89 protein-coding genes, 1 tRNA gene, 1 pseudogene and 1 riboswitch (2 of these 92 only partly in view) are annotated in these 115343 nt (G+C 65.2%); of the genes and pseudogenes, 40 read left to right on the forward strand and 51 right to left on the reverse strand.

Annotation, left to right across the window (positions count from 1 at the left end; genetic code table 11):
* Both ACCQ16_RS15355 and ACCQ16_RS15360 read left to right on the forward strand, forming a co-directional pair.
* A protein-coding gene (locus tag ACCQ16_RS15355; RefSeq protein ID WP_277572560.1) for a TonB-dependent receptor domain-containing protein crosses the window boundary here: on the forward strand, positions 1–2189 show its 3' portion. It extends 268 nt beyond the left edge of the window; 2189 of the gene's 2457 nt are visible here — the last part of the coding sequence; the start codon falls outside the window, past its left edge; it ends in the stop codon at positions 2187–2189.
* 74 nt (positions 2190–2263) lie between these two features.
* Entirely contained in the window at positions 2264–4417 is a 2154-nt protein-coding gene (locus tag ACCQ16_RS15360; protein WP_029820017.1) for a phosphocholine-specific phospholipase C, read from the forward strand.
* Between the two features lie 243 nt (positions 4418–4660).
* Here ACCQ16_RS15360 and ACCQ16_RS15365 read toward each other — a convergent pair whose 3' ends face one another.
* From ACCQ16_RS15365 to bla, 3 genes are all read right to left on the reverse strand, one after another.
* Positions 4661–6217, reverse strand: a complete 1557-nt coding sequence (locus ACCQ16_RS15365; RefSeq protein WP_029820018.1) for an ArnT family glycosyltransferase — start codon at positions 6215–6217, stop codon at positions 4661–4663.
* A gap of 207 nt (positions 6218–6424) precedes the next feature.
* Positions 6425–7357: an alpha/beta hydrolase gene (locus ACCQ16_RS15370; RefSeq protein WP_218539817.1), complete on the reverse strand. Its 933-nt coding sequence runs from the start codon at positions 7355–7357 to the stop codon at positions 6425–6427.
* 113 nt (positions 7358–7470) lie between these two features.
* Positions 7471–8364: a class A beta-lactamase gene (gene bla, locus ACCQ16_RS15375; RefSeq protein ID WP_029820021.1), complete on the reverse strand. Its 894-nt coding sequence runs from the start codon at positions 8362–8364 to the stop codon at positions 7471–7473.
* 100 nt (positions 8365–8464) lie between these two features.
* On the opposite strand from bla, the gene ampR reads away from it, so the two are divergent.
* Positions 8465–9340, forward strand: coding sequence for a LysR family transcriptional regulator AmpR (gene ampR, locus ACCQ16_RS15380; protein WP_011348286.1), 876 nt, complete (start codon positions 8465–8467; stop codon positions 9338–9340).
* A 15-nt stretch (positions 9341–9355) separates the two neighbouring features.
* On the opposite strand, the gene ACCQ16_RS15385 is transcribed toward ampR, so the two are convergent.
* Positions 9356–9856 (reverse strand): YcxB family protein, encoded by a 501-nt coding sequence (locus ACCQ16_RS15385; RefSeq protein WP_277572559.1) that lies wholly within the window; start codon positions 9854–9856, stop codon positions 9356–9358.
* Positions 9857–10048: 192 nt separating this feature from the next.
* Positions 10049–11965 (reverse strand): ABC-F family ATP-binding cassette domain-containing protein, encoded by a 1917-nt coding sequence (locus ACCQ16_RS15390; protein WP_031423791.1) that lies wholly within the window; start codon positions 11963–11965, stop codon positions 10049–10051.
* A 180-nt stretch (positions 11966–12145) separates the two neighbouring features.
* On the opposite strand from ACCQ16_RS15390, the gene ACCQ16_RS15395 reads away from it, so the two are divergent.
* The 4 genes from ACCQ16_RS15395 (at position 12146) to ACCQ16_RS15410 (ending at position 20790) form a co-directional block, all read left to right on the forward strand.
* Complete coding sequence (locus ACCQ16_RS15395; protein ID WP_277572558.1) at positions 12146–14530, forward strand: TonB-dependent receptor plug domain-containing protein; 2385 nt, start codon at positions 12146–12148, stop codon at positions 14528–14530.
* Positions 14531–14964: 434 nt separating this feature from the next.
* Positions 14965–15390: a VOC family protein gene (locus ACCQ16_RS15400; protein ID WP_008571081.1), complete on the forward strand. Its 426-nt coding sequence runs from the start codon at positions 14965–14967 to the stop codon at positions 15388–15390.
* A 273-nt stretch (positions 15391–15663) separates the two neighbouring features.
* On the forward strand, positions 15664–18051 hold the full coding sequence (locus tag ACCQ16_RS15405; RefSeq protein WP_014090819.1) for a TonB-dependent receptor plug domain-containing protein: 2388 nt from the start codon (positions 15664–15666) through the stop codon (positions 18049–18051).
* Between the two features lie 339 nt (positions 18052–18390).
* A complete protein-coding gene (locus ACCQ16_RS15410) occupies positions 18391–20790 on the forward strand; it encodes a TonB-dependent receptor plug domain-containing protein (protein WP_277572557.1) in 2400 nt (799 codons plus the stop codon).
* A 199-nt stretch (positions 20791–20989) separates the two neighbouring features.
* On the opposite strand, the gene ACCQ16_RS15415 is transcribed toward ACCQ16_RS15410, so the two are convergent.
* A complete protein-coding gene (locus ACCQ16_RS15415) occupies positions 20990–22183 on the reverse strand; it encodes a cytochrome P450 (RefSeq protein WP_218488487.1) in 1194 nt (397 codons plus the stop codon).
* Between the two features lie 431 nt (positions 22184–22614).
* On the opposite strand from ACCQ16_RS15415, the gene ybaL reads away from it, so the two are divergent.
* From ybaL to ACCQ16_RS15455, 8 genes are all read left to right on the forward strand, one after another.
* Positions 22615–24312 (forward strand): YbaL family putative K(+) efflux transporter, encoded by a 1698-nt coding sequence (gene ybaL / locus ACCQ16_RS15420; protein ID WP_008571076.1) that lies wholly within the window; start codon positions 22615–22617, stop codon positions 24310–24312.
* Positions 24313–24649: 337 nt separating this feature from the next.
* Complete coding sequence (locus tag ACCQ16_RS15425; RefSeq protein ID WP_277572556.1) at positions 24650–25411, forward strand: HpcH/HpaI aldolase family protein; 762 nt, start codon at positions 24650–24652, stop codon at positions 25409–25411.
* Positions 25412–27553 (forward strand): TonB-dependent receptor family protein, encoded by a 2142-nt coding sequence (locus tag ACCQ16_RS15430; protein WP_277572555.1) that lies wholly within the window; start codon positions 25412–25414, stop codon positions 27551–27553.
* A gap of 236 nt (positions 27554–27789) precedes the next feature.
* Entirely contained in the window at positions 27790–29016 is a 1227-nt protein-coding gene (locus ACCQ16_RS15435; RefSeq protein ID WP_071117923.1) for an ATP-grasp domain-containing protein, read from the forward strand.
* Complete coding sequence (locus ACCQ16_RS15440; RefSeq protein WP_277572554.1) at positions 29013–30815, forward strand: IucA/IucC family protein; 1803 nt, start codon at positions 29013–29015, stop codon at positions 30813–30815. Before ACCQ16_RS15435 ends, ACCQ16_RS15440 begins: the two co-directional genes overlap by 4 nt.
* Complete coding sequence (locus ACCQ16_RS15445; RefSeq protein ID WP_277572553.1) at positions 30812–32008, forward strand: MFS transporter; 1197 nt, start codon at positions 30812–30814, stop codon at positions 32006–32008. The genes ACCQ16_RS15440 and ACCQ16_RS15445 overlap by 4 nt, the downstream gene beginning before the upstream one ends.
* The gene (locus ACCQ16_RS15450; protein WP_372380004.1) at positions 31986–33755 is read left to right on the forward strand and encodes an IucA/IucC family protein; all 1770 of its coding nucleotides are present in this window, start codon (positions 31986–31988) and stop codon (positions 33753–33755) included. Before ACCQ16_RS15445 ends, ACCQ16_RS15450 begins: the two co-directional genes overlap by 23 nt.
* On the forward strand, positions 33752–35041 hold the full coding sequence (locus ACCQ16_RS15455) for a type III PLP-dependent enzyme (RefSeq protein WP_277572551.1): 1290 nt from the start codon (positions 33752–33754) through the stop codon (positions 35039–35041). The genes ACCQ16_RS15450 and ACCQ16_RS15455 overlap by 4 nt, the downstream gene beginning before the upstream one ends.
* Here ACCQ16_RS15455 and ACCQ16_RS15460 read toward each other — a convergent pair.
* The 16 genes and pseudogenes from ACCQ16_RS15460 to ACCQ16_RS15535 form a co-directional block, all read right to left on the reverse strand.
* Positions 34945–36039 (reverse strand): AraC family transcriptional regulator, encoded by a 1095-nt coding sequence (locus tag ACCQ16_RS15460; RefSeq protein ID WP_372172981.1) that lies wholly within the window; start codon positions 36037–36039, stop codon positions 34945–34947. The two genes, ACCQ16_RS15455 and ACCQ16_RS15460, sit on opposite strands and share 97 nt — an antisense overlap.
* 50 nt (positions 36040–36089) lie before the next feature.
* Complete coding sequence (locus ACCQ16_RS15465) at positions 36090–36824, reverse strand: adenosylcobinamide-GDP ribazoletransferase (RefSeq protein WP_218498482.1); 735 nt, start codon at positions 36822–36824, stop codon at positions 36090–36092.
* Positions 36821–37435, reverse strand: a complete 615-nt coding sequence (locus ACCQ16_RS15470; protein WP_031423816.1) for a histidine phosphatase family protein — start codon at positions 37433–37435, stop codon at positions 36821–36823. Before ACCQ16_RS15470 ends, ACCQ16_RS15465 begins: the two co-directional genes overlap by 4 nt.
* Positions 37432–38478: a nicotinate-nucleotide--dimethylbenzimidazole phosphoribosyltransferase gene (gene cobT / locus ACCQ16_RS15475; protein ID WP_014090830.1), complete on the reverse strand. Its 1047-nt coding sequence runs from the start codon at positions 38476–38478 to the stop codon at positions 37432–37434. Before cobT ends, ACCQ16_RS15470 begins: the two co-directional genes overlap by 4 nt.
* The gene (cobU, locus tag ACCQ16_RS15480; RefSeq protein WP_277572549.1) at positions 38471–38995 is read right to left on the reverse strand and encodes a bifunctional adenosylcobinamide kinase/adenosylcobinamide-phosphate guanylyltransferase; all 525 of its coding nucleotides are present in this window, start codon (positions 38993–38995) and stop codon (positions 38471–38473) included. The genes cobT and cobU overlap by 8 nt, the downstream gene beginning before the upstream one ends.
* Positions 38983–40458, reverse strand: coding sequence for a cobyric acid synthase (locus tag ACCQ16_RS15485; RefSeq protein WP_277572548.1), 1476 nt, complete (start codon positions 40456–40458; stop codon positions 38983–38985). Before ACCQ16_RS15485 ends, cobU begins: the two co-directional genes overlap by 13 nt.
* Positions 40455–41438, reverse strand: a complete 984-nt coding sequence (gene cobD, locus ACCQ16_RS15490; protein ID WP_277572547.1) for a threonine-phosphate decarboxylase CobD — start codon at positions 41436–41438, stop codon at positions 40455–40457. The genes ACCQ16_RS15485 and cobD overlap by 4 nt, the downstream gene beginning before the upstream one ends.
* A 93-nt stretch (positions 41439–41531) precedes the next feature.
* Positions 41532–42446, reverse strand: coding sequence for an adenosylcobinamide-phosphate synthase CbiB (gene cbiB, locus ACCQ16_RS15495; RefSeq protein WP_008571052.1), 915 nt, complete (start codon positions 42444–42446; stop codon positions 41532–41534).
* 28 nt (positions 42447–42474) lie between these two features.
* Entirely contained in the window at positions 42475–43086 is a 612-nt protein-coding gene (cobO, locus tag ACCQ16_RS15500; RefSeq protein ID WP_277572546.1) for a cob(I)yrinic acid a,c-diamide adenosyltransferase, read from the reverse strand.
* Positions 43083–43694, reverse strand: a complete 612-nt coding sequence (locus ACCQ16_RS15505; protein ID WP_277572779.1) for a hypothetical protein — start codon at positions 43692–43694, stop codon at positions 43083–43085. Before ACCQ16_RS15505 ends, cobO begins: the two co-directional genes overlap by 4 nt.
* Entirely contained in the window at positions 43694–44287 is a 594-nt protein-coding gene (locus tag ACCQ16_RS15510) for a hypothetical protein (RefSeq protein WP_184419756.1), read from the reverse strand. Before ACCQ16_RS15510 ends, ACCQ16_RS15505 begins: the two co-directional genes overlap by 1 nt.
* A 279-nt stretch (positions 44288–44566) precedes the next feature.
* Complete coding sequence (gene btuB / locus ACCQ16_RS15515) at positions 44567–46444, reverse strand: TonB-dependent vitamin B12 receptor (RefSeq protein ID WP_277572545.1); 1878 nt, start codon at positions 46442–46444, stop codon at positions 44567–44569.
* Between the two features lie 117 nt (positions 46445–46561).
* Positions 46562–46786, reverse strand: a riboswitch (cobalamin riboswitch).
* A 340-nt stretch (positions 46787–47126) separates the two neighbouring features.
* A complete protein-coding gene (locus tag ACCQ16_RS15520; protein WP_071118751.1) occupies positions 47127–48413 on the reverse strand; it encodes an O-acetylhomoserine aminocarboxypropyltransferase/cysteine synthase family protein in 1287 nt (428 codons plus the stop codon).
* A gap of 159 nt (positions 48414–48572) precedes the next feature.
* Positions 48573–49484 carry a DUF6624 domain-containing protein gene (locus tag ACCQ16_RS15525; RefSeq protein WP_071118752.1) on the reverse strand — a complete coding sequence of 304 codons (912 nt, stop codon included), beginning with the start codon at positions 49482–49484 and terminating at the stop codon, positions 48573–48575.
* Positions 49485–49608: 124 nt separating this feature from the next.
* Complete coding sequence (gene clpB / locus ACCQ16_RS15530; RefSeq protein WP_372380005.1) at positions 49609–52194, reverse strand: ATP-dependent chaperone ClpB; 2586 nt, start codon at positions 52192–52194, stop codon at positions 49609–49611.
* A 267-nt stretch (positions 52195–52461) separates the two neighbouring features.
* Positions 52462–52988: pseudogene (locus tag ACCQ16_RS15535) on the reverse strand (ATP-binding cassette domain-containing protein); the annotation flags it as partial.
* Between the two features lie 180 nt (positions 52989–53168).
* Here ACCQ16_RS15535 and ACCQ16_RS15540 point away from each other — a divergent pair.
* Both ACCQ16_RS15540 and ACCQ16_RS15545 read left to right on the forward strand, forming a co-directional pair.
* Entirely contained in the window at positions 53169–53495 is a 327-nt protein-coding gene (locus tag ACCQ16_RS15540; RefSeq protein WP_218504483.1) for a GIY-YIG nuclease family protein, read from the forward strand.
* A gap of 44 nt (positions 53496–53539) precedes the next feature.
* Positions 53540–54247, forward strand: coding sequence for a glutathione S-transferase (locus ACCQ16_RS15545; RefSeq protein WP_372380006.1), 708 nt, complete (start codon positions 53540–53542; stop codon positions 54245–54247).
* Positions 54248–54473: 226 nt separating this feature from the next.
* On the opposite strand, the gene ACCQ16_RS15550 is transcribed toward ACCQ16_RS15545, so the two are convergent.
* The 5 genes from ACCQ16_RS15550 to ACCQ16_RS15570 all read right to left on the reverse strand — a co-directional run bounded on the left by ACCQ16_RS15550 (position 54474) and on the right by ACCQ16_RS15570 (position 59996).
* Complete coding sequence (locus ACCQ16_RS15550) at positions 54474–55292, reverse strand: DUF3014 domain-containing protein (protein WP_372380007.1); 819 nt, start codon at positions 55290–55292, stop codon at positions 54474–54476.
* Positions 55293–55586: 294 nt separating this feature from the next.
* The gene (locus ACCQ16_RS15555; RefSeq protein WP_372380355.1) at positions 55587–56744 is read right to left on the reverse strand and encodes a lysozyme inhibitor LprI family protein; all 1158 of its coding nucleotides are present in this window, start codon (positions 56742–56744) and stop codon (positions 55587–55589) included.
* 8 nt (positions 56745–56752) lie between these two features.
* The gene (locus ACCQ16_RS15560) at positions 56753–58354 is read right to left on the reverse strand and encodes a SulP family inorganic anion transporter (protein WP_033479398.1); all 1602 of its coding nucleotides are present in this window, start codon (positions 58352–58354) and stop codon (positions 56753–56755) included.
* 137 nt (positions 58355–58491) lie between these two features.
* Complete coding sequence (locus ACCQ16_RS15565; RefSeq protein ID WP_372380008.1) at positions 58492–59556, reverse strand: XAC2610-related protein; 1065 nt, start codon at positions 59554–59556, stop codon at positions 58492–58494.
* The gene (locus tag ACCQ16_RS15570; protein WP_029820050.1) at positions 59523–59996 is read right to left on the reverse strand and encodes a DUF3574 domain-containing protein; all 474 of its coding nucleotides are present in this window, start codon (positions 59994–59996) and stop codon (positions 59523–59525) included. Before ACCQ16_RS15570 ends, ACCQ16_RS15565 begins: the two co-directional genes overlap by 34 nt.
* A gap of 219 nt (positions 59997–60215) precedes the next feature.
* Here ACCQ16_RS15570 and ACCQ16_RS15575 point away from each other — a divergent pair, with 219 nt between their 5' ends.
* The 6 genes from ACCQ16_RS15575 to ACCQ16_RS15600 all read left to right on the forward strand — a co-directional run bounded on the left by ACCQ16_RS15575 (position 60216) and on the right by ACCQ16_RS15600 (position 72359).
* A complete protein-coding gene (locus ACCQ16_RS15575) occupies positions 60216–62651 on the forward strand; it encodes a TonB-dependent receptor plug domain-containing protein (protein ID WP_218210857.1) in 2436 nt (811 codons plus the stop codon).
* A gap of 113 nt (positions 62652–62764) precedes the next feature.
* Positions 62765–63523, forward strand: a complete 759-nt coding sequence (gene otsB / locus ACCQ16_RS15580) for a trehalose-phosphatase (protein ID WP_029820052.1) — start codon at positions 62765–62767, stop codon at positions 63521–63523.
* 49 nt (positions 63524–63572) lie between these two features.
* Complete coding sequence (locus ACCQ16_RS15585) at positions 63573–65351, forward strand: glycoside hydrolase family 15 protein (protein ID WP_277572540.1); 1779 nt, start codon at positions 63573–63575, stop codon at positions 65349–65351.
* The gene (otsA, locus tag ACCQ16_RS15590) at positions 65348–66715 is read left to right on the forward strand and encodes an alpha,alpha-trehalose-phosphate synthase (UDP-forming) (RefSeq protein ID WP_008577799.1); all 1368 of its coding nucleotides are present in this window, start codon (positions 65348–65350) and stop codon (positions 66713–66715) included. Before ACCQ16_RS15585 ends, otsA begins: the two co-directional genes overlap by 4 nt.
* A 623-nt stretch (positions 66716–67338) precedes the next feature.
* A complete protein-coding gene (locus ACCQ16_RS15595; RefSeq protein ID WP_277572778.1) occupies positions 67339–69777 on the forward strand; it encodes a glucose/quinate/shikimate family membrane-bound PQQ-dependent dehydrogenase in 2439 nt (812 codons plus the stop codon).
* A 713-nt stretch (positions 69778–70490) separates the two neighbouring features.
* On the forward strand, positions 70491–72359 hold the full coding sequence (locus ACCQ16_RS15600) for a methyl-accepting chemotaxis protein (RefSeq protein ID WP_071118579.1): 1869 nt from the start codon (positions 70491–70493) through the stop codon (positions 72357–72359).
* A 202-nt stretch (positions 72360–72561) separates the two neighbouring features.
* Here the strand turns inward: ACCQ16_RS15600 and ACCQ16_RS15605 are convergent, their stop codons facing one another.
* The 4 genes from ACCQ16_RS15605 to rluD are packed head-to-tail and all read right to left on the reverse strand — an operon-like array spanning position 72562 to position 75319.
* Positions 72562–72996: a thiol-disulfide oxidoreductase DCC family protein gene (locus ACCQ16_RS15605; protein WP_277572539.1), complete on the reverse strand. Its 435-nt coding sequence runs from the start codon at positions 72994–72996 to the stop codon at positions 72562–72564.
* The gene (locus tag ACCQ16_RS15610) at positions 72983–73507 is read right to left on the reverse strand and encodes a DUF4166 domain-containing protein (protein ID WP_277572538.1); all 525 of its coding nucleotides are present in this window, start codon (positions 73505–73507) and stop codon (positions 72983–72985) included. The genes ACCQ16_RS15605 and ACCQ16_RS15610 overlap by 14 nt, the downstream gene beginning before the upstream one ends.
* A 2-nt stretch (positions 73508–73509) precedes the next feature.
* On the reverse strand, positions 73510–74322 hold the full coding sequence (pgeF, locus tag ACCQ16_RS15615) for a peptidoglycan editing factor PgeF (RefSeq protein WP_109290735.1): 813 nt from the start codon (positions 74320–74322) through the stop codon (positions 73510–73512).
* Between the two features lies 1 nt (position 74323).
* Positions 74324–75319 carry a 23S rRNA pseudouridine(1911/1915/1917) synthase RluD gene (gene rluD / locus ACCQ16_RS15620; RefSeq protein WP_008577792.1) on the reverse strand — a complete coding sequence of 332 codons (996 nt, stop codon included), beginning with the start codon at positions 75317–75319 and terminating at the stop codon, positions 74324–74326.
* A 121-nt stretch (positions 75320–75440) separates the two neighbouring features.
* On the opposite strand from rluD, the gene ACCQ16_RS15625 reads away from it, so the two are divergent.
* Positions 75441–76322 (forward strand): outer membrane protein assembly factor BamD, encoded by an 882-nt coding sequence (locus tag ACCQ16_RS15625; RefSeq protein WP_005915798.1) that lies wholly within the window; start codon positions 75441–75443, stop codon positions 76320–76322.
* Between the two features lie 280 nt (positions 76323–76602).
* Complete coding sequence (locus tag ACCQ16_RS15630; protein WP_277572537.1) at positions 76603–77580, forward strand: hypothetical protein; 978 nt, start codon at positions 76603–76605, stop codon at positions 77578–77580.
* An 18-nt stretch (positions 77581–77598) separates the two neighbouring features.
* On the opposite strand, the gene ACCQ16_RS15635 is transcribed toward ACCQ16_RS15630, so the two are convergent.
* From ACCQ16_RS15635 to sucC, 5 genes are all read right to left on the reverse strand, one after another.
* On the reverse strand, positions 77599–79254 hold the full coding sequence (locus tag ACCQ16_RS15635; protein ID WP_031423861.1) for an NAD+ synthase: 1656 nt from the start codon (positions 79252–79254) through the stop codon (positions 77599–77601).
* Positions 79254–79556 carry a type II toxin-antitoxin system RelE/ParE family toxin gene (locus tag ACCQ16_RS15640; RefSeq protein ID WP_277572536.1) on the reverse strand — a complete coding sequence of 101 codons (303 nt, stop codon included), beginning with the start codon at positions 79554–79556 and terminating at the stop codon, positions 79254–79256. The genes ACCQ16_RS15635 and ACCQ16_RS15640 overlap by 1 nt, the downstream gene beginning before the upstream one ends.
* A 3-nt stretch (positions 79557–79559) precedes the next feature.
* Positions 79560–79904, reverse strand: a complete 345-nt coding sequence (locus tag ACCQ16_RS15645; protein ID WP_008577787.1) for a YlcI/YnfO family protein — start codon at positions 79902–79904, stop codon at positions 79560–79562.
* A 170-nt stretch (positions 79905–80074) separates the two neighbouring features.
* Positions 80075–80950: a succinate--CoA ligase subunit alpha gene (gene sucD, locus ACCQ16_RS15650; protein WP_029820064.1), complete on the reverse strand. Its 876-nt coding sequence runs from the start codon at positions 80948–80950 to the stop codon at positions 80075–80077.
* 24 nt (positions 80951–80974) lie between these two features.
* Positions 80975–82144, reverse strand: a complete 1170-nt coding sequence (gene sucC, locus ACCQ16_RS15655) for an ADP-forming succinate--CoA ligase subunit beta (RefSeq protein WP_057681815.1) — start codon at positions 82142–82144, stop codon at positions 80975–80977.
* Between the two features lie 231 nt (positions 82145–82375).
* Here sucC and ACCQ16_RS15660 point away from each other — a divergent pair, with 231 nt between their 5' ends.
* Together ACCQ16_RS15660 and ACCQ16_RS15665 are read left to right on the forward strand one after the other, a co-directional pair.
* Positions 82376–83989: a sensor histidine kinase gene (locus ACCQ16_RS15660; protein WP_218490629.1), complete on the forward strand. Its 1614-nt coding sequence runs from the start codon at positions 82376–82378 to the stop codon at positions 83987–83989.
* A 327-nt stretch (positions 83990–84316) separates the two neighbouring features.
* Complete coding sequence (locus tag ACCQ16_RS15665; RefSeq protein WP_042773941.1) at positions 84317–85711, forward strand: sigma-54-dependent transcriptional regulator; 1395 nt, start codon at positions 84317–84319, stop codon at positions 85709–85711.
* 214 nt (positions 85712–85925) lie between these two features.
* Here the strand turns inward: ACCQ16_RS15665 and pilB are convergent, their stop codons facing one another.
* The 3 genes from pilB to ACCQ16_RS15680 form a co-directional block, all read right to left on the reverse strand.
* Entirely contained in the window at positions 85926–87662 is a 1737-nt protein-coding gene (gene pilB / locus ACCQ16_RS15670) for a type IV-A pilus assembly ATPase PilB (RefSeq protein ID WP_277572535.1), read from the reverse strand.
* Between the two features lie 42 nt (positions 87663–87704).
* Positions 87705–88115, reverse strand: a complete 411-nt coding sequence (locus ACCQ16_RS15675; protein WP_029820067.1) for a pilin — start codon at positions 88113–88115, stop codon at positions 87705–87707.
* A 184-nt stretch (positions 88116–88299) separates the two neighbouring features.
* A complete protein-coding gene (locus ACCQ16_RS15680; RefSeq protein ID WP_029820068.1) occupies positions 88300–88710 on the reverse strand; it encodes a pilin in 411 nt (136 codons plus the stop codon).
* 333 nt (positions 88711–89043) lie between these two features.
* On the opposite strand from ACCQ16_RS15680, the gene ACCQ16_RS15685 reads away from it, so the two are divergent.
* The 3 genes from ACCQ16_RS15685 to coaE are packed head-to-tail and all read left to right on the forward strand — an operon-like array spanning position 89044 to position 91789.
* Positions 89044–90300, forward strand: coding sequence for a type II secretion system F family protein (locus ACCQ16_RS15685; RefSeq protein WP_014090856.1), 1257 nt, complete (start codon positions 89044–89046; stop codon positions 90298–90300).
* Between the two features lie 6 nt (positions 90301–90306).
* On the forward strand, positions 90307–91170 hold the full coding sequence (locus tag ACCQ16_RS15690) for a prepilin peptidase (protein WP_008576868.1): 864 nt from the start codon (positions 90307–90309) through the stop codon (positions 91168–91170).
* A 13-nt stretch (positions 91171–91183) separates the two neighbouring features.
* Positions 91184–91789 (forward strand): dephospho-CoA kinase, encoded by a 606-nt coding sequence (coaE, locus tag ACCQ16_RS15695; RefSeq protein ID WP_014090857.1) that lies wholly within the window; start codon positions 91184–91186, stop codon positions 91787–91789.
* Positions 91790–91860: 71 nt separating this feature from the next.
* Here coaE and ACCQ16_RS15700 read toward each other — a convergent pair whose 3' ends face one another.
* The 4 genes from ACCQ16_RS15700 to rimK all read right to left on the reverse strand — a co-directional run bounded on the left by ACCQ16_RS15700 (position 91861) and on the right by rimK (position 95430).
* A complete protein-coding gene (locus ACCQ16_RS15700) occupies positions 91861–93195 on the reverse strand; it encodes a sensor histidine kinase (RefSeq protein ID WP_008576864.1) in 1335 nt (444 codons plus the stop codon).
* Positions 93188–93865 carry a response regulator transcription factor gene (locus ACCQ16_RS15705; protein WP_003490678.1) on the reverse strand — a complete coding sequence of 226 codons (678 nt, stop codon included), beginning with the start codon at positions 93863–93865 and terminating at the stop codon, positions 93188–93190. The genes ACCQ16_RS15700 and ACCQ16_RS15705 overlap by 8 nt, the downstream gene beginning before the upstream one ends.
* Before the next feature lie 25 nt (positions 93866–93890).
* Positions 93891–94334, reverse strand: coding sequence for a hypothetical protein (locus ACCQ16_RS15710; protein WP_071118754.1), 444 nt, complete (start codon positions 94332–94334; stop codon positions 93891–93893).
* A gap of 208 nt (positions 94335–94542) precedes the next feature.
* Positions 94543–95430 (reverse strand): 30S ribosomal protein S6--L-glutamate ligase, encoded by an 888-nt coding sequence (gene rimK, locus ACCQ16_RS15715; RefSeq protein WP_029820072.1) that lies wholly within the window; start codon positions 95428–95430, stop codon positions 94543–94545.
* 501 nt (positions 95431–95931) lie between these two features.
* Here rimK and glgX point away from each other — a divergent pair.
* Positions 95932–98064 (forward strand): glycogen debranching protein GlgX, encoded by a 2133-nt coding sequence (gene glgX / locus ACCQ16_RS15720; protein ID WP_078590290.1) that lies wholly within the window; start codon positions 95932–95934, stop codon positions 98062–98064.
* A gap of 621 nt (positions 98065–98685) precedes the next feature.
* On the opposite strand, the gene ACCQ16_RS15725 is transcribed toward glgX, so the two are convergent.
* The 6 genes from ACCQ16_RS15725 to ACCQ16_RS15750 form a co-directional block, all read right to left on the reverse strand.
* Positions 98686–99078, reverse strand: coding sequence for an H-NS histone family protein (locus ACCQ16_RS15725; protein ID WP_008576847.1), 393 nt, complete (start codon positions 99076–99078; stop codon positions 98686–98688).
* Between the two features lie 90 nt (positions 99079–99168).
* Positions 99169–99561: a hypothetical protein gene (locus ACCQ16_RS15730; RefSeq protein WP_008576845.1), complete on the reverse strand. Its 393-nt coding sequence runs from the start codon at positions 99559–99561 to the stop codon at positions 99169–99171.
* 110 nt (positions 99562–99671) lie between these two features.
* Positions 99672–100364, reverse strand: a complete 693-nt coding sequence (locus tag ACCQ16_RS15735; RefSeq protein WP_029820074.1) for a thermonuclease family protein — start codon at positions 100362–100364, stop codon at positions 99672–99674.
* Positions 100365–100555: 191 nt separating this feature from the next.
* Entirely contained in the window at positions 100556–100714 is a 159-nt protein-coding gene (locus tag ACCQ16_RS15740) for a hypothetical protein (protein ID WP_159065595.1), read from the reverse strand.
* 202 nt (positions 100715–100916) lie between these two features.
* Positions 100917–100990 (reverse strand) — tRNA-Gly (locus ACCQ16_RS15745).
* Positions 100991–101108: 118 nt separating this feature from the next.
* The gene (locus ACCQ16_RS15750) at positions 101109–102926 is read right to left on the reverse strand and encodes an autotransporter outer membrane beta-barrel domain-containing protein (protein WP_504230205.1); all 1818 of its coding nucleotides are present in this window, start codon (positions 102924–102926) and stop codon (positions 101109–101111) included.
* Between the two features lie 155 nt (positions 102927–103081).
* Between ACCQ16_RS15750 and thiS the strand changes: the two genes are divergently transcribed.
* From thiS to ACCQ16_RS15770, 4 genes are all read left to right on the forward strand, one after another.
* A complete protein-coding gene (thiS, locus tag ACCQ16_RS15755; protein ID WP_008576838.1) occupies positions 103082–103282 on the forward strand; it encodes a sulfur carrier protein ThiS in 201 nt (66 codons plus the stop codon).
* Positions 103283–103331: 49 nt separating this feature from the next.
* The gene (locus ACCQ16_RS15760) at positions 103332–104126 is read left to right on the forward strand and encodes a thiazole synthase (RefSeq protein WP_011348384.1); all 795 of its coding nucleotides are present in this window, start codon (positions 103332–103334) and stop codon (positions 104124–104126) included.
* Between the two features lie 250 nt (positions 104127–104376).
* On the forward strand, positions 104377–105168 hold the full coding sequence (trmB, locus tag ACCQ16_RS15765) for a tRNA (guanosine(46)-N7)-methyltransferase TrmB (protein WP_218540620.1): 792 nt from the start codon (positions 104377–104379) through the stop codon (positions 105166–105168).
* Between the two features lie 37 nt (positions 105169–105205).
* Positions 105206–107068 (forward strand): SLC13 family permease, encoded by a 1863-nt coding sequence (locus tag ACCQ16_RS15770; protein WP_029820147.1) that lies wholly within the window; start codon positions 105206–105208, stop codon positions 107066–107068.
* 60 nt (positions 107069–107128) lie between these two features.
* On the opposite strand, the gene ACCQ16_RS15775 is transcribed toward ACCQ16_RS15770, so the two are convergent.
* Positions 107129–107470, reverse strand: coding sequence for a Rieske (2Fe-2S) protein (locus ACCQ16_RS15775; protein ID WP_008576830.1), 342 nt, complete (start codon positions 107468–107470; stop codon positions 107129–107131).
* Positions 107471–107728: 258 nt separating this feature from the next.
* On the opposite strand from ACCQ16_RS15775, the gene ACCQ16_RS15780 reads away from it, so the two are divergent.
* The 5 genes from ACCQ16_RS15780 to ACCQ16_RS15800 all read left to right on the forward strand — a co-directional run bounded on the left by ACCQ16_RS15780 (position 107729) and on the right by ACCQ16_RS15800 (position 112625).
* On the forward strand, positions 107729–108004 hold the full coding sequence (locus ACCQ16_RS15780) for a hypothetical protein (protein ID WP_372380009.1): 276 nt from the start codon (positions 107729–107731) through the stop codon (positions 108002–108004).
* Positions 108005–108469: 465 nt separating this feature from the next.
* On the forward strand, positions 108470–109183 hold the full coding sequence (locus ACCQ16_RS15785; protein ID WP_008576826.1) for a fumarylacetoacetate hydrolase family protein: 714 nt from the start codon (positions 108470–108472) through the stop codon (positions 109181–109183).
* Positions 109184–109243: 60 nt separating this feature from the next.
* Entirely contained in the window at positions 109244–109675 is a 432-nt protein-coding gene (gene mscL, locus ACCQ16_RS15790) for a large-conductance mechanosensitive channel protein MscL (protein WP_003487203.1), read from the forward strand.
* 123 nt (positions 109676–109798) lie between these two features.
* A complete protein-coding gene (locus ACCQ16_RS15795; RefSeq protein ID WP_031424084.1) occupies positions 109799–111217 on the forward strand; it encodes a M28 family peptidase in 1419 nt (472 codons plus the stop codon).
* A gap of 355 nt (positions 111218–111572) precedes the next feature.
* Positions 111573–112625, forward strand: a complete 1053-nt coding sequence (locus tag ACCQ16_RS15800) for a LacI family DNA-binding transcriptional regulator (RefSeq protein WP_008576822.1) — start codon at positions 111573–111575, stop codon at positions 112623–112625.
* A gap of 370 nt (positions 112626–112995) precedes the next feature.
* Here the strand turns inward: ACCQ16_RS15800 and ACCQ16_RS15805 are convergent, their stop codons facing one another.
* Positions 112996–115343, reverse strand: the 3' portion of a protein-coding gene (locus ACCQ16_RS15805) for a TonB-dependent receptor (RefSeq protein WP_014090908.1). 589 nt of this gene lie beyond the right edge of the window; 2348 of the gene's 2937 nt are visible here — the last part of the coding sequence; its start codon lies off the right edge, out of view — the gene reads right to left on this strand; its stop codon occupies positions 112996–112998.

Raw genomic sequence — 115343 nt, forward strand, 5'->3', positions numbered from 1 at the left:
TGCTGGACCGCCAGTTCGTGCTCGGCAGCGTCAACGATGCGCTCAACGAACTGCCCGGCGTGGTGGTGACCGAAGCCGATGCCTTCGGCTCCTCGGATTGGGGCACGCAGATCAGCATGCGCGGCTTCGTCAGCAATCGCGACACGCAGCAGATCGGCACCACCATCGACGGCGTACCCAATGGCGGCTCGGCATACGGCGGCGGCTCCAAGGCCAATCGCTTTATCGACATGCCGGATCTGGAAACGGTGGAAGTGAGCCAGGGCACCGCCGACATCGCCTCGCGCTCCAACGAAGCCCTGGGCGGCACCTTGAATTACCTCACCAGCGAACCGCTGGAAACGCAGCGTATGCGCGTGATCGGCGGCATTGGCGATAACCAGGCGCGCAAGTACTACGCGCGCTACGACACCGGCCTGATCGGCGGCAATACGCGTGCCTGGGTCAGTGGCTCGTCGGCACGCAATGACGACTGGATCGACGGCAGCGGGCACACCAGCCGCGATCACCTGGCCGGCAAGTTCGTCAGCGCGCTGAATCAGTGGACGCTCAGCGGATACGCCTCCTACGACGATGCCGACGAATCCGAATACACCAGCGTGACCCCGGAGCAATTCGCGCGCGACCCGGAGCACGACCTGTTGACCGGCACGCTCACCGGCATTCCGTACCTGGCCCAGAACTACCGCTCCGGCTCGCGTGCCTTGCGCAAGAACACGTTCGGCTACCTGCGTGGCGCGTTCGATGGCGGCAATGGTTTCAAGACCACGCTGACCGGCTATGCGCACCGCATGCAGGGGCGCGGCGACTGGATTCCGCCGTATCTGGTGGATGTCAGCAACGATGGCGCCGGCGCACCCGAATCCGAAGCGCGTGGCGGCAATACCGTGTATGGCGGCAGCGATCTGGGCAAACTGTATTACCTCACCCCCGGCGGCGCGGCTGCCGCCATGCTGGCCGGTTGCGCCGGCAGCGACGCGGTGCCGGCCGAATCCAATCCGGCCTGCTATCCGGCCGGTTCGGTGCCGGTGCAATCGTATCGACATAGCCACTACGACAATCACCGCGCCGGCGCGATGGCCGATGTGGAATGGCGCACCGATCTCGGCGCCATCGACAACACCGTGCGTGCCGGTGCCTGGCTGGAACGCGTTGAGCGCAGCGTCACCCGCGACTGGCACCGCCTGCTCAACGTCGGCACCAACATCAGCTTCGATCATCAGGCGTACTGGGTGCAGTTCAAGGACAACTACCAGACCGACGAGCAGATGTATTACGTCGAAGACGTGATGCGTTACGGCGCATTCGCATGGCGCGTGGGCGTCAAGCAGTTCTTTGTCGACCAGACCCGCGACCGCCGCATCGGCGATGCGCAGCATGTGCAATCGGATTCGCAGTCCGACCCGCTGCTGTCGGCCGGCCTGACCTGGACCACACCGGTGCAGGGCCTGGAAGCCTTTGCCGGTTACTCGCAGAACTTCGCAGCGATTGCGTCCGGCGTGCTGGGCGAAACCGACCCGGTGGCGCTGAGTCGGGTGAAGCCGGAAACCGCCGACAACATCGAACTCGGCCTGCGTGTCAGCCGCTGGCCGTTGACCGGTAGCGTCACGCTGTACGACATCCGCTTCGACAACCGCATCGTGTACGTGCCGGCCAACTTCGTCACCGGTATCGACTACCTGGGCGAAACCGATGGCGTGTACGAAAACTTCGGCGGTGTGCATGCGCGCGGCGTGGAAGCAGCGCTGGGCTACGGCTGGGACAACGGCTGGCGCGTCAATGGCGCCTACACCTACAACAAGGCCGATTATCTCGGCAGCGGCGATGCCGCGCGCGATACCGCCTTGGAGATCACGCCCGGTGCGCAGGTGATCGGCCAACCGCGCAATACGCTGGTGGTGTCGGCCGACTGGCGCGGCCAGGCATGGCGCTTCGGTGTGTCCGGACGCTACCTGGGCAAGCGCTACCTGGACGCATCCAACCGCGCCGCACTCGATGGCGTGACCACCTTCGATGCCAATCTGGGTGTGGAACTTTCGCAACTGACCTCGCAGCTCAAAGGCCTGCAGCTGGCGCTCAACGTCAGCAACCTCACCGACAAGCGCTATCTGGAAGGTGTGGACGGTAGCGACAGTGCCTTCATTGCCGCCCCGCGCACCGTCGGCCTGACCCTGACGCTGGACCTGTAACGGCGAACTGCCATGCTATGCGATGCCCGCACCAGGCACCGGCGCGGGCAATCCTTCCGATGCGATGAGCCCACATGATCGATCTGCCCCGACGCCGCCTGCTGCAAGCCGGCCTCACCAGCGGCGCGGCCGCGTTGCTGCCCAGCATCGCGCGCGCCGCAGCCATCGCGCCGGACCGCCGCCGCGGCACGCTGGAGGACCTTCGGCATGTGGTGATTTTGATGCAGGAAAACCGCGCGTTCGATCATTACTTCGGCGCGCTGCCCGGCGTGCGCGGGTTCGGCGACCGTTTCCCGATCCCTGCGCCGCCCTTGCCGGGCGCACCCGCGCGCACGGTGTGGCTGCAACCCAGCGAGGACGGCCGCCAGTGGCTGACGCCGTTCGCGTTGGACACGGCCGCGCAGTTCGGCTTCATGCGTGTCAAGGGCACCCCGCATAGCTGGCCGGATGCACAACAGGCCTGGGACCATGGACGGCTCGGGCACTGGGCTGCCGCCAAGCACAATCATGCACTGGGCTATTACACGCGTGCGGACATTCCGTTTCAGTACGCGCTGGCCGATGCCTTCACCATCTGCGATGCGTACCACGCTGCGATCCAGACCGGCACCAATTCCAATCGCGTGTTCCTGTGGACCGGCGGCAACGATCCGCAGGCGCGCGCAGGCGGCCCGGTGATCGGCAATTCGCACGACAACTTTGCGGAACTGGGCGGCTTTGCCGAGCCGTATCGTTGGGGCACCTACGTCCAGGCCCTGCAGAACGCCGGTGTGTCCTGGCAGATCTATCAGGACATGGCAGACAACTTCACCGACAACCCGCTGGCCGGCTTTGCGGCATTTCGACAAGCGTACAGCGCCGCGCCCGGACATGATCCGCAATTGCGCGCGCGTGGCGTGAGCACGCGCGGTCTCGCCCAGTTGCGCCAGGACGTACTGGGCGGGCGCCTGCCTGCAGTGAGCTACATCATTGCCGACGCGGCCGGCAGCGAGCATCCGGATCCGTCCAGCCCCGCCCAGGGCGCGGCCTACACCGCACGCGTGCTGGATGCGCTCACTGCCGATCCGGCGGTGTGGAGTCGCACCGCCTTGCTGGTGATGTTCGATGAGAACGACGGCTTCTTCGACCATCTGCCGCCGCCCGCACCGCCGTCGCCGGATGCACGCGCAACGGGCGGGTTTGCCGGCGCATCGACGCTGGCCACCGACGACGACTATCACCGCCACCCGGCGCCGGGCGAGCAGAACGTGGATCTTCCCGAGCTCCGTGGGCGGCCCTATGGGCTTGGCCCGCGCGTGCCGATGTATGTGGTCTCGCCATGGAGCCGCGGCGGCTGGGTGGATTCGCAGGTGTACGACCACACCTCGGTGCTGCGCCTGCTCGAGCGCCGCTTCGGCGTGCCCGCGCCGGAAATCACGCCCTGGCGGCGTGCAGTGTGCGGCGATTTGACCAATGCCTTCGATTTCCGCCAGGCCGATGCGCGCGCGTTCGTCGCCGCGCTGCCGGATGTCGGTGCAACCGCTACGCGCGCGGCCGCCTTGCGCGAACACGCACTGCCGCCGTTGCCGGCCACGTTGCAGCCGCCCGAACAACCGTTCGGCGTGCGCCGCTCGCGTGGGCTGCCATATCGTCCCAGCGTGGAGCTGGCCCACCTGCCCGAGCGCGGCGAAGTGACGCTCCGCATGGCCAATGCGGGCGCGGCGGCGGTGCTGCATGTCTACGACCGCTTCGATCTAGCGGCAATTCCACGCCGCTACACAGTGGGAAACGACGCCATCGTGGACGGCACGTGGACCACCTACGACGGCCGCTACGATCTGTGGCTGCTCGGCCCCAACGGCTTCCATCGCCATTACCGCGGCGACCTCGATGCAGCGCCGCTGCTGGCCGAGATCGCGCAGGACGCCGACGATGCGCAAGTGCTGTGCCTGACCTTACGCAATCCCGGCGACCGCCCACTGCAGGTCACGCTGGAACCTGGTGCCTACACGCAAGCGCAACCGCGCGAGCGCATCACCATCGCTGCCGGCAGCGAGCACCATGAGCGCTGGAGCGCTGCACCGACCGGCGGCTGGTACGACCTGTGGCTGGTCCAGGGCGGAGCGCGCCAGCGCCTGGCCGGGCGCGTGGAAACCGGTAAGCCTGGCATCAGCGACCCAGCGCTCGGGGGGCCGGCACGGCTGTATCAGGACGATCCTCCCCGCATCGACGGCCCAGGACCTGCCTGAAACGCGCGGGATTGGCAGCGGGGATGCGGCACGAAGCGGATCGGTGTGCCGTCATCGGCTCGCCATCGTGGCGTCGCGCCCTGCATATCGGCGTCGCCGATGGCCTTGTTCCGTGCGGGCGGCAACAGGGTCTGCTGCCGCGGTCACACCATGCCTGGCACGGCAAGGACAGCCATCGATGCGCTGCCCCTGACCGCCCTTTGCCAACACACACCGCGTCGCCGGCCAAGCCGCCGGCGTGCACTACCGATGCAGCCAGTACCTGCAGTCGCCGATCGTCTGCGGCTGCGCGCCCGCGGAATAACGCTGCACGATCGCCGCGTGCCACTGCGCCCGTTGCGGCGTGCTGCCCACCTTGTTGGGGCAATCGACCATCGCCGCCAGCGGCAGGCCACCCAGCGCAGTGTCGGTGCTGGCCAGCGACTGCAACGCCTGATCGGACGCCCAGTCGGCAATCATCACCGCGCGGCGCCCGGACCGATAGGGTAGTTCGGAAGACCAGTCATCGCCGAAAGCCACCACCACGCCCTGCTCGGGGGTCGCGGCACGGATCTGTTCGCCGATCTGCGAGATCGGCGTCGGCGCACGCGCTTGCTTCATGTTCTTCAGCGAACTCACCAAGCCAGAGCCCAGTGACAACAGGCACAGGAACACCGCCAATGCCACACCGCGGCCGGGTTTACCGATCGCCTGGCCACGCTGCACCACCCACCAAAGCACCAGGCCGACGATCGACGCGGCGAACACCACCTGCGCGTACTGGTAATAGGGATGCACCACCTGCAGATTGGTGAAGGCCAGCATCGGCGCCAGGTAGGCGAGCAATAGCACTATCACCGCCGCACGGATCTGGCGGATCGACAAGCCGGCGATGAGGATGATCAGGAACACCCAGTTCGAACCGACCGGTCCGGCGAAGCGCTTCTTGAAGATGGTCCCCCACCAGATGGCCGGATCCAGGCGCTGCTGCAGGGTGCCGTAATTGAAGCCCGACAGGCTGTCGGACGTAACTTGCTGACCCAAAACAGAGTGTGCCTTCAAGGCATCAGCGTGGTGCAGCCAGAGCAGCAGCGCCACCAGCGCTGCCACAGCTGCCACAGCGCCCCAGCCCAACAGCTTCCAGTGACCGACCAGCCACTGTGGACGCCAGCCATGCTCATGCAGCGCCACCCAGGCCAGGGCCAGGACGGTGAAGACAGCAAAACCGAAGAAGGTGGTGATCTTGATCAGTGCTGCCAATACTGCGGCGGCAACGGCAACCCCGCCGTGCCAGGCCCGCGGCTGCGCGTACAGCCGTGCCATCGCCCAGACAAACACCAGGCCGAAGAACACCGCGGTGGATTCCATCATCACCGAGCGCCCCCACAACTGGGCCAGCGGCGACACCGCGAACGCACCAGCGATGCACAGTGCCAGCACGCGGTCGGGGCGCAGTACCAGGGCAATGCGATAGCTCATCCAGATGCAGCCCACGTGGAACAGGGTGGACAACAAACGCCCGCTGTTGTCGGCGCTCATGCCGGTGATTTTGGACAGCAACGCGGCCAGCCACTGGAACAGCGGCAGCTCGAACGGGATCGACCACGGCGCGCCGAGCACCGGCGTGAGATACGACAGGAAAGGGCCGCCACGCAGCATCCAGTCGATCGAGAGGACGGTCTGCGTCTGCCTGAAACCGGACGCATCGATGGGCGGCATCGACCAGCTGAAGACCAGCATGATCAACAGCGCGATGGCCGAATAGCACAGCAGGATCCGGGCCGGCAGCAGGCCACGGTCGGGAGTCAGTTGCTGGGTCACGCGTCGCGCTCCTGTAGGCGCCGGCCATCAGGCACAAGGCGGCCGGGCGCGCAGTGTCGGTTCTGCGGGCAGCGAGCGCAAGCCGTCGCTGGCACCGGCAGCTGCCAGGAACTGGCCGCAGCTGCCGGTCCAGCAATGCCATCACACCTGCGATCACCGTGGCGCACGCAATGATCGAGCTGCCGCCTCTTCAGCAGCGCGGTTCCATCACTGCAGCACGCCGATCGTGTGCAACCAGCTTTCCACCAAGTGCGGCCACCGCGCAATCGGCAGCCCCTTGGCGCGCAGACCAAAGGCATGGCCACCCTGGGCGTACACATGCATTTCCACCGGCACGTCCGCCTGGTTGAGCGCGACGTAGTAGGCCAGCACCTGCGAAACGCCGTCCACGTGATCGTCCTGCGCCTGCAACAGGAAGGTCGGCGGGGTATCGGCGACGACGCGAATGTCCGGACGCAGGTCCAGATGGGTGGGATCGCGGGTGGCGTCATCCTCGTCCTCGTGCGCCCACAAATGGCCCGGATACACGGCAATGGCGAAATCCGGGCGACAGCTCACGCGATCGGCGGCATCCACCGGCAGATACGTGCGCGCTGCAAAATGCGTACTGATCGCGGCCACCAGGTGACCACCGGCAGAAAAGCCGAGCACACCGATCTTGTGCGGATCCACGGCCAACTGGTCCGCCTGCGCGCGCACCATCCCCAACGCCCGTTGGGCATCCTGCAGGGCTGTTTGCACCTTCGGGTAATAGCGGCGGTCGTTGACCCAGGTCGGCCCCGAGTTCGGTACACGGTATTTCAACAGCACACAGGTGATACCGCGCGCGGTCAGCCAGTCGCAGATTTCGGTCCCTTCCAGATCCATGGCCAGGACTTGATAGCCACCGCCGGGAAACACCAGCACCGCCGCGCCGGTGTTGTGAGCCTTGGGCTTGTATACCGTCATCGTCGGGCGGCTGACATCGCTGAGCTTGGTCCATGGGTAACGCCCCTCGCCGGTGCCCACCGATTCGGGCTTCGGGTGGCGCACCGCATCAGGCACCGCGCGCGGCCAAAGCGGTATTTCGACCTGACCAGGCGCTGGCTGCCAGGCGCGCGCCGGTGCGAGCCCATGCACAAGCAGCAGCGCAACTGCCATCCACCCATGACACGACCTGATTTGCACGATTGGACCTTGAAGGGTTGAAGAAACAGAAAGCACGTCGTGAACTCATGCGCGAATGACGCGCGTGAGACACCGGAGCCTTGCACTCACGCCGCGATGCTCTCGCGCACCGCGACCGCCACCGCCTTCAACGCCGCATCGCGTGCCGCGTCGTCGACCTTGGCACCGTTCAAGTACGTGGTCAGCAACAGGGGCGCGCTTCCCTTCGGTGGCCAGAGGATGGCGATGTCGTTGCGCGTGTCGGTGCCGTTGCTGCCGGTCTTGTCGCCGATCTTCCAGCCGGCCGTGAGCCCCGCACGCAGGCAATCGTCGCCGGTGCGGTTGTCGATCATCCAGTCGGTCAGCTGCTTGCGCGAGGCTGGCTGCAGCGCGTCGCCAAGCAGCAGCGTGCGCAGCGTGGCGGCCATTGCCGCAGGCGTGGTGGTGTCGCGGGGGTCGCCGTCGGCGAACCGGTTCATCTGCGGCTCGTAGCGGTCGGTGCGGGTCTGGGCATCGCCGATACCGCGCAGGAACGCAGTCACCCCGGCCGGTTCGCCGACCAGCGGGAACAGCAGATTGGCGGCCGGGTTGTCGCTATAAATCATCGTGGCCCGGCAGAGCTCGCCAACACTGAGCGAACCGCCGACATGGCGTTCGGTCACCGGGGCATGCTCCAGCATGTCGGAGGCACGGATCCTGACCTGCTGCGCCAGCGTCAGCTTGCCCTGGTCCACCCGCCGCAGCACCGCGGCAGCCAATACAAATTTGAAGGTGCTGCACATCGGAAAGCGCTCATCCTCGCGCTGCCCGAGGCGCTTGCCGGTGGCGCTGTCGAGCAGGCAGATGCCCAGGCGGCCGCCGGTGCCACGTTCGATCTGCGCCCACTGTGCCCGCAGCATGTCGTCCACGTTCACCGCGGGGGTGAGTGCCCATGCGGGTCTGGACGCTGCAAGCAGCACGCCCACGCCGGTTGCGTGCAGGAACTGTCGCCGATTCAACATGCGGTTGCCTCCTTGAGAGAGCCCGCAGTATCGATGCGCAGGATGCAGCCGACCATCGCGATGTTTCGATCTCAGGCATGAATTGAACTAATCTCTACCCATGCCCCGCCCCCGCCTGCCGCTCAATGCCCTGCGCGCGTTCGAAGCCGCCGCGCGCCATCAGAATCTGACCCGCGCGGCCAACGAGCTATGCGTCAGCCAGGCCGCGCTGAGTCACCAGATCAAGGCGCTGGAGCAGCAGTTGGGCACCAGCCTGTTCCACCGCCTGCCGCGCGGTGTAGCGCTAACCGACGAAGGCGCCGCGCTGGCGCCGGTGCTCGGCGAGGCCTTCGACCGCATCGCCGCCACCTTGGAACGCTTTGCCGATGGCCGTTACCGCGAGGTGCTCAGCGTGGGCGTGGTCGGCACCTTCGCCACCGGCTGGCTGTTGCCACGGCTGGCGGCATTTCATGCGGCGCACGCGGATATCGAACTGCGCCTGTCCACCCACAACAACCGCGTCGACCTGGCCGGAGAGGGCCTGGATCTGGCCATCCGCTTCGGCGATGGCGATTGGCAGGGCCAGGTTGCCGAAGCCGTGATGGAAGCGCCCTTCGCGCCGGTGTGCGCGCCGGCAATGGCGCGCGGCTTGCGCGTGCCGGAGGATCTGGCGCGTGTGCCGCTATTGCGCTCGTATCGCCTGGATGAGTGGCCGCAGTGGTTCCGCGCGGCGCGTGCGACGGAGGTGCCTGCGCGCGGCAGCATGTTCGATTCGTCGCTTACCCTGGCCAGCGCAGCGGCAGCCGGCGCCGGCGTGGCGTTGTTGCCGTTGCCGATGTTTCGCCAGGACCTGGATGCCGGGCGCCTGGTCTGCCCGTTCCCGATCACCATCGACGCCGGGCGCTACTGGCTGACGCGGCTACGGTCGCGGCCGCAAAGCGATGCCGGGCGCCGGTTGCGCGATTGGCTACTGGCCCAACAGCACGTCAGCAGCTGAGCAGCGCTGCCACTCTCAGAGCGCCTTGGATGTCTTTCCCACCCGCAAGGCCAACTGGCGAAACGCCTCGAACTGCGCCCTGTCGGCGAACCAGTGCGGGCAGAACAGCTCGAACAGCCGGTCGTTGTGGTACAGCAACAGCACCCGGTCGTTTTCGCGGATGCGCATGTAATCGGACCAGGGGCGACGCAGATGGCCGTCCGCCCAGGTGATTTCCAGCCCGTTCTCGTCCCATGCGTAGGTGTAGGTATGCCGCAGCGAGGCCTGCTGCGCATGCAGGCGTTTGATCCGCCGCGGCAGGCCCCACACGTGCAACGCCACCAGGCCGAGCAACCCACCGCCACCGCCGCCGATCAGCACCGGGCCGATAATCTCGCTCGCGCCGCGCAGGTGCAGCAGCCCCGCTCCGATCAACAGCAGGACTGCCAGAAACACGAGCAGGCGTTTCGCATCGTGACGCGCATGCAAGCGCTGCGCGGCCAGATGGTCTTCCAGACTGATGGTGACGCTGATCATGCGCGCGACATCCGTGTGTGGCTCAACGCGCAGCGTAACCCACGCGCTTTCATCGTGGCCAACACGACGCAGCGCGCAGGCAGCCGCTAGGTGTAGACCAGGCGCGGCAACCGCGATGTACGCCTGGTACATCTCGCAACGACCATCTGACACGCCATCGTACGGTTGCGCAGGCGTTTTTGTCAGTGACGCTTACGCACCGTCGATCAACTCCATCCATGCGGTCTCGGCTTCAGCCAGCTGCTGCGCGGTTGCTTCGCGGTCGCGTCCGAGCACCGCCATCTTTTCGCTGTCGGCGTAGTTGCCGGGATTGGCCAGCTCGCGATCCAGCGCAGCGAGCGCCGCTTCCAGCTCGCCGACGCGCTTTTCGGCACTGGCCAGCTTGTGCGGGTTGACGGCTTTTTTCGGCGGCAGCGGCTTGGTCGGCGGTGGCGGGGTCGGCGCCGCCTCGGCCATCTTCTGCTTGGTCCCCTGCGCGGCCGGGCGGCTCCGCAACCAGGCGGCGTATTCGTCCAGGTCGCCGGCGAACGGCTCGACCACGCCATCGGCCACGCGCCAGAAACTGTCGCAGACCAGGCCGATCAGATGGCGATCGTGCGAGACCATCACGATGGCGCCTTCGAAATCGCTCAGCGCCTCGGCCAGCGCTTCGCGCATTTCCAGGTCCAAGTGGTTGGTCGGTTCGTCCAGCAGCAGCACGTTCGGCTGCTGCCAGGCGATCAACGCCAGCGCCAGGCGCGCGCGCTCGCCGCCGGAGAAACCATCCACCACTTCGAAGGCGCGGTCGCCGGCAAAATTCCATTTCCCCAAAAAGTCGCGGAACGCCTGGTTGGAACCATCCGGCGACAACTCGCGGAAATGGTCCATCGGCGACTGGCCTTCGTGCAGCGACTCCACCGTGTGCTGGGCGAAGTAGCCGATGCGCAAATCCGGATGTGCGCTGCGCTCGCCTGCCAGCGGCGCCAGTTCGCCCACCAAGGTCTTGACCAGGGTGGACTTACCCGCGCCATTGGGCCCAAGCAAACCAATCCGGTCACCCGCCTCTAGCCCGAATCCAACATCATGCAGCACGGTAATGGCATCGCTGGAACCACGCTTTTGCGATTCCCCATTCCCCATTCCCGATTCCCGCGGCACAGCGGCATAGCCGCAAGCCGCATGATTCAACCGGATCAGCGAGAACGGCAGCCGATTGGGCTGCGCGAACTGGATGCGGAACTCGCGCTCGGCGCGCACCGCCTCGGTGCCGGCCATCTTGGCCAGCCGCTTCATGCGGCTCTGCGCCTGGGTCGCCTTGCTGGCCTGCGCCTTGAAGCGGTCGATGAAGCTCTGCAGATGCGCGCGCTCGGCCTGTTCCTTCTCGTGCGCGATCTGCTGCTGGCGCAAATGCTCGATGCGCTGGCGTTCGAAATCGGTATAGCCGCCGACATACAGCTTGGCGGTGCCGCCATGCAGGTGCAGGGTGTGGGTGGCCACGTTGTCGAGAAATTCGCGGTCGTGCGAAATCAGCAGCAGCGTGCCCGGGTACTTGAGCAACCACTGCTCCAGCCACAGCACCGCATCCATGTCCAGGTGGTTGGTCGGCTCGTCGAGCAGCAGCAGGTCGCTGGGCATCATCAGCGCGCGCGCCAGATTCAGCCGCACGCGCCAGCCGCCGGAGAACGACGACACCGCGCGATGGTGCGTGTCTGCCGGAAACCCAAGGCCATGCAGCAACTTGCCGGCGCGCGCTTCGGCGTCGTAGGCGCCGATCTCGGCCATCTTCTGGTGTGCATTGGCCACTGCCTCCCAGTCCTCGCGCGCGGTAGCTGCGGCTTCTTCCTGCAGTACCGCAGACACCTCGATGTCCCCGCCCAGTACGAACGACAGCGCCGGGTCGGGCAGCGAGGGAGTTTCCTGCGACACGCTGGCCGTGCGCACCTTGCCGGGCAGATCGACATCGCCCTTGTCGGCCTCCAGCTCGCCCTTCACCGCAGCGAACAGGCTGGACTTGCCGGTGCCGTTACGGCCCACCACACCGACGCGGTAGCCGGCGTGCATGGTCAGGTCGACGTTGGAGAGCAGCAGACGCTCGCCGCGTCGCATGGAGAAGTTACGCAGGGAAATCATTGATGGACAGTCCGATAGAACGAAAAGGAATGAGCAGATGAGCAGCATTCCTGCGACGCCATTCTAGCGTTAACGAATAATTAGCGCCCTCAGCGTGGCCGCCGTCTTGTTCGCCCTCCCGCGACCGCCGCCTGCCTAGCCTTGCCTGGTCCTGCCTGGACCCACGTTTTCGGAGTTGTCATGAACGCCCCCCTTTCCGCGCTTGCGACCGCCGTGGTCGCTGCACTGCTTGCTTCCCCCGCCCTGGCCCAGACCGCCGCCCCGGCGACCGCCCCGGCCAGCACCCTGGATACGGTCATCGTCACCGGTACCCGCGTGTCGGACCGCACCGTGGCCGAGTCGCAGTCGCCGATCGACATCATCAGCGCCGAATCGCTGCAAGCCACCGGCACCCCGGAACTGGCCACCGCACTGGCGCGCGCCCTGCCATCGCTGAACTTCCCGCGCCCTGCCCTGAGCGACGGCACCAGCGCGATCCGTCCCGCGCAGCTGCGCGGCCTGTCGCCGGATCAGGTGCTGGTGCTGGTCAATGGCAAGCGCCGCCACACCTCCTCGCTGCTCAACCTCAACGGCACCATCGGTCGTGGCGCGGCGGCGGTGGATCTGAACACCATCCCGGTCGCGGCCATCGCGCGGGTGGAAGTGCTGCGCGACGGCGCCTCGGCGCAGTACGGCTCCGACGCCATTGCCGGCGTGGTCAACATCGTGCTCAAGGGCGCAGAAAAGGGCGGCAGCCTGCAAGCCGGCTTCGGCCAGTATTCGGCTGGCGACGGCAACAACTACGAGCTCTCCGGCGACACCGGCGTGGCCTATGGCGGCGACCGCGGCTGGCTGCACGTGGCCGCCCAGCTCAACCAGCAGGACCCGACCGACCGTGCACGCGCCTACGCCGGCGCGCCCAGCGTCTCGCAGCCGGCAGTCGGCCAGAAGGCGTTCAAGATCGGCGACCCGGAGGTCAATGCGCAGGCGGTCTCGGCCAATACCGAATTCGCCTTCAGCGACAGCATCACCGGCTATGCGTTCGCCACCGCCAGTAACCGCGACATCACCTCGTTCGCGTTCTTCCGCGCGCCGGGCAGCAGCCAGAACATCCTGTCGGTGTATCCGCAGGGCTTCCTGCCGGAAATCCAGACTTACGCCAAGGACCGCTCGCTGGTGGCCGGCGTGCGCGGCTCCACTGCCAGCGGTTGGGACTGGGACGCCAGCTACAACTACGGCTACAACCGCATCGATTTCCACACCCGCAATACGCTCAATGTCAGCCTGGGGCCGACCTCGCCCACGGCGTTCTACGACGGCGCGCTGGAAACTACGCAGAACATCGTCAACCTGGACGTCAAGCGCGGCTTCGATTGGGGCCTGGCGTATCCGGTAACGGTGGCCTTCGGCGCCGAATACCGCAACGAAAAGTGGAACCAGTCGCCGGGCGAAGTGGGCTCGTATTTCCAGGCCGGCACGCTGGCCGGTGGCGCGCAGGGATTCGGCGGCTTCGCTCCTAGCGTGTCGGGCCGCTACTCGCGCGACAGCTACGCGTTGTACGCCGACATCGAAGCCGACTTCACCGACAAGTTCTCTGCCGGCCTGGCCGGCCGCTACGAGGACTACAGCGATTTCGGCAGCCAGGCCTCGGGCAAGTTCTCCGCGCGCTATGCGTTCACCGACAGGATCGCATTGCGCGGCACGGTGTCCTCGGGCTTCCGCGCGCCGTCGCTGGCGCAGCAGTATTTCCAGTCCACCAGCACCACCTTCCTGGCCGGCAACCCGAACCCGTTCGAGATTCGCACCTTCCCCGCCGACAGCACCGTGGCGCGCGCGCTCGGCGCCGAGCCGCTGGATGCGGAAACCTCGCTGTCCTACAGCCTGGGCCTTGTGCTGCAGCCCACCGATGCGCTCTACCTCACCGTGGATGCGTACCAGATCGATGTGGACGACCGTATCGTGCTGTCGTCCAACCTGACCGGCGCGGGCGTGCGCAGTCTGTTGGAGTCGCAGGGCATCTTCGGCATCAATGGCGGGCGTTACTTCACCAATGCGGTGGATACGCGTACGCGCGGCGTGGACGTGGTGGGCAGCTACCGCTGGCAGCTGGCCGCCAGCAGCGTGGACCTGACTGCCGGCTATAACTATTCGGAAACCGAAGTGCGCAGCGTGGCCGCCAACCCGGCCGCGTTGTCGGCCAACGGGCTGAGCCTGGAGCGCATCGACCGCACCGAGCGTGGCCGCATCGAAGCAGGCTTCCCGCGCGACAAGTTCCTGATCAACGGCAGCTGGAACTCCGAACACTGGACGCTGGCCCTGGGGGCCACGCGCTATGGCAAGTACAGCACCCGCCCAGCGGACGCGAGCAACGACCAGACCTTCGGCGCCAAGTGGGTGGTGGATGCATCGGCCAGCTACAAGATCGATCGCTGGACGCTGACGCTGGGCGCAGACAATGTGCTGGATCAATACCCGGACGAAAACAACTTCGCCAATTCCACCAGCGGACAATTCCCGTACAGCAATCTGTCGCCGTTCGGCTTCAATGGTGCGTACGTGTATGGGCGCATCAACTACCGCTGGTAAGCGCTGCGCTTGAGCAGCCGAGGTTGTCTTTGTGATCGTGAGGCGGGCGATGCGATCGGCCATCTCGCGATCAGCGCGAGACATCCGCCGCATTTGCTGTGATCAGCAAATGCAACTTCGCTGCATGCATGGCGTGTCGCCATTGCATCCTTCGACATCCAGGGTCGACCACGCGCCCCGGCCAGCCCGGGGCGTGTGCGCATCTGCCTAAGGTCTTTTTGGAACGGCACACAAACTCGCTGCCGGCACCAGGCGGACGCGGCCGCGGCATCGACTCTGTATGCACTGCGGTTGGTGTCGCCGTCGGCGCGCACCTGACGGAATACGCGCGACGCGTTGGTCGCCACTATGCGCACCGTATCGCTGCGAGGTGAAGACCTGCCGGCAGCTGCGGTGGTATCAACGGTGCTCCCGTCATTGCCGGAGCACGCTCCATGGAAACATCGCAGCTGTCGCGCGGACGCTTGATCGACCATCTGCACCTGGTGGTGCAGGACCTGCCGGCCAGCCGGCGCTTCTACCAGGCTGTGCTGGACGTTCTTGGGATTCCGGTCGGCGGCGAAGGCGATGGGTTCTTCTGGGCCGACGAATTATTCGTTTCCGACCGCGACACGGTGGCACAGGGCGTGCTCACCGGCCGCCACCACCTGGCATTTCAGGCACGCGATGTGGCAATGGTGCATGCCTTCCATCAAGCGGCGCTCGCCCACGGTGGTCGCGACAATGGTGCGCCCGGCCTGCGCCCCTATCACCCGCAGTACTACGCCGCGTTCGTGCTCGATCCGGACGGCAACAACATCGAAGCGGTCTTCCATGGTGTTGCGCAACGCAGTGCTGATGCGGTGCAGATCACATTCTGATGCACAAGTTTCATAACTGGTATTGCCGTCCACTATGGTGCAAGCGAGCGCCTGCCCCAGCAGGTCTGGTGCAGGCGTCGCATCACTTTGGTGCACGATGACAACGTTGCCAGTAGCACGTCAGAGATGACAGTTGCTTGCGCAACGTAACCAAAATTTGACATGCGGTTACACGTGGTTAATGGTTGAGAACGCACCGCAGCTGCCGCGATGGACGCGGCCCGGGAGGGGGCCCCTGCGATGCATCCGTTCCCCACTCGGAGTTGTCACCGCATGAATTGCAAGACCAGTCCACTCGCAGTCGCCGTTGTTCTTGCACTGTCGTTTTCCGCTTCAACCGCGTCTGCGCAATCGCAGGCGCCGGCCCAGAAAACACTGGACACCCTGATCGTGACCGGCACGCGTGTGGCCGATCGCACGGTCGCCGAATCGGCATCGCCGATCGACATCATCTCGCCGCAGGCACTGGAATCGACCGGCACCACCGAATTGGCGACCGCGCTCTCACGCGCGATTCCCTCGCTCAATTTTCCGCGCCCGGCCATCTCCGACGGCTCCGACGCGGTGCGCCCGGCACAGTTGCGCGGCCTGTCGCCCGATCAGGTGCTGGTGCTGGTCAACGGCAAGCGCTATCACAGCACGGCGTTGATCAATCTCAACGATACCCAGGGGCGTGGCTCTTCGCCGGCAGACCTCAACACCATCCCGATCGCCGCGGTGGAGCGCATCGAAGTGCTGCGCGATGGTGCGTCTGCGCAATACGGCTCGGACGCCATCGCCGGCGTGATCAATGTCGTGCTCAAGGGCAGCGGCGAAGGCGGCAGCATCAATGGCCGCTACGGCAAGTACAGCGCTGGCGACGGCGAGCAGTACCAACTGTCCGGCGATGCCGGTTTCAGCTTCGCCGGCACCGGCAAGGTGCACCTGGCCGCACAGGCCGGGCACTCGGATCAGACCAACCGCGCGTTGCCGTTCCAGGGCCGTGTGGAGCAGCGTTATGGCGACCCCGACATCGACCAGGGCGCGCTCTCGTTCAACGGCGAATACAGCCCCACCGATTACCTCACGTTCTATTCGTTCGGCATGGTGAGCCGGCGCGAAGTGCTGTCCAACGGCTATTTCCGCTTTGCCGGTGATAATCGCAACCGCCCGGAAATCTATCCGGACGGCTTCCTGCCGCAGATCTACAACGTCAGCAAGGACGTCTCGTGGGTAGGCGGCTTGAAGACCTCCACCGAAGGGGGCTTGAACATCGATCTGAGCTACAACTACGGCCAGAACAATCTCACCTTCGATGTGCGCAACAGCTTGAACAACAGCTTGGGGCTGGCCAGCCCGACCGACTTCCACGCCGGTACGCTGGAAGTGACGCAGAACGTACTCAATGCCGATTTCACCAAGACGCTGGATTGGGGCCTGGCCTATCCGGTGACGCTGGCCTTCGGTGCCGAATGGCGCGGCGAGAAATTCAACGAATCGCCTGGCGATGCGGCTTCCTCGGCCAACGGCGGTATTCCCTCGGCCAACGGGTCGTTGATTCCCGGCGCGCAGGTGTTTCCAGGCTTCAAGCCCTCCGATGCCGGTTACTACAACCGCAACAGTCATTCGTTCTACGCCGACCTGGAAACCGATTTGACCGAGAAGTTCTCGGCCGGGCTGGCCGGGCGCTACGAGAAGTACAGCGACTTCGGCGACACCGCCACCGGCAAGCTGTCGCTGCGCTATGCCTTTACCGACAAGGTGGCGGTACGTGCGACTGCATCCACCGGCTTCCGCGCGCCGTCGCTGCAGCAGCAGAACTTCCAGTCGATCGCCACCCAGTTCCTCAACGTGGCGCAGCCCAACGGCACGGTGACCGCGATTCCGTTCGAGATCGGCACCTTCCGTACCGACAACCCTGCCGCGATCGCGCTCGGTGCCGAACCGCTCAAGGCCGAAGAGTCCAAGAATTACGGCTTGGGCGTGGTGCTGCAGCCGGTGGAGAATCTGTACATCACGGTGGATGCGTATCGCATCGATATCGACGACCGTATCGTGCTGTCTGAAAACCTCACCTCGACTGCGGTCCGCAACTACCTGCAGGCCAATGGGTTCCCGGGCATCGGTGGCGGGCGTTACTTCACCAATGCGGTAGACACCAAGACGCAAGGCGTCGATGCGGTCGGCACCTATCGCTGGAACCTGGATGGCGGCAGCGCAGAGCTGACCTCCGGCTACAACTACAACAAGACCGAAATCAAACGCATCGCCGACAACCCGGCAGCGCTGATGGCGATCGATCCGAGTGCGGTGCGCATCGGTCGCGCCGAAATCGGCCGTATCACCGAAGGCACGCCGCGCGACAAGTTCTTCCTTGGCGGGACCTGGTCGCCGGGCAACTGGTCGTTCACCGGCACCGCCACGCGCTGGGGCGAGTTCAGTACGTTCGGCACCAACGCCGGCAGCGACCAGACCTACGCGGCCAAGTGGACGCTGGATCTGGCCGCGTCCTACAAGTTGGGCGCGTGGAATTTCACCATCGGTGGCGACAACGTGCTCAACGAATATCCGGACCGCCAGCAAGCCGGCTTGGGCACGCGCACCTACCTGCCCTACAGCAGCGCCTCGCCGTTCGGCTTCAACGGCGCGCTGGTCTATGCAAACGTGAACTACAAGTGGTAACTCCCAAATGCCGGTCGGTCACGGCCGGCATGTGAGTCGCGCGGCACTGCATGTTCGACGTGTCGCCGACGTCACCGTCCCTGGCCACCCTCGCACACATGAGGTGGCCAGGTTAGACGCTTTCCGCTGCACGTTGCACCGCTTCAGCAAGGATGCGCGCAGCAAAGCGCGCAAGGCGCCACACCGCGCATTGCCGGTTGCTGCACTCGTGCGCACTGCTCCGTCCTGCGGACGCATGCGGCGCGCAGGCATGGCCGATTACCCGTTCGCAGTTGCATTCCCCCGGTATTTACGGTGCTTCGTCGCTACGTCCATCACTCCTTTCGAGCCTTGACTCCCATGCACAACTCCAACGCACTCTCGCTGGCGATTTCAGTCGCACTCACCGTCTGTTCCTTCGCTGCCAGTGCGCAGTCGCAATCGACCCAGCCGCAGAAAACCCTCGACACCCTGATCGTCACCGGTACGCGCGTCAGCGACAGGACCGTGGCCGAATCCGAATCGCCGATCGACATCATCTCCGAGGAGTCCCTGCAGGCCACCGGCGCCACCGATGTCGCCACCGCGCTCGGCAAGCTGTTGCCGTCGCTGAACTTCCCGCGCCCGGCCATCGCCGACGGCAACGACGCCGCCCGTCCCGCCACGCTGCGCGGGCTGTCGCCGGACAACGTGCTGGTGCTGGTCGACGGCAAGCGCTATCACACCTCCTCGCTGGTGAACTACAACCCCTATGTCGGTCGTGGTTCAGCGCCGGCCGATCTCAACTCGCTGCCGATGTCGGCGATCGCCCGCATCGAGGTGCTGCGCGATGGCGCGTCGGCGCAATACGGCTCCGACGCGATCGCCGGCGTGGTCAACATCGTGCTCAAGCATGGCGCCGCGGCCGGCAGCAACACCATTTCGGTCAATGGCGGCATCATGGACAAGGGCGACGGCGCACAGAACGGCGTCGACGGCTCGGTCGGCCTGCCGTTCGGCGCCACCAGCGGCGACACCGCGCCTGGCTGGGTGCGGCTGTCGTGGAATTACCAGAATTCGATGGACACCAACCGCAGCGAGAACACCAATCGCGCCACCACGCTTGCCGGCGCCGCCAATCCCAGCGGCGTGCCCTACCAGCGCCATGGCGATCCGGATGCCAGGTTCTACCAGGGCCTGGTCGCGTTCGGTTATGACTTCACGCCCAACGTCGAGCTGTATGGCCATCTGAGCCTCAGCCGCCGCGAAGTGACCTCCAACGGCTACTACCGTGCCTACGACAACACCGACCGCAACGTGCAGGCGGTGTATCCCAACGGCTTCCTGCCGCAGATCTACAACCCGATCAACGACCGCTCGGCGGTGCTCGGCGTCAAGGGCACCACGGCCAGCGACTGGCATTGGGACGTGTCGGCCACCTATGGCAAGAACGACATGACCTTCAACATCCTCAACAGCATCAACACCAATCTGTACTGGAGCACGGGCAGCTCGCCGACGAACTTCAATTCCGGTGGTTTCGAAACCGAACAAGGCACGCTCAACGCCGACTTCAACAAGTCCTTCGATTGGGGCCTGGCCTATCCGGTCAATCTGGCCTTCGGTGTGGAACATCGCCAGGACCGCTACGAGATCGTCGCCGGCTCGCCGGCGTCGTATTTCTTCGACCCCGACACCATCAACCCGGAAACCGGAACCCCGTACCCCGGCGGTGCGCAGGTGTTCTCCGGTCTGGAGCCCTCGGTAGCGGGCAAGTTCGGCCGTCACAGCAACGCGGCCTATGCAGCGCTGGAAGCGGACCTGACCGACAAGCTGTCCGGTGGCATCGCCGGGCGTTACGAGAACTACAGCGATGCCGGTTCCACCCGCTCTGGCAAGCTGTCGGCACGCTATGCGTTCACCGATACGTTCTCCATGCGTGCCACGGTTTCCAACGGCTTCCGTGCGCCCTCGCTGGCGCAGCAGAACTACGCCTCGGTGGTGACCCTGCCGCAGGACGGGCAGCTGATCCAGGTCGGCACCTATCGCACTTCCGACCCGATCGCCGTGCAGCTGGGCGCGCGCCCGCTGAGCCCGGAAAAGTCCACCAACTACGGGATCGGCAGCGTCTGGCAGCCGACCGCCAACTTCACCTCGACGCTGGACGTGTACCAGATCCGCATCTGGGACCAGATCCTGTATTCGGACCAGATCCAACTCGCCCAGCCGATCGGCCAGGTGGGTGCGGTGCAATTCTTCGTCAACGGCGCCACCAGCCGCACGCGCGGCGTCGACTGGGTGAACAGCTATCGGGCCGATCTCGGTGCCGGCGGCAGCCTCAACCTGAGCGCCAGCGCCAATTACAACAAGACCAAGATTCTGGAGCTGTCCAATCCGAATTTCGGACGTGCCAGCCAGGGCCTGTTGACCGAATCCACGCCACGCACCAAGTACATGCTGGCAGCGGACTGGACCTTGGGCAGCTTCTCGCTCAACGGCAATGCCACCCGCTATGGCGCGATCAAGCGAATCGGCGATCCGGCCGACGGCAGCCAGGACCAGACATATTCGGCGCGCTGGATCCTCAATCTGGCGGCCAACTACACCTGGCAGGCGCTGACCTTCACCGTGGGTGCCGACAACGTCACCAACCAGTATCCGACCAAGGCACAGCTGACCACCGGCTACGATGATCGCGCCAGCGGTCTGCAGTATTCCTCGTTGTCGCCGTTCGGCTTCAACGGTCGCTACTGGTACGGCCGGGTGACCTACCGCTTCTGATCGGCCGGCTCGAGCGAACCTGCCGATCCGCGCATGTGTATACGCAAACACCGCCGGGTGATCGGCGGTGTTTGTCGTTGTGGGCATCTCGATTCGGGTGCCGCGGCTGCGCGTCATCTGCCGCGACGATCGCCAGCGCAGTGATTGCCGCTGCGATGCCGTCCCGGCTGGTCACGTCACTGCACTGGATGACCGCGGCTCACCAGGAGGCGAGCAGCGTGTCGACACCGCGCAGGTTGGCGCGGTCGTTCCAGCTCAGCGTGTCCAGCTGCTCCAACCGAAGCGCCGGCAGACGCGCAAGCAGGCAGGCCAGCGCGGCTTCCACTTCGATCAGGGCCAGCCGGTTGCCCAGGCAGTGGTGGATACCACCACCGAGCGACAGCGCGCGGCCCTGCTGGCGGCGGATATCCAGCACCTGCGGGTCGGTGAACTGCAGCGTGTCGTGATTGGCCGCGCCCAGCATCAGATACAGCATGGCGCCCCGGGGAACCGCCACGCCCTCGATCTGGAAATCCTGCAAGGCGGTGCGCGTGGCCATCTGCACCGAGCTGTCGTAGCGCATGCATTCGAGCACTGCATTGGGCAGCAGGCCCGGGGTTTCCTGCAGCAGGCGCAATTGCTGCGGATGCCGATGCAGCGCGACCAGCGCATTGCAGATCATGTTGGAGGTGGTTTCGTGGCCGGCAAAGAACAGCAGGATCACGTTGGAGACGATCTCCTCCTCGCTCAGGCGGCGGCCGTTGTCCTCGGCCTGGATGAAGCGCGCGATCAGATCGTCGCCGCCAGCGCTGCGACGTTGCGCGATCACGCCGTGGAAATATGTTGCCAGCTGGTCGTACGCAACGCTGGTGGCCTGCAGTTCTTCCGCCGTCATCATCGGATCGAAGACTTTCGCCAGCGCGCTGGTCGCGTGACTCAGCGCGGTGACATCGGCTGCATCGATATCCAGCATCCGGCAGATGATGGCGATCGGCAGCGGGAACGCGAACTCGGCCAGCAGATCGCAGTGCCCGTTGGCCTGGAAAGCGTCGATCAACCCGGCGGCGGTATCGCTGGCTACCTCACGCATGGACTCCATCTGCCGCGCACCGAAGGCCTGCGTCATCAGTCCGCGCAACTGCGTGTGCAGCGGCGGATTGAGCAGCAGGAACATGCGGCTCATGCCCTGGAACAGCGGCAGGTGCACCGCCGCCTCGCCGTAGCGCAGACGAACGCTCTGCAGATAGTCGCGGCCGACCCGTCGGTCGCTGAGCAGGCGATCGACCACGGCGTAGCGGCCGGACATCAGCCGCCCGTCCGCCACCTGCACCAGTGGGCCTTCTTCGCGCAGGCGTGCGTAGGTCGGATAGGGATCGTGGCGGAACTGGGGTGTTGCCAAATCGCTGAGATGCATGGCCTGGCTCATGTGGCATCACCCCCGAAATAGGGGCGATGCATGCGTGCACCTGCCCAAGGACACAGGTGCTCCACGGAATGCCCGGATTATCTGCACGCATCGCGCCCCGGCCTTGCGCAAGCGCGAAGCGGTGTCGTCAATGTTGACTCGGCATGCCGGACTTGCGCCGTGCGTCTCAGCTCGCAGGCGCAGGCGACAGCGGTTTACGCGCCACCTGACGCATGCATCTGTCTGCACGCATGCGCTGCGTGTCGCATCGCGTTAATCATGCGCTGTGTACTATGGGCGTCCGGCCAACCGGACCTGTCTTGCGGTCCAGTTCCCCCTGCCGGACTCCAGCCATGACCACGCAATGCCCGCAGGCGATGCCCGGCGCAGTGCCGTTGGCTGGCTCGACGATCTCCCGGACACTCTCACAACGGATTGGAATGCATCACGACACCAGCCTCATCGACATCATCGCCGTCGGCCTCGCGGTCGCCTTCATCCTTGGCACGCTCGCGCAGAAGGTGAAGCTCTCGCCGTTGGTCGGCTACCTGCTGGCCGGCGTGTGCGTAGGGCCGTTTACGCCGGGATTCGTGGCCGACCAGACCATCGCCAACCAGTTGTCCGAACTGGGTGTGATGTTGCTGATGTTCGGCGTGGGGCTGCATTTTTCGCTCGACGATTTGATGGAAGTGAAGTGGATCGCGGTGCCTGGCGCATTGGCGCAGATCGTGGTGGCTACCCTGCTCGGCTGGGCGCTGGCGTGGAGCATGGGCTGGTCGCTGATTCACGGCTTGGTGTTCGGCCTGGCGCTGTCGGTGGCCAGTACGGTGGTGCTGTTGCGTGCGCTAGAAGAACGCCGTTTGCTGGACACCCAGCGCGGCCGCATCGCGGTGGGCTGGCTGATTGTCGAAGACCTGGTGATGGTGCTGGCATTGGTGTTGCTCCCGGCGCTGGCGGATGTGCTCGGTAGCGGCGCACCAGCCACGACGCACGATGCGCAATCGCCCTCGCTGCTGGCCGCGCTGGGCGTGACCTTGCTCAAGATGGTGGCGTTCGTCGCAGCGATGCTGGTGATCGGCCGGCGCGTGATCCCCTGGTCGTTGGAAAAAGTGGCGGCAACCGGCTCGCGCGAACTGTTCACCCTGGCCGTGCTCGGTATCGCGCTGGGCGTGGCATTCGTGTCGGCCACGTTGTTTGGTGTGTCGTTCGCGCTCGGCGCGTTCTTCGCCGGCATGCTGCTCAAGGAATCGGAACTCAGCCATAAGGCCGCCAACGATTCGCTGCCGTTGCGCGATGCGTTTGCGGTGTTGTTCTTTGTCTCGGTGGGCATGTTGTTCGACCCGATGATCCTGATCGCGCACCCGTGGCAGGTTCTGGCGACCTTTCTGACCATCACCGTGGGCAAGTCGCTGGCGGCATTTTTGATCGTGCGCGCGTTCGGCCACCCCACCGGCACGGCGCTCACCATTTCCACCAGTCTGGCGCAGATTGGCGAGTTTTCCTTCATCCTGGCCGGCCTGGGCGTGCAACTGGCGATCCTGCCGGAAACCGGGCGCGACCTGATCCTGGCCGGCGCGCTACTGTCGATCGTGGCCAACCCGTTCCTGTTCTCGTGGCTGGACCGCTGGCAGGCCAAGCAGGCGCAGGACGCGCCCGCCGCCGTGGAACCGGAACTACCGCCTGGCCCGCCATTGCCGGCCGATGGGCATGCCATCGTGATCGGCTACGGCCGCGTCGGCAGTTCGCTGGCGCAATTGCTGCGCAGCCGCGGCGTGCCGGTGCTGGTGATCGACGACAACGGCGACCACGTCGCCAAGGCCCATGCGGCTGGTATTCCCGGCATCCGGGGCAGCGCAGCGGCCGACCGCGTGCTGGCCGAGGCACGCCCGGAGCATGCCAAGATCGCAATCCTGGCCATTCCGCAGCCGCTGGAAGCCGGCGAAGCACTGGCCAAGCTGCGCGCCATCAACCCCTCGCTGACACTGCTGGCGCGCGCCCACAGCGACGCCGAGGTCAAGCACCTGCTCGAACACGGCGCCGACGGCGCGGTACTGGCCGAGCGCGAACTGGCCTATTCGCTGGCCGAAATGGTGATGTCCACCCCGCCGTACCGCGCGTTGAACGTGCCGGCGTCGTAGTTGCACTAGCGCACGCATGCGGAGTGCCGTCCAAAAAGCCCCTGCCGGGAGACGCCACCTCTGTGCACCAGTTACTTTTCTGGCGTTGGCGCGCCTGCACGGGCACGAGCGTCGCCGCCAGCAGCGACCTCCGCCCAGATAAGCCAGGCATCGAAGCCTGCAGGTGTGCAAGCCCTGCGGGCGCTTCTGTTGCGGGCGGTTAGTTCAGATTGAAAACATCGATCTGACCCTTGTCCACCGCCACGACCAAAACTCAAAAAAGAGCATCGCCAGACACACTTGATAATCATTCCCATCAAGTGCAGGATGAGCGCCCGTTTCCTCGGCGGCCTCTTCCATGGCGGTTGCAGTCGGCATCCTCAATGCATTGCCAAGCGTGCAGCTTTGCGAGTTGCTGGGCCGCCTCGGCTATGGCTTCGCTGTGCTCGATCTGGAGCATGTGCTGCACGCGCCCGACACGCTGGAACATGCCATCCGCGCCTGCGAGTTGTCGGGCTGCGAGGCCTGGGTGCGCGTGCCGGAGGTGGACGAAAAACTGATTGGCCGCGTGCTGGATGCCGGCGCGCGCGGAATCGTGGTTCCGCGTACCGAGTCTGCGGCGCAGATCGGCGACGCCATCGCCGCGGCGCGCTTCCCGCCGCTGGGCCGGCGCGGCATCACCGGCGGCCGTGTCACCGGCTTCGGCAATGTCGATCTGCCCACCTACATCGCGCATGCCAATGCGAACACCCGTATCGTGCCGATGATCGAAAGCGCCGCCGGCGTGGCTGCCCTGCCGGAGATTCTTGCCATCCCAGGCGTGGCCCTGGTGATGGAAGGTGCGCTGGATCTTGCGCTGGATCTGGGTCTGGGCCCGCAGCCCACTCATCCGCAGGTGTGGGAATTGCTGCTGCAACTGCATGCGCAGTGTCTTGCTGCAAACGTCCCGTTCTGCCCCAACCCGCGCACTGACGCGCAGCGTGCGCACTGGCTGCAGCAGCCGGAGCTGCGCTGGCTGCTGGCCGGCGAAGACCGCGCGCTGATCCAACGCGCCCTGCGCGGCCATTTGGCCAGCCTTGCCGTCCCCCAATCACCTCCCGCCTGCAGGAGCACGCCGTAGATGTCGACGTTCCGTTTCCACGCCCTGGCCATCGCTATCGCGGCGAGCACGCTGACGCTGCCGCAGCTGGCGCGCGCAAGCGATACGCCGACGACCGATGCGCTTGATGCCAGCGGTGGCGGCACGCCGATTCGTGCACTGGATGCGATCCAGGTGCAAGGCAGCCTGCTCGGTCGCTCCAAACCCGACGATGTGCAGCGTTATGCCGGCAGCCGCCAGGTGATCGACCGCGAGCAGTTGCGCAATGGCGGCAACCGTTCGCTGGACGATGCATTGCAGCGCGTGCCCGGCATCAAGATCTTCGACGAAACCGGCACCGGCGCACTGCCGCAGCTGATGCTGCGCGGTCTGTACGAAAGCCGCAGCGGTCGTGTGCAGGTGCTCGAAGACGGCATTCCACTGGCGTTGGCCCCGTATGGGCAGACCAGCCTGTCGCTGTTTCCGGTAGGACTGAACCAGATCGACCGCATCGACATCGTGCGCGGCGGCGCGGCGGTGCAGTACGGGCCGAACAACGTGGGCGGGGTGATCAACCTGGTCAGCAAGGAGATCCCGAGCGCGTGGAGCACCACGCTGGCGCACAAGGTCACTGCCGGCGGCCAGGGCCGGTTCCTGCAGGACAGCGCGCTCAGCAGCGGCGGATATCTCACCGATAACTTCGGGATGCAGGTCGATGCCAATCGCACCTATGGCGAGTACTGGCGCGCGCATAGCGACACCGACATCAGCAATCTGCGCGTCCGTGCCGAATGGTGGCTGGACGACACCAAGCTGCTCAAGGCCAGCGTGCAGCGTTATCTGGTCGACATGGATCTGGCCGGCGCCCTCAGTCCGGACGATTACCGGCGCGACCCGCGCCAGTCCACCCGCCCGCTGGACAGCTTCAACGGCCGCACCACACGTGCGTCGCTGAGCTACGAACAGCTGCTGGGCGATTGGGGTCCGATGCAGGACGTGCGCCTGGATTGGAGCAACTTCAGTGCACGCAGCAGTCGCAATTTCATTGTCGGCATGCGCCAGGCCTCCACCGAAACGTGGCGTTCGGACCTGCCGCCGCAACTGCGCCAGACCGCACCGCGCGATTTCCGCGTGGTCGGCAGCGAGCCACGGCTGAGCTGGAGCATGGGCGATGCCGGTGGCGTGCGTCAGCAGTGGACTGCCGGGGTGCGTGCAGTGCGCGAGGACATCGATTTTCTGGTGGGCAATCTGCGTCTGCGCGACGGGCTGTTCAGCACCGTGCGCGATTGGCGGTTCGAAGACCGCGCGTTGGCCGCATACCTCAGCAACGCCATCACCCTGCCAGGCGAGCGCGTGACGATTACGCCGGGCCTGCGCTACGAACGCCTGGATTCGCGCTATTTCAATCGCGCCACCGGCGTCAGCACGCTCAACCAGACGCGCGATGTCCTGCCGGGGCTGACGTTGGGCTTCCAGGCAAACGAGCAATGGTTTTTCTACGCCGACGGGCAGCGTTCGATGCGTGCGCCGCAGGTCACCCAGATCATCTTCGGCAACAACCTGGATGCCGAACTGGCATGGAATTACGAGGCGGGCGCGCGCTATCAGCTCAACGAGCGGACACGTGTCCAGCTGGGCGGCTACCTCATCGATTTCGATCAGCAGATTCAGCTCGACAACACCACGCGCGTGTTCCGCAATCTCGGCAAGACCCGCCATCAAGGTGGCGAGCTGGAACTGCAATGGAGCCCGGAGCAACTGCGTGCGCTCACCCTCAACGCCAGTTATGCCTATCTGGATGCCAGCCAGGAATCGGGTGCATTCCGCGGCTTGCGCGTGCCTTACACCTCGCGCAACCAGATCACGCTGGGCGGCACTTACGCGCTCGGTCACACCACTGTCGCGCTTTCCGGCTATTACTTCAGCAAGGCCTTCAGCGACGCTGCCAACACCGTGCAGGAGAATGCCATCGCTTCGGTGGGTCAGTTGCCGGCCTACATGGTATGGAACACGCAAGTGAGCCATACCTTGTTCGAACGCGATGGACAGAAGTTCAGCGCATCGTTGGCGATCAACAACCTGTTCGACCGGCAATACTGGTTCCGTGGCGTGGACACCAGCCCCTGGGGGCGTCAGGCCGCGCCTGCGCGCACCGTCACTGCCGGACTGGAGTACACGTTTTGAACCTGCATCACCTGGCAAGCGCTGCACACGACCGACGCACACAGGCGTAGGTTGCGCGCGAAGCGACGGCGGTCGTACTGACAGCCGCCAAGACAACACGGCGTGCATGAGGCACGCATCATTGCCGCAGCACGCGGCATGCGATCGACGTATCGCAGGCCACCCAACGCCGCCATGGCGCCAGGCAGCCCGTTCAGTACCGGTTTTCCCCACCGTCCTGTCGAACGAGAGCTGCCATGACTGCGACATCCGCTGCACCGTTGGTGATCCTCACCCATGTCTGCCATCCGGCCATCACCGAAGGTTTCCTGCCCGCCGCGCGCGCGCTGGGCCTGCCGGTGTGGTTGCTGACCGACCACCGGCTCGATCACCTGGCCTATTTCCGCGAGCATCCAATCCATGCGCCACAACGGGTGATCGAATGCGATGTGTTCAATCCGCTCGGCGTCCTCGACGTACTGCACGATGCAGACATCACCCCGCGCGCGGTGTTCAGCAATAGCGACCATCTGCAGACCAGCACCGCGCTGGTGGCCGCAGCGCTTGGCCTGCCGGGCAAGGACTGGCAGGTGTGCTACGCCGCCAAGAACAAGGCTGCGATGCGCCAACGCTTGCGTGCGCGTGGACTGCCCTGCCCGTGGTTTTGCACGCTGGCGCCGGGCGCGGCGTTGCCGGCCCAGATTCCATGGCCTGTGGTGGCCAAGCCCCGCGAGGGCGTGGCGAGCCTGGATGTGCGCTGCTGCACCGATGCAGCGCAATTGCAGGCGTACCTGGACGATGGATGGCAGCGCCATCCGCAGCGCACCGTGCTGTTGGAAAGCATGCTGGAAGGTGCGCTGTTTACGCTGGAAACGCTGGGCGATGGCAAGCACCTGCAAGCCATCGGCGGCTTCAAGGTGCGATTGTCGCCGCCGCCGCATTTCGTCGAATGCGAAGCGCAGTGGGATGCCAACGCGGACACGCCGGTGATCGCGCAGGCGCTGCAACAGCTGCGCGCGTTCGGTGTCGGCTTCGGGCTGTGCCATAGCGAATTCATCCTCACCGCCGATGGCCCGGTGCTGGTGGAAATCAATTACCGCAGCATCGGCGATCGGCGCGAATTCCTGCTCGACGAGATGTTTTCCAAGCAATGGTTCAACGCGGCGCTGGCACCGCATCTGGGCCTGCCGTTGCCACAGCTCCGCAGTGCCCATGCGCATGCTTTGCTGCGCTACTACGTGGCCGAACACGACGGCGAATTGGTCGCCGCCAGCGAAGACCGCCGCCAGCGCGATGCGCACAGCGACGTGCAGTACCGGCGGATGCGCGCACCGGGCGAGCGCATCCGCCTGAGCCATTCCAACAAGGATTACCTGGGCGTGCTGAGTGCGTTGGCACGCGATGCGCAGACACTGCAACACGCAGTGGTGCAGGCCGAAGCGGGCCTGCAGTGGCGCATCGACGGCGCGGAACTGCGCGCATGAGCAGCATGGACGACCAACGCTACATCGCCACCCGCATCATCGATGCCTGCCTGCGCGAAGACCTGCGTGGGATTGCGACCCGCGGCAGTGCGGCGGTGCCGGATGCGCAGGTGCTGGCGCAGTGGACCGACCCCAGCCCGGTGCATGGATGGTGGCGCATCGCTCATCTGCCCGGCGGCACGATGTGGGTGCCGATCCATCGTCAAGGCGTGCTGCAGGACATCGGTGCCTGCGGCGACAGCTGGATTGTGCGCAGCGACGAGGGCGTGCATGTCGAACGTGGCGCGCACGCCTGGCTGCACCGCCTGAGCGCAGAACTCGACAGCGAAACGCAACAGCTGCATCGCGCCTACGCCGACGAAGCCGACTGCGCCGCCGCGCACCGCGGGCTGGCGCGGCAGGCCTACCACGCGCAGGCACCGGCGTTGCGCACTGCGCTGCATCACCGCGATGCCGCCGAGCGCGCCTACCGCTGCGACCAACTGGCCAGCTACCGCGACCATCCGTTCTATCCCACCGCGCGCGCCAAGGCCGGGCTGGATGCGGCCGAGCTGCGCCACTACGCGCCGGAATTCGCGCCGACCTTCGCGCTGCGTTGGCTGGCGGTTCCGCAGGCGTTGACGCAATGCACCAGCGCCCCGCCGGCCGAGCTGTGGCCGGATTTCGCCAGCCTGGGCCTGCCGCCCGAGTTGGCCGCCACGCATCTGCCCTGGCCGGTGCATCCGCTGGTGTGGGAGCGCCTGGAGCAGGAGGGCTTCGCACTGCCCGAGAACGTGCTGCGAGCGCCCAACGCCTGGCTGGACGTGCGCCCGACGCTGTCGGTGCGCACGCTGGTGCCGCTGCGGCATCCACACCTGCATCTCAAACTGCCCATTCCGATGCGCACGCTGGGCGCCCTCAACCTGCGTTTGATCAAGCCGTCCACGCTGTATGACGGGCATTGGATGGAGCGCGCGTTGCGGCGCATCGATGCGCTGGATCCTGCACTGCAAGGCCGCTGCGTGTTCGTCGACGAGTCGCACGGCGGGCATGTCGGGCAGACGCGGCATCTGGCCTATCTGGTGCGGCGCTACCCAGCGCTTGACGATGCCACGCTGGTCCCGGTGGCTGCGCTGTGCGCGCCCATGCCCGATGGCCGTCCGATGGCGATCCATCTTGCCGAGCGTTTTGCGCATGGCGACCTGCTGCATTGGTGGCGCGACTACACCGAACTGCTGCTTGCCGTACATCTGCGCCTGTGGCTGCGTTATGGCATTGCACTGGAAGCCAACCAGCAGAACAGCGTGCTGGTGTATGCCGATGGCCAAGCCACGCGCCTGTTGATGAAGGACAACGACGCTGCGCGGATTGCGCTGCCGCAGTTGCGCGCGGCGCTGCCGGAGCTGGATGCAATGGGCCCGCTGCAGGATGCGCGTATTGCGGTGGACGATCCGCAGGCGTTGGCGCAGATGTTCTGCACGATCGTGCTGCAGCTGGATCTGCAGGCGGTGCTGGAAGGCCTGGCCGAATGGCAACCCGCATTGCGCGCACCGTTATACGCGCAGCTGCAGGACCAGTTCGTTGCGACGCTGGCGCAACTGGACGCCGATGGCATCGATACCGGCCCTGCGCGCCGGCTGTTGGCCGCGCCACGGCTGCCGGTGAAATACCTGCTCAGCGCCGGCAGCCTGCTCAGCAAGCACCTCACCGGCGCCACCGACATCAACAAGTTCTACGGCGACAGCGCGCCCAATCCATTCGGCGATGCGTTCGCCGATACGCAACAACCGCCGCGCAAGCAAGCAGGCGTGCCGCGATGAGGCGCATCCTGGGTCCGGTGCTGGCTGCGCATTATCTGGCGGCATTCACGGCGTTGGGCATGCCGCTGTTTCTGCCGCAGGTGTTGGCCGAACTTGCACCCTCGGCCGCGGTGGGCTGGAGCGGCGTGCTGTATGTCTTGCCCACGCTCTGCACCGCACTGACGGCAAGCAGCTGGGGGCGTTGGGCGGACCGCCATGGACGCAAACGTTCGCTGCTGCGCGCACAACTGGGCCTGGCGCTGGGCTTTGCGATTGCCGGCTTCGCGCCGTCGCTGACCTGGCTGGTGATCGGCCTGCTCGTACAAGGCACCTGTGGCGGCTCGCTGGCGGCGGCCAATGCGTATCTGGCCAGCCAGCCGCAGGCCGGCCCGTTGGCGCGTGCATTGGACTGGACACAGTATTCGGCCCGCCTTGCCATGGTGAGCGCACCGGCACTGCTGGGCGTGGCACTGGCGCTGGGTCCTGCGCAATCGCTGTATCGCGCACTGGCGTTGCTGCCATTGATGGCGTTTGCGTTGACGTGGCGACTGCCGGCCGATCGGCCTGCTGCGCGAGAACACACTGCCGGCAAGGCTGCTACGTCTTCCAGGCACGCAGCTCCATCGCCTGCATCGCCGCGCACCCATGCCGCGCCGTTGTGGCCAGCCCTGCTGCTCGCACAGTTCTTGTTCTGCTTCGCGATGGTGGTGACATTCCCGTATTTCATCCCGTATGCGCTTGCGCGCGGCGCCGGCCACGATGCGCTTGCCGGTTTGCTCTACAGCCTGCCGCATCTGGTCTATCTGGTGGTGCTGCCCTGGTGGCGACGCGGTGATAGCGAGGCGTGGCTGGTGCCGGGCCTGGCGTTGTTTGCGGTGGCCTGCGTGTGGCAGGCGCTGTTGCACGATGCCGTCACATTGGCGGCAGCGCGGCTGTTGTTTGGCTTCGGCATGTTGTTCGGGCTGCGTGGGCTCAACCGCAGCCTGGCGCACATTGCCAGCGGGCATGGCGCCGGGCGCCTGTTCGGCCGCTTCGATGCCTGCGGCAAATGGGCCGGCGTGTTCGCCGGTGCCGCTGCCGGTGCACTGGCACAGGCGTCCGGCCCCGCCACCCCTTTCCTGGCTGCGGCGCTGGCTGCGGCCGCTGCTGCGCTCACCGTTCTGGTGCGCTTTCCTTCGAGGAGAACTGCCGATGTCGCCGCACACGATGCATGACCCCTGGTACGACAGCATGGCCGACGCGCAGGCCTGCAGCTGCTGGTTGAACTGCTATCTGCGCGAATTCGCGATTCCGCAGCATGCGGTGCAGTTCGACTATCGCGGGCTGGATCGACCCGGCCCGCGCGTGGCCGAACAACGCTGGCTGCGCATCGATCTGGGCGAGGTCGGGACGCTGTGCGTGCGCATCGCCTATGCCGATCGCCTGGGCCGCTGCCGGTTCGCCTCCGCGCCGTTTCTCAAGAGCGCCGGCAAGCCGTGGCATAGCCTGGATGCGCAAACGCTGGCACGCTGCCTGTTGCAGGCCCTGGGCAGCGCGCAGGACATCAACCCGGAGCTGCTGGCGCAAAGCGCCAATAGCGTGGCCGTCACCGCTGCGTTATTGCGCAAGGCCCAGGTCGCCGCCGCCACCGGCGAGGTAATGATCGACGCCGAACAATCGATGCTGTGGGGGCATGCATTGCACCCGACGCCCAAGAGCCGCGAAGGCGTGGATCTGGATCAGGTGCTGGCCTGCGCACCGGAAGCGCGCGCGTCGTTCCAGCTGTTCTGGTTCCGCATCGACCCGCGCCTGCTGCGCATCCAGGGACGCGACGTGCGCGCGACATTAAAGCAGCTCAGCGGCAGCGACGATCTCTATCCCTGCCACCCCTGGGAAGCGCAGCGGCTGCTCGACGCCCCCTTGCTGCGCAGCTTGCAGGCACGCGGCCTGATTACGCCGGTCGGCCCATTAGGCGATGCACTGCGGCCCACCTCGTCGGTCCGCACGCTGTACCACCCGGAACTTGCGTATTTCCTCAAGTGCTCGGTGCATGTGCGGCTCACCAACTGCGTGCGCAAGAATGCATGGTACGAACTGGAGAGCGCGGTTGCGCTCACCGAGCTGTTGGCACCGAGCTGGCGTGCCCTGGCCACACAGGTGCCGGGCTTCGATGTGATGCTGGAGCCGGCGGCGACTTCGCTGGACGTAGCGTCGGTCGATCCCGCATTGCATGCCGCCGACCCGTTGGCGGCGCGCACCTTGTCGGAGAGCTTCGGCATTCTGTACCGGCAAAACATTCCCGCCGCGCAACGTGCACGCTGGCAACCGCAGGTGGCTGCGGCCTTGTTCACCTGCGATGCGCAGGGCAATAGCGTGTGCGCCGCGCGCCTGCGGGCGCTCGGCAGCGCGCAGATGGGCCACCGAACCGCAACGCTGCTGTGGTTCCGCGCCTATGCCGGCCTGCTGCTGGACGGAGTGTGGAGCGCGCTGTTCCAGCACGGCATCGCGCTGGAGCCGCATCTGCAAAACACCGTGATCGGCTTTGCCGACGGCTGGCCGACGCGGGTGTGGGTCCGCGACCTGGAAGGCACCAAGCTGCTCGCCCATCACTGGCCGGCGGCGCGCCTGCGCGGCGTCGGCGAACGCGCATGCCAATCGCTGTACTACACCCCAGAACAGGGCTGGAACCGGGTGGCGTATTGCGCGCTGGTCAACAATCTGGCCGAGGCCATCTTTCATCTGGGCGAAGGTGATGCCGCACTCGAAGCGCGGCTATGGCAATGCGTGGGCGAGATCGCGCTGCGCTGGCAACAACGCCATGGCGCGCAAGCGGCGCTGCAGGGTCTGGTCGACGGCGCGCCGCTGCCGGGCAAGAACAATCTGGGTACCCGTCTCTGGCAGCGTGCCGACCGCCAATCCGACTACACCGCGCTGCCCAACCCCATCCCCCGCATCACGGCGCAGCGGCAGGTGGCGGCGTGAGTCTGCACATCGACACCGCCGCACTGCTTGCTGCCTTGCCGCAGGTGCGCGACCGCTGCGAAGGCCCGATCTGCGCGTATGTCTACGATCTGGCGGCATTGGACACGCATGCGGCCTGGATGCGTGCGCAGCTGCCGGCGCAGTGCGAGCTGTTCTATGCAGCCAAAGCCAATGCAGAACCGCCGATTCTGCAAACGCTGGCAGCGCACGTGGATGGCTTCGAAGCCGCATCCGGCGGCGAACTCGCCTGGCTGCATGCGCAGCAACCGCAGGCACCGTTGTTGTTCGGTGGCCCGGGCAAACTCGATACCGAACTCGCCCAGGCAGCCGCCCTGCCCGACTGCACCGTGCATGTGGAAAGCCTGAGCGAACTCGAACGCTTGGCGGCAATTGCAGCGCACGCCGGCCGCTGCGTGCCCGTGTTCCTGCGCATGAATATCGCCGTACCCGGCGCGCAGAGCACGCGCTTGATGATGGGCGGGCAACCCTCGCCGTTCGGCCTGGATCCAAGCGATCTGGATGCAGCAATCCGGCGAGTGCAGGCCAATCCATCGCTGCGCCTGGAAGGCTTCCATTTCCATCTGATGTCGCATCAACGCAGCGCCGCTGCGCAGCTGCATCTGGTGGCCGCCTACCTGCGCACCGTGCAGCAATGGCGACAGACCTATGCGCTTGGTCCACTGCGGGTAAACGCCGGTGGCGGCTTCGGTGTGGACTACCTGGCACCGGACGCGTCGTTCGATTGGGCCGGCTTCTGTGCCGGGCTACCCGCCCTGCTGGGCGAACACGGTACAGACCTGCGCTTGCGTCTGGAACCGGGCCGTTACCTCAGCGCCAGCTGCGGCTGGTACCTGATGGAGGTGCTCGATCTCAAACGCAGCCACGGCGCCTGGTTTGCGATCGCACGCGGCGGCACCCATCACTTCCGCACGCCGGCCGCGCAGGCGCACGATCATCCATTCCGCGTATTGCGCGGCACCCGCACCCCCGTGATCAGCGACACGCCGGTCACCCTGGTCGGCCAGTTATGCACGCCCAAGGATGTGCTGGCACGCGACCAGCATGTCGCCGCGCTGGCGCCTGGCGATTGCCTGGCCTTCCCGCTGGCGGGCGCGTATGCGTGGAATATTTCGCACCAGCACTTTCTGATGCACCCGGCACCGCAGATGGTGTTCTTGCCGGCGACGCATTACCTCGGTAACGCGACCTCGCCCGACCGCTGCACGGGCAACCGAATGTCTGCACGCAACTCGGCCTCGGCGACGGTTTCCGGATCATCGAGATAGAGGTAATGCAGCGGTGCCTCGCGCAGTGCGTAGCCGCTGTCCGGCAGCCAGCATGCGAGCACGTGGTCGAGTGCGTCTTCCAGTCCCGCGTAATTTCCCACATGACGCACGACCGCATGCAGGCCACCGCTGAGTTGGCGCAGGTGCAGGGGCGCTGACGGCGCCACGGCGGTGTCGAATGCCATCGCGCAGTCGAACAGGTGCTGCGGCGGCGGTACATCGCGGTGGTCGTTCAGCGGCAGTCCGATCAGCGCCTGCAAGTGGTCGATCACTGCGCTGCGCTCGGCCCACGCGGCGATGCGGCCGAAGCCACGGTCCAGGTCATCGAACGCGCCACGCCTGCGCAGCACCACCACTTCCAGGGGGTCGAGCACCTGCACCAGCACCTGCAATGGCGCGTCGTGCGCCTGCGCTGGCAGCGACGGGCCGGCCAGTTGCTGCAACTTCTGCGCGCGCAGCTGCGGTGCGTTACGCAGGCTTGAAGGGCTGGCCTGCAGCACCGTCCGAAACGCGCGCGCCAGCGCCTGCGGGGTGTGATAGCCGACTGCCAATGCCACCTCGGTGACCGAGCGGCCCTGCTCGCCCAGCAGATGCAGCGCATAACTCAGACGCAACCGCGCGGTGGTGGCGCCCAATGTCTCGCCCGCCAAGGCCCGGTAAACACGATGGAAATGCGGCGGCGATTGATGCGCCAGCGCGGCCAGCGTCGCCAGGTCCGGCAGCGGTTCGCCCGCGCGGATGCTGGCCTGCAAATGGGCCACGACGCGCTCGACTGCACGCTGCCGATGGAAGACGACCGATGTTGCTGCTGGCATGGGCGACTCCTCTGGAAGGCGGTGAGCATCGCGCACAGTGGCATCCGGCGCGGTCCCGATCTTGCGCATTTGCGGCACCTGGCCGCGTTGGTCGGGTCTAGCGGCATACAGTGGTTGGCACCCGTTCGCCAGTCGTCGGGCAGCTGCGGCGTTGAAACAAAGCAGCGATCCAAACCACTCCACGCAGCGGGCCTGCTTGCCCGTTTTCAGCGCAATCGCGCCGCAGCCAGCCTTCAGCTCGCTTGCAGCGCCAAGGCCACCAGCACCGCTGTTTCGCTGATCTCCACCAATGCACCGCAGGTATCGCCGGTCATGCCGCCAAGGCGCTGCAGGCAGGCGCGGCGCCAGAGTGCGAACACCAGTGCGGTGATACCAACGCACAACGCCGCGGTGGCCAGCCCGGCAACGATGCACACCGCGGTGCCGGCGCTCAGCGCCAGCCACAGGCCTGCACGCGGGGCGCCCGACAGCGCGCTGCCCAGCCCGCCGGCGCGCACATACGGCGTACTTAGGAACGCGGCAACCAGCGCGCTGCGCGCCAGTAGCGGCGCCAGCCATAGCGTGGTCGGCGCCTGCGCCAGCAGGCTGGCCAGTGCGGCGCATTTGAGCAGCAACACCAGCACCACTGCGGTGACTGCCATCGGGCCGCTGGCGGGGTCCTTCATGATCGCCAGCGTGCGCGCGCGCTCGCCCATGCCGCCGACCCACGCATCGGTCGTGTCGGCCAGGCCATCCAGATGCAACGCGCCGGTCAGCCATACCCAGGCGCTCAACAGCAGCGCTGCGCCCAGCAACGGCGCCACCTCGCGCAGGCACCAGGCCAACCCGCACACCACCCCACCGAGCAACACGCCCACCAGCGGGTACCAGCACAGCGAGCGCGCCTGCGCGCCTGCGCGCGTGAACACCCGGGCGGGCACCGGGATGCGGGTCAGGAACCCGATCGCTGCCAGCAGCCCGTCGATCATTCGGTGTCGTGCGCCGGTGGCAATGCCGCGGATGAGACCGGCGATCTCAAGCCGCCAGCCGCGTCGGTCGGCGGCCAGGCCAGCGGATGCAGCGACGCATGCGGCACTGCCAGTTCGGTCATCCGGCAGAACCCACTCCCGGCGACCAGGCACTGCAACGCGCGGATGGCGCCGCCGTGGGTGACCACCAGCACGCGCTGTGCCGGGTAGCTGGCGACGATGGCATCGAGCGCGGCCGACAGGCGCGCGCAGAAGTCGGTAAACGGTTCGGCCTGCGGTGGCGGATGGCGCAGCGGGTCGGCCCAGAAGCGGCCCAGCGCTTGCCCTTCGTCGCGATCGATGTCGGCCACGGGCACGCCCTGCCAGCGGCCGAAGTGATATTCGCGCAGGCGCCGGTCCAGCTGCAGCGGAATGGCACGCGCGTGGGCAAGCTCGGTGGCGAACAACGCGCAGCGCTGCAACGTGGACGCCACGACTGCGTCCCACGTGCCATCGGCAGTGGCCGCACGCAATTGCTGCCAGCCCAGTTCGGTGAGCGGGTCGTCGAGCTGGCCGCGATAGCTGCGTTGCCCGGTGTCGCCATGCCGCAACAAGGTGATTTGCGCGCTCATGCGTCCGACACCCCGGCTTCGGCAAACGTCGCCATGCCGTTATGCAAGGCGCAGGCGCTGCGCAGCAGCGGAATCGCCACCGCCGCGCCGCTGGCTTCGCCCAGACGCAGGTCCAGTTGCAGCAAGGGCTCGGCATCCATTGCGCGCAGCAGCGCTGCATGCCCACGCTCCTGCGAGCGATGCCCGAACAACAACCACTCGCGCACGCCGGGATTCAGGCGAGTGGCCACCAGTGCCGCCGCCGTGGTGATGAAGCCATCCACCAGCACCGGGATGCCGGCCTGCGCGGCGGCGATGTAGGCGCCGACCAAGGCAGCGATTTCGAATCCGCCCAGCCGGCGCAAACGCTCCAGCGGGCTCGATGCATCGGCATGCAAGGCCAGCGCACGCGTGATCACGGTGGCCTTGTGCGCAATGCCTTCGGCATCCAGGCCGGTGCCTGCGCCGGCCATCGCCTGCGGAAACTGCGACAGCAAGGCGCAGCCCAGCGCCGCGGCGGCGGTGGTGTTGCCGATGCCCATCTCGCCGCCGACAAATAGCTGGGTATCGCAACTCTTGGCCTGCGCGATGCTGTCGGCGCCGGCGGCGAGCGCATCGCGCAATTGGGTGGCCGTCATCGCCGGCTGCTCGCAGATATTGGCGCTGCTGGGCGCAATCCAGGCACGCCGCACCCGCGGCAGGTCGCCGGGGTCGTTGACCACGCCCAGATTCACCACTTCCAGCCGCGCGCCCAGCTCGCGCGCCAGTACCGCAATGGCGGCGCCACCGCGTGCGAAATTGCGCACCATCTCGCCGGTCACTGCCTGCGGAAAAGCCGAGACTCCTTCGGCCGCTACGCCATGGTCGGCGGCATACACCGCGATCCAGACCCGCTGCACTCCGGGCCGGTCGGTGCGTTGCCAGGCGGCCAGCTGCACTGCCAGGTGTTCCAGCCGGCCCAATGCGCCGGGCGGCTTGGTCAGCTGTTCCTGCCGGGCAAGCGCGGCAGAGCGCATGCGCGCGTCCGGCACTGCGCAGGCACCAAAGATCCAATCGCTACTCACACGCGCTCTCCTTCAACACCATCGGCAATCCTGCCACCACCAACACCACACGCTCGCACTGTAGCGCCAATGCCTGATGCAGCCAGCCAGCCTCGTCCACAAACCGACGCGTGAGTTCGCCCAACGGCACGATGCCCTGCCCCACTTCGTTGCTGACCAGCAGGATCTGCCCCGGCAACTGCGGCAGCGTTGCCAGCAGCGCATCGCGCTCGCGCGCGAACACGCCTGCATCCGGGTGGCTGAGCAGATTGCTCAGCCACAGGGTCAGGCAATCCACCAGCACGCAGCGATCCGGCGCGGCATGCGCCTGCAACGTCGCCGCCAGCGCGATGGGCTCTTCCACGCACTGCCAATGCGCGGGGCGTTGGCTGCGGTGATGGGCAATGCGCCGATGCATTTCGTCATCGAAGGCTTGCGCTGTGGCCAGGTAAGTCACTGCGCGCCCGGACGCTGCCGCGATGCGCTCGGCCAGTGCGCTCTTGCCCGAACGGGCGCCGCCAAGAATCAGTTGCCGCATGCCGGTTCCCTGCTGATGAGGCGTGTCAGTGCCGCGGTATCCAGATGCGTGTGCACCGCATCGGCCAGACGCTCCAGGCTGGCTTCGCGCAGCGCGGCAAGATCCAGTGGCGCGGCCTGCGCCAGACCGGCCCACGCCAGCAATGCAGCCAGTGCCTGCGGGTGGTCGAACACCCCATGCACATAGGTGCCGAGCACCTGGCCGTCGTCGGAGATGGCGCCATCGGTACGCCCATCGTCCAGCTGCAGCAATGGCCGTGCCAATGCGGCGCCGCTGCTGAGACCGCAGTGAATTTCATAGCCGCTGACACTGGCATCGCCCAGCAGCAGGCGCCCGTGCACGCGAAGCAGTTGCTTGTGCGGCTGCAGCGTGGTTTGCAGCGACAGCCACCCAAGACCGGGGCTGCTGCCCGCTGCCCCCTCGATGCCATCCGGGTCGTGGAGATGGGTGCCCAGCATCTGCAGTCCACCGCAGATGCCAAGCAGTTTTCCGCCGTAGCGCAGGTGACGGGCAATGGCGGTGTCCCACCCGTGCGTGCGCAGCCACTGCAGATCGTGCCGGGTGGATTTGCTGCCCGGCAGCAGGATCAGATCGCACGGCGGCGGCGTCTGCCCGGGACCGATCAAATGCACATCCACCTGCGGATGCGCCAGCAACGCGTCGATATCGGTGTGATTGCTGATGCGCGGCAGCACCGGCACCACCACGCGCAATTGCGACTGTGGTTTCTGCGGCGCGTTGCGTGGCACCGCATCTTCGGCATCCAGCTGCAGGCCGTGCAGATACGGAAGGACGCCGAGCACCGGCTTGCCCGTTTCGCGCTCCAGCCACGCCAGGCCGGGCTGCAGCAGCGCCAGATCTCCGCGAAACCGGTTGATCACAACACCGGCAACGCGTGCGCGCTCGCTGGCCGAGAGCAACGCCAGCGTGCCGACCAGATGAGCGAACACGCCGCCGCGGTCGATGTCGGCCACCAGGATCACGGCGCAGTCCACCGCTTCGGCATAGCCCATGTTGGCGATGTCGTTGTCGCGCAAATTGATCTCGGCCGGGCTGCCGGCACCTTCCACCAGCACCACATCGAAGCGCTCGACCAGGCGCGTGTGCGAGGCCAACACGGCGTTGAATGCGGTCGCCTTGTAGGCGTGATAGCCCACCGCATCCAGGGTGGCGACCGGATGCCCGTGCACGATGACCTGCGCACCGGTATCGCTGTCGGGCTTGAGCAACACCGGGTTGAAATCGGTCTGCGGCTCCAGCCCGCATGCCTGTGCCTGCAATGCCTGCGCGCGGCCGATTTCGCCACCGTCCACCGTCACTGCCGAATTCAACGCCATGTTCTGCGGCTTGAATGGCGCCACCGCAATGCCCTGCCGATGCAGCCACCGGCACAGCGCGGCCACCAGCGTGCTCTTGCCCGCATCGGAGGTGCAGCCCTGCACCATCAGGACGCGCGCGCTCATGCCAGCACCTGGCGCAGTGCCACGCCCAGGCGCGCCTCGCCCGCGGCGTCGGGTGGAAGACCCAGGCGCAGACTGTTCGGTGTGTCGAACAGCCGCGTCAAAATGCCGCGTTGCGCCAGCGCGACGTGCAAGGCAGCCGCGTCGTCGCGCCGGCACCACTGAAAGAACGCCGTGCCTGCGGTAGGTACGATCGCATGCGCATGCAACAGCTGCGCAAGCCGCTGCGAGGCCGCGTGCAGACGCGCACGTGCCTGAACCTGCCACGGCATATCGGCCAATGCCTGCTGCACGGCCCATCGCGCCGGCCCGCTCAGCGTCCATGGTCCCAAGCGTTCGCGCACGGCATCCAGCAATGCGCGATCTGCGCAGACAAAGCCCGCACGTGCGCCTGCCATGCCGAAGAACTTGCCCACCGAGCGCAGCACCACCAGACCGGGCCGCTGGCTGAAAGCGCAGACGCTGTGTCGCGGGGTCGCATCCATGAAGGCCTCGTCGATCACCAGCCACCCGCCGCGTGCTGCAAGCCGCGCATGCAACTGCAGCAGCGTGTCGGGATCGAAGCACTCGGCGCATGGATTATTGGGATGAATCAGCACGGCCACATCCAGCGTCTCACCTGCGTGCAGCAATTGCGCCGCGCTCATCGGCACGACCTGATGCCCGGCACGCCGCCATGCCTGTGCATGCTCGGCGTAACCAGGCGTAAGTACGCCGACGCGGCCGGGCGCGCGCAGCAGTGGCAAGGCCTGAATCGCCGCCTGCGAGCCGGCCACCGGCAGTACCTGCGGCGCGCCGTAATAGGCAACCGCGCACTCTGCCAGGCCATCGTCGTCTTCCGGCAAGCGCTGCCACGCATGTTCCGGAATGGCGGGCACCGGCCAGGCGAACGGGCTCACGCCGGTGGACAGGTCCAGCCAGTGCGCGAGCGGAATGTTGTAAGCCTGCGCAGCGCGGCGCAGGCGCCCGCCATGTTCAAGCATTGCGCACTCCCGGCGATGGAACGGCGCTACCTGCGCCGGCGTGAACGGTGCGCCGGTGCGTGTTGGTGCAACGCCAGGCCATCCGCGTGCCGATCATCGCATCGCCAGCGCGGTTGCCAGCGCGCCCAGCAGCAGCCAGAACGCGACCCCGGCACGCACCAGCCGCAATGCGCGTTGCACGCTGTTTGCGCTTGCTGCCGCGCCCTCGCCCAGCGCGGGGCGCGGCTGCCAATGGCCGTGGTACGGCGCAGGCCCGCCCAATCGGACATGCAGCGCGCCTGCGCCCGCCGCCATCACGGGGCCGGCATTGGGGCTCTTCCAGCCGCGTCCCTGCCGCCACGCGCAGCGCATGCCCGCACGGGTGCGGCCCAGCACGGCGTAGGTCGCTGCGGTCAGCCGCGCCGGCAACCAGTTCAACGCATCGTCGATGCGCGCCGCGGCCCAGCCGAAGTTGACGTAGCGCGGCGTGCGATAGCCCCACATGGCATCCAGCGTATTGGACAGCCGGTATAACACCGCGCCCGGTGCGCCCAGCGCGACGCCCCAGAACAGCGCGGCGAACACGGCGTCGCTGCCGTTTTCCAAGACCGACTCGGTCGCTGCGGCAGCGACTTGGGTAGCGTCCAGCGCAGCCGTATCGCGGCTGACGATACGACCCACTGCAGCGCGGGCGGCAGGCAGATCAGTGACCTGCAGCGCATCGATCACCGCTTGCGCGTGTTCGCCCAGGCTACGCAGGCCCAGCGCCAGATACAGCGTGATCGCGGCAAACGCGGCCGCCGCCCAGGGCGACACGCACCACAGCCCCCATTGCACCACTGCAGCGACGCAGGTCAACGGCAACACGCTCACGCACCACGCCAGGACGCCCGCGCTGCGTCGGTTGGAGTGCAGGCGCGCTTCGATACGTTGCGCCCAGGTGCCGAACAACACCAGCGGATGTCCGCGCCGCGGCTCGCCGAGCAGCAAATCCAGCAGCACGGCAACGGTGGCAGTCACCAGCAGCATGGCGTGCAGTCCCGGCGCATGCCCACGGCTACAGCTCGATGCCGAGTTGCGCCTTGATGCCGGCATTGAAGGCGTGCTTGACCAGGCGCATCTCGGTCACGGTGTCGGCGACCTCGATCAACCCGGCCGGCGCGCCGCGCCCGGTAATCACCACATGCTGGCCGGGCGGCCGCGCGGCCACGGCAGCAAGCACCTCATCCAGCGCGATGTAGTCCTTCACCAGGGCGATGTTGAGTTCGTCCAGCAGCACGAAGTCGTAGCGCGCATCGGCCAGCATGCCGCGCGCGCGCTGCCAGGCCGCCTGCGCGGCGGCGATGTCGCGTGCGCGGTCCTGGGTTTCCCAGGTGAAGCCTTCGCCCATGACGTGATAATCGAGCAGATCCGGAAAGCGACGGAAAAACGCTTCTTCGCCGGTCGAAAACGTGCCCTTGATGAATTGCACCACGCCGCAATGCAGGCCATGCCCAAGCGAGCGCGCCAGCATGCCGAAGCCGGACGAGCTCTTGCCCTTGCCATTGCCGGTATTGACCAGCAGCACACCGCGGTCGATCACTGCACGTGCAATGCGCCGGTCGACCAATTCCTTCTTGCGCTGCGCGCGTTCGCGGTAATGCGCCTCATCGTGCTCGGGGGCGGTCATGCGCGTGCTCCCATGGGTGGACGTGCACCAGCGGCGCGGTGTGCAGCCAACAGGGCGAAAGCCAGGCCGATATAGCCGGCCAGTGTTGCAAGGGCGTGTGGATAGTCCGCCGGCATGCGCGCAATGAACCCGCTGAGCGTGGCATGCGGGTAGCGACCAGACAGGAAATAGAAACCGGCCTTGGAGAGCACATAGGCGGCGCTGCCGCTGATCAGCAAGGCCAACAGCTGCCCGGTGACGCAACGCCAGGCCTGGCGCTGCAGTTGCGATGCAAACAGTAGCCCGCCCCACCACAACGCGACGTACGCCAATGCCAACGCCCAGTACGCCGGCGACAGGCACCAGTCGCTGCTGCTGCCCGAGGCCAGGCCGATCAGATCCAGCAGCGATACGATCCCGAACAGCAGCGGCAACATCCATAGCGGGCGTAGCAACGCACCGGCCAGAAAAAATACCGCCCATGAGGCCGTGGGCAAGGCATCCACATTTGCAAAATGCTCGCCGCGCGCACAAACCATCAAGCCGGCAAGTGCGATGCCGCACGCTCTGGCCGCTGTGCCGTGCAACGGCAACGGCAACGGTGTCGCTGCAGTGCGCCGCGCCACCATCACGACACGTCCGATGGCGTGGACAACGGCGCTGCGGCGCGCAGATGACGCCAGTGCAGCACGCACCATGCGGCTGCCAGCACCACCGCCAGATACAGCGCTGTCGTGCGCACGAACAACGGCCCCCACTGCCAGGCGCGCTGCAGGTACTGCGCCCAGTGCGGGTCGGCATAGCGCCCGCCCCACCAATAGAACGCGCCATTGGAGATCAAGAACGACAGCACGGCGGCCAAGGTGCCCAGACCCCAGGCGATGCTCAGCGACGCAGCGCCTGGCCGCCCACGTGCGACAAACGCACGCCCGGCGTACCAGAGCACGCCATAGGCCACCGGCAAGGCCGCGTAGGCCGCCGTGATGCAGAAGTCGCTGACGCCGGCCAGGCGCACTGCAGCCCAATCGATCGCCACCGACAACCCCAGCAAGGCAACGAAGTCGCCGTGCCGCCGCAATGCCAGGCCACCGAGAAAGAACACCGCCATGGAGGCATCCGGCAGGTGCAGCCAGTCACTGACATGATGGAAGCGGGTCGCGGTCATCAGCAGCATCGAAGCGATGAACACCAGGCGTTCGCACGAGCGGGATAAAGGCGGCATCGATAGTTTCCTTCAGATTTTCGATCGCCACCCGGATGGCGCAACAGACATCTGGCAAATGATCGCCCCCTGCAAACCGTAGCGATCCTTGCACCCAGCGGCAAGCGCCGACCGCGCAGCCGGTGTCGGCGGCGCGCTTGGACGGGCTAACACAATGTCGCGCGCACTCGCCAGGCGCATGCAGACAGCAGGAGCAGACGCAGTATCCGCCTGGTCCATGCGGATCCGGGCACCGCCCGCAACCATGCGGTGGCTGCGCGGTCGTGTGGTCGGCTGCTCTCAGTGCGCCGGTTGGTAGCGGAAGGTCAGCAGATAATTGCGGCCTGGCTGGGCATACCAGCGTGCGGTTTCGTAGTGGCGGTCGAACACATTGTTGGCGGCAAATTGCACCTTCCAGTCCGCATTCACTGCATAACTCACGCGCAGATCCAGCAAGCCGTAGCCGGCCAACCGATCGGTATTGGCCAGATCGTCGTAGCGAGCACCCGAACCGAACAGGCTTGCGCCAATGCCGAATGCACCGATGCTGCGGTCGGCATCGATACGCCCGCTCTGGCGCGCACGCCGCGGCAACCAATTGCCATGATTGACTTCACCATCGGCCTGCGGCGCAAGCCAGGTCACTGCGCTGCGCACGGTCCAGCCGGCCAGCACGGTGCCGTAGCCGGCTTCCACGCCGCGGATGCGCGCCCGGTCGATATTGTTCGGCTGCCCGAACGGGTGCGTGGCATCCACCAACGACGCGTCGTAGGCGATGAGATCGTCGATACGGGTCTGGAACGCGCTGAGCGTCCAGGTGCCCCAATCGTAGCGACCGCGCAGACCGAGTTCGGCACTCTTGGAGGTTTCCGGCCCGAGCAGCGGGTTGCCGTAATCGGGGTAGTACAACTCGTTGAAGGTGGGCGCCTTGAACGCAGTGCCGTAGCTGGCCGTCAGGCGCAGATGCTCGGCAAAATCCCAACCCCACAGCAGGCTGCCGGTAGTCTTGCCGCCGAACTGGCTGTTGTCGTTGCGGCGCAGGCTGGCTTGCAGCGATTGACTGCCAAAAGTCTGCTGCCACTGCACAAATGCGGCGCGGTCGATGCGGCTGTCGGCATCGTAATTGTCGCTGCTGGCGATGGCGTCCCGCTGCCAATCGAAGCCGACCGTGAGCAGACCGGGGCCGGTGTCGAGATCGGCCTGCAACGCACCCTGCTTGCGGCGGGTGTCGTAGGTCGACAGGTAGGCGCCTTGGTAATACGCATCGCTCAGATCGGCGCTGCTGCCCACGCTGGCAGTGAGCGTGAGCGCCTCGTTCGGCGCGTACCGCACGCGGCCGCCGATGGCCTGCTGCACGCCCTTGCCCAGATTGCCGCCGAATGCCGAACCGTCGTATTCGTTACGGCTCTGCGCGCGCACTGCATGCACATCGGCATCCCACTGGCGATTGAAACGCCAGCCGCCCTGCGCGCTCAACGAATCGTTGCGATAGCCGTCGCGGTCCGGGTCATAGGCGCTGGAGCTGGTATCCAGATACGCGTTGATACCGTCGGTTTCGTCGTGCACGGCGTTCACCGAATACCAACCACCGGCATCGCCCAGATCGCCTGGGCTGCGCCCGGCGATGCCCGCGCCGTAGCGGCGCGCGTTGTCGCTGCCGGCCGCCACGCTGAGTGTGGGCACGAAACGGCCTTGCGGACGACGGGTGAAGATCTGGATCACCCCGCCCAGCGCTTCGGAGCCGTACAGGCTGGAAAACGGCCCGCGCACGATCTCGACGCGTTCGATCTGCTCGATCGGCAGATCCTGCAACGCCGCACCGCCGGCGGTGGCCGAACCGATGCGTACCCCGTCGATCAATACCACCAGATGGTCCGACTCCGTGCCGCGCAGGAACAGCGAGGTCGCCTTGCCGGGACCACCGTTGTTGGCCAGCGATACGCCCGCTTCGCCGCGCAGCAGATCCTGCAGCGAGTTGACCTGGCGGCGCTCGATCTGCGCGCGGTCGATCACGGTGACCGGCGCCAGCGTCTGGTCCTGGGTCTGTGCGGTACGCGAGGCGGTCACCACCACCTCGTCGAAATCGATGGCAGCCTCGGCCTGCGCCAGGTTGGTCGCGCATAGCGACAGCGCCGCGGCCAGCACGGTGCGACGCGGCAAAACGGAAGAAACGGACATCGACTGCTGCTCCTGGAACCGCGCCTACCCGCGCGGAGGCAATGGGGTCGACAGGCAGCAACGGGCCAGGCGTCCGGCGCGCGAGCACCGGATGCACAGGGCCACGCCCACCGCGTGCCGGGTCAATCCCTTCAGGCCGGTCTCCGGGCTTGCGAGCGGAAGCGGTCGCTCCCCGGATCTGCGCCTTCCCATGCGATGCACAGTGGCGTGTCGTGCAGACCCTTGTCTCGCCCACCGTTGCGGGGGCAGCTCCGGAATTGCGTCCCGCCAAGGCGATGCGCGCACCGAATTCCCGTTTAAACCACCGGTCAGCCGGCAGTCACCTCAGGGGCACGCATGGTAACAGGATTGGCGGCGCCGCTCCGGGGGTGGCGGCCGACCAGGCGCAGCGCGTCGCCAAGCGCCTAACGAGGGAATTGCCAATTCCTTCTCCCGCCGGGAGAAGGTGGCGCGCGGCGCCGGATGAGGCTATGGAGCAAAGCCTCATGCGATGCATGGAAGCAGCATGCTGGTTGCACGCATGTCCGCCACCGAGCTTCATCTCTCACATACGAGTGGGCTTCGCCTACGTACCCTCACCCCAACCCCTCTCCCAAAGGGAGAGGGGCCTGTTCCCTTCTCCCTTCGGGAGAAGGTGGCGCGCAGCGCCGGATGAGGGTGCGAGCGCAGCCTTGTGTGCATCTCACGCCCCCTGCAGCGCCTGCTCCAGATCCGCCAGCAGATCATCGATATGCTCGATGCCGATCGACAAGCGCACGGTGTCCTCGCTCACACCGGCATGTTCCAGTTCGGCCGGGCCGAGCTGGCGGTGCGTGGTGGAGGCCGGATGCGTCGCCAGCGACTTGGCATCGCCGATATTCACCAGCCGTGTGAACAGCTGCAGCGCATCCAGGAAGCGGGCACCGGCCGCGCGCCCGCCGGGCAAGCCGAAGGTCAGCACGCCCGAGCCATGGCCGCCCAGATACTTCTGCGCCAATGCATGCTCGGGATGATCCGGCAACGCGGCGTAATTGACCCAGGCAACGCGCGCATGCTGCTGCAGATAACGGGCGACCGCCAGCGCGTTGGCATTGATGCGTTCCATGCGCAGCGCCAGCGTTTCGATGCCTTGCAGGATCAGGAACGCATTGAACGGCGACAACGCCGCACCGGTATTGCGCAGCGGAACCACCCGCGCACGGCCGATGTAGGCGGCCTCGCCCAGCGCGTCGGTATACACCACCCCGTGGTAGCTCACATCCGGCTCGTTGAGGCGCGGGAAGCGCGCCTTGTGCGCGGCCCACGGAAAGCGCCCGCTATCCACGATCGCGCCGCCGATGCTGTTGCCATGCCCGCCCAAATACTTGGTCAGCGAATGCACCACGATGTCGGCACCGAAGTCGATCGGCCGCAGCAGCGACGGCGTGGCCACGGTGTTGTCCACGATCAGCGGCACGCCGTGCGCATGCGCCACGGCGGCCACCGCTTCGATGTCGGTGATGTTGCCGCGCGGGTTGCCGATCGATTCGACGAACACGGCCTTGGTGCGTTCGTCGATCAGCCCGGCAAAGGCCTGCGGATCGCGATAGTCGGCAAAGCGCGTAGCGATGCCGAACTGCGGTAGCGTATGCGCGAACAGATTGTAGGTGCCGCCGTACAGCGCGCTGGACGACACGATGTTGTCGCCGGCCTCGGCGATGGTCTGGATCGCATAGGTCACCGCCGCCTGCCCGGATGCCAGCGCCAGCGCCCCGATGCCGCCTTCCAGCGCCGCCACGCGCTGCTCCAGCACGTCGTTGGTGGGGTTCATGATGCGGCTGTAGATGTTGCCCTGCACCTTCAGATCGAACAGATCCGCACCATGCTGGGTATCGTCGAAGGCATAGGCCACGGTCTGGTAGATCGGCACCGCCACCGCGCGGGTGGTGGGATCGGGACGATAGCCCCCATGCACGGCGATGGTTTCTGGCTTCCACTGCGGATCGGTCATGGCAAGGCTCGCTCTGGATAGAGGGCCCGACGATACGCGGCTGCCGCATCGCCTCTTATGACGGCGCGCCATGACGACATCGCCAACGATCACGTCCGGCATGGCGGACCCACTCGCATACAGTGGCCCTGGCGATACTGCCCCCACTCAATGCGCCGATCAATGCGCAGGCTGTCGGTAAGCGTCCTGCAACATCTTTTTGTACTGATCCATGGGCGGTAACCCCATACGACGGCGGCGTTCGTCCAGCCCCGCTTCGTCTTCGGTAGGCTGCAATGACATGCCGCCATCCGCATCGTTCTTGAATTGGGTGCCGTAGCGCTGCGGCTTGCCTTGCGCAAGCAAGACGCGATCGGTGAGCAACGCAACATCGTCAGGCGCCACCTCCTGCGTGGCCAGCGCCGCTTCCATCAACGCCAGAACCTGCGCCTGAAACGCTGGATCGGCGTCGGCATGCTGTACCAGGATCCATGCCGCCTTGGCGCCATCTTCCCCCACCAGGCGCCGGCCCGGCCAACCCTGGGTCGCGACGACTTGCTTGAGCCATGCGGTGTTGTCGGCATCCACCGGCGCAATGGATGCCCAGTCGGCGGGCTTGCCCCCAGCGGCGATCGCCGCATTGCGCACATGCTGATCCTTCTCTACGCGCGCGATCAGCTCCTGGCGCAATTGTGGATTCAGTGTTGCCTGCTGCTGCGCATTGACGCGCTCGGCTTTCGCCAGCAGCGCAGGCCACCCATCCATCTTTCGCAGCCGATTCAGGCCCGGCAGGTCCTTGCTGCGCAGATCATCGATGGAGATCCGCCCGCGCGGAATCTGGACATCGAGATACCGCAGGGCCTGGTCTGTCTTTCCCGCCGCGGCCAGGCATTCTGCACGCAGAAGTTCACCGTTTTCTGGAAGTTCGCTGGACGCGCGCTGCAGTGCGTCCATCACCTCGGCACAACGCGCATAGTCCTTGGCGTCATAGGCCTTGAGCGCGGCAAAGATATCCGGCGCGTCGCCTGCGTAGAGGCTACCGGCCATTCCCATGGCAACACCGATGTAGATCGGAACATACACAAGGCGCATCTGAAATTCCTTGCCAGATGAATCACGCGTTGGGGGGCGAAACGCGGCAGCGTGGACGCACTACAGACCCACGGCATGACAAGGATGGGTCACCCCGCATCCTGCGGGACGACCCATCCTACGATCACCCCTTGCCAAACTCCAGATGCCCACCTTGCGCACGCACGCGCACGGTCTCGCCGCTGGCGTACTGGCCCGACAGGATCTGCTGCGCCAGCGGGTTTTCCACCTGCGACTGGATTGCGCGCTTCAGCGGTCGCGCACCGTAGACCGGGTCGAAGCCGACATTGCCCAACAGCTCCAGCGCCGCATCGTCCAGGTCCAGCTTCAGGCCGCGCTCGGCCAGACGCTTTTCCAGGCCCTGCAGCTGGATGCGCGCAATCGACTTGATCTGTGCCTTGTCCAGCGGATGGAATACCACGATGTCGTCCAGCCGGTTGATGAACTCCGGGCGGAAGTGCGCCTGCACCACGCCCATCACCGCGGCCTTCATCTGCGTGTACGCCTCGGCACTATCGTCGCCGGACAGCTCCTGGATCTGGTGCGAGCCCAGGTTGGAGGTCATCACGATGACGGTATTGCGGAAGTCCACGGTGCGGCCCTGGCCATCGGTCAGGCGGCCATCGTCGAGTACCTGCAGCAGGATGTTGAACACATCCGGATGCGCCTTTTCCACTTCGTCCAGCAGGATCAGCGAATACGGACGACGACGCACGGCCTCGGTGAGGTAACCGCCCTCTTCGTAGCCCACATAGCCCGGAGGCGCACCGATCAGGCGTGCGACCGAATGCTTCTCCATGAACTCGCTCATGTCGATGCGGATCATCGCCTCGGTGCTGTCGAACAGGAAATCCGCCAGCGCCTTGCACAGTTCGGTCTTGCCCACGCCGGTGGGACCTAAGAACAGGAACGAGCCACTGGGGCGGTTCGGGTCGGACAGGCCGGCACGCGAGCGGCGCACCGCATCGGACACCACCTTGATCGCCTCGTTCTGACCGACCACGCGATGATGCAATTCGTCTTCCATGCGCAACAACTTGTCGCGCTCGCCTTCGAGCATCTTGTTGACCGGAATGCCGGTCCAGCGCGACACCACTTCGGCAATTTCCTCGGCGGTCACGCGGTCCTGCACCAGCTTGAAATCGTGGTGTTCCACCTCGTTGGCCAGCAGCATCTGCTTTTCCAGTTGCGGCAGCACGCCGTACTGGATCTCGCTCATCTTGGCGTAGTCCTGGCGGCGCTGTGCGGCCTCCAGTTCCAGCTTGGCGTGCTCGATCTGCTCCTTGATCTTGGTGGTGCCCTGCAGCGCGGCCTTTTCCGACTTCCACACTTCATTGAGGTCGGAAAACTCGCGTTCGAGCTTGTCGATATCGCTTTCCAGATCGGCCAGGCGTTGCCGCGAGGCCTCGTCCTTTTCCTTCTTGAGCATCTCGCGCTGGATCTTGAGCTGGATCAGGCGGCGCTCCAGGCGGTCGAGTTCTTCGGGCTTGGAGTCGATCTCCATGCGGATACGCGATGCCGCTTCGTCCATCAGGTCGATGGCCTTGTCCGGCAGCTGGCGGTCGGTGATGTAGCGGTTAGACAGCGTGGCCGCGGCCACGATGGCCGGGTCGGTGATCTCCACGCCGTGATGCACCGCGTAGCGCTCCTTCAGGCCGCGCAGGATCGCGATGGTGTCTTCCACCGTCGGCTCGCCCACGAACACTTTCTGGAAACGGCGCTCCAGTGCGGCGTCTTTTTCGATGTACTTGCGGTATTCGTCCAGCGTGGTGGCGCCGATGCAATGCAGCTCGCCGCGTGCCAGCGCCGGCTTGAGCATGTTGCCGGCATCCATCGCGCCATCGGCCTTGCCGGCACCGACCATGGTGTGCAGCTCGTCGATGAACAGGATGATCTGGCCCTCGTTCTTCGACAGGTCGCCGAGCACCGCCTTCAGGCGCTCTTCGAATTCGCCGCGGAATTTGGCGCCGGCGATCAACGCGCCCATGTCCAGCGAGAGCACGCGCTTGCCGCGCAGGCCTTCGGGCACTTCGCCGTTGATGATGCGCTGGGCCAGGCCTTCGACAATGGCGGTCTTGCCCACGCCGGGTTCGCCGATCAGCACCGGGTTGTTCTTGGTGCGCCGTTGCAGCACCTGGATGGTGCGGCGGATTTCCTCGTCGCGGCCGATCACCGGATCGAGCTTGCCGCTCTCGGCGCGTGCGGTCAGGTCGATGGTGTATTTCTCCAGCGCCTGGCGCTGTTCTTCGGCGTTTTCAGACTGCACGGTTTCCCCGCCACGCAGCTTGTCGATGGCCGCTTCGATCTTCTTCTTGTCGCCACCGGCCGCGCGCAACGCCACGCCCAGCGGGCTGGCATCGTCGGCAGCGGCCAGCACGAACCATTCGCTGGCGATGAACGCGTCGCCATGTTGCTGGGCGAGCTTGTCGGTCTGGTTGAGCAGGCGATTGAGATCGTTGCCGATCGACAGATTGCCTTCCTGCCCGGACACCTTGGGCAGCGTGTCCAGCGCCTCGCCCAGGCGCTCGCGCAGCAGCGGCACGTTGACCCCGGCCTGCGACAGCAGCGGGCGCGTGCTGCCGCCGCTCTGGTCGAGCAGCGCGGCCAGCACGTGCACCGGCTCGATGATGTTGTGGTCGCGGCCCACAGCCAGCGACTGCGCGTCGGCCAGCGCCTGCTGGAACCGCGAGGTGAGCTTGTCCATCCGCATGGGAGATCCTCTGAACAGGTGGCCGGCACCGCCGGCGATACCGTGCAAATGCGGTTGGCGAGCGAGGTTTCAAGGTTTGCCGGTGCTGGAGATGCAAGCGGCCAGGCCGGCGCTGTCCAGGCGGGCTTGGCGAAGCGGTACGTGCAGATGGCTACGCAGGGGTGACGCACCCGCCAGCGACGCCGCGTGTCGCCCTGGGCGGTGGGTGAAACGGCGCGCAGGGGCCGGCATGGTCGCGGGAGCTGAGCCCCACACGCGCGGGGCTGGGATGCGTTGCAACGGCGAGACTTCCTGTGCCGTCGTCTCGCGGGGTGCCGCATGGCGCGCCTGCGCCTTCGGGGCAGCTGGCTCCGGCACCTGTGTCGCGCCCAGCAGACGCGACAGCACCTGTGCCTGGATCGTCGCCAGCGCCGGCAGCCCGGGCGCACGCGGATGCGGCACGGGCCCGCCACATCCAGGCCGACCTTGCCGTGATCGAGCACCACGATGCGATCGGCCAGCGCGCTCGCCTCGGCCACGTCGTGGGTGACCAACACCAACGCAAACCCGTGCTGCCGCCACAACCGCACGATTTGCTGCTGCATCACGATTAGCTGCTGCATCACGATACGGCTCGATGCATCCAGCGCCCCCAGCAGTTCGTCCAGCAGCAACAGCCGCGGCCGATGCACCAATGCACGTGCCAGCGCCACCGGCCGACGTTGGCCGCCGGACAGCGCGGACGGCCACGCGTTGCCGCGCATGCCCAGGCCCACCGCGTCCAGCGCACGCTGCGCCTGCGCGCGACCGGCCTGGCGCCGCACGACTGGCGTGCAGGCAACAAGACTGGCTCGACCGAGCGATGCGATGCGGCATGCTGTTTGCCGGCGCCCCAAGCGTCCAGTAACCAATGCTCAGGTGGTTATTCAGTCCCGGTGCGTTGGCGGTAGCGAATGCACCAAGCTCTGGCATGCATGCACGCTGCGCAATCGCGCATGACTGGCGATAATACGCCGATGGATGCTCCCAAGCCCTGGCACCTCTACCTGCTGCTATGTCGCAACGGCAGCTATTACGCCGGCATTACCAACGATCTGGAGCGGCGCTTCCAGGCCCATCTGCGTGGCACTGGTGCGCGTTACACGCGTGCCAATCCGCCCGTGCAGCTGCTCGCCAGCCACCGGTACCCGGACCGCGCCAGCGCTTCGCGCGCAGAGTGCGCGCTCAAGCGCCAGCCACGTGCGCGCAAGCTCGCCTGGCTGCAGGCACAACCGAACGGTACGGAGTCACAACCTGCTGACGCATCGATCACGCCCGTCTAGCCGTCGTTTTTCTACGCTGCAGCGCCCGACATGCGGAGCGGCGCATGCATTATCAGCTGTACTACTGGACCGGTCTGCAAGGCCGCGGCGAATTCGTGCGACTGGCACTGGAAGACGCCGGCGCGGCCTACACCGATGTCGCACGTATCCAGGGCGACGAGGTCATGACGGCGTTCTTGCAAGGCGAGCAGGTGGGCGCGCAGCCGTTCGCACCACCATTTCTCAAAGCCGGCGACGTGGTGGTGGCACAGGTCGCGGCGATCCTGCACTTCATCGGGCCACAGCTGCAATTGGTGCCCGATTCGGAACCACAGCGGCTACAGGCGCTGCAATTACAGCTGACCATCGCCGATCTGCTGGCCGAGGTGCACGATACCCACCACCCGATCGCAACCGGCCTGTATTACGAAGACCAACAAGCCGAAGCGGCCAAGCGTGCGCAGGACCTGCGTGAAAACCGCTTGCCCAAATTCCTGGGCTATTTCGAGCAGGTCCTGCAACAGGCTGGCGGCACGCACGTGCTCGGCACGCATTCGTACGTGGATCTATCGTTGTTCCAGTTGGTGAGTGGCCTGGAGTACATGTTCCCCAAACGCATGGCGAGGCTGGCCAAAAACTTGCCAGGGCTGAAGGCGCTGCAGCGGCACGTGGCGCAACGGCCGCGCGTTGCGGCCTATCTGGCGTCCGAACGACGCGTGTCCTTCAATACCAACGGCATCTTCCGCCATTACCCGGAGCTGGATGCGGCATAGGCAGCGGCAGCGAGGGCGCTGCGGCCGGTCGCAACAGGCTGGCGCCGCATGAGGGTGCGGCGCGGCCCGCGGTGCTGATTGCCGCGATCGATCACGCAACCACGCCACCTGACCCTGAGCGACGCGTGCAGCGTTACGTCGTGTACGTACGCACCCACCCAGGTGCGAAGGCCGCAGGTCGCCTGACATGCGGCGTTCGCTCTCCGGTAGCGGGAAGCCAGCGGCCTCAGCGCCCCTGCAGCAAGGCCGTGCGAATCCGCTGCAGTTGCGCCTTGACTGCAGCCGCTTGCGTCGGCCCCAGGCGCAGCAGTGCCTTCTGCCCCACCGACAGCGATTCCAGCGATGGGTCGACGAAGCGGTAGCGGCCACGGTCGTCGCGTTGCACGCCGATCGGCTGCGTCGGCTCAGGCGTGCGCAGCAAGTGGTCGATCACATCGATGACGCGGTCGTTGAAGTAACGATCCGGCGCGCCCAGATCCGCGTACGCCTGCTGAAACAGCGGATAGAAGCGCACATAGCCGCGCGCCATGGCCTGCGCATCCACGCTGGTGAATGCGGCCACGTAAGGTGCATAGCGCGCCGCATTGGCCTGATCGAGCACCGGATGATCGCCTGCGCCGGCCACCTGCAACTCGCCAGGCACCGGCTGCAGCACCAAGGCACGGCGGCTGATGCTGGGTTGGGTGAGGTTGTCGATCATCACCACCACGCGTTCGATCAGGTGCTTGCGCAATACGATCGACAACGCGTCATCGTCCTGCACGAACGCCAGCAGCGCTTGCCACGCGGCATCGTCGCTTTGCGCCAACGCAGGAATCGCAGCATCGGCAGCGTCGGCCGATGCTGCCGGCACCGGATGACGCGGCTCGCCACTGGCCGGCGTCGGCTGTGGGCTGACCGCAGCGGCCACGGCACTGGCGGTACGGCTGATGGGTGCAGGCAAGGTGCCCTGCGGATCGGGCGGGCCGCTGAACAGCCACCACGCGGCGCCAGCGATCAAGGGGACCGCCAACAACCACGGCCAGCGCGAGGATTTGCTTTGCATCGTGGAACTCCTGACATCGACAACATCCAGTGTGTGACCGTGGGATGCTGCGGTGGTTCCATCGATTTACGGTGTCGCTCGTTGAGCCGCTTGACGCTGGACGCGGCGCACTACGCCCGCGACCACGGGAAACGCAGCGCCCGGCTCGCCGGCTGTCTTACTGTCGCGGGACTCTTGGCGGCATGAATGCCGCCAAGGAGCCACAGGGACGTACTTGCAGCGTGTCCTGCGATGGTGGGCGGGCAAAGGCCGTGTAGCGGACCGGGAGAAGCTTCGCTGCGCGATCCACGCCGCTTAGCCGACGAAATCCAATCGCGCGTTCACCCAAGCCGCGACAATTGCAGCGGCAACCTGTTCGGCCTGCCTGGCCGGCATGTGCTTTTCGCTTACCAGCCAGGCGGCCGTCTCTGCGCGCACCTTCGGCAACAGCGCGCGCGCAGCGTTGCGCTCGGCTGCCGGCCAGTCGCTGTCGTCGCCGGACCACGCAGCAATCGCCTGATCCGGATCGTTGCCGTAGCGCTTGCGCAACTCCGGCTGCAGGTACAGTGCCGGCGACACGGCAGCCCGGAGCGCGATGATCTGCCACTCGGCGTAGCTGGCATAGCGAATGGTGCCTGCGTCCTTGCTCAAGGCTTCGATCAGTCCTGCGAATCCGTCATCCAGCTGTTTCCAGCTCGGTCGCGCGAACAGCCCACCGGGCGGCTCGCAGATCGGCGCGAAACTGTCGCGTGTCGAACCATAGAGCGGGCCGAGCGCCTCATAAGCCGGCTCGCCCACTGCAGCGAAGATGAAGCAATGCACATACGGCCGCTCGGAACGATCTTCGCGCTCGATCCACATGCGCAACAAGGTCAGCACACGCTGTTGCTGTTGCATGGCGGGCGCGCCTTCCACATCGTCGAGCAAGGACGCTGCGAAATCGTCGGTCTTGCGCAACGCCTTGCGTGCGCTTTCAAAACGCGCGCTCGCCAACGCCGCATCCACGCCAGCGGCAGGCACGAAGTCATGCAGATACGCCAGCCATGCCGATGCCAGCGGCGCGTCGTAGCCCTGCAACTGGCGCGCAGCGTCCGCTGGCGTTTTCGGGATGCTGGCGATGATGCGGTCCAGCGTTTGCTGCTGGGCGTCGAGTGTCTTGCCCAGCGCATCGACCCTTGTCTTCAAGCTGCGTTGCAGGCAGGCATCTACCTTGGCGTCCTGCGCGCAGGCATTGCGCTGGCGCAACCAGGCGCGTTGCTGATCGCGCACTGCGGTGAGCGAGGCGCGCGGTGTGGTGTCCAGCACGCCGCGGTAGGCCTCATCCAGCTGATCGTCCAGCTGGCCGAGCGCCGGCACCGCGCACAGCCGCTTTTCCACCGGCGTGCCCGCCTGCTTGCAGTCGAACGACGCCGACCATGCGGCGCCAGCGCTCAGCACCAAAGCGCCAGCCACAATGCTCTGCACGACACGCATCCGATAAGTCACTGCAACGCCTCCTTGCGCGCCGGCAGCAGCGACAGCAGCAGCAGCGTCGCCGCCAGCGCCACATAGGCACCGACGAACTGCCAGCTGATCACCCGCGCCAGGCCTTGCAGCGACCACGGCAGGTAGATGCCGCCGCGCGGGTCCACCGAGTGGATCAGGCCGAACAGGGTCAGCCCGGCAGCTACCAGCAGGAACGCCGCGCCGCGTCGCAAGCGGCCGTCGATCATCGCCGCCACCGTGGCGATCCATAGCATCGCGGTGATGATGAAGCCATTGCCCAGCGCGAAGATCACTGCCAGCTCCGGCAACCCGTGGCCATCGACCTTGGTGGTCAGCGCGACCAGCTGATCCGGTGCAATCCAGCCCGGCGCCTTGATCGTCAGCAGGTACGCGACCGACGGCAGAAAGCCCAGCACCATCGCACCGGAATGCTGCCTGGGCGTGGCCTGGAATGCCTGGGTGGTGATGTCGATGGAGACATACACGATGATTGGCGCCAGCACGGCCAGCGGCAGCCACTGCACCAAGCCGCTGATCACGCCAAGCATGCCGCCGATCCCGATGAACACCCCGGTCAGCAGCGTGTAACCGGAGCGCGCGCCCATGTGCTTGTACGCGGGCTGGCCGATGTAGGGCGTGGTCTGCGCAACGCCGCCGCAGACGCCGGCCACCAGCGTGGCCAAGGCTTCCACCAGTAGGATGTCGCGGGTGCGGTAATCGTCGCCGGCCGCGCGCGCGCTCTCGCTGACGTTGATGCCGCCCACCACCATCAACAAGCCGAACGGCAGCAGCAACGGCAGGTACGCCACCGTGGCCGGCAGGCCGTCGATAAAGCCCAGCGTCGGCAGCGGCAGCACGATCTGCGGCGGATTCCACGCCGGCAAGGCGAAGCCGGGGGCACCCAATCCCGCCAGGCCAAGCCCGTAATACAACGCGGTGCCGATCACGAACGCCACCAGCACGCCGGGCAATTTGGTCGGCAGGCGGCCCTTGGCGAGCAGCACATACAGCAGCAGGCCCAAGGTAACGAAGCCGGCTACCGGCGAACGGAGCGTTTCCAGCAATGGCAGCAAGCCCATCAGCACCAGCGCGATACCGGCGATGGAACCGAGCAGGGCCGCCCGCGGCAGCGCGCGCGTCACCGCTTCGCCTGCGAAGGACAGCACCAGCTTGAGCAGGCCCATCACCACCAACGCGGCCATGCCCAGTTTCCAGGTGGCGATCGCGGCGGCCTGCGGGTCCAGCCCTTGCGCTTTGAAGCCGGCAAATGCCGGGCCGAGCACCAGCAGCGCCATGCCGATGCTGGTGGGCGCATCCAGACCCAGCGGCATGGCAGTGACGTCGTCGCGCCCGGTGCGTGCGGCCAGCCGCCGCGCCATCAGGGTGTACAGCAGGTTGCCCACCAGCACGCCGAACGCGGTGCCGGGGAACATCCGCTGGAACACGACGTCGGCCGGGAACTGGAAGATGCCGACCAGGGCCATCGCGATGAAGCCAAGGATGGACAGGTTGTCGACCACCAGGCCGAAGAAACCATTGAGATCGCCAGCGACGAACCAGCGCGGCGCAGCCGCAGGACGCGAAGAGGGAGCCGACATGAGAACCAGAGAAGCGTGGGGGTCGGCCGATGGTAGCCGCTGCATTGCGGGGACGACAGCGGCGCGGTGGATCAGAGCGTGTCGTGGCCAGGGGCCGTCGGGCTGTCCGTGAGCAGGCAGCCCGGCGCCATCGCCCGCTACTGCATCGCCGCATCCACCTCGATCCAGCCCACGCTGTCGCTGCGGCCGGCGCTGCGATAACGCACCTGCAACCGCGTACCATCGGCGCTGACGTCCAGCGCATCGGCCTGATCGCCGCGCACCAGATAGCGTTTGGTGACGGTGGCCGTCGGCGTGGCGTACAGCGGCAAACGCCTCACCTGTACGTGCAGTTGCACCGGCATCGGTTCCTCGAGCGTGGTACCGATTTCGCTTGCCACCTTGACGCCGCGCGGGTCGTACATCGGCCACACCGACAGCGGCATGCCATCCTCGCTTCCCGAATCCAGCAACGCCTGGATCTGCGGCGACTCGATCCGCTGCTGCGTCCGCCAAACGTACAACCGCCCGCCAGCGTCGTAGCGGTAGACATCCGCATACCACATCGGCCCACCGCGGCAGGAACTGGTCAGGCTGCGCTGCTGTTGATCGGCAACCAGATTGAAGAATCCTTCGCACTGCACGGCCGGGCGCGTCGGCGCACCGAGCGCATGAAAGCGGCGCTGTGCAGGATCGAACACAAAGACCCAGACCGCCTCGTTGACCTGACCCAGCATCGCCGACACCGCAAGATCCGGGCGCCCGTCGAAGTTGTAGTCGTCGCTGCGCAGCTGCACGCCGCCTTCGCCATCGTCCACATTCGCGTCGAACCACTGTTCGGCATCGCCGGGAGACAGCACCACATGCAGGCGCTGGCCGACCAAGGTGGCGGTCGCACGGGTCTGCGCATCCAGCGTCAGACGAAGGCTTGTGTCGTCTGCCGCAGCGCCGAACGCCAGCCCGCCTGCCATCGCAACCCACAGTGCGCGGGCGGCGCGGACGGGCGACAAATGCAAGATGCCAAGGCGCATGCGCAGCTGGCTCGACGCGGTGCGCAGACACTCGCTCGCCGGCTGCGCACGCGATGCCCGCCAATGCCGGAAGACGCGGGACATACGCCGATCGACGCTGGCGAGCGTGGCGGTCGGCAACTGCACGGACCTGTCGGTGCGCAAGCCGGCCAGCGGACTCAGAACGACACCTCCACCGGCTGCCGCGACCACAGCACCGACTGGTGTCCGGTGGCCTGCTTCCAGGCCAGCCGGATCGCTTCGATGTCGTTGCGCCGTTGCGGGGTGTCCTCGTGCAGGATCACCAGCACCTTGGTGCCCAGCCGGTTCGGCTCCTTGGCGCCGCGGAACAGCCATTGACCGTAGGCGTCGAACACGGTCAGACCATCGGGAAAGCGCGGGGTCACTTCCTTGTCCAGAAACGCGCGCCATTGGGTTTCGTCGATGGTGCGGGTCTGCGGGCGGTCGGCCGGGCCGGATTCTTCGCCCACGCCGAAATACAACTCGCTGCGCACCCAACCCCGTGCCGCCGCCGGCCGCGCTGCATCGCCCTGCAGGCTGGCAGTGGTCGCGGTCGGCACGGTGCCGGGCGTGGTGGCGCAAGCGGTCAACGCCAGCATGGCGGCAAGCAGGCAAGACGGCAGCAACTTCATCGACTTCTCCACAACAGGTCTGGGGGGCACTTGGGGCAGGCTCATGCAAGGCCGATATCAGCTCATGCCGGCGCGCACGCACTGTGCCATCTCGCGCCGCCCTGAACAACGCGATAATATCTTTCCATCCGGATGAATGTGGACGATCCGCCCCCTTGCGCCCCAGCCCGGCCGGATGCCGACCGCGCGGCGCGTTGCAGTTGCAGGAGAGAGAACAGCATGACCCGCCCCACCCTTTCGGTGATTGGCCTGGCCATCGCCGCCGTGCTCAGCGCCAACGCGCAAGCCCAGCAGGCCGATGCCGGTGCCACCACCCTGGACACCGTGATCGTCACCGGCACCCGTGCCAGCGACCGCACCGTGCTGGAATCCACCGTGCCGGTGGACGTGCTCACCGCCGAAGACATCCGCAAGGCCGGCGTGGTCAACGGCGAGTTGGGCAGCGCCCTGCAGGCGCTGCTGCCTTCCTTCAACTTCCCGCGTCAGTCCAACTCCGGCGGCGCCGACCATATCCGCGCCGCGCAGCTGCGCGGGCTCTCGCCCGACCAGGTGCTGGTGCTGGTCAACGGCAAGCGCCGCCATACCTCGGCGCTGGTCAACACCGACAGCAAGATCGGCAAGGGCACCACGCCGGTGGATTTCAATTCCATCCCGATCAACGCGATCAAGCGCATCGAAGTGCTGCGCGACGGGGCCGGCGCGCAATACGGCTCGGATGCGATTGCCGGCGTCATCAACGTGATCCTGGACGACAACCCCGAGCGCGGCGAACTGGAAGCCAGCTTCGGCGCCTACAACACCGACGTGAAGCCGATCGACCGCCGCGTCACCGACGGCCAGACCAGCTATGCCAGCGCAAAAGTGGGCACGCTGCTGGGCGACGACGGCGGCTTCTTCAAGGTCGGCCTGGAGCTGAAGAACCGCGAGGCCACCAACCGCGCCGGCTTCGACCAGATTCCCTCGTTCGAAGAACAGACCCCGGCCAATCTGGCGCTGCGGGGCCAGCGCAATTACGTGCTCGGCGATGGCGCCACCAAGGGCCTGAATGCCTGGCTCAATACCAAGGTGCCATTCAGCGCCAGCGGCGAGTTCTACGCCTTCGGCACCTACAACCAGCGCGATACCGAAGGCGCCAATTACTTCCGTTACCCGGACGGCAGCGCCAACTGGCGCGAGATCTACCCCAATGGCTACCGCCCGATCTCCGAAGGCGAGAATCGCGACCTGCAACTCGTGGCCGGTGCGCGCGGGCAATGGGGCAACTGGGATTACGACGCCAGCGTCAACTACGGCCGCAACGACTTCACCTACCGGCTACGCAACTCGCTCAATGCATCGCTGGGGCCCGGCAGCCCCACACGCTTCAAGACCGGCGATTTCGCCTTCGTGCAGACCGTGGGCAACCTCGACCTGACCCGCGTGTTCGACGCCGCCGGCGCCACCCATACCTTCGGCACCGGCGCCGAGTTCCGCCGCGAGCAATACCGCACCCACGCCGGCGACCCCGCCAGCTACGCGGCCGGCCCGTTCACCGATCGTCCCACCGGCTCGCAGGCCGGCGGCGGGCTCACTCCGCAGGACGAGGCCGACCTGTCGCGCAACGTGGCCAGCGCCTACGCCAACGTCTCCAGCCAGTTCGGCGACAAGTTCTCCACCGACCTGGCCGGCCGCTACGAGCATTACCAGGATTTCGGCAGCCAATGGACCGGCAAGTTGGCCGCACGCTACGCGTTCGCACCGGCCTTTGCGCTGCGTGGCGCCATTTCCAACAACGTGCGTGCGCCTTCGCTCAGCCAGATCGGGTATGAAGCCACCTCCACCGGTTACGACGCCGCCGGCCGCTTGACCCAGGGGCGCCTGCTGTCGGTCAACAACCCCATCGCGCGCGGACTGGGCGCCACCGATCTGAAGCCGGAAAAGTCGGTCAATTACAGCCTGGGCTTCACCAGCAAGCTGGGCGATCACTTCGACGTGTCGCTGGACTTTTTCCAGATCGATATCGACGACCGCATTGCGCTGTCCGAAGACATCACCGGCGATGCGCTGACCAGCTTCGTGCAGCAGAACTACGGCGTCACCGGGGTGCAGAGCGCCAGCTATTTCCTCAACGCCGCCGATACCCGCACCCGCGGCGCCGAGCTGGTTGCCAACTGGCGTCAGTACGCCTTCGGCGGCGACCTGCTGCTGACCGGCACCTACAGCTACGCCAAGACCGAGTTGGAAAACATCATCGCCACCCCGGCCCAGTTGCTCGCATTGAACCCGGAGTACGTGCTGTTCGGCGTGGAAGAAAGCAACACGCTCACCGACGCCGCACCGCGCACCCGCGCCTCGCTTGCCGCGAACTGGAGCAACGAGCACTGGAACCTGCAGACCCGCGTCAACCGCTACGGCAGCGCCACGCGCGTGTTCGATTTCGGTGGCGGCTTCGTGCCGCGCCAGACCTACGGCGCCGAGTGGCAACTGGACCTGGAAGCCGAATATCACCTGGGCACGCAATGGACGCTGGCCATCGGCGGGCAGAACATCCTGGACAACTACTCGGACCGTTCCATCGACGACATCGCCTACTTCGGCAACCTGCCCTATGACGTGCTCTCGCCGATCGGCAGCAACGGCGCATATTGGTATGGGCGGGTGCGGTACAGCTTCTGATTCGGGATTCGGGATTGGCAAACATCGTACTTCGTGCGAATTCCCAATCCCGACTCCCAAATCCCGACCGTTCCATAACCTGAATCTCACACCCCATTGCGCACACTAGCGCAATGGCAGACGCGCATTCCCCCCTACCGTCGCCGCCATTGCTGGACGATGCCTGTGCATTGTTTCTGGACGTGGACGGCACCCTCATCGACTTTGCCGACCGCCCCGAGGCGGTGAAGCTATTGCCCGAAGTGCGCGAGGCCATCGGCCTGCTGAACGAGCGTCTCAATGGCGCCGTTGCACTGGTCAGCGGCCGGCCGCTTGCCCAGCTGGACGCCCTGTTCGCGCCATTGCTGCTGCCGGCCGCCGGTCTGCACGGGCACCAACTGCGTAGCGATCTCGCGGCACGCGCGGCAATGCCGCAGGACACGTCCGAGTGGCTGCACGGCCTGCATCAACGTGCCTCGGCGCTGACGCACCAGCATCCAGGCGTGCTGGTCGAAGACAAGGGTGCCAGCGTGGCACTGCACTGGCGCGCCCGGCCGCAGGCCGGCCCCGAGGTGCTCGCCTTCGCGCAGCAGGAAATCGCACAGCTTTCCGGTTATCGCCTGCAGCCAGGCGACCACGTGGTGGAATTCGTGCCCGAAGGCAGCAACAAGGGTCTGGCGGTCGAGCAACTGATGCAGCACGGCACCTTCGCCGGCCGCACGCCGGTGTTCGTCGGCGACGACCTCACCGACGAATTCGGCTTCGACGCCGCCAACCGGCTCGGTGGCTGGAGCGTGCTGGTCGGCGATCGCGCACAGACCAGCGCGCGCTTTCGCGTCGGTGGCACCGCCGACGTACACGCGTGGTTGCAACGCAACGCACGCAGCCGCTGAGCACAGCGCACCTTCTCTCATTCACTATCAACAGGATCGTTTGCACTCCATGACCGAGCCAAACCTGGATCTGGGCGTCATCGGCAACTGCAGTTTCGGTGCATTGGTCGATCGGCAGGCACGTGTGGTGTGGAGTTGCCTGCCGGCATTCGACGGCGACCCGGCCTTTTGCACGCTGCTTTCGCCCAAGACCGAAGGCGGCGACTTTGCCGTGGAACTGGAAGATTTCGCCAGCAGCGAGCAGCACTACCTGCCCAATACCGCCGTGCTGCGCACAGTGTTGCGCGATAGCCACGGTGGCGAGCTGGAAGTCATCGACTTCGCGCCGCGCTGGCGCAACAACGGACGCTTCTATCGGCCTGTGAGCATCATCCGCCAGATCCGACCACTGAGCGGCAACCCGCGCATCATCGTGCGCGCCCGCCCGCTGGCCGACTGGGGCGGCCGCACGCCGGACACCACATGGGGCAGCAATCACATCCGTTGGGTGTTGCCGGAATTCACCCTGCGCCTGACCACCGATGTGCCGGTGCGCTTCGTACGCGACGGCTTGCCGTTCGTGCTCAGCCATCCGGTGAGTCTGGTGCTGGGCGTGGACGAATCGCTGACCCGCTCGCTCACCGGTTACGTGCAGGAAGCGCAGGAACGTACCGAAGAATACTGGCGCGAATGGGTGCGCTACCTGTCCATTCCGCTGGACTGGCAGGAAGCGGTGATTCGCAGCGCAATCACGCTGAAGTTGTGCCAGTACGAAGACAGCGGCGCGATCATCGCGGCGATGACCACCTCGATTCCGGAAGCGCCCAACACGCCGCGCAACTGGGACTACCGCTATTGCTGGCTGCGCGATGCCGCCTTCGTGGTGCGTGCGCTCAACCGGCTCGGCGCGACCCGCACGATGGAGCAGTTCATCGGCTACATCTTCAATATCGCCACCACCGACGGCACCATGCAGCCGCTGTACGGCATCGGCTTCGAATCGCAGCTGGAAGAACACGAAGTCGACACCATGGCCGGCTACCGCGGCATGGGGCCGGTGCGGCGCGGCAACCTGGCGTGGATCCAGCAACAGCACGATGTCTACGGCAGCGTGGTGCTGGCGTCCACACAGCTGTTCTTCGACCTGCGCCTGAAGGATCAAGGCGATGCCGACACGTTCCGCCGGCTTGAACCGCTGGGCGAGCGCGCCTATGCATTGCATAACGTGCCCGATGCCGGCCTGTGGGAATTTCGCGGCCGCGCCGAAGTGCATACCTACACCGCGGCAATGTGCTGGGCGGCCTGCGATCGCCTGTCCAAGATCGCCGACCGGCTAGTGCTGCCCGAGCGCAGTAGCTACTGGCGCGAACGTGCCGACAGCATCCGCGAACGCGTGTTGAGCGAGGCCTGGAGCAAGGAGCGCGGCCATTTCACCGACACCCTCGGCGGCCACCGGCTCGATGCATCGCTGTTGCTGCTGGCCGATATCGGCATCGTCGCCAACGACGACAGCCGCTTCGTGCGCACGGTCGAGGCGGTCGGTCGCGTGCTCAAGCACGGCGATGCGCTATACCGCTACATCGCACCGGATGACTTCGGTGAGCCGGAAACCAGCTTCACCATCTGCACCTTCTGGTACATCGATGCGCTGGCGGCGATCGGGCGCAAGGACGAGGCGCGTGAATTGTTCGAGCGCATCCTTTCGCGCCGCAATCACCTGGGCTTGCTGTCGGAAGATCTATCGTTCGAGGACGGCGAAGCCTGGGGCAATTTCCCTCAGACCTATTCGCATGTTGGCTTGATCATCGCAGCGATGCGCTTGTCGCGGAGCTGGCAGGAGGCGTCATGAGTCGTTTGGTGGTGGTATCCAACCGCGTTGCGGTGCCCGGCGAAACCCGCGCCGGTGGCCTGGCGGTTGGCCTGTTGGCGGCGCTCAAGGAACGCGGCGGCATGTGGTTCGGCTGGAGCGGCAAGACCGTGCGCGGCGACAGCGGCGGCATGCACGAGCAGACCGAAGGCGACATCACCTTCGTCACCATGGACCTCAACAAGCGCGACATCGATTCGTACTACAACGGCTTCGCCAATCGCACGCTGTGGCCCTTGCTGCACTTCCGCCTGGACCTGGTCGATTACGATCGCGCCACCCGCGAAGGCTATATGCGCGTCAACCGGCTGTTTGCCGAAAAACTCGCGCCGCTGCTGAAAGACAGCGACACGCTGTGGATCCACGATTACCACATGATTCCGCTCGGCGCGATGCTGCGCGAGCTGGGCGTGGGCTGCAAGATGGGTTTCTTCCTGCACGTGCCGATGCCGTCGGCCGATCTGGTGCAGGCCATGCCCGATCACGCGCGCCTGTTCAGTACCTTCTACGCATACGACCTGGTCGGCTTCCAGACCCAGCGCGATGCCGAACGTTTCAAGGCCTATGTACGCCTGTTCGGCGGTGGCCGCATTCTGGAAGGCGACCTGGTGGAAGGCCCCGGTGGACGCCGCTTCACCGCCTCTTCGTTCCCGATCGGGATCGATACCGACCTGATTGCCCACCAGGCCAAGGCCTCTGCCGGCAAGCAGGCGGTGCGTGATCTGCGCGAAAGCCTGCGTGGCCGACAGTTGGCCATCGGCGTGGACCGCCTGGATTATTCCAAAGGGTTGCCGGAGCGCTTTCAGGGCTTCGAGCGTTACCTGGAGCGGTATCCGGATCAATCCGGCAGCCTGACCTATCTGCAAATTGCACCGGTCTCGCGCGGCGATGTCACCGAATACCGTCAATTGCGCAGCCAGCTCGAACAGATCGCCGGCCACATCAATGGCGGACATGCAGAGCCGGACTGGACGCCGCTGCGCTACGTCAACCAGAACTTCAGCCATGCCACGCTGACAGGCTTCTATCGCGCGGCCTCGGTGTGTCTGGTCACGCCACTGCGCGATGGCATGAACCTGGTTGCCAAGGAATTTGTGGCCGCGCAGGACCCGGCAGACCCGGGCGTGCTGGTATTGTCGCTGTTTGCAGGTGCAGCCGATGAAATGAAGGAAGCGCTGCTGGTCAACCCACACGATCTGGATGGCGTGGCCGACGCGATCGCCACAGCGGCAAGCATGCCGTTGGCAAGCCGCATCGAACGCTGGCACGCAATGATGGACCACCTGCGCAAGAACAACATCAACCACTGGCGCCAGCGCTATCTGCAAGCGCTCTCTGAGGTGTAGGACAAACCTTCTTCCGCCGCGACATTGCCCTCCTTCATGAGGAAGAAAGTGGCCGAAAGGCCGATGAATGTACGGCGCAATTTGCCTGAAGTCCGTAGTTCCCGGAGGACTTCCTGCATGATGCAGCCACATCGGGCCGCTGCGATGTCCGACCAAGCTGCCCCGACGCGCAAGGGGATGAATACCTCGGACCTCGATAGCCTGTAGCTGCACTCGACACGGCAGTCACAGGCAACGTGCGCCGCTACACCCTGCGCTTCCATCGTGGTCGCGCTCAGTAGCAGCGCATGTCGACCCGGCTCTGCAGGCAACGGACCGCACTTGGCAAAGCATTCGACAGCCACATGTTTCCGCTATGCCAAACGTGCAGGTTGGAACGCTGGTTCCTATTCCGTCACGGACAAAGGGCGTGTGGGGGTCTAAAATATTCACATGATTAGCGCTGAGGACCCTGGGAGGGGCTGCGCGTTCATAGCGTTCAACGTTCGTCTCTGGATCCGGGCCGCGTGATGGCGCCTGCGATCGCTCTCCCTCCACGACTCGCCACCGCTCGCTGGTGCCCGAGTCCTTCCTGACATCTCAAAATGACTGATCAATCCTCAAAACGTGGGCTAGGCACCTGGTTGCTGGTGGCCTATGCCGTGGTGATCGCCGTGCTTGGCGCGGTGCTCGCCTATCAAGGCGGCCGCCTAGTGGCCGTCGGCGGCTCCTGGTATTACCTGATCGCGGGTATTGCCCTGTTCCTTGCGGGCGTCCTGCTCGCGCTGGGCAAGCGCGCCGGGCTGTGGCTGTTTGGCGCCACGTTGGCCGGCACCATCGCCTGGGCACTGTGGGAAGTGGGCCTGGATGGCTGGGGCTTGGTACCGCGCCTGGCCATGATGTCGGTGCTGGGGCTGGTGTTGCTGCCGTTCTGGGGTGTGGCGCGTCGTCGCATGCAGCCATTGTCCGGCCTGGGCTATGCGCTGGTGACCGGCGTGCTGCCAATCCTGGGTGCGGCGCTGATCCTGTGGCCGCTGCTGATGCCGCGCAATGTCGAGCTGGCCGATGCCTCCAAGCTGCCGGCCGACAGCGCCACGGCCTTCAGCCGCGGCACCGTGCCCAGCCCCGACGGCAACGTCGCGGCCAATCACGACGCCAGCAACTGGACCTCCTATGCGGGCTCCAATCTGTCCAACCACTACACGCCCGGCGCGCAGATCACCCCGGACAACGTGAAGAATCTCAAGGTTGCGTGGGAGTTCCACACCGGCGACCTGAAGCCCAAGGACTCCAAGCTGGGCTACGCCTTCCAGAACACCCCGCTCAAGGTCGGCGACCTGCTCTACATCTGCACCCCCACCCAGAAGGTGATCGCGGTGGAAGCAGCCAACGGCAAGGAGCGCTGGCGCTTCGATCCGCAGACCAACCCGAAGGCGATGGCGGGCGTGGCTGCCACCACCTGCCGTGGCGTGTCGTATTACCAGGCGCCCGAAGGCACCGCCGAGTGCCCGACCCGGATCTTCTGGCCGATGGTCGATGGCCGCCTTGGCGCGCTGGACGCACAGACCGGCAAGCTGTGCACCAGCTTCGGCAACAACGGCTATGTCGATCTGAATGCGGGCACCGGCAACACCAAGCCGGGTTTCGTCGGCCCGACCTCGCCGCCGGTGGTGATGCGCGGCGTGGTAATCCAGCCGACCGGCCAGATCCGCGATGGCCAGGAAGGCGATGCGCCGTCCGGCGTGGTGCGCGGCTTCGATGCGCTCACCGGCCAGCTGCGCTGGGCCTGGGACCTGGGTAACCCGGCGATCACCGCCGAGCCGCCGGCCGGCCAGACCTACACGCGCTCAACCCCGAACGTATGGTCGCTGATGGCCGCCGACGACGAGCTGGGCCTGGTCTATCTGCCCACCGGCAATGCGTCCGGCGATTTCTTCGGCAAGGGCCGCACCCCGCAGGACGAGGAATACACCGCCTCGCTGGTTGCGGTGGATGCCGCTACTGGCAAGGAACGCTGGCATTTCCGTACCGTCAACCACGACCTGTGGGATTACGACATCGGCCCGCAGCCGAACCTGGTCGATTGGCCGGTCGCTGGCGGCGGTACGCGTGCTGCGGTGATCCAGGCCACCAAGTCCGGCCAGGTGTTCGTGCTGGACCGCGCCACCGGCGAGCCGATCATGCCGGTCAAGCAGATCCCGGTACCGCAGGGAACCGACCACGGCGACTGGACCGCTGCCACGCAACCGATCTCGCCGGGCATGCCCAACACCGTGGGCGCGCCGAGCCGCGAGTTCGAAAAAATCATCGAATCCGATGCCTGGGGCATGACCCCGTTCGACCAGTTGGTCTGCCGTATCCAGTTCAAGCAACTGCGCTACGAAGGCATGTTCACCCCGCCCACCCTGCAGGGGTCGCTGGCCTTCACCGGCAACCACGGCGGCATCAACTGGGGCGGTGTTTCGGTGGACCTGCAGCGCGGCATCATGGTGATGAACAGCAATCGTCTGCCGTACACCCTGCAGGTGTATACCCGCGAAAAAATGAATGAGCTGGGCGTGGTGTCGGTGTTCGACGGCAAGAGCAAGACGCCCGGCTACATGGCACAGAAGGGCCTGGCCTACGGCGCCCGCAAGGAGCCGTGGATGTCGCCGCTCAACACCCCGTGCGTGGCCCCGCCGTGGGGCTACATCGCCGGCGTTGACCTGCGCACGCAGCAGGTGATCTGGCGCCGTCCGCTGGGCACCGGTTACGACCAGGGGCCGATGGGCATTCCGTCCAAGACCAAGTTCGAGATCGGCACCCCCAACAACAGCGGCTCGCTGGCCACCGCTGGCGGGGTGACCTTCATCGGCGCGACCCTGGACGACTTCATGCGCGGCTTCGACACCCGCACCGGCAAGCAGGTCTGGGAGACCCGCGTCCCCGCCGGCCCGCAGGCAGCGCCGATGAGCTACACCATCAACGGCAAGCAATACATCGTGGCCGCCGTCGGTGGACACGACCGCATGGAAACCAAGTCGGGCGACAGCGTCATTGCCTGGGCCCTGCCGGACGATGCGCAGGCCGCGCCTGCCAAGTAACGGCAGCGCTCCAAGCACCACGCGGCCAGGCGGTACGCCGATGCGCATGAGCGCATGCAGTCTGCACTGCCTTGGCCGCTGCGCATCACCGCCTGGCTGCGCTCCGGCGCATAGGCCGCCTGCCGTCGGTCCAGGGCCGACGGATGCACCAATCAACCGGTCGTCGCGAGACGGCCGGTTTTTTTGTGCGCGCTTGCCGCTACGGCGAAGGCACCTGGGGCAAAGCCGGCGATGTCGGCCCAGCGTATGACGCGTGGCCAACGCGCTTGCTGTCAGACCTGAGTTTCAGACGTCCGAACCCAGGCCAACCTCCCAGGATGGCGCTCCCATGCGGCAGTCAGATGCTGCGCAAGTGCGAATCCAGCGCGCAGGCCGTTGGCAACCGAATCAGCCCCAACTTCGATGGGATTTGCCCGCTCCCAATAGCAGTTCGCTGACATGCCGGGCATTCGCTCGCGCGGGCGCTTTTCACGCAGAATTTACGATTGAGTCGACGTACTCGCGCGTCGATCGCCACGGGCACGCATACCCTGCCGAACTGAAATCGCTTTCATATCAAGGACATCACGCCATTTCGGGACCTGGTTGTCACATTCCGACGAACGGCACCTTCACATCATCATGATTCGGACTCAGCCGCCGATACCCCCATTGCGGGCCATGGACTGCCGATGCCGCTCCCCCTTCTCAGATCATCCAGCTGGACTCAGCCTATGTCGCTTGCACACGATGCCGCCCCCGTTGCCCAACCGCCCGCCGGTCGGCACGTTGCGCGCGCCACCTGGACTGCATGGCTGCCCGCCGCTGCACATGTCGCGCTGCTGGCATTGCTGGCCTGCTATGCCGCCACGCTGGTACCCGGCAGCTTCCTGAGCGGGCTCGGGCGCGTGCTGCCCGCCCTGCTGGTGTTGGGCGCGGCGAGCGCCGGGCTCTGGTGGTGGTCGCGCCGGCGTCACGACACGCAGTTGCAAGAGGCAATGCGTGCGGTGGTGGCGATCGGCGAAGGACGCACCCAGCGACTGGACCTGCGCAACGCCTCCGGCGACCTCGCACCGTTGCTGCACGCGCTGCAGGATGCCCAGGACAAGCTCGCCATCCGCATCGATGTGATGGAGCAAGGCCTGCGCCATGGCCAGTTCGTGATCAAGGCGCTGGACGATCTGGACACCATGATCCGTATCGCCGACGACGATGGCCAGGTGCTGTTTGCCAACCGCAAACTGCTCGCCATGCTCAAGCTGATCGAGCCGGATGTGCAGAGCTTCCGTCCCAGCTTCCATGCCGAAGGCTTCGTCGGCGGCAGCATCGGCGACATCTATCCCGACAGCCAGGCCGCGATCGACCGCATGCGCGCGTTGAATGCCTCCAAGGCCGTGCGTGCGCCATTCTTCGGCCGCCAGATCGACTTCGTCTACAGCCCGATCATCGCCGCCGACGGCACCAAGCTCGGCACCATCGCGCAGTGGATGGACGTCACCGCGCAGGTCAACGCCGAGCAGGCACTGATCCAGATCATCGACGCCGCCTCGGCCGGCGATTTCAGCCGTCGCATGCAGATCGATGGCATGGACGGTGTGTTGCTGACCCTGGCGCAAGGCATCAACCGCATCTACGACTCGGTGGAAACCCATCTGGCCGCATTGGCGCGCGTGATCGGCGCGCTGGCCGAAGGCGACCTGACCCAGCGTGTGGACGGCGATGCGCACGGTATCTTCGCGCGCTTGCGCGACGATACCAACCAGACCGTCACCCGCCTCACCGAAATCATCGGCGGCATCCAGGCCGCATCGGACACCATCCGCCAGGCCGCAGTGGAAATTGCCGCCGGCAACATGGATCTTTCCGAGCGCACCGAGCAACAGGCGGCCAACCTGGAAGAAACCGCCAGCTCGATGGAAGAACTCACCTCCACCGTGAAGCAAAACGCCGAGAGCGCGCTGCAGGCCAATCGCTTGGTCGTCGGCACCGGCGACGTGGCGCAGAGCGGCGGCCAGGTGATGGACGAGGTGGTCGCCACCATGGGCCAGATCAGCACCGCCTCGCGCAAGATCGGCGAGATCATCGGTGTGATCGACGGCATCGCGTTCCAGACCAACATCCTGGCGCTCAACGCCGCAGTGGAAGCCGCGCGTGCCGGCGAACAGGGCCGCGGTTTTGCGGTGGTTGCCTCGGAAGTGCGTGCATTGGCACGGCGCTCGGCCGATGCGGCCAAGGAAATCAAGACGCTCATCGCCGACTCCACCGACAAGGTGGAACTGGGTTCGGGCCTGGTGCACCGCGCCGGCGCGACCATGCGCGAGATCGTCGGCTCGGTCAAACACGTCACCGACATCATGAGCGAGATCACCTCGGCCAGCGCCGAGCAGTCCAGCGGCATCGAGCAGGTCAACCGCACGGTCGCGCAGTTGGACGAGGTGACCCAACGCAACGCTGCGCTGGTGGAAGAAGCCACCGCCGCTGCGCGCAGCCTGGAAGAACAGGCCGTGGAACTGGCCGATGCAGTCTCGATCTTCCGCCTGCAATCCGACACCCGTCCCGGCGCTTCCCACGTCGCGCGCGCCAGCTTCCACAACGCGGCATAAGCCTGGCATGCACAGCGATTCGTAGGAGCGCACCCGGGCGCGACCGGGTTTCTGCGGAAATGCCATCCATCAACGGCTGCGCTGCTGAGGCCAGCCGAGCGATGCGCCGCATCGCCTCGTCCCGGCGTAGGTTCGCAGTGAATTGCATCGCAATGCGATGCAGCGCGCCTCAGGCCAGCGCCCCGATGCCGGGTGCACTGCCTCAGTCCAGGAACCGCGCGTGCTGCTCGGGCGTGGGCAGCATGCAGTGATCGCTGCGGCCGAACCAGCGATAACGATTGCGTGCGATCAGCCGGTAGCCGAGATCGCGCACGCGATGCGGGATCAGGCGCAGCACCCCACTCAGCCGCCAGAGCCCGCCCAATCCCGCAAGCACGCGCACGATCGCGTCGCTATCGGTCCAGGCACCGGTGGCGTCCACCAGTAGAAACGACAAAGGGTCGTCCGGATCCAGACCGTGCTGCTGCAACAGTGCGCGCCCGGCTTGCCCCTGCATGGCAGCAAAGCGATAGCGCCCACGCCGATCGTGGCGCAGCAGGAATTTGACCCAGCCATTGCAGAGCAGGCACACGCCATCGAAGACGATGGTGGCCCGCGCCGCAGGTGGGGCAACAGGCGATTGATCAGCGCGGTTCAAGCCAGCCCTCATAACGAATGAACGGTCCTACCAGCGGCAACTGCACGTCCACCAGAAACGCATAACGGCCGCCGTCGGCATGCTCGCGGCAGCGCACCTGCCGGAACCAGCGGGCAGGTAACCGAATCATCCCGAACGCCCACACGCCGGTGGCCTGCCAATACAACGATTGCGCATCGGCCTGCAGCGAAAATTCAAAGCGCACCGCGCCCAGGTGTTCGCGCAAGCTGGCGCCATGACGCCATAGCCGCGAATGCATCGGCATGCCATCAAAGCGCCGATGCCAGCGCTCGCCGCGCGCGTCGGCCTGAAAATCCACTTCCACCGCCACCTCGCCACTGCGCGGCAAGCGGCTCAGCAGCGCCAGCAACGGAACCAGCGCATGCGTGCCGCGTTGAATCCTGGCCCGGCCGGCGAAGGTCTGCCGCTGCTGCACCGAATGCAGCGCGCGCACCGGCGCAGGCAGTTGCGCGAACGCGTCCTGCCCCAGCACCTGTGCGAACAGCGGCACGCTCAGGGCGCGATCCAGGCCAGCGTGGCCATGCGTCCGCTGCGGCGATCGCGGCGATGCGAGAAAAAGCGCTGCGGATCGGAAATGGTGCACAACCCGCCGCCATACACCGCAGCGGCCGGCACACCGGCCCGCTGCAGCCGCTGACGTGCCAGCGCATACAGATCCACCCGCCAGTGCCCCGGGCGCGTGGCGACAAACGCCTGTTGCGCCTGTGCATCGTGCGCAACGAAGGCGCCGAACACGTCCTCGCCGATCTCATACACCTGGGGCCCCGCGGCAGGACCCAGCCAGGCCACCAGTTGCTGAGGTGGCGTCCGCATCGCCGCCACGCTGCGCTCCAGCACGCCGTCGGCCAGCCCGCGCCAACCGGCATGCACAGCAGCGACCTCGCTGCCATCGACGGCAGCGAACACGACCGGCAGGCAATCGGCCGTGAGGATTGCCAGTACTACGCCAGGCGCCGAGGTCACCGCAGCATCGGCAACCGGTTCGTGCGCGCCTGGCGGCTGATCCGCCGCGCAGTCGGTGGAATCGGGTGCAGCGGGCGGTGCATCCACCCGTACCACGTCCACGCCGTGCACCTGCCGCAACCACTGCGGCGCGCTCGGCAGTTGCAGCGCCGCGGCCAGCAGTGCCCGGTTGCGCTCCACCTGCTCGGGCACATCGCCTTCGGCGCTGTTGCGGTTGCCAAGGTTGAGCGTGTCGAACGGCGGCAGCGAGCCGCCCAGACCGTGACGCAGCGTGGTGAGCGCACGGATGCGCGGTGGCGCCGGCCAGTCGGCTGGCAGGGTGAAGGGCGCAGCCATGGGCATCTCAGCGGCGTGCCAGCTCGGCGGCGCGTGCGCTGTCTTCGCGCAGCACGGTCATCAGGCGCTGCAGATCGGCCGGCACCGGCGCACTGGCGCGGACCGGCTCGCCGCTGACCGGATGCAGGAATTCCAGGGTTTCGGCGTGCAGCGCCTGGCGCTTGAAGCTGCGCAGTTCGTGCACCAGCTCGTCGGTAGCGCCCTTGGGCAGCTTGAGCGCGCCGCCGTACAGCGGGTCGCCGACGATCGGCGACTTCAGGTGCGCCATGTGCACGCGAATCTGGTGGGTACGCCCGGTTTCGAGCCGGCACTCCAGCGCGGTGTGCGCACGGAAACGCTCGCGCAGGCGGTAATGGGTGACCGCATCGCGGCCGTCGTCGCGCACCGCCATCTTCAGGCGGTCGCGCGGGTGGCGATCGATCGGGGCGTTGACGGTGCCGCCGGAGACCAGCGCGCCCACCACCACGGCCAGATACTGGCGATGCACCTCGCGCGCGGACAGCTGCTCCACCAGCGCGGTCTGCGCCTGCACGGTGCGCGCCACCACCATCACGCCACTGGTGTCCTTGTCCAGGCGATGCACCACCCCGGCGCGCGGCACCGAGGCCAGCGCCGGGTCGCGGAACAGCAGCGCATTGACCAGGGTCTGGTCCGGATTGCCGGCGCCCGGATGCACCACCAGGCCGGCCGGCTTGTCGATCACCAGCACCTGCTCGTCTTCGTACAGCACGCTCAGCGGAATGTCCTGCGGCGCGGCGTGGGTCTGGGTTTCCAGCACCACCTGCAGCTGCACGCTCTCGCCGCCGCGCAAGGTATCGCGCGGGCGCGCCATTTCACCGTCCAGCAGCGCGTCGCCGGACTTGATCCATTCCGACAGCCGCGAGCGCGAAAACTCCGGGAACAGCTCGGCCAGCACTGCGTCGAAACGGCGTCCGGCGGCATTGTCGGGCACGATCGCCTGGCGGATGGACGGGTCGAGGGGTTCGGCAGATGGGTCGGACATGGACACGGGCACTCGGGCAAAAAGCGGGAATTTGGGGGTCCGGGCGGCGGGAGTCAGTCGCCGGACAGGCCACTAGGCTATCATCGCGCTCTCGTTTTCCTGATGCGTCCTGCCCAGACCCATGATCCGACGGTCCACGTTTTCCGCGCCTGCGCGCCTGATTGCCCTCATGCTGGTCATGGCGTTCGTCGTCACCGGCTGCCACCGCGGCGCCAAGGACAAGAATCCCGACGAGGGCATGCCGGTCGAGCAGCTCTACGGCAAGGGTCATAACCTGATGGAGAAAGGCAACTGGGCCGGCGCAGAAGCCAGCTACAAGCGCCTGATCGCCCAGTACCCGTATGGCCCGTACACCGAGCAGGCGATGATCGAAACCGCCTACGCCCAGTACAAGGCCGGCAAGCACGACGACGCGGTCTCCAGCGTCGACCGCTTCATCCGGACCTACCCGACCCACCGCAACATCTCGTATCTGTACTACCTGCGCGGCCTGGCCAACAGCAACCGCGACACGGTGTTCCTGCGCCGCGTGTGGTCGCTGGACCCGAGCCGCCGCGACCTGTCTTCGCCGCAGCAGGCTTACAACGATTTCAATACCGTCACCGATCGCTACCCGAACAGCCGTTACGCCGCCGACGCACGCAAGCGCATGATCGAGCTGCGCGACATCTTCGCCCAGCACGAATTGGACAACGCGCTGTACTACCTGCGCCGCGATGCCTGGGTGTCGGCCGCCGGTCGTGCCAACTACCTGCTCGAAACCTATCCGCAGAGCGCCTTCCAGTACGACGCGGTCGCGGTACTGGCCGAGGCCTACACGCACCTGGGCAACAAGACCTTGGCAGCCGACGCACGCCGCGTGCTGGAGCTCAACGACCCGCAGCATCCGTGGCTGACCGGCAACTGGCCGAAATACCCGTGGGCCATCCGCAAGCTCAACCCGTTTGCCGGCGAAAAATCCGCCGCGACCGGGCAGAGCAATTCGCAGATGAATCGCGACTGAGATATCAGGCGCAGCGCACGACGAAAAGAGGCCGAAAGGCCTCTTTTTTGTTGCCGCGACGATGACGGCAGCACGAAAGTGCCGGACCGACGACGATACGGCGGCGATTGCCGCCGCTGATGCGCCCACGCGAGCAATTGGTTCCCACGCGCAGACGCATGGCCGGAGCCGGTGCGCGCATTCTGGAACCGGCACCAGGTCACCCAATGCCCTTGGGTCTGCTGTCTATACTCATCCCGAACCAGCTCCGACTCCTTCGAGCGCCAGCCAAGGAAGCCGCATGTCTCGTGCCACCATCGCGTTGCTGCTCATGCTCTCGCTGGCGGCCCTGACCGCCAGCGCCACCGCGGCCCCCATCGTCTACGGCGTCAACGCGCACGACAGCCGTCCCGGCTACGCCATGACCCAGGCCGAGGCACGCTTCAAACTGCTGGCAGCGCGCAACCTGCGCAGCTACCGGTTCGATATCGATCCGCGCGATTACGCCACGCTGGATGCGCTCGTCCCCTTGGCGCGCAAGTACGGCATCACCCTGCGCCCGATGGTCTACCCGATGTCGCGCGAGATCGGCTACCAGCTGGCACGCCGCTATGCCGCAGACATCAAGGTCTGGGAAATCGGCAACGAACAGGATCTGGTCCGCGCCGAAGCCGATACCCGCATCGCCGCAATGACCACGATGTACCTGGGCATGCGCCAGGCTTCCGACGAACTGGGCGCAGGTTTGCGCTTCACCATCAACATCACCGCCTGCAATAGCGACGATCGCAGCGCCAACGCGCGTTGCCCGGGCGATCGCAACGGCTCGCTGTGGTTTTTGGCAAAAGCCAAGGCGGCCGGCTTCAACTTCGACCACATCAGCTTCCACTACTACGCGTTCTACCAGGATGCCGGCTATTGGACGGACCTGTATCTGGGCCAGCTGCGCACTGCCGCGCGTACCTACAACACCCCGGTGTTCTTCAACGAGCTGAACTGTGCGGAGATCTATACAGGCAGCACCACTGGCGGCACCGCAGGTGATCGGGGCTGTTACGACAGCCTGGCGCAGCTGTTGCGCAACGTGCGTGACAACTACGCCGACGTGGTGGCCGAGGTGAATGTCTACGAATTACTGGACCAGGCCACCATCCAGGGGCCTGAAGGCCACTTTGGCCTGATGTACGAACTGGCCCGACCAAAACCGCCCCTGGATCTGCTCACGCGGTTCGCCCAGCCGCCAGCCAGCGCAGCGGCAGCCACTGCGTCAGCCGAGTGACCGGATCAGCCGTCCGGATTACTGCCCGCGATACCCGTTGGTGATCGGATAGCGCCGTTCGCGACCGAATGCACGCCGCGATACCTTGGGCCCGGGCGCGGACTGATGGCGCTTCCACTCGTTGAGCCGCACCAGGCGCAGCACATGCTCGACGGTATCGGCCGCGTAGCCAGCCGCAACGATGTCGTCGCGCGACTGCTCCTGGTCGACGTAGCGATACAGGATGCCGTCGAGCACATCGTACGGCGGCAGCGAATCCTGGTCGGTCTGGTTGGCGCGCAACTCGGCCGACGGCGGGCGCGAGATCACCGCCGGCGGAATCACCGGCGCGCCGCCGACGGTGTTGCGCCATTTCGCCAGGCCGAACACCTCCGTCTTGTAAAGGTCCTTGAGCGGCGCATAGCCACCGCACATATCGCCATAGATGGTGGCGTAACCCACTGCGTATTCGCTCTTGTTACCGGTGGTCAGCACCAGCCCGCCGAACTTGTTCGACAGCGCCATCAGGATCACGCCACGGCTGCGCGACTGCAGGTTTTCTTCGGTGATGTCCGGCTGGGTGCCTTCGAACATCGGCCCCAGCGCGCCGAGCAGGCCTTCGAAAGCCGGTTCGATCGCGATGGTCTCCAGCTTCACCCCCAACGCGCGGCATTGCTCGTCGGCCAGGTCGTTGGACAGGGTGGCGGTGTAGCGCGACGGCAGGCGCACGGCGGTCACGTTGTCGCCGCCCAGCGCATCCACCGCCATCGCCAATACCAGTGCCGAGTCGATGCCGCCGGACAAGCCCAGCCAGACCTTGCTGAAGCCGTTCTTGCGGCAATAGTCCTGCAGCCCGCGCACCACCGCACGCCAGGCCAGCGCATCCATGCTCTCGTCGCCGTCATCCACCCACACCACCGGAGTGAAGCTGCGCTCGCCGGCCGCGTAGTCCACCACCAGCCACTGGTCCACGAAGGCTGCAGCGGCGGGATGCACGGTGCCATCGCCATCGGCCACCACCGAGGCGCCATCGAACACCAGTGCATCCTGCCCGCCCACGACGTTGAGATAGGCAATCGCTGCCCCGCTCTCGCGGGTGCGTTCGGCCAGCAATGCATCGCGTTGGGCATGCTTGCCACGCTCGTACGGCGAGGCATTGGGCACCAGCACCAACTCCGCGCCCGCCCGTACCGTGTTGGCCAAGGGCTCGGCGAACCAGAGGTCTTCGCAGATCACCACGCCCACCTGCACGCCCTTGACCGTGACCACGCAGTTCTCGCCATCCGGATCCACGTCGAAATAACGACGCTCGTCGAACACCGCATAGTTGGGCAATTCGCGCTTGCGGTAGGTGGCTTCGATCCGCCCGTCGCGCAACACGCTGGCGGCGTTGTAGACCACGCTGCCGGCGCTTTGCGGCCAGCCGACCACTGCCACGATGCCGCGCGTGGCCGCCGCAATCCGCGCCAGCGCCTGTTCGCAATGAGCGAGGAATCCCGGTCGTAACAGCAGGTCTTCCGGCGGATACCCGCTGATCGCCAATTCGGGGAACAGCACGATGTCGGCCTCGAACTCGTCGCGCGCCGCTGCGATGTACTCGATGATGCGATCGGTATTCTGCGTCACGCCGCCGACCGGGAAGTCGAACTGGGCCATGGCGATGCGGAGGGTGTGTGCTGTCACTGCTGACTCCATCAAAACAGGCTTTCAAGGTAACCCGCTTCGCGCTGCGAACGGATCGCCAGCACGTACACGGTGTCGTCCAACGGTGCGTAACGATAGAGCGCAAGATAGCCGCTGGCATCGCGACCGATGACCAGTTCGCGGAATCCGCTCTGCACCGCGCGCCCTATCAGTGGATTGTCCGCCAATGCATCGATGGCCTGGAAGACACCTGCGAGTTTTCGCTGCACATTGGCTGCATCGTGTTCCAGCAGATAGGCGACCAGACGGCGTGCATCGTCGGCAACGCGCGCGGCAAGCACGATCCTGGTCACCTGTCAGCGCTCGACGGCGCTGGCCACCGGTGGCGCGGGGTCGTCTCCGTCGGCAAGTTGCTGCATGTACTGGCGTACGTCCGCCCAGGACAGCGTGTTGGCGCCCTCCTGGATGGCAGCCCAGCGTTGCTGCGCCTCGGCATGAAATGCCGTGCGGCGCTCGTATGCATCGATTTTTTCCGCGATGGCGTCGACGATAAAGCCGTGCGCCGTGGTTCCGGCATCTTTCGCCGCCCTGGCGACACGCGCTTTCAGTTCGTCGGGCAGACGGATGGTGGTCGTGGACATGGCAACCTCGGGGGACCGAATGGCGGACCCAAAGTAGCACACTTGTGACACACTTTGCATGACACGCTGCTTGTGCAATTCAGGGCTTTAGCATCGACATAGGTATGGAGCCGAACAGTCGGCCCAGCGTGCCTCGTGCAGTGCGCAATCCCTGCCATCTGCATCAGGTATCCCCGTAAACGCAGAAAGCCGCCCGAAGGCGGCTTTCTGCGATACCACACTGGTAAGACTTACTTCACCAGCGCCGCAATCGCCGCACCCAGATCGCCCGGCGAGCGGACGGTCTTGACGCCAGCGGCTTCCATCGCCGCGAACTTGCCTTCGGCCGTGCCCTTGCCACCGGACGCGATCGCACCGGCATGGCCCATGCGCTTGCCGGCCGGCGCGGAGGCACCGGCGATGAAGCCGACCACCGGCTTCTTGACGTGGTTCTTGATGTACTCGGCACCGGCTTCCTCGGCGTCGCCACCGATTTCGCCCACCATGATGATGCCTTCGGTCTGCGGGTCTTCGTTGAACAGCTTGAGGCAGTCGACGAAGTTCAGGCCGTTGATCGGGTCGCCACCGATGCCGATGCAGGTGCTCTGGCCCAGGCCCACTTCGGTGGTCTGCTTGACCGCTTCATAGGTCAGCGTGCCCGAACGCGACACGATGCCGATCTTGCCCGGCTTGTGGATGTGGCCCGGCATGATGCCGATCTTGCACTCGCCCGGGGTGATCACGCCGGGGCAGTTCGGCCCGATCAGCACGGTGTCCGGATGCGAACGGGTCAGCACATTCTTGACGCGCAGCATGTCCAGCACCGGGATGCCCTCGGTGATGCAGACGATGACCTTGATGCCGGCCGCAGCCGCTTCCAGGATCGCATCGGCCGCGTACGGCGGCGGCACGTAGATCACCGACGCATCGGCGCCGGTGGCCTGGACCGCATCGGCGACGGTGTTGAACACCGGCAGATTGATGTGGGTGGTGCCGCCCTTGCCGGGCGTCACGCCGCCGACGACCTGGGTGCCGTACTCGACCATCTGAGTGGCGTGGAAGGTGCCCTGCTGGCCGGTAAAGCCCTGCACGATCACCTTGGTGTTCTTGTTAATCAAAACGGACATGGATAGTTCCTTCGGTGTCGTGGATCAGGCGGCGTTCTTGACAGCTTCAACGACTTTCTTGGCGCCGTCGTTGATGTTGTCGGCCGGGATGATGGCCATGCCGCTATCGCGCAGCAGCTGCTTGCCTTCTTCCACGTTGGTGCCTTCCAGGCGCACCACGACCGGAACCTTGACGCCCACTTCCTTGACCGCGGCGATGATGCCTTCGGCGATCATGTCGCAGCGGACGATGCCGCCGAAGATGTTGACGAAGATGCCTTCGACCTTGTCCGAGGACAGGATCAGCTTGAACGCTTCGATGACGCGCTGCTTGTTCGCACCGCCACCCACGTCCAGGAAGTTCGCCGGCTCGCCGCCATTGAGCTTGATCACGTCCATGGTGGCCATGGCCAGGCCTGCGCCGTTGACCATGCAACCGATGTTGCCGTCCATGGTGACGTAGTTGATGTCCAGCTCCGACGCGGTCACTTCGGTCTCGTCTTCCTGCGTCTTGTCGCGCATGGCGACCAGCTGCTTCTGACGGAACGCGGCGTTGTCGTCGCTGTCGAACTTGCCGTCCAGCGCGTACAGGTTGCCGTCGTCCAGGATCGCCAGCGGGTTGATTTCAACCAGCGCCAGGTCCTTTTCGTTGAACAGGCGATACAGGTTCACCATGATGCTGGCGAACTGGCCGGCCTGCTTGGCGTTGAGGCCGAGCTTGAAGCCGAAATCGCGGCCATGGTAGCCCTGCACGCCTTCGACGAAATCGACGTTGAGGGAGTGGATCAGCTCCGGCGTCTCGGCAGCCACCTGCTCGATCTCCACGCCGCCTTCGGAAGAGGCGATGTAGGTGATGGTCTTGGTGCCGCGGTCGACCAGGATCGACAGGTACAGTTCCTTGACGATCTCACCGGCCGTGGTGACCAGCACCAGGTTGATCGGCAGCTCGACGCCGGCGGTCTGGTAGGTGGACATCTTGGTGCCGAGCATCTTGGCGGCTGCGGCCTTCACGTCGTCGGTGGTCTTGCAGAACTTGACGCCGCCAGCCTTACCGCGGCCGCCCGCGTGGATCTGCGCCTTCACCATCCAGGGGCCATTGCCCAGGGAATTGGCGACTTCAACCGCTTCGTCCGGGGTCGCCGCGACCTTGCCGGCCGGAACGGGGATGCCGTACTCGGCAAGCAGCTGTTTTGACTGGTATTCGTGGAAATTCATGCGTCACCGTGGGAAAAGGAAACGACCGCTGCGTGCAACGCAGACCGCCGGGGCGGCACGTCATGGGACGCGAACGGGCCGCCTATTGTGGCCGACCACGCCGTGCGGCGCAAAATTGCCCGGGATTGGCCGCCCGATCGCAGCGCTTGCGCGCAGGCCGACTCTGTGCGCAAGCGCTGCGCAGGCCGCGCACCTGCCTATACTCGCGGCTCGCTCCAGCGGGGAATCGGCTTGGCATCCATCGCATCGCTCATCGCCCGGCTCCAGTCCGCGCCGCAGCGCGAGCTGTACTTTTTCTCGTTGTACCGGGTGCTGGTGGCCGGCCTGATCGCCGCGCTGGTGTTCAGCCCCTTGTCCGACGCCATTCCCGATCCGCGCTACCCGCGCCTGGCCGCCGGCGTGGCGATCGGCTACCTGTGCATGGCGATCCCGCTGCTGTTCTGGGGCCGCGGCGAACGCCGCCTCACCCCCACCGTGCTGTGCGCGGTAGTGGCCGACATCCTTGCCGCCACCCTGGCCACGCACGCCCTGCCCGGTGCCAGCGCCGGGATTGCGATGATGCTGCTGTTCAACGTGGCGGCCGCCTCGATCCTGTTGCGGCTGCGCTACGGCATGAGCATCGCGGTGCTCGCCAGCGCCGCCATCCTGCTGGAATACCTGTGGACCCTGCTCGAAGGCGGCGGCACCACCCGCCCGGTGGCCGAGCTTGCGATGTTTGCCACCAGCTACGTCGCGGTGGCCTTCATCTGCGAACAAATCGCCGCCCGCGCCCGTCGCAACCAGATGCTGGCCGAAGAACGCGGCGCCCAGGTCGCCAATCTGTACGAGATCAACGAGCTGATCATCCGGCGCATGCGCACCGGCGTGCTGGTGGTGGATACCCACAACCACATCTCGTTGGCCAACGAAGCAGCGCTGAGCTTGCTGGGCGATGGCGACCAACGCACCCCGTCCACCGACCTGTCGCTGGTGGCGCTCACCCCGGAGCTGGCGCGCCGGCTGCAGCGCTGGCGTAGCGGCTGGCGCCAGGAAGAAGCCCCGCTGCAACTCGGCGCCGACCGCCCGGAGGTGCAGCCGCGCTTCGTGCGCCTGCTCGCCGACAGCGATCTGGTGCTGGTGTTTCTGGACGATGCCACGGTGGTGTCGCGCCGTGCCGAGTCGCTGACCCTGTCGGCCATGGGACGCTTCTCGGCCAGCCTGGCGCACGAGATCCGCAACCCGCTGGCCGCCATCAGCTACGCCTCGCAGTTGCTGGAAGAATCGCCGGACATCGGCGATGCCGACCGCCGCCTGCTGCAGATCATCCACCAGCAATGTCAGCGCACCAACGGCATCGTCGAAAGCGTGCTCGCACTGGCGCGCCGGGAACGCGCCACCCCGGACAACCTGGACCTGGCCGCATTCGTGCGCCGCTTCGTGGTCGAATATCGCCAGACCTTGTCGATGGAAACCGACATCCTGGAGGCCAGCATCCAGGGGAGCTCCGTGCATGCGTTGGTCGACCCCAAGCACCTGCATCAGATCCTCACCGCGCTGGTGCACAACGCACTCAAGTACGGCCGGGTGATGGACGAACCGGCGCGGGTCAAGCTGCACGTCGAGCGCCTCGAGCGCATGGCTGTGATCGATGTGATCGACCGCGGCCCAGGCATCCCGGAGGCCGTGGCGGCGCAACTGTTCCGCCCGTTCTACACCACCTCCGAGCACGGCACCGGCCTGGGGCTGTACATCGCCCAGGAACTCTGCCGCGCCAACCAGGCGCAACTGGACTATGTCGCGGTCCCCGGCGGCGGTGCGTGCTTCCGGATTTCGTTGCAAGGACCCAACGGATTGCTCGGCAAGTGAGTGTTCGGCTATCGGCTGAGCGGGATGTCTGATGTGACGATATCGCGCAGCGCGGCACTTGTTCGATAGCAGAACGTTGCAACTGGCGAAGACGCAAACCAACGCGGTGCCTGGCTTGCGGGTCGTGCGGGCTTACGCCAGCAAGGCTGTCGGAGGCAGACGCGTTTGGCAACGCAGCCCATCGACAGCCCCGCATCGCCGACTGGCATCGGCGCCTTGCAAACGCGCTGAATGCCGCAGTGATGCACCCGCGTAACAGGTGAATCGGCGTGCCGCGACCTGCTCGACAATTGTCGACCATCATCACGCTGGGCTATCGTGCGCCCCATGAACGAACCCAAAAGCGCCCTGGTTGTCGATGACGAGCGTGATATCCGCGAGTTGCTTGTTCTCACCCTGGGCCGCATGGGCTTGCGCATCAGCACCGCGGCGAACCTGGCCGAGGCGCGCGAGTTGCTGGCCAACAACCCCTACGATCTGTGCCTGACCGACATGCGGTTGCCGGACGGCAACGGCATCGAACTGGTCACCGAAATCGCAAAACACTACCCGCAGACGCCGGTGGCGATGATCACCGCCTTCGGCAGCATGGACCTGGCCGTGGAAGCGCTGAAAGCCGGCGCCTTCGATTTCGTCAGCAAGCCGGTCGACATCGGCGTGCTGCGCGGCCTGGTCAAGCACGCGCTGGAATTGAACAATCGCGACCGTCCCGCTCCGCCACCGCCGCCACCGGAACAGGCCAGCCGCCTGCTCGGGGACTCCAGTGCCATGGAAAGCCTGCGCGCCACCATCGGCAAGGTCGCGCGCAGCCAGGCGCCGGTCTACATCGTCGGCGAATCCGGCGTGGGCAAGGAACTGGTCGCACGCACCATCCACGAACAAGGCGCACGCGCCCCCGGCCCGTTCGTGCCGGTCAACTGCGGCGCCATTCCCGCCGAATTGATGGAAAGCGAATTCTTCGGCCACAAGAAGGGCAGCTTCACCGGCGCGCATGCCGACAAGCCCGGCCTGTTCCAGGCCGCGCACGGCGGCACCTTGTTCCTGGACGAAGTGGCCGAATTGCCGTTGCAGATGCAGGTCAAGCTGCTGCGCGCCATCCAGGAAAAGTCGGTGCGACCGGTCGGCGCATCCAGCGAATCGCTGGTGGATGTGCGCATCCTCTCGGCCACCCACAAGGACCTGGGCGACCTGGTCTCCGACGGCCGCTTTCGGCATGACCTGTACTACCGCATCAACGTAATCGAGTTGCGTGTGCCGCCGCTGCGCGAACGCGGTGGCGACCTGCCGCAGCTGGCCGCTGCCATCATCGCGCGCCTGGCGCACAGCCATGGCCGCCCCATTCCGCTGCTGACCCAGTCGGCGCTCGACGCATTGAATCACTACGGCTTCCCAGGCAACGTACGCGAACTGGAAAACATCCTCGAACGCGCCCTGGCCCTGGCCGAAGACGACCAGATCAGCGCCACCGACCTGCGCCTGCCCGCTCACGGCGGCCACCGTCTGGCTGTCCCCAACGGAGGTGCCGCGGCCGAGCCGCGCGAAGCCGTCGTGGACATCGACCCGGCCTCAGCCGCGCTGCCGTCCTACATCGAGCAACTGGAGCGCGCCGCGATCCAGAAGGCACTGGAAGAAAACCGCTGGAACAAGACCAAGACTGCGGCGCAGCTGGGCATCACGTTTCGCGCGCTGCGTTACAAGTTGAAGAAACTGGGGATGGAGTAGAAGAGCCGGAAATCGGGAGTGGGGAATCGGGAATCGGGAATCGTAAAAGCGCAGTCGCCGGCTGCGATGGTTCTCGCGGGAGACGCCGCTATGGATTGGCTCACGCATCATCTTGCGGTGGCCCGCTGCAATCCTTGGCCCAGCTGTCCAAACAAAAAGGCCTGGGACGTAGAGTTCCCAGGCTTTTCGATTCCCCAATCCCGATTCCCAGCCCTCAGTCCTTGGTCACCCGATTGATCTCGGCCAGGCTGGTAACCCCGTGGGCAGCCTTCATCAAGGCCGACTGCCGCAAATCGCGGATACCGATCGCCTGCGCGGCCTCGGCAATCTGCATCGCATTGCCGCCCTCCAGCACGATCGCGCCGATCTCGTCGGTCATCGGCATGACCTGGTAGATACCGGTACGCCCCTTGTAGCCTTCGGTGCACTCGTCGCAACCGACCGCCTCGTACAGCTCGATCCCGGCGGCGATCTGCGCCGGCGTGAAGCCTTCGGCCAGCAACGCATTCTCCGGCAGCGTCGACTTGCGCTTGCAGTGGTTGCACAACCGCCGCGCCAGACGCTGCGCGATCACCAACGTCACCGACGAAGTGATGTTGTAGGGCGCGATGCCCATGTTCATCAGACGTGCGATGGTCTGCGGCGCATCGTTGGTATGCAGCGTCGAAAGCACCATGTGGCCGGTCTGCGCCGCCTTGATCGCGATCTCGGCCGTCTCCAGGTCGCGGATTTCGCCGACCATGATGATGTCCGGATCCTGGCGCAGGAACGAGCGCAAGGCCGCGGCGAAGGTCATGCCGCGCTTGTTGTTCTGCTGCACCTGGTTGACGCCTGGCAAGCGGATTTCGACCGGATCCTCGGCGGTGGAGATGTTGCGCGTCTCGTCGTTGAGAATTCCCAGCGCCGTATACAGCGACACCGTCTTGCCCGAACCAGTCGGCCCGGTCACCAGCACCATCCCGTACGGCTTGTGGATCGCCTCAAGGAACAGCTTCTGCTGGTCCGCCTCATAGCCCAGCTTGTCGATGCCCAGCTTGGCCGCGCTGCCGTCCAGGATACGCAGCACCACCTTTTCACCGAACAGGGTCGGCAAGGTGCTGACACGAAAGTCGATCTGCTTGGTCTTGGACAGGTTGAGCTTGATGCGCCCGTCCTGCGGCACCCGCTTCTCGGCGATATCCAGCTGCGACATCACCTTCAACCGCGCTGCGATGCGCTGGTTCAGCTTCACCGGCGCCTTGGCCACGTTCTTCAACAAGCCATCGATGCGCAAGCGCACCCGGTAATCGTCTTCATACGGCTCGAAATGGATGTCCGAGGCTCCCCGCCTGATCGCATCCACCAGCACCTTGTTGACGAACTTCACCACCGGCGTGTCGTCGCCCTTGGCATCGACCCCGGAATCCCCGCCGGCGCCCATGTCCTCGTCGCCGGCCGAGACGTCCAGATCCCCCATTTCCTCGTCGTCGTTGCCAAGCGAAGAACCCAACGACGCATTGCTGGCCTGCCACTGCTCGAGCGTGCGGCGGATCTGATCCTCGTCGACAAGGATCGCCTCGACCACCAGGTTCGTATGGAACTTGATGTCGTCCAGCGCACGAGTCTGGGTTGGGTTGCTCACCCCCACGAACAACCGGTTACCGCGCTTGAACAGCGGCAACACTTGGTGCTTCTGGAGCAACTCTTCGCTGACGAGCTTTACTGCGTTCTGGCTTGCGTCGAATGCCGACACATCCATCAGGGGCATACCGAACTCGACTGCATTGGCAGCAGCCAGTTGCGACGCCGATACCAGCTTTTTTTCCGAAAACCACTGGGGCAATGGAACCTTCGCAGCCGCTGCCTGATCCATCGCAGCCCGAGCAGCAGGCTCTTCAATCGCGCCATCTTGTACTAAACGACGGGCAATTCCCGTGATGCCAACCAAATTAGCGGACGAAACAGCATTCATATTTTCAGCCCCCCCGTACCTTCAGCACCCTGTCGATCAGACTCAGTAACAACCAGCCGGCCTATACTTTGCAGCAAAAGCAGAGCCGTCACAAACCCACCCTCCGTCCGCGGAGCGTTTCAGCTTCAGATCCATACCTGAAACTAATGCAGAACCCTGCAAGGTGCAGCTTATCTCAGCAACACCCGTAGAGCTAAGGACTGCGCTTACTCGTGCACATCGAGTTGAGGACGATAATCCAATGTAAGGTGCATCGATAACGGCGGGATTTGTACCATCCTGGACTGCAGACTCAATAGTAGTCTTCCCGGGACGCAGCTCGGCTAAAGCTGCCGTCAGTTGCGCCTTAGCGACCGCATTTTGATACACAGGAAGTGCTATCGCGGCCAACACAGCAATGATCGCTATAACAATCATTAACTCTATAAGAGAAAAACCACTTTCCCGCGCCATATTGCACCCCTGTCAATAAACAGCTCGCCGAAGCAGCGCACGACGAAACTCGGAACAATGAATAAACACTCTTTGACCCAGGGACGGGCAGTACAAAAAATACACAAAACAATGAATATGAGGATCCCAGCGAAAAAAGAAGGCCTCGCTTTGAGCGAGGCCTTCTTTTCTCAGCTAGCAAACATTAAGCACCCGGGCAGCCAGCAGGCGCGTACTTCTTCAGCGCGTCCGTCTTGCAGGTCCAGGTACCATCAGTTGCACGGGTCAGCGTGACCTTCTTACCCACAACCTGCGTATTCCCCTTCAGAGTGCACTCGATGGTGCCGGTAGCGCTCAGAGCGGTGATCGGCGCAATGGTGCAGCGCTCAGAAGGAGACTTCAGACCCAGCTCGGTGATGTCTGCAACGGCAGTCTTGCCTTCGTTTAGCGCTACTTCGTACTGCGTCTTGCCAGGATTGATTTCAGCGAGACCGGCGGTGACCTGCGACTTGGCGACGTAGTCCTGATACATCGGCAGGGCAATCGCAGCCAGAATCGCGATGATTGCAATGACGATCATAAGTTCGATCAGCGTAAAACCGTTTTGCTTCTTCATAAGGTATCCCCTAGAGTTGGATGGAATTACTTTGCCCGCGGGCCACTCCCGTTGGGCGCCGCGTTGCAATGCCGCGTGCAAGTGTCTTAAAGCAGGATGCGTGCCAACTTCCCCCGACTCTGCAAATGCCCGCTAAGACAATGATGCCGGATCTTTTGAGGGAGGGAATACTTCAGTTCCAGAACTGCGACACAGCGCCTGATCGGCCCAACATGGTCAATAGGTGACGCTCAGAGTCAGCCCACAGCATGGCAACCCCGGGGATGCCAAGCGCGCCATAAAAGGCTAATATCACATCGGTATCTGCCTGGGGATGGCGGATGGGGAGCTGACATGGCAGCAGTACGTGGTGTAGTGAAGACTAAAACCGCCTCGCAATTCGAGCAGACCAGCCCATTTGTCTGGGAGGGAACAGACAAGCGCGGCGTGAAGATGAAAGGTGAACAGACCGCAAAAAATGCCAACTTGCTACGTGCAGAGCTACGCAGACAAGGGATCACACCCACCGTAGTGAAGGTAAAACCGAAGCCCCTATTTGGTGCTGCCGGCAAGAAGATCGGTGCAAAAGACATCTCCTTCTTCAGCCGGCAAATGGCGACCATGATGAAGTCCGGCGTTCCTATCGTCGGAGCACTTGAGATCATCGGCAGCGGACAGAAGAATCCGCGCATGCGGAACATGGTCGGGCAAATCCGTGCTGACATAGAGGGAGGTTCGTCGCTGCATGAAGCGGTCAGCAGGCACCCGGTGCAGTTCGATGAGCTCTATAGAAATCTCATCAAAGCTGGCGAAGGCGCCGGCGTTTTGGAAACAGTGCTAGATACCATAGCAACGTACAAAGAAAACATTGAGGCGCTTAAGGGCAAGATCAAAAAAGCCTTGTTCTATCCAGCAATGGTTGTTGCAGTGGCACTGCTTGTCAGCGCGATCCTACTCATCTTTGTCGTACCTCAATTTGAGGACGTGTTCAAGGGTTTCGGCGCCGAATTGCCCGCATTTACCCAGATGATCGTAAACATGTCACGCTTTATGGTGTCTTGGTGGTGGCTTATTCTTTTCGTCGCGATCGGCGCCGTTGTCGGCTTCATTTTCGCCTACAAGCGCTCCCCTTCGATGCAACATGGAATGGACCGAGTTATCCTCAAAGTACCGATTATCGGTCAAATCATGCACAACAGCTCCATTGCGCGTTTTGCGCGGACTACTGCGGTGACGTTCAAAGCCGGTGTCCCGCTTGTCGAAGCATTGAGCATTGTGGCTGGCGCAACTGGCAACTCGGTTTACGAAGCTGCCGTATTGCGGATGCGCGACGACGTGTCCGTGGGCTACCCGGTCAACGTAGCGATGAAACAGGTCAACCTGTTCCCGCATATGGTGGTGCAGATGACCGCCATCGGTGAAGAAGCGGGCGCGCTGGATGCCATGCTGTTCAAGGTAGCGGAGTATTTCGAACAGGAAGTCAACAACGCGGTCGATGCGCTCAGCAGCCTGATCGAACCCTTGATCATGGTGTTCATTGGTACCATCGTCGGCGGCATGGTCATCGGCATGTACCTGCCCATCTTCAAGCTCGCTTCGGTGGTTGGATAAGACGTAATGGCATTTCTCGACCAGCATCCCGGTCTCGGCTTTCCTGCCGCGGCCGGACTGGGACTGCTGATCGGCAGCTTCCTGAATGTGGTGATCCTGCGCTTGCCCAAGCGCATGGAGTGGCAGTGGCGGCGGGATGCGCGCGAGATTTTGGAGCTGCCGGACATCTACGAGCCGCCACCGCCGGGGATCGTGGTGGAGCCCTCGCACGACCCGGTGACAGGCGACAAGCTCAAGTGGTGGGAGAATATTCCGGTCCTGAGCTGGGTCATGCTGCGCGGCAAGTCGCGCTATAGCGGCAAGCCGATCTCGATTCAATATCCATTGGTCGAGTTGCTCACCTCGATCCTGTGCGTGGCCAGCGTGTGGCGCTTCGGCTTTGGCTGGCAGGGCTTCGGCGCGATCGTGTTGAGCTGCTTCCTGGTGGCGATGTCCGGCATCGACCTACGGCACAAGCTGCTGCCTGACCAGCTGACTCTGCCGCTGATGTGGTTGGGTTTGGTCGGATCGATGGACAACCTCTACATGCCGGCCAAGCCCGCCCTGTTGGGCGCGGCGGTTGGCTATGTGTCGCTATGGACGGTGTGGTGGCTGTTCAAGCAGCTCACCGGCAAGGAGGGCATGGGCCATGGCGATTTCAAGCTGCTGGCCGCGCTCGGTGCCTGGTGCGGCCTGAAGGGCATCCTGCCCATCATCCTGATCTCCTCGCTGGTCGGCGCCATCCTCGGCTCGATCTGGCTGGTCGCCAAGGGCCGCGATCGCGCCACCCCCATCCCGTTTGGCCCCTACTTGGCAATCGCTGGCTGGGTGGTGTTCTTCTGGGGCAACGACCTGGTGGACGGCTACCTGCACTTCGCGGGTCTGCGTTGACCGGGGCACGACGATGAGCGACTTCATCGTCGGTCTTACAGGCGGCATCGCGTCAGGCAAGAGCGCGCTGGCTGTGGAGTTCGAGAAGCTGGGTGTACCGGTCATCGATGCCGATGTGGTTGCGCGGCAGGTCGTCATGCCGGGACCTGTTCTCGATTGCATCATCGACTACTTTGGACCAGGCATCCTGCTGCCGGATGGCACGCTGGACCGCTCCGCGCTGCGCAAAATTGTTTTCGCAGATCTGACGCAACGCAAAGCGCTCGAGGCAATTACGCATCCGGCTATCCGTGCAGAGTTGCAGCGCGCGGCACAGGCGGCTGAAGGTCCTTATGCCATCGTCGCGATCCCTTTGCTCACCGAGGCGGGTGGCCGCGCAGCCTATCCCTGGTTGGATCGCGTGCTGGTGATCGATGCGCCAGTCGAACTGCAACATGCAAGATTGATGCGCCGCGATGGAAGCACGCCGGAATTGGCGGATCAGATGATCGCTGCGCAGGCGTCCCGCGAGCATCGTCTTGCGCTGGCGGACGATGTCGTGGTCAACGATGGCCAGCCGGCACATCTGATTCGAGCGGCGCACGAGCTCGACGCGCGCTATCGCCAGCGTACGAATTAGCGCGTCCCTCCTGTAATTCCGCGCACCCCACCGACGGGAGCGCAAAAAACATGACAGGTCGCAATGCCGACCTAGCGATGAAACGCCAATGTCGCAATCACGCCCCGCTCCTGCCCTGGCCGTACGCTGACCCGCCAGCCGTACAGATCACAAAGACGGCTGACGATCGACAAGCCGATGCCGCCACCTTGGGAGTGCCCGGCATGGGTGCCGCGGTAGCCGCGTTGGAATAGTTTGGCGGCGTCTTCTTCGCTCAGGCCGGGGCCCGAATCGATCACTTCCACTGCATCGCCCAGCACGCGCACGCGCACCTGGCCATCCTGGGTGTATTTGACGGCGTTGCCGATCAGGTTGCCGAGCGCGACCGACAGGGCCGATTCCGGGGCATCGATGACCAGATCGCGCACGCCTTCCAGCACGAGTTCCAGGGGTTTTCCGCCGAGCTGCGCGCGGTGCGAGTCGATCAGTTGTTCGGCCACCTTGGCGACGTTGCTGCTGCCCTGCCCGCGCTCGTTGCGCGAGAGCAACAGCAACGAGCCGATCAAATCGCTGCATTGCTGCTCGGCGCGCTGGATGCGTTGCAGCCGCTGCAACACCTTTTCGTCCAGGTTGGGCTTGGTGAGCAGCAACTCGGTGGCGCCGCGGATCACCGCCAGCGGCGTGCGCAGTTCGTGGCTGACGTCGGCGTTGAATTCGCGGTCGCGCTGCACCACTTCGGTCAGACGCGCCGAGTAGTCGTCGAGCGCTTCGGCGAGCTGGCCGACCTCGTCGTCCGGGAAGTGCGCGGCCAGTGGCTTGGGTTGGCTGGTGCCGCCGCGATAGGCACGCAGGCGCGCGGCCAGATCGGAGACCGGGCGCATCACCTTGGACGCGGACCACCAGCCGATCAGCAGCGAAAACCCGCTGAATACCAACACCGACAAGATTAGAGTGCGCTTGAGCTGGATCTCGCCCTTCAGCGCCTGGGTCATGTCATAAGCGAGGAAGAACCATTCGCTCGGTGTCTTGCGCACCGCAAGCTTGTACGAATAGGTATTGCCGCTTTCGTCCACGCCGGTGATGGTGTGGATGCCGTCGGGCAGCTGATACCACTCCGGTTGTTCGCGGCGTAGCGCTTCGAACTTGTCGCTTTTGACCACGCGCCCGCGCATCTGCTGCAACGGCAGATCGGGGTTGCGCATTGGATCGGAATAGAAGCGTTGCGCGAAGGCGTCGATGTTGCGATTCATCACGTCTTCCACCAACTGGTTTTCCACGCGCGAGCGCGCCCAGTTGGTGGCGAAGGCGAACAGCGTTGTCAGGCAGAAGCCCAGCAACACGAACGACAAGATGATGCGGCTGCGCAGGCGCCGCCGATAGCGGCCGCGCCGGCGCGCCGGCCGCGTCTCGCTCGTACTTTCAGGCATCGGGCGAGGCGATGCGGTAGCCGATGCCGTGACGGGTCTGGATCATCGGCACATCGAACGGCTTGTCGACCACGGCGCGCAGGCCGTGGATATGCACGCGCAACGAATCCGAATCGGGCAGTTCTTCGCCCCACACGCGGGTTTCCAGTTCCTGGCGCGTAACCACCGCCGGCGAGGCTTCCATCAGCGCCTGCAGGATCTTCAGCGCAGTCGGGTTGAGTTGCAGCAGCTTGCCGCGGCGACGCACTTCCAGCGTATCCAGGTTGTATTCCAGATCGCCGGTTTCCAGCACGCGGGTGTGCACACCCTTGCCGCGACGCGACAGCGCGTTGAGGCGTACCTCCACTTCCTGCAGCGCGAACGGCTTGATCAGATAGTCGTCGGCGCCGGAGTCGAAGCCGGCCAGCTTGTTGTCCAGCGAGTCGCGCGCGGTCAGCATCAACACCGGGGTCTGCTTGCGCGCCTCGTTACGCAGCTTGCGGCAGACTTCGATGCCATCCATGCCAGGCAGGTTGAGGTCGAGCACGATGGCGTCGAACTCGTGCACCACGGCAAGGTGGAGGCCAGTCACCCCGTCGGCGGCGAAGTCCACCGTATGACCCCGGTCTTCGAGGTAATCGCCGAGATTTGCGGCGATATCGCTGTTGTCTTCAATTACTAGAATTCGCACTGGAACCTCGTTCGTTAAGCTGTTTTTAGCGCTGGCGCCGAGAAATTTCGTCTTGACTCACCGTGGTCTGACGGCGCCGCTGGGCAGCCGTCATGCACTGTTTCGTACTCATCTGCGACCCAGTCGCGCGCTCGCGCCGACAAATCAGCCGGCTATCTTCGCGTGCCTTGGTCAAAATTCGGGTGACGAGCTCCTGATCGTTGCGAACCGCTGCCAATTGCTCTGGCTGCAGCGCCTGGATATCTGGCTGCGTCTGGAATGCTGCTTCGATCCGATCCAGCGCAGCGTTCACCTTAGCGCGCTCATCCTGACTGATCTCGGAGTACTTCTCGCCGTCGGCAAGGTCGGTGCGGACCTGCGCCGCCTGAGGCTTGAACGGCTTGTCCAGATCGAGCACCACCGCCAATGCATGACCGCTCATCAGGCCCGCCGCGAGCAGCAGTCCCGTAACACTCCATCGTTTTGCCATGCGACGCCTCCTTGCCCGACCGATTTAACATTGGCGAATGTAGACGCGAACCCCTACAGCGGCAAGCCGTCCATAAAAAGGCCCAAGTGCGACACCGCACTTGGGCCAAAAGTTCATCCCGATCACCGTCACTGCCGAGAGCGGAGCTACGGTCGGGAGAGGCTAGCGAGGCCGTAATTAGATTTTCGTTAATTTTTTGGTAAAGCCGTTAGCCAGCCGATCGGCGGACGGACTGCTCCAAGTGCTGGACAATCGCCGCGGCCACATCCACGCCGCACACGCCTTCCACGCCTTCCAAACCTGGGGTGGAGTTGACCTCCAGCACCAGTGGGCCGCGTTTTGACCGGATCAGGTCGACCCCTGCCACTGCCAGGCCCAAGGCGCGTGCCGAGCGCACCGCCACTTCCTGCTCCTGCTCGGTTGCCTCGGCCACGGCTGCAGTGCCACCCAGGTGCAGATTGGACCGGAAATCGCCTTCGGCCGCCTGGCGGCGCATTGCTGCGACGACTTTGTCGCCGACCACGAAGCAGCGCAGGTCGGCCCCTTCGGCTTCACCGATGAACTCCTGCACGATGAAGTTGGCGTACAGCCCGCGCAGCGCTTCGACCACGCCGCGCGAAGCGCTGGCCTTTTCGGTCAGGATCACCCCGGCGCCTTGCGCCCCCTCGTTCAACTTCACCACATGCGGCGGGGGGCCGAGCATGGAGAGCAGGTCCTGGGTGTCGTCGGGGTTGTCGCCGAAGACGGTGACCGGCATGTCGATGCCCTGCGCGGCCAACAATTGGTGCGCGCGCAGTTTGTCGCGCGAGCGCAGGATGGCGTCCGACGGGTTGGGCGTGTAGGTGCCCATGAACTCGAGCTGGCGCAGCACTGCGGTGGCATAGCGGGTGACCGAGGCGCCGATGCGCGGGATCACCGCATCGAAGCCGGTGATCGGCTTGCCCTTGTAGTGCAGGCTGAAGCCGTCGGCGGCGATGCGCATGTAGCAGCGCAACGGGTCGAGGATGCGCACGGTGTGCCCGCGCTTGCGTCCGGCTTCGATCAGCCGCCGGGTCGAATACAGCTTGCTGTTGCGAGAAAGGATGGCGATTTTCATCGCGGCAGGTACGCGGCGCGGCTTGGACATGGGCAGAGTCTGATGACGAAGTGACCCAAGTCCGTACAGTGCAGGCCGATGGCGCGTTCGCGGCAGGCCCGCGATGTACGCTGCGATCAGGCCGACTGCGACGGCCCCGAGAATGAAAGAGCGAAGTACCGCGACCAGTCCAACAACGCTGTGGCTGCACGGCCTCAACCGGATCGATGCTAGCAGGGCGTTGGCGCGTCGCTCAAGCAACGCAGAGCAGTGATTGCGCAACGCTCTTCGCGCGTGCCTTATCCAGATCGCAACCCGTCGGTGGCCTTGCCCGATTGCTTGCGCATGGCCGCACTGTGGCGCGCGTGCGCGCCGACGGGACGTTGCGAGGGCACGCCACGTCAACGGTTCCGACGGCCGCCCTCACGCCACACCCCTGTTGCCGTAACGCGTTTTGCACAGCTGTAGACGCAATGCTTGAGGCCCCTCAATGCCGGCGTGCCGGCGCATCCGAGACTCTCCATGCGACGTCCAGCAAGCGCGGCCTATGCCAATCCCTCCCGCATCCGTCAGGGGCGCCCGTTCCCACGCGGTGCCGTCTTCGACGGCAAGGGCACCAACTTCGCGCTGTTTTCCGCGCATGCCACGCGTGTCGAGCTGTGCCTGTTCGACGAACAGGGCAACGAAACCCGCGTCGACCTGCCGGAGTACACCAACGAAATCTGGCACGGGTATCTTCCCGATGCCAAGCCGGGCCAGCGCTATGGCTATCGCGTACATGGTCCCTATGCGCCGACCGAAGGTCATCGCTTCAATCACAACAAGCTGTTGCTGGACCCGTATGCGCGCGAGCTGGATGGCGACCTGATCTGGTCCGACGAGCTCTACGGCTACACGGTGGGTCATCCCGATGGCGACCTGAGCTTCGACGAGCGCGATAGCGCACCCTTCATGCCCAAGTGCGTGGTGGTAGAAGACACCTACGACTGGGGAGACGACACGCGCCTGCTCAAGCCGTGGAATGAGACGGTCATCTACGAAACCCATGTGCGCGGCTACACGATGCGCAATCCGCAGGTACCCGAGGCAGTGCGCGGCACCTTCGCCGGCCTGGCCCAGCCGCAGGTACTCCAGTACATCAAGGACCTGGGCATCACCGCGGTGGAGCTGTTGCCGGTACACGCCTACCTGGACGACCAGCATCTGCTCGACAAGGGGCTACGTAATTACTGGGGCTACAACACCATCGGCTTTTTTGCGCTGAAGTCGCGTTACCTGTCCAGCGGCCATCGCGATGAATTCCGCGACATGGTCAAGGCCATGCACAAGCAGGGGCTGGAAGTGATTCTGGACGTGGTCTACAACCACACCGCCGAAGGCAGCGAGCTGGGGCCAACCTTGTCCTTCAAGGGCATCGACAACGCCAGCTATTACCGCCTGGCCGACGACAAGCGCTACTACATCAACGATACCGGCACCGGAAATACGCTGAATCTGAGCAATTCGCGGGTGATCCAGTTCGTCAACGATTCGCTGCGCTACTGGGCCGGCGAGATGCATGTGGATGGCTTCCGCTTCGATCTGGCCACCATTCTTGGCCGCGAGCCGAGCGGCTTCGATCAACGTGGCGGCTTCCTGGATGCCTGCAACCAGGACCCGCTGCTGTCGGAGGTCAAGCTGATCGCCGAGCCGTGGGACTGCGGCCCGGGTGGTTATCAGGTGGGTCACTTCCCGCCGGGTTGGTCGGAGTGGAACGACAAGTTCCGCGACAATGCGCGCGAGTTCTGGAAAGGCGAAGACGGCAAGCTGGCGGAATTTGCGACCCGCTTCACCGGTTCGGCCGATCTGTTCGATCGCCGCGGCCGGCGCCCGTGGGCATCGGTGAACTTCATCACCGCACACGATGGCTTCACCCTGCGCGATCTGGTCAGCTACAACGAAAAGCACAACATCGATAACGGCGAGGACAATCGCGACGGTTCGTCCAACGATGGCTCATGCAACTACGGCGAAGAAGGCGACACCGATAACGCCGAGGTGTTGCAGATCCGCGAGCGGCAGATGAAGAACCTGCTTGCCACGCTGCTGCTATCGCAAGGCACGCCGATGATGCTCAGCGGCGACGAGCGCGCGCAGACCCAGGGAGGCAACAACAATACCTATTGCCAGGACAACGAGATCACCTGGCTGGATTGGGAAAACGATCCCACCGACGGCCGCCTGACCGAGTTCGTGAAATCACTGACCCGTCTGCGCAAGCGATACCCGATCCTGTCGCGGGGCCGCTTTCTCAACGGCCAATACAACGAAGAAGCCGGTCTGCGCGATCTCACCTGGCTCAATCCGGGCGGCATCGAAATGGACGATGCGCATTGGACCGACCCCGCCGCACGTTCGGTGGGCCTGCTGCTGGAAGGCAAGGCGCAGACCTCGGGGGTCAAGGAACTGGCCAATGACGACACCTTGCTCATCGTCCTCAATGCTTATCACGAGGGCGTGACCTTCACCCTGCCCTCCTCCGATGAGCCGGTGCACTGGAAGCTGGTGCTCTCCACCGACGAAGCGCTGGAAGTGGACATGATGCCGGCCGGTGCCAGCGAATTCCTGGCCCCGCCGCGCAGCGTCTCGGTCTTCGAGTGCAAGAGCGACCAGTAAAGCCGTCCCAGCAACGCACACTCAGGAGCGATGCTTGCTGCCTACCGGCATCGGAGAGGCAGCAAGCGTTTTTGTTTCCGACGATGGAATGACGGAGGGGTCTTGCGTGCGCTACGCGGGTTGCGCGTGGCCAGGGTAATGGTGCCGATGGCAACACCCCAGCGAGTCTGTGCGACCTCTCACGTTGGGCCACGTCCTCATTGCCTGCTCCCTGGACCAGGAATCAGTAGGTCAGCATCCATCGCTGGGATTTGCGCGGGAACGGCGAATGCTTTCTCGCAATGATTGAGCGCGTGGGTTTTGCTTGAAATCGGGAATTGAATGCGTTGTTTGAAGACACGCAACTTGCGGCACTCGAGCGTTCATTCCACGGCCAAAAGCCAGCAGACGCCACCAAAAAATCTGCGGCCAACCGGACTTGAAGCGTGCAAACACCACAACATCTATCGCTGCCAGATCATCAAAAGTCCGGCTTGGCTCCGCAGACCACCGAAATCAGCCAAGTGTCTTGGAATAACAAGCGCAAAGCAGGGCGCTGTGCGCCAGACATTCACCAAAAGATCGAAGGCCAAAAGCAACGCCTTGCCCATTGCGGGCCTTCGACATCCCTTGTGGGGCGACTCAACCCGGATACAGCGGGAAGCGCTTGTCCGGATGATTGGCTTTCCACTCTTTATAAGAGCTGGTGCCTTCCCAGGCCTTGAAGGCGCGCGGCGTACGACCACGGCCGGACCAGGTTTCGCCGGAATGCGGAATCCAGTACTTGGCGACCACTTCGCCGGTGGAAGACAGCGGCCCCTTGGTCTTGCCGGTCATCGCCAGCGAGGCGATCTGGGATTTTTGCTTGGCATTGAAACGGTTGCCGAACTGGGTAAGCACCTCGATCACCTGGTCGAAGGCTTCCAGCGTCTGGGCGTATTTCAGCTGCGCTTCTTCCTGCTCAAGCTTGCGCAGCTCTTCCAGCAGTTGAGCCCGGGCGGCGGCGGTGGGTGAAGCGGGCGAATCCTGGCGCATTGGCAAAACATGAGGTATGGGCGGGTCAACGAGTATTGCCGCTGGGCCGACCAGCGTAAAGCGCCCGGGCCCGTGCGGGTCTGCTGGCGCTCAGCGATGGCGCAGCAGGGCGTGCTCGCGGGCCATGGTCAGGACCGGGCCGATTCGCCCGGCACGGATCAGTTCGCTGCAGTGCTTGCCGACGAATTCCACCCGCGGCGTGCGAAACCACTGCACCACCCGATCCAATTCGCCGGCATTGATCGACCAGGCGTGGTAGACCGCCTCGCCCAGCTCCTCCACGCCAATCAGCCCGAGTTCGCGGATCTGTTCGGGATCGAGCGCGAACATGTCCAAGACCTTGCCCGCATTGTCCGGCGTGACATGGCCGGTGCGCACGTGCCTTGCCAGCCCGGCGCCGTAGGCGATCGACGCCACCCACGCAGACTCGGCACGGCGCATCCCCTTGATCAGCGCGCCGACGAGTTGGGAATGGGTGGTCATGCCTGCACTATGCGGCGGCGCTAGAGCAGGCTCAATCGGGATCTCCCCGACTCTGCGCAAGAAAATTCAGAAGCCGGGAGGCCGGCGGGCCTCGGTACGCCGCAGCACCATCACCGCCGCGCCGGTCTCCATCCCGCAGCAGCCGCTTCATTCACCGAACAGAAGAAGCGCTCGCCCTTCGCCGGCGAGATATGCGTCTTTGCATAATCGCGCTGGCCCGGCATATGAAAGATCTTCTTGCCGTCACTGGAGATATTGCCCTTGATCCTGCAATTGCTTGGCGCCGATGCCTCAACCTGGCGCGTGGTTGCTGTCCGCGCCTTCTTGTCGCGGCGGTAGTCTGCCGGCATCTGAAACGCGCCCTGCCAGAGATTGCGGCGCTGCTGCTGCGCGAGGCCCTCGTCTACCTCGAACGCGGTAGCGTATTGACGATAGGCGACCGCCCAGCCAGAGCGCACCATCCAGGCATTGACGGACTGCCCCTGCACGAAGCATTCGGCGACCGTGCGGCCATAACGATCGGTATCTTTCGGCTGGCAATGCACGGTCTTGTCCAGCAGATAGCCATCCAATGCCGCTGCAGCGCGGCGGCCGCACGGCCAGGCGCTGCCATCGTGTGCGCTGCACTGTTGCGCGCTCTCCGGCGCATCGATGCCCCACAGACGGATGCGCTGATGGGCAACGGTGATGGTGTCACCGTCGGTCACCGTCGCACGACCAACTAGCTCTGCAGCACTTACGGGTAAACCAACAAGCACCAGTACCGACAACACCCAGCATTTCAACAACTTCAACAACTTCAACAGCCACTTCCTTCCAATCGGCAGACTGCGCTCCGCGTGTCTTGCCTTAGTGCCACTGCAGCCGGTCGGCCTGGTCAAGCATTCCATCGAACCTGACATCTGCGCCGGCAACCAATGCCAGCGCAGGGGCGGGCACTGTATGCCAATCCATCCGCGATGCCCATCCTTTTTGCTCGTTCTTTGTGCAGGTTTCAGATGTCTTCCATGCGCAGAGCGGGCACGCAGTGTGATGGATGGCGCGCAGGCAGATAAGCGCGCTCTGTCGCTATTGATGACACGCGAAAATTCGCTGGAGGATATTCAGCCGAAGCAATGACCAGACGGGTGCCAGAGGCGAATTTCTTCAGCATGCACATTGCGCCGCTCGTTGCGCACGATGCGTCATGTACAGCGCGGGACGCTGCCAACACCGAACGCGCGATGACCAACGTCGATGCGCTGTGGCTCAGAGTGATGCGCAATCGCGTAGCGCCGATCACCTGATCACCGGCTGCATCAATCGGGGAGAGTGAACTGCGGAGCGATGCGCTCGGCAAGAAAACGTGCCGGATATGGAGCGGGCGATGGGAATCGAACCCACGTCAGTAGCTTGGGAAGCTACAGCTCTACCATTGAGCTACGCCCGCCTGGCGCTGACAGAGTTTATGCGGGCGCAGGTGTCCGGCGCAATGTGCGCAGATAGAACGAGGGCCGGTTGCCCGGCCCTCAGATGTTGCGTGTGAGTTATCTGTGGCTTGCCGCGCCTCAGAAGTTGCCGCTGAAGTTCACGAACAAGGTCGCGTCGCGGGCGCTACGCTGGGCGGTGGTGGTGCTCAGGCCGATGTTGCTCTGCAAGCCCCACAGCCCGGTGCGGGCACCCAGGACGACAGTGGCGTAGTTGCGATCGAAGTTCTGGCCAGGAACGGTGTACATGCCCACTTCCGGCATCGACTGCAGCCAGGCGCTGGCTTCGCCGCCGTCCTTGAACTCGTGGTCGTAGGTCGCCTGCAGGTACGGCTTGACCATGGCGCCGTCCAGACGCACCTGGAAGCCAACGCGGCCCACCAGCGAATCGATGTCCTGATTGGCGTAGCCCAACGCGGTGGCGCTGTCGTTGCTTTCGGTATAGCCGTCGAGCTTGATCTTCTGCCAGGTCAGGCCGGCCACCGGGCCGTACTTGAGGTTGCCTTCGCCCAGCGAATACCCGGCGTTGAGGGCGGCGGTGAGGTTGCTGCCGTCGGGGGAGCCGCTGTGCACGCGGGTGGCTGGCCCAAGCTGGACTTCGCGGTCCACGTCGTAGCTCAGCCAGCTGTAGCTGACCTGCGCATTGACCCACACCGGGCCGGTGTACCAGCCGAAGAAGCCGCCCAGGGTGGTGTCGTCCTGCTTGAAGCTGCCGTTGCGGTTACCGAAGTCGGCGTCCATGCGGCCGAAACCGGCAAAACCACCGAACACCAGGTCGCCTGCAGTCCAATCCACACCGAACAGGCCGGCCGGCGCCATGCCGTCGTACAGGTCCGCGTGGTCGTAACGCTGCATGTCGCCGCGCACGCTGCCCCACCAACGCATGCCGTCGGCGTCCGGCTTGCCGTCCAGATGCCAGGCCACCTGATCGGCGCGCGCGCGGCCGCCGGCCTGCGCCGAATGCGTCAGCACCTGCTGCAGACGCGGCGCTTCCAGCAACGAGATGGCGTATTCGCCCAGGATCTGGTGCACCGCCGTGGTCGGGTGGATGCCATCGGCGAACACATAGGTGTTCTGCGCATTGGCGGCGACCAGGCTGGTCGGGTTACAGGCCGGCAGCGGCACGGCCGGGTTGCAGGCGGTGCTGGTGACATTGCTGAAACCATAGGTGCCCGGGTTGGCGACGATTTCCTGCAGCATGTGGAAGGTGTCGACCGGAATCACGCGCAGGCCAGCGGACTGCAGGCCATTGAACAAGGCGGTGTTATAGGCCGTGGCCGCAGCGGTGCCCTGCGCCATTCCCACGGCGCCGCCGGCGCGGAAGCGCGGGGTGAGGCCGACGTCCGGAATGGTCGGCACCATGACGTAACGCGCGCCGGCATTCTGCAAGGTGGCCACGGCACCGACCTGGGCGGTGACTGCGCTGCCGATGATGGCCTGGGCCTGGGCCGGAGCGAGGGACGCGGCGAGCAGGTCGTTGGCGCCGCCCCATACGGTGTACAGCGCATTGGGGTTGGCACGGCCGCCGTTGGCGGTGAGATAGGTGTTGATCTGGCTGGTCACCGACGGCGCAGCGCCGAGTGCGCTGACCGAGCTGGCCTGGATGCGCGCACCGCCGGCAGCGTAGTTGTCGCCGGTCTGGCCGTTCCCGTTGGGCGCGGCATTGGTGCCGAAATGGTCGCCGACATATTCGGCCCACACCCAACCCGGGTTGGTGGTGAACTTGCCGGTGACCGCGCGCGAAGCGGCCGGCAGCAGCGGGTTGTAATACCCGCTGTCGGTGAGGCTGTCGCCGAAGAACACGGTCTGGTCGAAGGCCGACTCGGCCATGGCCGGGGCGGCCGCAATAGCGATGGCCATAGCCATCAGGGAGCGGATCGGGCGAAGTGTGGAAGCCATCGGAATGCCTGCTTGAAGTGAGTGGGACCGGACCGGCGTGCATACGTACGCTGGCGAATGGCACATGGTTTCACCCTGGCCGCCCGCGCTCACGCTGCATTGCCGCATAACGCAAAAACGCGCGCCGGAGCGGCACGCGATGCAACAATGATGACATGAACATCCAACTCAACGGCACCCCGCGCACGCTTCCGGACAATTTGCCGCTGGCCACCCTGCTGGAGCAGGAAGGCCTAGCACAACGCCGCGTCGCGGTAGAGGTCAATGGCGAAATCGTGCCGCGCGGACGGCATGCAGATCACGCATTACGCGAGGGCGATGTGGTGGAAATCGTGCACGCGCTGGGCGGCGGCTGATGCGCCGCGCAAGCCGGCGCATCCGCGTCCGATCGGTGATAATTGGCGCATGACGAATCCCGCCCCCTCTGATGCGCTGGTCATCGCCGGCAAACACTACCGTTCGCGCCTGCTCACCGGCACCGGCAAGTTCAAGGACCTGGACGAAACCCGCCTGGCCACCGAAGCCGCCGCAGCCGAAATCGTCACCGTCGCCATTCGCCGGGTGAACATCGGCCAGGACCCCAACGCACCCAGCCTGCTGGATGTGCTGCCGCCGGAGCGCTACACGCTGCTGCCCAACACCGCCGGCTGCTACACCGCCGAAGAGGCGGTACGCACCTGCCGGTTGGCGCGCGAACTGCTGGACGGCCACAACCTCACCAAGCTCGAAGTGCTTGGCGACGAGAAGACGCTGTACCCGGATGTGGTGCAGACGCTCAAGGCTGCCGAACAACTGGTCGCCGATGGTTTCGAGGTGATGGTCTACACCTCCGACGACCCGATCCTGGCCAAGCGCCTGGAAGAGATCGGCTGTGTGGCGGTGATGCCGCTGGCCGCGCCGATCGGCTCGGGACTGGGCATCCAGAACAAGTACAACCTGCTGGAAATCATCGACAACGCCAAGGTACCGATCATCGTCGACGCTGGGGTGGGCACCGCCTCGGATGCGGCAATTGCCATGGAGCTGGGCTGCGATGGCGTACTGATGAACACCGCCATTGCCGGTGCGCGCGACCCGATCCTGATGGCCAGCGCGATGCGCAAGGCGATCGAGGCCGGACGCGAGGCGTTCCTGGCCGGGCGGATTCCGCGCAAGCGCTATGCATCGGCGTCGAGCCCGGTGGATGGTGTGATTGGATGAGTGGGCGGTCTGCGTTGACATTGCGGCCGAGGCGCAATGATTGGCAGTGCGGAGTGCCGGATATGACCGCTGCCAGATCGCGCGTTGCTGCGAGCGCCCCCTCGCGCCGTACCCTCACCCCAACCTCCGCTCCGCGCCCTGGCCCGTGCCTGCGTCGCGGGCGCTCCCAGGCACGCGCGCCCATGGCGCGCAAACTGTGCCTCCTCGCTCCGGTGGGAGAGGGGCTTTCGTTTTGCCGATGACTTAATTCATGACTGATCCTTTCACCAGCGACGGCGCCAAGATGCCGCCCAAGCCCTTCACCATCGAAGAGGGCCGCCGGCAGGTGCGCAGCTTCGTGCTGCGCCAGGGCCGTTTCACCCCCGCGCAGCAGCGCGCCTTCGACGACCTGTGGCCGCGGTTCGGGCTGGACTACACCGGTGCGCCGCGCGATCTGGCTGCCACCTTCGGACGCGATGCGCACAAGGTGCTGGAGATCGGCTTCGGCAATGGCGCCGCGTTGCGCTTTGCCGCGCAGCAGGACCCAAGCCGCGATTACATCGGCATCGAGGTGCATGCTCCTGGCGTGGGCCGCCTGCTCAACGCGCTGGACGAAGACGGCAGCCCCCATGTGCGCCTGTATCACCACGACGCGGTAGAAGTGCTGGAACACGAAATCGCCGACGGCGCGCTGGACGAAGTGCGTATCTATTTCCCCGATCCATGGCACAAGAAGCGGCACAACAAGCGCCGCCTGATCCAGCCGGCATTCGCGCAGTTGCTGGTGCGCAAGCTGCGCGAGGGCGGCCGCCTGCATGCGGCCACCGACTGGGCCGATTACGCCGAACAGATGTGGGACGTGCTCGATGCCACCCCGGGCCTGGTCAATCGCGCCGGCCCACGCGGCCACGTCGAACGCCCGGCCTGGCGCCCGCAAACCCACTTCGAGACGCGCGGCCAGAAGCTTGGGCACGGTGTGTGGGATTTGCTTTATGACCGGGAATCGGGATTGGGGATTCGTAACAGCGGCATCCCCGGCAACCAGACGCTTCAGCGCTTTTAACCAATCTCCACTCCCGAATCACGAATCCCGGCCCCCAATGGACACCGCGCTGACGCTGACCAACGATATGAAGCTCGTCCTCGGGCTGGTCGGTTTCACGATGGCGATGTTCCTGTTCGAGCGCATTCGCGCCGACGTGGTGGCATTGATCGTGCTGGTGGTCTTGGGCGTCACCGGGCTGGTGGCGCCGGAAGAACTGTTCGGTGGGTTTTCCGGTAATGCGGTGATGAGCATCATCGCTACCACCATTCTGGGCGCGGGGCTGGAGCGCACCGGTGCGTTAAACCGGTTGGCCACCTGGTTGTTGCGGCGTTCGCACGGCAGCGAGCAGCGCCTGATGATGATGACGCTGGCCATCTCCGGCTTGAACTCCTCGTTCATGCAAAACCCCTCGGTGATGGCGTTGTACCTGCCGGTCGCCTCGCGCCTGGCCGCACGCACCGGGCTCACCTTGCAGCGCATGCTGCTGCCGATCGCCGCGGCCATCGTGATGGGCGGCGCGCTCACCATGGTGGGCAATTCGCCGCTGATCCTGCTCAACGACCTGCTGGTCTCGGCCAACAACAACCTGCCCTCGGGCATGGCCAGCATCGAGCCGTTGACGATGTTCGCGCCGCTGCCGATCGGCGTGGCGCTGCTGATCGCCGCACTGCTGTACTTTCGCTTCTACGGCGACCGCAAGCTGATCGAAGAAGAACGCCTGATCAACGAAGGCGTGACGCCCTCGCGCACCGAAAGCTATTTCGCCAAGACCTACGGCATCGACGGCGATGTGTTCGAGCTGACCGTCACCGCCGAAAGCCCGCTGGTGGGCATGACCCTGGGCGAGGCCGAAGCCTTGCACGATGCACCGTTGCTGCTTGCGCTCAAGACCGGTAACGACACCCGCCTGGCACCGCCGGCCGATATGCGCATCTGGGTCGGCAGCGTGCTCGGCGCGATGGGCCCGCGCCAGGAAGTGGCCGACTTTGCGCAAAACCAGTTCCTGCGCATGTCCTCGCGCCTGCGCAACCTGGGCGATTTGTTCAATCCCAGCCTGGCCGGTATTTCCGAAGCGTTGATTCCGCCGAACTCGCGGTTGATCGGCAAGAGCGCCGGCGAATTGCGCTTGCGCAAGCAGGCGGGCATCAGCCTGTTGGCAATCAACCGCGACAAGCAGGTCATCCGCGAAGACGTGCGCAACGTGCCGCTGCGCGCCGGCGACATGCTGGTCTTCCACAGCATCTGGCAGGACCTGGTGCAGGCGGCGGAAAGCCGCGATTTCGTGCCGGTGACCGACTTCCCCAAAGGCGAGCAGCGTCCGCACAAGTTCAAGATCGCGATGGCGATCTTCGCCTTCACCATCCTGATCGCACTGACCTCGCGCCTGCCGGTGGCGCTGACACTGATGACCGGCGTGGCCTGCATGCTGGTCAGCGGCGTGCTGCGCATGGACGAGGCCTACGCCTCGATCAACTGGAAGACCATCTTCATGATGGCCGGGCTGATTCCGCTGGGCTGGGCCATGGACAGCAGCGGCACCGCGGCCTGGGTTGCCGGCCACACCATCGACCGCCTGCCCGAAGGCGTGCCGGTGTGGGCGCTGGAAATCAGCCTGGCACTGTTGACCACAGCTTTTTCCTTGGTGATCAGCCACGTGGGCGCGACCATCGTGATGGTGCCCATTGCAGTCAATCTGGCGCTGGCCGCCAACGGCAACCCCACCGCGTTCGCGCTGATCGTGGCGTTGTCGGCGTCCAACAACCTGATGACCGCGTCCAACCCGGTGATCTCGATGGTGGCCGGCCCGGCCAACTATCAACCGCGCGAGTTGTGGCGCGTGGGCGCACCGCTGTCGCTGATCTACATCGTGGTGATGGTATCGGTGATCAACCTGATGTTCTGGTGGGCGGCGCGCTGATCCGGCGTTGCGCTTTTTTCGAGCGGCCGACAAAGCGTCATCGGCAATCGTTCCTGCCGCTTACCCCAGCAGCACCTGCTCATCTTCAACCCGCACCGGCACCGCAAACAGCGACTGGCCGCGGCATGGGCCGCTGACGCATTCGCCACCGCTGAGTTCGAAGGCCGCACCGTGCGCGGCGCAGACCAACTGCCCTTCCTTGGTCTTCAGGAACTGCCCCGGCGCCCAGTCCAGCCGGCGGCCGGCATGCGGGCAGATGTTCAACCACGCACGGACCTGGGTGCCTTCGCGATACAGCACCAGCGATTCGGCACCGCTCTCCAGCAGTGCTTCCACTTCCAGAAACCCGGCATCGGGAATCTGCATCAACGTGGCAAGCGTGGTGGGCGATGGCAACGACATGCAGGGGACCGGGCAACGATGGCAATGGGCCTGGATTGTGGCATGCGCGCCTGGCCAGCACGGGGAGCCCCAGACGGCGACTGCGGGACAACGCCATTGCCCAGCCAACCGGCCACAACTGGCCGTATACGCCGTCATCGACGCCTGCCGCACGTGATCGCCTTCGCAAATTGCAGTGTCAATTAACGAACTTTTCACTCAATGACATGAAACCGCAACGATACTGCGCCCTCGTTTCCTGCCCGGCAGCCCACCGCCATGCCCGCACGCCTCTTCCAATTCAGCAACTTCCATCACCTGTTTGCGCCGCGCAAGCCGCGTCACCCATTGGTGCGCGTTGCCGCCGGCCTGGCCGGTCTGGTGATCCTTGCGGTGCTAATCTTCTTCAGCGTGTTCGTTGGCGCAGCAATGATCCTGGGCGGCATCGCCTGGAAGCTGTTGAGCAAGTCGAACCGCCGCACACCGCAGCAGGCACGCGTGGTCGACGCCGAGTACCACGTGGTGCGCAAGCCCGCGTTGCCGTTGTCGCACTGACACCTGGCCGACTGCATCGCTGCGCCGCGGTCTCGACCTGCGCAGCAGGTGCGGGGGTTGGCCGATGCCTGCATCGATGATGATTTGATTCCAGCACGCCACACCTGGCGTGCGATGGCTTGCCGCGCGTTGCGCAGTGCCATGTCGCCGGGTGCTGCGCTGCGCTGATGGGCTACAGGCGCATTGGGTGCTGCTTCGAGCACCAGTTCACCGCCCTGCGCGCACGTCTTCTCACTGCCGCATCAATGCACACCGCGCTCGCATCGAACGCCAGCGCCGCACTGCCAGCTCTGTAGTGGGTTCGCAATCGTCTGGTTGTACGCATTGCCACTCACGCGTCGACGCTTCAGAGGCCTCGCAGCGCTGCCAGCCCGGCCATGTCATGCACTGGATGCAAAGCGTCATGGTTCCGTCGTACACAGGCGAACCGCTAGACTCATCTGCCCGTATGTTGAGGATGCGCGCATGACCCACGATGTGATTCCCGCCGCCGATGTTCCGCGCATTCCTGTGGTGGGTGGTGGTAGTTTTCCGGTGCATCGCATCTACTGCGTGGGGCGCAACTTTGCCGACCATGCGCGCGAGATGGGCGCCACCGCACCAGCCTCCAAGGCCGAGCGTGGCCAGCCGACCTTTTTCATGAAGCCTGCCGATGCCATCGTGGTCGGCCACGGCGACCACATTCCCTACCCGCCCGGCACCAAGGAACTGCACCATGAAGTGGAACTGGTGGTGGCGCTGGGCAGCGATGCGCCGGCCGGCGAGTTGCCGGTGGAACAGGCCGAGCGCCTGATCTACGGCTACGGCGTGGGCCTGGATCTGACCCGTCGCGACCTGCAGGCCGCGGCCAAGGCCAAGGGCTTGCCGTGGGACATCGCGAAGGGCTTCGATCACTCCGCACCGATCAGCGAGCTGGTGCATGCCGGCGAAGTCGGCGCGCTGGAGGCGCTGAATCTGTCGCTGGAGGTCAACGGCCAGGTGCGTCAGCAGTCGTTGCTGGATCAAATGATCTGGAACGTGCCGGAGATCCTGCATGAGCTTTCCAAACTCTACGCACTGCGCGCAGGCGACCTGATCTTCATGGGCACGCCGGCCGGCGTCGGACCGTTGCTGCCGGGCGACCAGTTCAGTGCGCGCCTGGAGAACGTCGCCGAGCGCCACGGCATCATCGCGGGCTGACATCGAGCCGGCTACGATCGGGCTGCGGCAGTTGGTCCGCGACCGCAGTTGGAGTGCACTATGGGAATGGTCAGCGAATTCAAGCAATTCGCAATGCGCGGCAATGTCATCGACCTGGCGGTCGGTGTGGTCATCGGTGCGGCGTTCGGCAAGATCGTCACCGCTCTGGTGGAGAAAATCATCATGCCGCCGATCGGTTGGGCCATCGGCAATGTGGATTTTTCGCGCCTGGCGTGGGTACTCAAGCCGGCCGGCGTCGATGCCACCGGCAAGGAAATCCCGGCCGTTGCTATTGGCTACGGCGATTTCATCAACACCGTCGTGCAGTTCCTGATCATCGCTTTCGCGATCTTTCTGGTGGTCAAGTTGATCAACCGCGTGACCCATCGCAAGCCGGACGCGCCGAAGGGCCCGAGCGAAGAAGTACTGCTGCTGCGCGAGATTCGCGACGCGCTCAAGAACGACACGCTCAAGCCGCCGGGCGCGCTTTAAGCGGGCACAACCAACTGGCGCATCCTGTGGCGCAACTTCGCGCAGAAGGATGACCTTTCGCACGCAGACGGGGGACCTCGCGCTGATAAGCTCGGGGTCCCCTTGTCGTTGGAGCCGCCCTGCATGCGTCGTCTCGCTGTTGCCATCTCTGCCCTACTCGCCTGCTCCTCCGCACTCGCCGCGCAGACCAGCATCCCCGACAGCGCATTGCGTACCGCAGCGCAGCTACGCGAGCAGGCGCTGGCCGATGACACCGGCTTTTCGGTGGTCCAATCGTTGACCACCGAGGTGGGCCCGCGCATTGCAGGTGGCGAAGCAGACCCGCGTGCGGTGGCCTGGGCCAAGGCGAAATTCGCTTCGCTGGGTTTCGACAAGGTATGGACCGAGCCGGTGACCTTTCCGAAATGGGAGCGTCGCAGCGAACACGCTGTCGTGATCGGGGCGCATGCGCAGCCGTTGACCATCACCGCATTGGGCGGCAGCCCGGGCGGCACTGTCGAGGGCGAGGTGGTGCGTTTCGAAACGCTTGCTGCGTTGCAGGCCGCGCCAGCCGGCTCGCTGGCCGGCAAGATTGCCTTCGTCGATTACCAGATGGTCAAGGCGCGCGACGGCAAGGATTACGGCAATGGCGGCGCCGTGCGCAGCAAGGGGCCGTCCGAAGCGATCCGCAAGGGTGCCATTGGATTTGTCATGCGCTCGGCCGGCACCGACTCGCACCGCGTGCCGCATACCGGCATCACCCGTTTCGATGAGGGCCTGACGCCGGTGCCGGCTGCAGCGCTGTCGGTGCCCGATGCCAACCAGCTCGCGCGGCTCACCGCACTGGGCAGCACGCGCGTGCGCCTGGAGTTGGATTGCGGCTGGGACGGCACGGCCACCTCGTACAACGTGATCGGCGAAATCACCGGGCGCAGCAAGCCCAAGGAAGTGGTGGTGATCGGCGGACATCTGGATTCATGGGATCTGGGCACCGGCGCCATCGACGACGGCGCCGGCGTGGCGATCACGATGGCTGCCGGCCACCTGATCGGCCAACTCAAGCAGCCACCCAAGCGCACCATCCGCGTGGTGGCCTTCGCCAACGAAGAGCAAGGCCTGTACGGCGGCAAGGCGTATGCCGCCGCGCATGGCACCGATGCCAAGGACATGGCACTGCATCAGATCGGCGCGGAAAGCGACTTCGGCGCCGGACGCATCTATGCGTTCAACACCGGCGCGGCCGCACCGGACGACTCGCGTGCAGCGACCAGGCAGATTGCCGAGGTGCTGGCACCGCTGGGCATCGCGTATGAACCGGGCAAGGGCGGCCCTGGCCCGGATGTCGGGCCGATTTCCGCCAAGGGTGGAGCCTGGGGGTGGCTGGCGCAGGATGGCACCGACTACTTCGACCTGCACCACACCGCCGACGACACGCTGGACAAGATCGACCCGAAGGCGCTCGCGCAGAACGTGGCCGCCTACACCGTGTTCGCGTATCTCGCCGCAGAAGCCGATGGCGATTTCGGCAGCCGCGCGAAGAGCGTGCAACCGCCGAGCGAGTGAATGGCCAGGATGATGCGGGGCATGCGCCGAACGCTCGATTCGGCCGTGATTTGCCGGTTTTCAAGCGCCAGGCGCATGCAGGAATCGCACGATGCCTGGCGCTGCTGCTTGCGCAGATCGGCGCGTTCGTCTGGCAAGTGCGCAGTTGCGATGAAGCGGCTGCCACTGGCCGCGGGTCGTACCGGGTAGAGGCACATCACTTGCTCGGCAGCGGTGCGTAGGCGGTGGATTCGGCGATGACCGGCAGCTGCCGCTGGTACTGCGTCAGGTGATGGGTCGGTTGTTTTTCGTGGTCGCTTCACACGTCGAACCGGTAGCGCGCGCATTCGCTCTTACTCCAGGATGAGCACACACAATGGTGGCCAAGCGCCAACGCAGTGCGAACAATGCGGCGACGTTGTTGGATGTCGCCAAACACGCCGGCGTCTCGCCGATGACCGCTTCGCGTGTGATCAACCGTCACCCGCATGTGGGCGAAGCGATGCGCGCGCGCGTGGAGGCCTCGGTACAGGCATTGGGCTACCGGCCCAACCTCGCCGGCCGCTCGTTGCGGACCAGCGGGCTGCTGCGCATCGGCGTGCTGTACAGCAACCCGAGCGCCGCATACCTCAATCAATTCATGCTCGGCCTGCTTGAGCAGAGCAGCCTCACCGGCAGCCAGGTCATGGTGGAGAAGTGCGGTGCCATCCGCAGCCAGCGTGCGGCCACCGAGCGCCTGCTCGCTGCCGGCGTCGATGGGGTGATCCTGCCACCGCCGTTATGCGACTCGCGCCAGACCATCGCCGAACTCGATGCGCGCGGCATTCCGGTCGTGGCGGTGGCCAGCGGCGCACCGATGGCGCAAATCAGCTCGGTGCGGATCGACGACTACCAGGCCGCACGCGCCATCGTCGACCACCTGATCGAGCTCGGGCATCGTCGCATTGCGTTGATCAAGGGCGACCCCAAACACACCCCGAGCGCACTGCGCGCCAACGGCTATCTCGACAGCCTGCACGCTGCCGGCGTGTCGGTCGCAGATGGCTTGATCGCCGAGGGCCTGTTCACCTATCACTCCGGTCTTCTGGCCGCACGCAGCCTGTTGGCGCAGCGGCCACCACCCACGGCGATCTTCTGCAGCAACGACGACATGGCGGCCGCAGCGGTGGCGGTCGCGCACGGACTGGGCTTGCGCGTGCCCGAAGATGTCTCCATCGCCGGCTTCGACGATACGCCGGTGGCCACCACCATCTGGCCCGAACTCACCACCGTGCACCAACCGGTCACTGCGATGGGTCGTGCTGCTGTGTCACTGCTGGCCGACGCGGTTCGTCAACGCCGCAAGGGCGACACCGCACCCGGCGTGCATCAGGTGATGAAGTACACGCTGGTCAAGCGTGGCTCGACGGCAGGGCCGCCGAAGACATAGCGCCACAGCGCGCCATCACCATCCCGGTTCGGCATAGACGCATCACCTCAATCTGTGCGCACGCTGCGCCGTCGCGGCCGACCGCTGCCGTTTCAACAGCAATCAGACTGACAGTTGCAGCATTCAACTGCCGGCGTGATTGCGCAGACGCCCGCCCTACCACGCAAAAAAACGGCCACATCGCTTCCCGACGATGTAGCCGAATGGGAGGGTATTCGACGTCACCGCCGAACGTACTGCAGCGCCGTATCAAACGGCGACGGGAAGAACGCGCAAGGACCGCTCGGAGAGGAGCGAGGACAACCGCATGTGCGGCACCGCGCGGGGACGCACCGTGCCGCACAGCAGTGTCTTGCATCAGTGCATGGCATCAGAAGCGCAAACGCAGACCCGCGTAGTAGCGACGCTCGAAGATGTTCTGGTCGAAGTAGTGATTGGTCCACTGTGCGTAACGGCGTTCGCTTTCGCCAGTCAGGTTGGTGGCCTGGGCGTACAGGGTCAGGTGATCGTTGACGTCGTAGCTCAGCGACGCGTCCAGGTAGCCGACGTCGTCGTTCCAGATCGCCAGCTCGTCGCCCCATGCGGAACTGTTGACCTGGCTGAAGCGCTTGCTGCGCCAGTTGTAGGCCACGCGCGCCTGCAGCTTGTCCTTCTGATACCACAGCACCGCGTTGGCCTGGTGCTTGGAGTTGTCGCCGATCGGCAGCGTGTTGCCGTCGATATCGGTGTTGTCGGTATCGGCATCGGAGAAGGTGTAGTTGATGTTGGTGCCGAAGCCGCTCAGCCAGCCCGGCAGGAAATCGAAGGCCTGCTGGTAGCCGATTTCAAAGCCCTTGATCTTGCCTCCGCCGCCATTGACGATGCGCTCGACCGGGCCGCCCGCGCGCACGACGCCATCGGCATCGGGCAAGGCTTCGATATTGGTAACGGTGGTGGGGAACGACTTCACGTCGATCAGAAACGCACCCACGCTGATCAACGAGGCATCGGCGAAATACCATTCCCACGAGGCGTTGTAGTTGGTGGCGCGGTACGGATCCAGATCCGGATTGCCCGAACGGCCATTGAGGAACAGCACCGCATCCGATGGCAGCGACGGATTACGCGGCGGCGTGCCGTTGACCGCATAGAAGCTCACCAGACCACGGCCCAGATCGGGCAGGTCCTGACGCGCAACCGCCTTGTTGTAGGCGAAACGCAGCTTCTGCGCGTCGGTGACGTCCAGCGACAGGTTCGCGCTGGGCAGCACATCGGTGTACTGGCGATTGAGACGGTTGGTGCCGATCGCGGGACTGACGCCGTTCCATTCGACATTGCCGATATAGACGTTGCCGCTGCTCAGGTACTGGTCGATCGCCAGCTTGGTCTGCACGATGCGCGCGCCGATGTTGGCCGTCCACGGCACGCGCGTGCCGGTCCCGCCTTCCAGGTTGGCCATGAAATAGGCCGAGCTGGTTTTTTCGGTGACCTGGTAGGAATCGGCTGCCTGCTGATACGCCACGTTGCCCGGATACAGGCTGTTGAGATAAGCAACCGGGTCTTTCATCGCCTGTGGGTTGATCGCCGGTAGGCCCTGACTGCCCAGGCCGGTGACCTTGAGCGGATCGAAGTCGTTGAAATACGCCCAGTAGCCGGGAATCGAATTGAACGGCAGCAAGCGCGCTTCGGACACGCCGCTGCATGTATCGACGATCAGCGGATCCTTGTAGTAGTACAGCGAACGGTTCGGGTCGGCACAGCTGGACGACACCGGCGACAGATACCGATAGGTATCGAGCTTGAAATCGCGCTCACCGTAGCGAATGCCGAACTGGAAGCCGCGTACCACGCCCTCGTCGAACTCGAAGGTGCCATCGGCGCGGAATGCGTCCATCTTTGCGTCGATCTTGTTGCCCTGCGCCCAGGTGGACATCAGCTGCCAATTGTCTGGATTGGACACATCGGTCGCGAGGTTGACTGCCGGGTAGGTGCCGCGGAAATCCACCGATGCATCCACGGTGGGCAGGCCATTGACGTTGGCCCACTGGGTCACGCCGCCGGCACGTGGGATCTGGTCGCCGCGCGTCACTGCTGCATCGGCACGCGCTTCGTCGTAGGTGCGCTGCGCATCGCCATGCACCCAGCGGAACGAGGCACGGAATGGGCCGCCGTCGTCGTAACGCAATTCCAGATTGGTATTGAGCGCATCCGAATCCGCCACCCCGGCCATCGAATGCGCCTGAAAGCGGTTGTAACGAAAATTGCCGTACTCCAACACGCCGTTGGGATCGACCACAGATCCCGGCTGCAACTGATTGGTCGCCCAACCGGTGTGCAGCTGCGCGGCAACCGAGGTGTCGTGGTCTTCGAGCTTGGTGTAGGCCGCGTCCGCCAACACGGTCCACGAATCGTTGATGTTGAACTGGAACGAGCCATTGATGCCGGTGCGCTGGCGATCGGTGCTGCGGTTATCCAGCTCGGTCGCCACCCAGTTGTAGAAGTAGTCGCGCGGCAGATTGCCCGGGTCGGTATTGCTGCCGATACGTCCATCGCCGTTGAAGTCGAAGCCGACGTTCTGTTCGGTGGATTTCTGTGCGCCGTTGGAATACACGCTGGGGTGCTTGTTTTCCAGCGTGGCATCCGAATACGACACCGCCAGCAACGCGCCCCAACGCGCGGTGCGAAAACTGGCCAACCCCGAATACAACGCGTTGGCTTTCTGCACGCGGTCGCCGTACG

This window comes from Xanthomonas sp. NCPPB 1062 (assembly GCF_041481705.2).
Taxonomy (GTDB): domain Bacteria; phylum Pseudomonadota; class Gammaproteobacteria; order Xanthomonadales; family Xanthomonadaceae; genus Xanthomonas; species Xanthomonas euvesicatoria.

Bases quoted from the DNA above. Each gene is read 5' to 3' on its own strand.
- ACCQ16_RS15780 (WP_372380009.1), top strand. From the start codon at position 107,729: ATGCCCGCACGCCTCTTCCAATTCAGCAACTTCCATCACCTGTTTGCG.
- ACCQ16_RS15440 (WP_277572554.1), top strand. From the start codon at position 29,013: ATGAGCAGCATGGACGACCAACGCTACATCGCCACCCGCATCATCGAT.
- ACCQ16_RS15545 (WP_372380006.1), top strand. From the start codon at position 53,540: ATGCATTATCAGCTGTACTACTGGACCGGTCTGCAAGGCCGCGGCGAA.
- sucC (WP_057681815.1), bottom strand. From the start codon at position 82,144: ATGAATTTCCACGAATACCAGTCAAAACAGCTGCTTGCCGAGTACGGC.
- ACCQ16_RS15410 (WP_277572557.1), top strand. From the start codon at position 18,391: ATGCACAACTCCAACGCACTCTCGCTGGCGATTTCAGTCGCACTCACC.
- ACCQ16_RS15770 (WP_029820147.1), top strand. From the start codon at position 105,206: ATGGACACCGCGCTGACGCTGACCAACGATATGAAGCTCGTCCTCGGG.
- cobU (WP_277572549.1), bottom strand. From the start codon at position 38,995: ATGCGGCAACTGATTCTTGGCGGCGCCCGTTCGGGCAAGAGCGCACTG.
- ACCQ16_RS15400 (WP_008571081.1), top strand. From the start codon at position 14,965: ATGGAAACATCGCAGCTGTCGCGCGGACGCTTGATCGACCATCTGCAC.
- otsB (WP_029820052.1), top strand. From the start codon at position 62,765: ATGGCAGACGCGCATTCCCCCCTACCGTCGCCGCCATTGCTGGACGAT.
- ACCQ16_RS15690 (WP_008576868.1), top strand. From the start codon at position 90,307: ATGGCATTTCTCGACCAGCATCCCGGTCTCGGCTTTCCTGCCGCGGCC.
- cbiB (WP_008571052.1), bottom strand. From the start codon at position 42,446: ATGCTGCTGGTGACTGCCACCGTTGCCGTGCTGCTGGATTTGCTGCTC.
- ACCQ16_RS15425 (WP_277572556.1), top strand. From the start codon at position 24,650: ATGGCGGTTGCAGTCGGCATCCTCAATGCATTGCCAAGCGTGCAGCTT.
- ACCQ16_RS15390 (WP_031423791.1), bottom strand. From the start codon at position 11,965: ATGATTTCCCTGCGTAACTTCTCCATGCGACGCGGCGAGCGTCTGCTG.
- glgX (WP_078590290.1), top strand. From the start codon at position 95,932: ATGCGACGTCCAGCAAGCGCGGCCTATGCCAATCCCTCCCGCATCCGT.
- ACCQ16_RS15600 (WP_071118579.1), top strand. From the start codon at position 70,491: ATGTCGCTTGCACACGATGCCGCCCCCGTTGCCCAACCGCCCGCCGGT.
- ACCQ16_RS15680 (WP_029820068.1), bottom strand. From the start codon at position 88,710: ATGAAGAAGCAAAACGGTTTTACGCTGATCGAACTTATGATCGTCATT.
- ACCQ16_RS15415 (WP_218488487.1), bottom strand. From the start codon at position 22,183: ATGCATCTCAGCGATTTGGCAACACCCCAGTTCCGCCACGATCCCTAT.
- ACCQ16_RS15710 (WP_071118754.1), bottom strand. From the start codon at position 94,334: ATGGCAAAACGATGGAGTGTTACGGGACTGCTGCTCGCGGCGGGCCTG.
- ACCQ16_RS15665 (WP_042773941.1), top strand. From the start codon at position 84,317: ATGAACGAACCCAAAAGCGCCCTGGTTGTCGATGACGAGCGTGATATC.
- cobD (WP_277572547.1), bottom strand. From the start codon at position 41,438: ATGCTTGAACATGGCGGGCGCCTGCGCCGCGCTGCGCAGGCTTACAAC.
- thiS (WP_008576838.1), top strand. From the start codon at position 103,082: ATGAACATCCAACTCAACGGCACCCCGCGCACGCTTCCGGACAATTTG.
- ACCQ16_RS15625 (WP_005915798.1), top strand. From the start codon at position 75,441: ATGATCCGACGGTCCACGTTTTCCGCGCCTGCGCGCCTGATTGCCCTC.
- rimK (WP_029820072.1), bottom strand. From the start codon at position 95,430: ATGAAAATCGCCATCCTTTCTCGCAACAGCAAGCTGTATTCGACCCGG.
- ACCQ16_RS15470 (WP_031423816.1), bottom strand. From the start codon at position 37,435: ATGAGCGCGCAAATCACCTTGTTGCGGCATGGCGACACCGGGCAACGC.
- ACCQ16_RS15800 (WP_008576822.1), top strand. From the start codon at position 111,573: ATGGTGGCCAAGCGCCAACGCAGTGCGAACAATGCGGCGACGTTGTTG.
- rluD (WP_008577792.1), bottom strand. From the start codon at position 75,319: ATGTCCGACCCATCTGCCGAACCCCTCGACCCGTCCATCCGCCAGGCG.
- ACCQ16_RS15550 (WP_372380007.1), bottom strand. From the start codon at position 55,292: ATGCAAAGCAAATCCTCGCGCTGGCCGTGGTTGTTGGCGGTCCCCTTG.
- clpB (WP_372380005.1), bottom strand. From the start codon at position 52,194: ATGCGGATGGACAAGCTCACCTCGCGGTTCCAGCAGGCGCTGGCCGAC.
- otsA (WP_008577799.1), top strand. From the start codon at position 65,348: ATGAGTCGTTTGGTGGTGGTATCCAACCGCGTTGCGGTGCCCGGCGAA.
- ACCQ16_RS15555 (WP_372380355.1), bottom strand. From the start codon at position 56,744: ATGCGTGTCGTGCAGAGCATTGTGGCTGGCGCTTTGGTGCTGAGCGCT.
- cobO (WP_277572546.1), bottom strand. From the start codon at position 43,086: ATGACCGCCCCCGAGCACGATGAGGCGCATTACCGCGAACGCGCGCAG.
- ACCQ16_RS15725 (WP_008576847.1), bottom strand. From the start codon at position 99,078: ATGCGCCAGGATTCGCCCGCTTCACCCACCGCCGCCGCCCGGGCTCAA.
- ACCQ16_RS15570 (WP_029820050.1), bottom strand. From the start codon at position 59,996: ATGAAGTTGCTGCCGTCTTGCCTGCTTGCCGCCATGCTGGCGTTGACC.
- ACCQ16_RS15795 (WP_031424084.1), top strand. From the start codon at position 109,799: ATGCGTCGTCTCGCTGTTGCCATCTCTGCCCTACTCGCCTGCTCCTCC.
- ACCQ16_RS15520 (WP_071118751.1), bottom strand. From the start codon at position 48,413: ATGACCGATCCGCAGTGGAAGCCAGAAACCATCGCCGTGCATGGGGGC.
- sucD (WP_029820064.1), bottom strand. From the start codon at position 80,950: ATGTCCGTTTTGATTAACAAGAACACCAAGGTGATCGTGCAGGGCTTT.
- bla (WP_029820021.1), bottom strand. From the start codon at position 8,364: ATGTTGAATCGGCGACAGTTCCTGCACGCAACCGGCGTGGGCGTGCTG.
- ACCQ16_RS15430 (WP_277572555.1), top strand. From the start codon at position 25,412: ATGTCGACGTTCCGTTTCCACGCCCTGGCCATCGCTATCGCGGCGAGC.
- ACCQ16_RS15750 (WP_504230205.1), bottom strand. From the start codon at position 102,926: ATGGCTTCCACACTTCGCCCGATCCGCTCCCTGATGGCTATGGCCATC.
- ACCQ16_RS15760 (WP_011348384.1), top strand. From the start codon at position 103,332: ATGACGAATCCCGCCCCCTCTGATGCGCTGGTCATCGCCGGCAAACAC.
- ACCQ16_RS15700 (WP_008576864.1), bottom strand. From the start codon at position 93,195: ATGCCTGAAAGTACGAGCGAGACGCGGCCGGCGCGCCGGCGCGGCCGC.
- ACCQ16_RS15505 (WP_277572779.1), bottom strand. From the start codon at position 43,694: ATGGTGGCGCGGCGCACTGCAGCGACACCGTTGCCGTTGCCGTTGCAC.
- ACCQ16_RS15465 (WP_218498482.1), bottom strand. From the start codon at position 36,824: ATGATCGACGGGCTGCTGGCAGCGATCGGGTTCCTGACCCGCATCCCG.
- ACCQ16_RS15435 (WP_071117923.1), top strand. From the start codon at position 27,790: ATGACTGCGACATCCGCTGCACCGTTGGTGATCCTCACCCATGTCTGC.
- ACCQ16_RS15675 (WP_029820067.1), bottom strand. From the start codon at position 88,115: ATGGCGCGGGAAAGTGGTTTTTCTCTTATAGAGTTAATGATTGTTATA.
- mscL (WP_003487203.1), top strand. From the start codon at position 109,244: ATGGGAATGGTCAGCGAATTCAAGCAATTCGCAATGCGCGGCAATGTC.
- ACCQ16_RS15510 (WP_184419756.1), bottom strand. From the start codon at position 44,287: ATGCCGCCTTTATCCCGCTCGTGCGAACGCCTGGTGTTCATCGCTTCG.
- ACCQ16_RS15785 (WP_008576826.1), top strand. From the start codon at position 108,470: ATGACCCACGATGTGATTCCCGCCGCCGATGTTCCGCGCATTCCTGTG.
- pilB (WP_277572535.1), bottom strand. From the start codon at position 87,662: ATGAATGCTGTTTCGTCCGCTAATTTGGTTGGCATCACGGGAATTGCC.
- ACCQ16_RS15370 (WP_218539817.1), bottom strand. From the start codon at position 7,357: ATGGCAGTTGCGCTGCTGCTTGTGCATGGGCTCGCACCGGCGCGCGCC.
- ACCQ16_RS15445 (WP_277572553.1), top strand. From the start codon at position 30,812: ATGAGGCGCATCCTGGGTCCGGTGCTGGCTGCGCATTATCTGGCGGCA.
- ACCQ16_RS15385 (WP_277572559.1), bottom strand. From the start codon at position 9,856: ATGATCAGCGTCACCATCAGTCTGGAAGACCATCTGGCCGCGCAGCGC.
- btuB (WP_277572545.1), bottom strand. From the start codon at position 46,444: ATGTCCGTTTCTTCCGTTTTGCCGCGTCGCACCGTGCTGGCCGCGGCG.
- ACCQ16_RS15405 (WP_014090819.1), top strand. From the start codon at position 15,664: ATGAATTGCAAGACCAGTCCACTCGCAGTCGCCGTTGTTCTTGCACTG.
- ACCQ16_RS15775 (WP_008576830.1), bottom strand. From the start codon at position 107,470: ATGTCGTTGCCATCGCCCACCACGCTTGCCACGTTGATGCAGATTCCC.
- ACCQ16_RS15730 (WP_008576845.1), bottom strand. From the start codon at position 99,561: ATGACCACCCATTCCCAACTCGTCGGCGCGCTGATCAAGGGGATGCGC.
- ACCQ16_RS15630 (WP_277572537.1), top strand. From the start codon at position 76,603: ATGTCTCGTGCCACCATCGCGTTGCTGCTCATGCTCTCGCTGGCGGCC.
- coaE (WP_014090857.1), top strand. From the start codon at position 91,184: ATGAGCGACTTCATCGTCGGTCTTACAGGCGGCATCGCGTCAGGCAAG.
- ACCQ16_RS15360 (WP_029820017.1), top strand. From the start codon at position 2,264: ATGATCGATCTGCCCCGACGCCGCCTGCTGCAAGCCGGCCTCACCAGC.
- ACCQ16_RS15485 (WP_277572548.1), bottom strand. From the start codon at position 40,458: ATGAGCGCGCGCGTCCTGATGGTGCAGGGCTGCACCTCCGATGCGGGC.
- ACCQ16_RS15525 (WP_071118752.1), bottom strand. From the start codon at position 49,484: ATGCGCCTTGTGTATGTTCCGATCTACATCGGTGTTGCCATGGGAATG.
- ybaL (WP_008571076.1), top strand. From the start codon at position 22,615: ATGCATCACGACACCAGCCTCATCGACATCATCGCCGTCGGCCTCGCG.
- ACCQ16_RS15585 (WP_277572540.1), top strand. From the start codon at position 63,573: ATGACCGAGCCAAACCTGGATCTGGGCGTCATCGGCAACTGCAGTTTC.
- ACCQ16_RS15575 (WP_218210857.1), top strand. From the start codon at position 60,216: ATGACCCGCCCCACCCTTTCGGTGATTGGCCTGGCCATCGCCGCCGTG.
- trmB (WP_218540620.1), top strand. From the start codon at position 104,377: ATGACTGATCCTTTCACCAGCGACGGCGCCAAGATGCCGCCCAAGCCC.
- ACCQ16_RS15540 (WP_218504483.1), top strand. From the start codon at position 53,169: ATGACTGGCGATAATACGCCGATGGATGCTCCCAAGCCCTGGCACCTC.
- ACCQ16_RS15685 (WP_014090856.1), top strand. From the start codon at position 89,044: ATGGCAGCAGTACGTGGTGTAGTGAAGACTAAAACCGCCTCGCAATTC.
- ACCQ16_RS15740 (WP_159065595.1), bottom strand. From the start codon at position 100,714: ATGCTGAAGAAATTCGCCTCTGGCACCCGTCTGGTCATTGCTTCGGCT.
- ACCQ16_RS15395 (WP_277572558.1), top strand. From the start codon at position 12,146: ATGAACGCCCCCCTTTCCGCGCTTGCGACCGCCGTGGTCGCTGCACTG.
- ACCQ16_RS15635 (WP_031423861.1), bottom strand. From the start codon at position 79,254: ATGGAGTCAGCAGTGACAGCACACACCCTCCGCATCGCCATGGCCCAG.
- ACCQ16_RS15645 (WP_008577787.1), bottom strand. From the start codon at position 79,904: ATGCAAAGTGTGTCACAAGTGTGCTACTTTGGGTCCGCCATTCGGTCC.
- ACCQ16_RS15450 (WP_372380004.1), top strand. From the start codon at position 31,986: ATGTCGCCGCACACGATGCATGACCCCTGGTACGACAGCATGGCCGAC.
- ACCQ16_RS15560 (WP_033479398.1), bottom strand. From the start codon at position 58,354: ATGTCGGCTCCCTCTTCGCGTCCTGCGGCTGCGCCGCGCTGGTTCGTC.
- ampR (WP_011348286.1), top strand. From the start codon at position 8,465: ATGCCCCGCCCCCGCCTGCCGCTCAATGCCCTGCGCGCGTTCGAAGCC.
- pgeF (WP_109290735.1), bottom strand. From the start codon at position 74,322: ATGCCCATGGCTGCGCCCTTCACCCTGCCAGCCGACTGGCCGGCGCCA.